This window comes from Bacillus sp. LM 4-2 (assembly GCF_000978495.1).
GTDB classification, from domain to species: domain Bacteria; phylum Bacillota; class Bacilli; order Bacillales; family Bacillaceae; genus Bacillus; species Bacillus subtilis.
In genome coordinates this window covers 2,878,122-2,993,464 of sequence record NZ_CP011101.1, presented here as the reverse complement: position 1 = coordinate 2,993,464, position 115,343 = coordinate 2,878,122, and the positions used below count along the sequence as shown (strand labels likewise).

Below are 115,343 nucleotides of genomic sequence, written 5' to 3'. Positions count from 1 at the left end.
GTCTTTTTTGTGACGTCTCATATTTTGTGTACCATTTGCTGTAAGCGTTTGCTACTATTTAAGTAAACGATGAAAGGGTGATGGCATGAAAAAGATGTTGGTTGTTCTGCTTTTTTCTGCTTTTTTGCTTAATGGATGCGGATCTGGTGAAAGCAAAGCAAATACAGCTGAGACGCCCGAGGTTTTGGATGTCAAGCTGACCGGGCCTGAAAAAGTAAATCCCGGAGAAAGCGCTGCTTATGAAGCAGCCGTATCATATGGTGATGAAGCTGTGACGGATGCCGATGAAGTAGAGTTTGAAGTATGGAAAGAAGGGGAAAAAGACGCAAGCCAAATGTTTAAGGCGAAACAAGAAAAAGGCGTATACCGATTGGAAACGACGTTTAAGGAAGATGGTGTATACACTGTCCAATCTCATGTCACAGCAAAAAAACAGCATAGCATGCCGACCTTAAAAGTCCAAGTCGGAGACGCCGATGCTGCCAGCAATCAGTCAGAAGAGGAGCATTCACATCATCATTGATTGTGTGAATCAGAGTGATTTTCTTGTGGTGGATCAATGGTATGCTTTACATTATAGGCTTTTACAGTCGTCCAAATGGTTACAAGCAAAACAGCCAGCACAATCAAAATACTTATCGTAATGAGAAGCGTCATGACATTCCACCTCCCGTTTTTTAACAATTGTAGCATAATAGAAGAAATCGTGACAGATAAGGGTAAAAAAGAGGTTTTAGCGTACGATATTAAGGGTATACATAGTCATATAACAAGGAGGAGATACCATGTCAGAACAATTGATTCAAGCAGTGAACAAACAAGTAGCCAACTGGACAGTCATGTATGTGAAACTACATAATTATCACTGGTATGTGAAAGGGAAAGATTTCTTCACTCTTCATGAAAAGTTTGAGGAGCTGTACAACGAAACAGCAACTTATATTGATGACTTAGCAGAACGTCTTTTGGCGCTGAACGGAAAACCGATTGCAACAATGAAGGAATCCTTAGAAACGGCTTCTGTCAAAGAAGCTGCTGGAAATGAAACAGCTGAACAAATGGTTCAAAGCGTATATGATGATTTCACAGTCATCGCGGAAGAGCTGAAAAACGGCATGGATTTAGCTGATGAAGTCGGTGACGAAACAACAGGGGACATGCTTCTTGCGATCCATCAAAATATTGAAAAACATAACTGGATGCTAAAAGCTTACCTAGGTTAAGTTCAAAAATAGAACGGCCGGATGTCTTAAAAAAGACGTCCGGCTTTTCTTTTTGTATCTTAAAAATAGGCGACAACCAGTCCATTTTTCTGAAAAATCCAATCCGTTCGGCTTGTTTACCATAGAATATTGTAAGGCCGTTTCTGTGAAAGGATGTTGGGATAAATGGATAGAGACTTTGGCATCTTTTCGTTTTTAGCAGTCAGCGTTTCAGCAGCGGGTTTTTTCTTTGGAGGTTTTCAGTATTCATTTCTGATTTTGCTCTCTCTTATGGCAATTGAATTTATCAGTACGACTTTGAAGGAAACCATTATTCACAAACTGTCATTTAAAAAGGTATTTGCCCGGCTTGTCAAAAAATTAGTCACGCTGGCTCTGATCTCTGTATGCCACTTTTTTGATCAGCTGCTGAATACACAGGGATCAATTCGTGACTTGGCTATTATGTTTTATATTCTTTATGAATCTGTGCAAATTGTTGTGACAGCCAGTTCTCTTGGCATACCGGTTCCTCAGATGCTTGTCGATCTTTTAGAAACGTTAAAAAATAAATTTAAGCGCAAACCGTAACTTTTCCCTGTTCGCGGGTCATAATAAAGCCCAGAGCGTCGGTCGCACTTTCCGGCAAAAGTATCGCAAAAAAACTGTACGAGCTAGTCTGCATGCAGAACCTGACGGCGTGCTGGGTTTCCCTTATTTTTTGATAAAAGGCTTCCGAAGAAACGTAACTGTGGTATGATGTATGGAAGATAGCTAGGAACGGATTTGAGGGATAAACATGTACGAGTTTAAAGATTATTATCAGAATACTGTTCAGCTTTCCTTTGACGATCAGCCTTTCTCGGACAGCCCGAAGCATGTCTGGGTGATTTGCCGTTTTGGCGGCAAATGGCTTTTAACAGAACATGAGGACAGAGGCTATGAGTTTCCAGGCGGGAAAGTAGAGCCGATGGAGTGCGCAGAAGAGGCTGCGCTCCGGGAAGTAAAGGAAGAGACGGGCGCGAGAGTCAAAAGCCTCAAGTATCTCGGACAGTATAAAGTTCTCGGAAAAGAAAAAGTGATTGTAAAAAATATATATTTTGCAGATATAGAAAAGCTTGAAAAGCAGGCTGATTACTTTGAAACGAAAGGCCCGGTTTTGTTTCACGAGCTGCCGGAGAACCTTTCCCGCAATAAAAAATTCAGCTTTATTATGAAGGATTCCGTTCTTCCGATCAGCTTGAAAAAACTGAAAGAATCTGGATGGATTGAATAAAAAACCCGGCACATGTGCCGGGTTTTTTATGTCCTCCCCTTCGTCCATTTCTTTTCCAGCAGCTCGACGCCCTGATACATCAGAGTGGCGAAGATGGCGATGATCAGCAGGCTTAAGAAGACGAGTGTAAAATTGAAGACTTGGAATCCGTAAATAATCATATATCCTAATCCGACCTTCGAAACGAGGAATTCCCCTACAATAACGCCAACCCATGATAAACCGACGTTCACTTTTAGTGTTGAAATAATCGCGGGGGAGGATGCAGGCAGTATGACTTCTTTAAAAATAACCCACTTTTTTGCGCCGAATGTTTTCATGACTTTCGTATAGTTTTCGTCGACCTCTTGGAAGGCGGTGTAGACAACGATGGTTGTGATAATGACGCTGATGATGGCTCCCATCGCAATGATGCTGATAAAACTGGGACCGAGCGCGACAATCAGGATCGGGCCCAGGGCCACTTTCGGCATTGCGTTCAAAATCACAAGATACGGATCTAAAATTCTGGCAAGTCGGTTAGACCACCATAACAAAGCGGCTAGGCACGTGCCCATAAACGTCCCGAGCAAAAAGCCAAGCACCGTTTCAAATAAAGTGACGCCGATGTGTGACAGTAAAGAACCGTCACCAAGTTTCTCCAGCAATAATCGCCACACAGCTGATGGAGAGCTGAAGATCAGCGGATCGATCCAGCCCTGCCTGCTGGAGATTTCCCAGCCCGAGAAAAAGAGAATAAATATGGCAAGCTGAAAGGAATGGACCTTCCACTTTTCCTTTTTCTGTTTGAATTGATACTGCTCGTGAAGCAGATCAATGGTTTCTTTGCTGTTTCTCAAGAGAATTCAGCTCCTTCCATATCGTTTGAAACAGTGTCTGGAAGGAAGGTTCCTGACGGGCGTCAAAAGGCAACATCGCGGCCAATTCCTTAGGAATGGTAAAAATCTGATGGATGGTGCCCGGCTGATTTGAAAATAAAAAGATCGTATCGCTCATCGCTATCGCTTCCCCTATATCATGAGTGACAAGCACTGCTGTTTTTTGATATTCCTTTAATGTGCGGAATACCAGGTTTTCCAAAGACAGCTTTGTCTGAAAATCAAGCGCGGAAAATGGCTCATCCAGCAAAAGCAGACTAGGGTTAGGCGCAAGTGTTCTTGCAAGCGCAGCCCGCTGGCGCATCCCGCCTGACAGTTCTTTCGGATATTTTTTCTCCACATCTATGAGGCCGAACTCCGGCAATAGACCGAGTGCAGCGGCTTTGCTTTCTTCTGTCAGCGTGTCGGCGATTTTTAAACCGAGAAGCACATTTTCCTCGATAGATTTCCAGGGAAATAAGTAATCCTGCTGAAGCATATAGCCAATATTATGTTCTTTTTGATTCGGCTCACGGCCTTCAATCAGAACTCTGCCTTCTGATGGCTCAATCAAACCGGCAATAATGGAAAGCAATGTTGTTTTTCCGCAGCCGCTTGGGCCGAGAAATGAGATGAAATCGCCTTTTTCGGCATCGAAATGAATATCCCGCACAGCCGTTGTTTTTTCTTTAATAGAAAAATAAGTATGGGTTACATGGTCGACATGTAAGAAAGACATAGATGGCGCCTCCTATTTCTCCGAGGTGACTTTTTCAGCAATTTCTTTATTTACAAGCTGATTGTATGGAATGTGCTTCGGCAGTTCTCCCGATTTATCCATAATGGTTTGGAGAAGCTCCCATTCTTTTTCGTTAAGCAGAGGGTCTGGTGAATATGAATGCTGTTTTTTATAGCGTTCAATGGATGTTTCGATGACGTCTGGGTCGGTATCATCAAATTCATCTTTAATGGCATCTGTGATGTCCTTCGCAGAATGATTTTCAACCCACTGCTGCGCCTTATAAATGGCTTTTGTAAACTTGACGGCTGTGTCTTCATTTTTCTTCAAATAGCTTTGTTTCGCCATAAAAGTCGTATAAGGAACCTCTCCTGATTCTTCTCCGAATGAAGCCACGATATGGCCGATGCCTTTTTTCTCAAAGAGAGAAGCCTGCGGTTCAAAGAGCTGTACATACTCACCGGTTCCAGAAGCAAACGCATTGGCAATATTGGCGAAGTCTATGTTCTGGATGAGGTCTATATCCTTATGCGGGTCAATCTTATGTTTGTTCAGTACATACTCGCCGACCATTTGCGGCATGCCGCCTTTTCGCTGACCGAGAAACGTTTTTCCTTTCAGCTGATCCCAGTCGAAGTGTTCAACATCTTCTCTCGCGACAAGAAACGTTCCGTCTGTCTGAGTCAGCTGGGCGAAATTAATGACGGGATCTTTAGCCCCTTGCGCTTCGACATAAATAGATGTTTCTGACCCGACAAGCGCGATGTCGGAGCCGTTGGAAAGAAGCGATGTCATCGTTTTATCTCCGCCCCAGGTCGTATTCACATCGACATCAAGCCCTTCTTCCTTAAAAAAACCTTTAGACTCAGCAACATATAAAGGTGCGTAAAAAATTGAATGGGTCACTTCAGCTACTTTGACTTTGGTGAGCGTTTCTTCCTGCTTGCAAGCCGCCAGGGCGAACATCAGAAAGATACTGCCGACACAGGCGAAGCCCAGCCTTAACCATCTGTTCACATAGACAACCTCCTTATTTCGCATCAAGTTAATATCCTTTTTTGCTTTACATATCGTATGATGGGTATAAAAATGTGTGAATGCCTAACCAGGTTCTCCGGATGTAATTTTGGAGTAAGGAAAGCATATAGAAAAAAGGAGGCGGCTGTTTTGATTGTAGAGAAAAGAAGATTTCCGTCGCCAAGCCAGCATGTGCGTTTGTATACGATCTGCTATCTGTCAAATGGATTACGGGTTAAGGGGCTTCTGGCTGAGCCGGCGGAACCGGGACAATATGACGGATTTTTATATTTGCGCGGCGGGATTAAAAGCGTGGGCATGGTTCGGCCGGGCCGGATTATCCAGTTTGCATCCCAAGGGTTTGTGGTGTTTGCTCCTTTTTACAGAGGCAATCAAGGAGGAGAAGGCAATGAGGATTTTGCCGGAGAAGACAGGGAGGATGCATTTTCTGCTTTTCGCCTGCTTCAGCAGCACCCAAATGTCAAGAAGGATAGAATCCATATCTTCGGTTTTTCCCGCGGCGGAATTATGGGAATGCTCACTGCGATCGAAATGGGCGGGCAGGCAGCTTCATTTGTTTCCTGGGGAGGCGTCAGTGATATGATTCTTACATACGAGGAGCGGCAGGATTTGCGGCGAATGATGAAAAGAGTCATCGGCGGAACACCGAAAAAGGTGCCTGAGGAATATCAATGGAGGACACCGTTTGACCAAGTAAACAAAATTCAGGCTCCCGTGCTGTTAATCCATGGAGAAAAAGACCAAAATGTTTCGATTCAGCATTCCTATTTATTAGAAGAGAAGCTAAAACAACTGCATAAGCCGGTGGAAACATGGTACTACAGTACATTCACACATTATTTCCCGCCAAAAGAAAACCGGCGTATCGTGCGGCAGCTCACACAATGGATGAAAAACCGCTGACAGTGAAATATGTTATGATAAAGAAAAAAGAGAACGAAAGGGGATTTCACTTTGGGAATGCCTGTTGAATTTAATACACTGATTGTGACAAAAGGAAAAGAAGTTCGCATAGATGAAAATATATTCACGTTAGAGAAGGACGGATACCGAGTATATCCGATGGAGATTCCAATGGATGTACGCAAAACAAAGTTTGGCGAAAAGTCAGGCACAGCTGAAGTGCAGAAGCTTCAATGGGAAGAAGGCCGGACCATCATTACATACAAGCTGACTTCTTTGCATTCCGTCAATTAAAACAAGCCAAGAGCATAATTGCTCTTGGCTTTTGTTTTTTATACGAGAGGGCCGCCTGCCTGGGCGATGGCATCGGTATGTGCGAACTTTTTAAAGTTCTCTTTGAATTCATTTGCAAGGTAGACTGCTTTTTCTTTGTATTCTTCCTTGTTGGTCCACGTGTTTTCAGGCTGAAGGATATGATCAGGAACGCCAGGAACATGGGCCGGAATGTGCAGGCCGAAAATATCGTCAGTTATCATTTCAGCATCCTCTAATTTGCCTTCAATCGCTGCTTTGACCATTGCTCTAGTGTAAGAAAGCTTCATTCGTTCGCCTGTGCCGTAGCCGCCCCCGGTCCATCCGGTATTGACTAAGAAAACGTCTGCGCCGTGTTCATCGATCTTTTTGCCGAGCATTTCAGCATAGACGTGAGCAGGAAGCGGCAGGAACGGTGAGCCGAAGCATGTAGAAAACGTCGTTTCAGGAGACGTGACACCACGTTCGGTTCCGGCAAGCTTACTCGTGTAACCGCTCAAAAAATGGTACATCGCCTGCTCCTTCGTTAGTTTGCTGATCGGCGGCAGGACTCCGAAGGCATCAGCCGTCAAAAATACAATGGCTGACGGATGGCCGGCCATGCTTGGAGTCACGATGTTATTAATCATATGAATCGGGTAAGCTGCCCGCGTGTTTTCAGTATAGAAGGAATCATCATAATTGGCTTCGCGTGTATCTTCATCCACAACGACATTTTCGAGAACAGACCCGAAGCGGATCGCGTTAAAGATTTGCGGCTCCTTTTCCTCGCTTAAATGAATACACTTAGCGTAGCATCCGCCTTCAATATTAAAGACGCCTGTATCAGACCAGCCATGTTCATCGTCACCGATCAGCTTGCGGTCAGCATCTGCCGACAGGGTGGTCTTTCCTGTTCCTGACAGTCCGAAGAAAAGGGCGACATCGCCTTTTTCACCGACATTGGCGGAGCAGTGCATAGATAAAATATCTCTTTCAGGCAGCAGGAAATTCATAATGGAGAAAATGGACTTCTTCATTTCACCGGCATACTCAGTTCCGCCGATTAAAATTGTCCGCTTTTCGAAAGAGACAATAATAAACGTTTCGGAATGAGTGCCGTCTGTTTTTGGATCCGCTTTGAAATGCGGAGCAGAAAGAATGGTGAACGGCTGCTCAACTGTTTTCTTATCATTTCCTTCCGGACGGATAAACAGCTGCCGCGCAAATAAATTGTGCCATGCGAACTCATTTACGACAGTGATCGGCAGCCTGTATTTCTCGTCTGCTCCGGCAAATCCTTCGAAAACAAACAGTTCATCTCGCTCCTTTAAATAGCTGACAACTTTCGTGTACAGCCGCTCAAACGCTTCTTCTGAAATCGGCTGATTCACCGGGCCCCAATCGATCTTATTTTTCGTGCTTTCTTCTTCCACGATGAATTTATCTTTAGGTGAGCGTCCTGTGTAAGCGCCTGTTGTCGCGCGAACAGCACCTGTGGATGTTAAAATGCCTTCGTTTCGGGAGAGGACTTTTTCTGTTAGCTGTGCTGCTGATAAATTATGACGCACATTTGGACATGTTAATAAGGCTTGTAAATCTGCGGTCAAATCAACTGAGTTCATATGAAACCTTCCTTTATCGTTTTTTGTGTTTTGCTAATTGTGAATTAGTATAACATATATTTTCAAATAGTCTATACTATTTATTATTTTTTGTGTGTGCATTTCCATTGTTTTCCCTCAATATAGGTGCCTATTTCTTCTGAATCATATTGACATTGCAAACCCTTTTACGATAAGATATTTCATTGAGCGGATACTCTTATCCCGAGCTGGCGGAGGGACAGGCCCTATGAAGCCCAGCAACCGGTTTCTCTGTTATTCATTATGTTCAACTGAGTGAGACAACCAAGGTGCTAACCTGTTGCAAGGTTGTATGATTCCTTGAGCGATAAGAGTGAAAGGCACAAAGACCAAACCCTTTCCTCGATGGAAAAGGTTTTTTTATTTCATAAATATGCCAATTAACATTCTCTAATATAACTGTACATTGTATAAGAGGGAGCGAGTTCCGTATCATATATACAAGGTCTTTCGGGAGGCCTTGTGCAGGAGGAAGCAAATCATGAGTAAAAATCGTCGTTTATTTACATCAGAATCTGTTACGGAGGGGCATCCGGATAAAATCTGTGACCAGATTTCTGACAGCATTTTAGATGAAATTTTAAAGAAAGACCCTAACGCGCGTGTTGCTTGTGAAACATCTGTGACAACAGGTTTGGTTCTTGTAAGCGGAGAGATCACAACTTCTACGTATGTTGACATTCCGAAAACGGTTCGCCAAACCATTAAAGAAATCGGATACACACGTGCAAAATACGGATTTGATGCGGAAACTTGTGCGGTTTTAACATCAATTGATGAGCAGTCTGCTGATATCGCGATGGGCGTAGACCAAGCGCTTGAAGCCCGTGAAGGCACAATGAGCGACGAAGAAATTGAAGCGATTGGTGCGGGTGACCAAGGATTAATGTTCGGTTATGCGTGCAACGAAACGAAAGAGCTTATGCCTCTTCCAATTTCACTTGCCCATAAATTAGCCCGCCGCCTAAGTGAAGTCCGTAAAGAAGATATTCTTCCGTACCTTCGCCCTGACGGCAAAACACAGGTAACGGTTGAGTACGATGAAAATAACAAACCAGTCCGCATTGACGCGATTGTTATTTCAACTCAGCATCATCCTGAAATTACACTTGAGCAAATTCAGCGCAACATTAAAGAACATGTAATCAATCCGGTTGTTCCTGAAGAGCTGATTGATGAAGAAACAAAATATTTCATCAACCCTACAGGACGTTTCGTAATCGGAGGCCCTCAAGGGGATGCGGGACTTACAGGACGCAAAATCATCGTTGATACGTACGGCGGCTATGCACGCCACGGCGGAGGCGCGTTCTCAGGTAAGGACGCGACGAAGGTAGACCGTTCTGCAGCTTATGCGGCAAGATACGTTGCGAAAAACATCGTTGCGGCTGAGCTTGCTGATTCTTGCGAAGTACAGCTTGCTTACGCGATCGGTGTTGCACAGCCTGTGTCAATCTCAATCAACACATTCGGTTCCGGAAAAGCTTCTGAGGAAAAACTGATTGAAGTTGTTCGCAATAACTTTGATTTACGACCTGCCGGCATTATCAAAATGCTTGATTTGCGCCGTCCGATCTACAAACAAACTGCTGCGTACGGCCACTTTGGACGTCACGATGTTGACCTTCCATGGGAGCGCACAGACAAAGCGGAGCAGCTGCGTAAAGAAGCGTTAGGAGAATAATTTTATAGCCGCTTACTGGTTAAGCGGCTTTCCCTTTTTTATCGTTGTATTCATGTTTATTTTTTTACATAACTGTGAAACCAAATACTATTCACAGCGTCTATAAATAGGGGTTCAATGATGACAATTTTAATTATGGAGGCAATACTATGTGTGGATTTGTCGGGGTTTTTAACAAGCATCCGTTAGCTCAAACCGCTGATCAAGAAGAACTAATCAAACAAATGAACCAAATGATCGTTCACCGCGGTCCTGACAGTGATGGATATTTCCATGATGAGCACGTCGGCTTCGGATTCAGACGGCTCAGCATTATTGATGTAGAAAATGGCGGACAGCCTTTATCATATGAAGATGAAACATATTGGATTATCTTTAACGGAGAAATCTATAACTATATCGAACTGAGAGAAGAACTTGAAGCAAAGGGGTACACATTCAACACGGATTCGGACACAGAGGTTCTTCTTGCGACTTACCGTCACTATAAAGAAGAAGCGGCGTCCAAACTGCGCGGTATGTTTGCCTTTCTGATTTGGAATAAAAACGATCATGTGCTTTATGGGGCAAGAGATCCATTCGGCATTAAACCGTTGTACTACACAACGATCAATGATCAGGTTTATTTTGCCTCAGAGAGAAAAAGTTTAATGGTTGCTCAGAATGATATTGAAATAGATAAAGAGGCATTGCAGCAGTACATGTCTTTCCAATTTGTTCCTGAACCAAGCACGCTTGATGCCCATGTGAAAAAAGTAGAGCCGGGTTCACAATTCACAATCCGCCCGGACGGCGATATCACATTCAAAACGTATTTCAAAGCGAACTTCAAGCCGGTTCAGACTGAAGAAGACAAGCTTGTGAAAGAAGTCCGAGACGCGATCTATGACTCTGTAAACGTTCATATGAGAAGTGACGTTCCTGTCGGTTCGTTCCTGTCTGGCGGGATTGATTCTTCCTTTATTGTGTCTGTTGCGAAGGAATTTCATCCAAGCTTAAAAACATTCTCTGTCGGCTTTGAACAGCAGGGCTTCAGTGAGGTTGATGTAGCGAAAGAAACGGCAGCGGCGCTGGGCATTGAAAATATCAGCAAAGTCATTTCGCCTGAGGAATACATGAATGAGCTTCCGAAGATCGTATGGCATTTTGATGACCCGCTTGCTGATCCGGCAGCGATTCCGTTGTACTTTGTTGCAAAAGAAGCGAAAAAACATGTAACGGTTGCTTTATCAGGTGAAGGAGCGGATGAGCTCTTCGGCGGATATAACATTTACCGTGAACCGCTTTCGCTTAAACCGTTTGAACGGATTCCGTCCGGCTTGAAAAAGATGCTTCTGCACGTTGCTGCCGTTATGCCTGAAGGTATGAGAGGAAAGAGCCTGCTTGAGCGCGGCTGTACTCCGCTTCAGGATCGTTATATCGGTAACGCGAAAATCTTTGAAGAGTCTGTCAAAAAGCAGCTGTTGAAGCATTATAATCCGAACCTTTCATATCGCGATGTGACGAAGACTTACTTTACAGAAAGCAGCTCGTACAGCGATATCAATAAAATGCAGTATGTCGATATCCACACTTGGATGCGCGGCGACATTTTGTTAAAGGCGGATAAAATGACGATGGCGAATTCTTTGGAACTGCGTGTGCCGTTCTTGGATAAAGTCGTATTCGACGTCGCTTCAAAAATTCCTGATGAGCTGAAAACGAAGAACGGCACGACGAAGTATCTTCTTCGCAAAGCCGCTGAAGGAATTGTGCCTGAGCACGTATTAAACCGCAAAAAGCTTGGTTTCCCTGTACCGATCCGTCATTGGCTGAAAAATGAAATGAACGAATGGGTGCGGAATATTATTCAGGAAAGCCAAACGGATGCTTATATCCATAAGGATTATGTCCTTCAGCTTCTTGAAGACCATTGTGCGGACAAGGCTGATAACAGCCGTAAAATCTGGACTGTACTGATCTTTATGATCTGGCACAGCATCAATATTGAAAAACGGTATATGCCTGAAGAGCTGAGCCATCAGCCTAAAGAAGTCATCTTTGTGTAACAGACAACAAGGCTTTCGAGTAGTCGAAAGCCTTGTTGTTATCCTTTTATTTCTCCATCATCATTGGTTTACCCAATTCATACGGAATATTCAGAAAAATGATTTAATGATATTTTTTTCTAGGGGAGAAGAAGCATGCAAAAACAAAAACAAGAGCTGCACCGCGGACTCGAAGAAAGGCATATTTCTTTAATGTCTTTAGGAGCTGCTATAGGAGTAGGGTTGTTCCTCGGCTCCGCATCAGCTATTCAATTAGCAGGGCCTGGTATTCTGGTAGCGTATGCCGCAAGCGGCCTGATCATGTTTTTTATTATGAGAGCGCTTGGGGAAATGGCCATTCAAAAACCGGTCGCAGGCTCATTCAGCAGGTATGCGCGTGACTATTTGGGACCGCTTGCAGGCTATTTAACAGGGTGGAACTACTGGTTTTTATGGGTTGTCACCTGTATGGCCGAAATTACTGCTGTCGGCATCTATATGGGGTTCTGGTTTCCGGACGTGCCTAACTGGATTTGGGCATTATCGGCGCTGGTCATTATGACGGGTGTTAATTTCCTGGCTGTCAAAGCTTACGGCGAGCTGGAATTTTGGTTCGCATTGATTAAAATTGTTGCGATCTTATCCATGATTGCTGTCGGTTTATTGATGATTATTGCAGGAGTCGGCAATGGAGGCATTGCCACCGGAATCAGCAATTTATGGAACAACGGTGGATTTTTCCCTCATGGTTTAAAAGGGGTTCTATTGTCTCTCCAAATGGTCATGTTCGCCTATTTAGGGATTGAAATGATCGGGGTGACGGCTGGCGAAGTAAAAAACCCGCAAAAATCGTTAGCCAAAGCAATTGATACAGTATTTTGGCGGATATTGATTTTTTATGTAGGCGCTTTATTTGTCATTATGTCTATTTATCCGTGGCAGGAAATTGGCTCTCAAGGAAGTCCATTTGTTCTCACATTTCAAAAAGTGGGCATTCCATCGGCCGCAGGTATCATTAACTTTGTCGTGTTGACAGCCGCGCTGTCTTCATGCAACAGCGGTATTTTCAGCACAGGGCGGATGCTGTTTAACTTGGCAGAACAGAAAGAGGCGCCACAAGCATATGGTCAGCTGACGAAAGGCGGCATCCCGGGTAAAGCTGTTCTGGCTTCAGCGGGGGCTTTATTAGTCGGAGTGCTGTTAAACTATGTTGTCCCTGCGAAGGTATTTACTTGGGTTACAAGTATTGCGACGTTCGGAGCGATTTGGACGTGGGCAATCATTTTGCTTTCTCAAATAAAATACAGGAAAAGTTTAAAACCTGAAGAAAAGAAACAATTAAAGTACAAAATGCCTTTATTTCCGTTTACGTCTTATGTGTCATTGGCATTTCTAGCATTCGTTGTCATTCTTATGGCTTACAGCCCTGATACAAGAGTAGCCGTGATTATCGGGCCGATATGGTTTCTCATCTTGCTGGCTGTGTACTATGGAAAAGGGTTTCACAAAAAAAATGCAGCAGCTGCCAGCGAACGAAATATCAGCTGACAAAAAGAGCTCCCAGTGGGCTCTTTTTGTGTGTGCTCATAGAAAATAGAGAACAGGAAAGAATAGGTATGTGTTTTTGCAGAGGCTGTTTATAGTTTTGTGATAAGATAAAAGTCATACGTTTCATGCTATATGTGAACGTTTTATGGAAAAATCGAAACCCGAACTGTTATGACGTCCGGGTTAACGATGGTTATTGCTTTCAAATATAATTTGAAAAATGGTAAAGTAAGACGAAGCAGGTCTTATGTTTGTTGAAGAAATTTATAATATTGGCCCTTTTCTACATATTCTGACCGTATTCTTTGCATATCTTTTCGGTCTTCTTCCGTCAAAGGGCGGATGACTTTTGCAGGGCGGCCAAAGGCGAGATGGCCAGGCGGAATGATTTTTCCGGGCGGGACAAGACTGCCGGCACCAATAAAAGCGCCTTCTCCAATTTCGGCCCCGTCTAAAATGATTGAGCCCATGCCGATTAAGGCGTTCTTGCGGATAACAGAGCTATGAAGTGTAACCTGATGGCCTATCGTGGCGTCATCTTCAATGAGTAGCGTCTTGTTCGGGCTTTGATGGAGGCAGCTTAAATCCTGGATATTGACTCTGTTTCCGATTCTGGTCGGCGCAACATCTCCCCTTATGACAACAGAAAACCAAATGCTGGACTGTTCTCCGATAACGACATCACCGGTAATTGTTGCATTATCAGCTATAAAGGCTGTTGGGTGGATATCTGGCTTGTGTTCCTTATAAGGGTAGATCATAAGATTCATCCTTCTTTCTCTATTTAAATTTCGTATGAGGTGAAGAGCATGTGGACCTGGAAAGCAGACAGACCTCTTGCAGTGATTGTAATCATTCACGGAGCAAGTGAATATCACGGACGATATAAATGGCTGATTGAAATGTGGCGGTCTTCGGGTTATCACGTTGTCATGGGCGATTTGCCTGGACAGGGAACAACGACAAGAGCGAGAGGGCATATTCGCTCGTTTCAAGAATACATTGATGAAGTAGATGCTTGGATAGATAAAGCGCGAACCTTTGATCTTCCGGTTTTTCTTCTAGGTCACAGCATGGGCGGTCTGGTCGCGATTGAATGGGTTAAACAGCAAAGAAATCCCCGGATTACGGGAATTATTTTATCATCACCGTGTCTCGGACTGCAAATTAAAGTCAATAAAGCGCTTGATCTTGCATCAAAAGGCCTGAATGTCATCGCTCCGTCACTTAAGGTTGATTCGGGATTATCAATTGATATGGCGACGCGCAATGAGGACGTCATCGAAGCTGACCAAAATGATTCGTTATACGTCAGGAAAGTTTCTGTCAGATGGTACAGAGAGCTTTTAAAGACAATTGAATCGGCAATGGTGCCGACAGAGGCATTTTTGAAAGTTCCGCTTCTTGTGATGCAAGCCGGTGATGACAAGCTTGTTGACAAAACGATGGTCATCAAGTGGTTTAATGGTGTTGCTTCTCATAATAAAGCATACAGAGAGTGGGAAGGGCTTTACCATGAGATCTTCAATGAACCCGAGAGAGAAGATGTCTTTAAAGCAGCAAGAGCGTTTACTGATCAATATATTTGAACTAGTAGGGGGTGCATGTGTTGACAGTACCGGAACATCCTTTTGGATTGATGGCAAAGGTATATCGAGATATTTTTCCGCTCGTTCATCAAGAGCTGGACATATGGAAGCAAAAATCAGAATCGATTCATAACAGTGAATTGAAAGCACAGGCAACCGCAAGTATTCGGGACAAAACGTTTCACTGTGAAGGCGGCGGCATACTGGCCTTATTGTCAGGCAGCCAAAAGCAGAAATGTGTCGAGTTTATCATCGCGTATCAAACGATTAGTGATTATTTGGACAATCTATGTGACCGCAGCACCTCGCTGGACCCACAGGATTTTCGGATGCTCCATGCCTCAATGCAGGACGCACTGACAGTGGGAGCGGAACTGCAAAACTATTATCAATTCAGGGAAGAACAGGATGACAGCGGATATCTGCACGAACTGGTCAAAACGTGCCAGCGTGTCCTTGGTTCCATTGAGCACTATGACATGATTAAACCTTATCTGCTTGAACTGTGCGGCTATTATTGCGATTTGCAGGTGCATAAGCACGTTATTGAGCATGAGCGTGTTCCGCGGCTTGAAAAGTGGTTTACTCAATATGAATCAGAGCTGCCTGAGATGGAATGGTATGAATTTTCAGCCTGTGCAGGCTCAACGTTAGGCATTTTCTGTCTGGTTGCGTATTCGTTCCAGCCTGATTTCACAGAAAGCACCGCTAAAAAAATCCGCGACAGTTATTTTCCTTACATACAGGGTCTTCATATTCTTCTTGATTATTTGATTGATCAAGAGGAGGACTTGCTGGAAGGAGACTTGAATTTCTGCTCGTATTATCAGTCTCATGAAGAGATGATGAATCGGCTTGAACACTTTATCCATAAAGCCGACGAGCATTTACAAGGCATTCCGCATGAAAACTTCCATCGTTTAATCAATCGCGGCTTGCTTGGTGTTTATTTGTCGGATGATAAAGTGGCAGGCCAAAAGGAAATGGGCCGGCTCGCAAAGAAGCTGATCAAAGCCAGCGGAAAAACCTCCCTTTTCTTTTATATCAACGGCAGAGCCTACCGGAAATTTCAAAAAATGTCCTGGATGAAAAACTCAAAGAAAAAAGCTCAAATCATTTGCTGATCTGAGCTTTTTTTTCGATGGCGACAATAAATGGCGGGTCATTTTGCTGATTGATAAACCCGTATGTTAATACACGGGCTGTTTGCTGGTCCAAGTCCCGGCAAAACTCGAGCACGTCGTTTTTTTCAGCTTTGCCTTCCGGGTGGCCATGATAGACGACGAGAACAATCAGACCTTCGTCTTTCATGATGCTGAGAAGCTGTTCAATGGCTTTGATCGTAGAACTGCCGTTTGTCGTAATTGATTTGTCCCCGCCCGGCAAATAGCCGAGGTTAAATACCGCGGCCGCCACTTTGCCATGTGTTTCAGGCGGGAGGGATTCAGCGATTTTATCATGGCTTTTGTGAAATAACGTTGTTCGCGCTTGATACATGTCACCGAGCCGTTCCTTTGTATTGGCCACGGCTGATTCTTGGATGTCGAATGCGTATACATGGCCGTTTTCACCGACAAGCTCCGCTAAAAACTGTGTATCATGTCCGTTGCCCATTGTCGCATCTACGACAATATCTCCCTCTCCCGCGGCCATTTTCAGCAGTTCTTTGCTGTAAGGAAGAATTTTCTTCAAAATCATAGCGCTGATTCCTCCTCAAGCCGTTGAAAGAACTTTCCTTGATAGCTGCCTCGATTTTCTAGCTCTTTATTAATGGCGCCAAGCACTTCCCATTTGTTGACGCTCCACATTGGCCCGATCATCAACTCAATCGGTCCGTCACCTGTAATGCGGTGGACGATCATTTCAGGCGGAATGATCTCAAGCTGATCGCAGACGAGCTGCACATAATCATCTTGAGAAAGAAATTCCAGCTTGCCCTTTTCATATTGTTTGACCATCGGCGTGCCTTTCAGTAGGTGAAGCAGATGGATTTTAATGCCCTGGACATCCAAATCTGCGACGGCCTTTGCCGTTTCCATCATCATGTCCCGGTCTTCCAAAGGCAGCCCGTTGATAATATGCGAGCAGACACGTATGCCGTGTTTTCTTAATTTATTGACGCCTTCCACATAGCAGTTAAAATCATGTGCGCGGTTGATCAAAAGTGCAGTCCGTTCATGAACTGTTTGAAGCCCAAGCTCCACCCACAAATACGTACGTTCATTCAGCTCTGCCAAGTAATCAACGACATCATCAGGCAGACAGTCCGGGCGTGTGGCGATCGAAATGCCGACCACATCATCTAAGGCGAGGACGGATTCGAATTTCTCACGAAGCACCTCAACCGGGGCGTGAGTGTTTGTGAAAGCCTGAAAATAAGCGATGTACTTGCCGTCCTTCCATTTTTCGTGCATGCGGTTTTTGATGTCATGGAATTGCGTAATTAAATCATCGGTCCGGTTTCCAGCAAAATCTCCGGAGCCTGCTGCGCTGCAAAACGTACAGCCTCCGTGGGCTACGGTGCCATCCCGATTTGGACAGTCAAAACCGCCGTCAAGCGCTACTTTAAACACCTTATGGCCGAAATGTTCTCTGAGATGATAATTCAATGTATGATAGCGTTTTTCCGTATTTGAATAAGGAAAAGGATTGTTCTGCATCACAATTCATGTGCCTCCTTGCGTACGATTGCATCCTAAAATTGTAGCACGCATTTCACAAGAGAACAAATGAATATCGACCATAAATTACTTTATTGAATAAAGTCAGATGAGGCTACAATATGAATGATGGATGATTTCCATTACCAAGAGGAGGGGTTACTGTGGCAACAAGACAATCAGTAGATGAACATCTCCAGCAATGTATGCAGGCCTATGATTATGCTGAAGAACAGCTGAAAATCGCTTCTAAACAAGAGCATTATAACGATCAAGAATATAGTGATGCACAAATGCAGCTAGAAGATGCGGTAAATGCCTTGAATAAACTATGGCTGTCGTCAAATGATCAGCAGAGAGAACAGCTGTACAGAATGAGACTTCAGCTTCAATCTTTGCAAAATAATATGATCCTGCAGCACCCTCTTGATGTGTAGGAAAACGGACCCTTTTAAAAGGGTCCGTTTTTTTGTAAAAAAAGGATTGACTTTGTGAGTCAAAGTATTTATTGTATTAAGTGTACTAATTGAAGTAATACACTATAGACACTAATATAAAATCATTTATATATTGACATTAAGGGAGGCAGTTATGAAACATAAAAAACGAAACAAACGTAACGTGCCAATGCTGATTGCGGCATCTGTGATCGCTTGTTCTTTTTTTCTTGTTCTTGTGATGATCGGTTTTGAATGGCAAAAAAGTATAATTGATCATTTTTATCTATAAAAGGTTCAGATCGTATAGAAAGTAGGGAAGTAAATGATTCAAATCGATCCAAGAAGCTCAACACCCATTTACGAACAAATTATTCAGCAAATGAAAGAGCTTTGTTTGAAAGGGATCATGAAGCCTGGTGATAAGCTTCCTTCTGTCAGAGAATTGGCAACGATCATTATTGCGAATCCGAACACTGTCAGCAAAGCGTATAAAGAACTTGAGCGAGAGGGGATTATTGAAACGCTGCGGGGCAGAGGGACCTATATATCGGAGAATGCAAAAACGACACTGGTTGAAGGGAAGATGACGATGATTAAAGAGCAACTCAAACAGCTCATCATCGATGCACACTATGCAGGGGTTGAGCTGGAAAAACTGCACGAATGGATAAAGGAAATCAGCGCTGATGTGAAGGGAGGCAAAAAAAATGATTGAACTACGGCAGCTGTCAAAAGCGATTGACGGCAATCAAGTATTAAAAGATGTTTCATTAACAATCGAAAAAGGAGAAATCTTTGGATTGCTTGGACGCAACGGATCAGGGAAAACGACGATGCTTCGCTTAATCCAGCAAATCATTTTCGCTGACAGCGGAACGATTTTATTTGACGGCGTAGAAATCAAAAAGCACCCGAAGGTCAAACAAAATATCATCTACATGCCTGTTCAAAATCCTTTTTACGACAAGTATACATACAAGCAGCTTGTTGATATCCTGAGAAGAATATATCCGAAATTTGATGTCACGTACGCGAATGAACTGATGAACAGATACGAAATTCCAGAAACGAAAAAATACCGTGAGCTGTCGACAGGCTTGAAAAAACAGCTGTCGCTCGTTCTGTCGTTTGCGGCGAGACCGGCGCTGATCCTCCTTGATGAGCCGACGGATGGTATTGATGCGGTAACTAGACATGATGTGCTGCAGCTGATGGTTGATGAAGTGGCAGAGCGTGATACGAGTATCCTGATTACGTCCCACCGGCTTGAAGACATAGAGCGGATGTGCAACCGAATTGGTTTTCTCGAAGATAACAGACTGACCAACGTCATGGATCTTGATGAGTTAAAAGAAGAATACATTAAAATTCAAATGGCTTTCGATACAGATGTCAATTTGGCCATCAGAGAGCAAAACATTCCGATGCTCGATCAGGCCGGCGTGTTTTACACAGTGCTGATTCCGAAAAGCGATGAGGAGAAAAAGAGCTTTTTGAGAGAGCTGAAGCCAAAAGTATGGAATGAGCTTCCTGTCAACCTGGAAGAAGTGTTCATTGCGAAGTTTGGAGGGAAGCGGAGATGGTAGACCGAGGTCTCCTCTATCGAGAGTGGAAGCAGAATCAAGTGGTGATTTTGTTAAGTATCGCGTTTTTAGTATTGGCAAATCCGCTTTCTATCGTTAATACGTATTTGTCTTATCAAGGGTGTCTGGCTCATCAAGACCCGCAATATTGTGAATTTATTGTGAATTATCATAGGAGCAATCTAATAGATATCAACTGGGTGCCGGGGGTCATTTTGGCGGTCTGCTTCCTCGGAATGGAACGTTCGAAAGGCACGATGGATTTTATATTAAGCCTCCCATATAACAGAAGCCAAATTTTTCAGACAAAATTTTGGTTAGGCGGTTTTGTGATTGTGCTGTCACAATTGATTGGCTTTTTACTTGCATGGCTGCTGATTCTTGTCTATAACCCTGAACACGTCTACTTTTTTGAGCACAGCAGCATTGGAGTAATCGTGATAAGTTTTATGGCTTTTTCACTGGTGATGGCCGCCGGAGCGTTAACTGGAAATGCTTTTGCCCAACTGTTAACGGCGTTTTCAGCAGCTATATTGCCGTATTTAATTATTGCATTGCCGGTTGGAAACCTAGAAGTTGTTTTTGGTGCGAATATATGGGAAATATTCCCTTCCCCTGAGAGTTATTTCTCTCTGGCAAGCAATTTATCGAACCTAGTACCGATTAGTTACGTTGTAAATGAATGGCTGATTAACAGTAAATATCTTTTATTGATTCCAGCCGTAATGAGCATGCTATTTTACTTGATTGGCTTTATAAGCTTCAAGAAGCTTCCAAGTGAACGGAACGGACACTTTTTCTTATGGAACAGATTAGATCGCCCGGTGCAAATTCTGGTTATGGCTTTCGGCATCCTTGGATTTGGTTTATTTGGATACTATACCGGACATTCCATTATTGGTTATATTTTGGGTATGATCATTGGAGCAGTGGCTGGATTCTTTGTGAGCTACTTCTCTATTTATAAGAAAACAAAAGTGTAAGAAATGCCTTAGGTTTGGAGGGAAGTGAGTTGCCGGATTCCGGACTGCTTTACAAAGAGTGGCGGCAGAATAAAGTCGCCTTAGTTATCACCATTTTGGTTTTTATATTAGGTAATCCATTATCAATTTTAAATATGTATCTCATCTATCAAGGCTGTGTCACTGGAAAAGAAAATTGGGTCGGCCCCTGCGTATTCAGCGTTGATTATTTAAATAGCTCATTTATCTCATTGTTTTGGATTTGGGGAGTCGTTTTGGCGGTCAGCCAGCTTGGGATTGAACGTAGCAAGAGCTTCTTTGATTTTACATTAAGCCTTCCATATACACGAGGGCAGATATTTCATGCGAAGTTCCTTACCGGCGGAATGGTGATTGTGGTGCCGCAGCTCATAGGTTATGTTTTGTCTGTTTTGCTGATCATGCTTTTGAAGCCAGATCAGGCCGTTTATTTTCACAATTACAGCTTGGGAATGATTATTGTTAGCATGCTGGCTTATTCTTTGGTTATGGCCGGAGGAGCTTTGACAGGCAATAGTTTCGCACAGCTTCTAGTCTCATTTACCGTGGCCATTTCGCCGTTTTTACTCATCAGCCTGCCTGTGATCAACCTCGAGATCCTTTTTGGCGGATCAATAGATTTTATCCATGGTCCAGTACCTAAATGGGTGCAGTATTTCATTCCGATAATTTATGTAGACTCGAAATGGGCTGAGAATTCACCATATTATTTAGTCATTCCGGCTATCATGACTATCATTTTTTACATCATCGGCTATATTAGCTTTGTTAAAATGTCTAATGAAAGAAACGGATATTTCTTCTTATGGAAGCCGCTTAACCGCCCGGTGCAGATCATCGTTATTATCATAGGAATCATGGGCTTCGGCTATTTTGGATTTACTGCAAGCGAGAGCTTTGCCGGTTATCTCATTGGCATGGGTACAGGTGCGGTAATCGGTTTCTTGATTAGTTATTTTGCGATTTATAAAAAAATGAAACTTTTGTAAGGGAGAGAGAACATATGATTGATGTTCAGCATATCGACCATTCTTTCACGATCGGAAAAAAGGGCCGTGAGAATGAAGTTCCAGTATTGAAGGATGTTTCATTGAGCGTGGCGAAAGGGGAAATCGCCTGCATTGTCGGACGAAGCGGCTCAGGGAAATCAACGCTTTTGAATTTAATTTCCGGCTACATATCGCCGACAAAAGGGCGGATTGTCATTAATGGCACTGATGTTACGGGGTTTAATGAAAAGGAATGGGCGCAATTTCGGCTTGACCATTTCGGGTTTATTTTTCAGAGCTTTCAGCTCATCCCGGGTTTAACGACGTATGAGAATGTGGAAATGCCGCTGGCGTTAAAAGGAATCAAGCCATCTGAGCGGAAGCAAAAGGTGCAGGACATGCTGAAACGCGTCGGTCTGGAAAACCACGCCGCTCATTATCCGAATGAACTGTCAGGCGGCCAGCAGCAGCGTGTCAGTATTGCTCGAGCATTGATTTTAAATCCTTCGATTATCTTAGCGGATGAGCCGACGGGAAGCCTTGATTCAGAAACGGAACATGAAGTGCTGGAATTGATCCAGCAGCTGAATCGTGAGCGTGGCATTACATTTGTGATCATTACTCACGATGATGAAGTCGCTTCTATCGGACATTCAAAATTTCAGCTTCATGATGGTGTGCTAAAAGGAGGAATTACCGTTGAGGTTTAAGGATCAGGTTCATTTTATCAGAAGAAATATGAAGAAAAACAGACTTCGCGTCTTTATGACGATTCTTGCGACAACAATGGCGTGTGCGTTTTTGGTTGTGCTGTCGTCCGTTGGATTTGGGATTCAAAAGACAATTACAGATATGACAATGAGCCAGCAGATTGTAACGAAAGTCAGTGTAATGGGCAAGGAAGGAGACAAGCCTATTAAAAAAGCTGATTTAGAGAAGTATGATCACGTAAGGTCAGTTGTAGAAAGAACGCAAGTGTATGAACCAAACAAAGCTACTTTAGGCAATCGTACAAATGAAAGCTCAAATCTCATTTTTACTAATATGAATGATGAATTAAAGGCCAATATGGAATTGGAAAAGGGAAGAGTCGCAAAGTCGGAAAATGAAATCGTAGTAGGATACGACTTCGCAAAGAGATTATTGACGAAAAAAGAATCGGAAGAATATAACAAAAAAATCGAAGAAGCAAAAGGAAATCCAGAAGATATAAAAGAACCAAAGGGCTATACGAAAGATATTCTGAACAAAACAATAGAACTAAGTGTATCGAAGACAGATCCTAAAACAGGGGATGTTACAAAAACAAAAACATATGACTTTAAAATTGTCGGTATTACAAAAAAACCATCTCAAGACTGGATGGAGGACTCAAACATTTTTATCAGTGATCAATTCAAAAAAGATTTTTCGGAATTCTTAGATTTCAAAGGCGGAAATGTTGAAACGAACATTGGTGTTTTTGCTGATAAGTTTGAGAATGTGGAACAGCTGACAAATGATCTAACAGATGACGGGTACTATGTCACATCAGTGACTACTGAACTTGAGGGAGCCAATACCTTCTTCATGGTCTTCAAAATCGGACTGATCTTTGTCGGATGTATCGCAGTTATCATTTCAGCGATCGGCATTTTTAACACGATGACGATGGCGGTGACAGAGAGAACGCAAGAGATCGGCATTATGAAAGCGATTGGGGCGAGCCCGTCAATCATTCGCCGAATGTTCTTGATGGAAAGCGCGTATATCGGAATTTTAGGCTGTGTGATTGGGATTATCATTTCTTACGGCGTGAGCTACCTTGTCAACCTGGCCGTTCCGATGATTCTTGCGGCCACAAGCGGAAGCGATGCGGGCGACTTGAATTACACATTCTCCTACATCCCGGCGAGTCTTGTGATCATTGCCGTTGTGATTTGCGGAGGGGTCGCAGTCATTTCCGGAATGAACCCGGCGAGAAAAGCAACAAAAACCAACGTGCTGACAGCGTTGAGAAGAGAACTATAATGCGAACGAGCCGGCTGAGACAGCCGGCTTTTTCTATAGCGCATGATAGCGTTTTGCTATACACTTGATAAAAAAGGAAAAAGTGCGGTGAGTTGATTGTTTAAACTTTTGCTGATTGAAGATGATGAATCGCTGTTTCATGAAATCAAGGATCGTTTAACGGGATGGTCCTATGATGTATACGGCATTCAGGATTTCAGTCAGGTGCTGCAGGAATTTGCGGCGGTTAATCCTGATTGTGTCATTATTGATGTACAGCTGCCTAAATTTGACGGCTTTCATTGGTGCCGGCTGATCCGCTCCCGGTCAAATGTTCCGATTCTCTTTTTATCCTCCCGGGATCATCCTGCTGATATGGTGATGTCCATGCAGCTCGGGGCAGATGACTTTATCCAAAAGCCATTTCATTTTGATGTGCTGATTGCGAAAATCCAAGCGATGTTCCGGCGTGTGCACCATTATAATACGGAGCCGAATACGATTAAAACGTGGTGCGGCGCTGCTGTAGACGCGGAGCAGAACCTCGTCAGCAATGACAAAGGATCTGTTGAACTGACCAAAAATGAAATGTTCATTCTAAAACAATTAATAGAGCAAAAAAACAAGATCGTCAGCCGGGAAGAGCTGATCAGAAGCTTGTGGAACGATGAGCGTTTTGTTAGTGATAATACGCTGACCGTCAATGTCAATCGCCTTCGAAAAAAACTGGACGCCCTGCAGCTTGGTGCATATATCGAGACAAAGGTGGGCCAGGGCTACATCGCGAAGGAAGAGGACAAGTTCTATGATTAAAGCATTCCTTATCGAAAGGCGGAGCTGGATTGCCGCGTTTTTGTTTCAGCAGGCTTTGATGCTGTTCATTGCTTTTGTCGATCCTTCCATATCATTTGGGAATGTACTTTATATGGTGTATTTGTGCATCTTGTTTTTTATCATATTCCTTTGGTTCCGCTATCGGAAAGAAACAGCGTTTTATAAAAGCTTGAAAACATGGGAGAACAATCTCGATGTGACAGCCATAAATGAACCGGAAACGCCGTTTGAAGCAATGGTTGAAAGAAGCATTGCCGGGCAAACAGAACACTTGAAGCAGACCGCAGCACGGCATCGCTTAGCATTGGAAAATGAAAAAGATGAGCTGATGGCATGGATCCATGAGGTCAAAACCCCATTAACAGCGATGCATTTAATCATTGATAGAATGGAAGAAAAAGCACTGAAATCCCAGCTGTCATATGAATGGCTGCGTATTCACCTGCTTCTTGATCAGCAGCTTCATCAAAAACGCATTTCATTTATTGAAAACGACCTGTCAGTAGAATTCATTCAGCTTCAGCCTTTGATCTTTAAAGAAATCAAAGATTTACAATCGTGGTGTATCCAAAAAGGGATCGGTTTTGACATACAGCTCGAGGCCAAAGAAGTGCTGAGCGATGCAAAATGGCTGGCGTTTATCATCAGGCAGCTGCTGACAAACGCGGTGAAATACAGCGAAGCCTCTGAAATCGAGATCAAAAGCTTTCAAAAAGGGGAACAGACGCAGCTCCAAGTGAAAGATTGTGGCAGGGGCATTGATCCAAAAGATGTACCGCGTATTTTTGATAAAGGATTTACATCCACAACGGATCACCATGATCAAGCGTCAACTGGCATGGGCCTGTACCTGGCAAAAAAAGCAGCGGCGCCGTTATTGATCCTTATTGATGTTGAGTCGGAGTTTGGTGCGGGGACAGTTTTTACATTAACCTTTCCAATACGGAATCAATTTGAACATGTCATAAGCGTGTGACGAAAATGTCACATGCTTTTCTTTTTTGTTCGCCGTATCGAAGGAAAAGCCCGGCATTCCTTTTTATAATGAGATTATCCAATATAAAGGAGACTGCGTAAATGGTGATTTTAGAAGCGAATAAAATTCGAAAAAGTTATGGAAACAAGCTGAATAAACAGGAAGTGCTGAAGGGCATCGATATTCACATTGAAAAGGGCGAATTCGTCAGTATTATGGGTGCTTCCGGGTCGGGAAAAACCACTTTGCTCAACGTTCTGTCCTCAATCGATCAGGTCAGTCACGGAACCATTCATATTAATGGAAATGACATGACGGCTATGAAGGAAAAGCAGCTGGCTGAATTTAGAAAACAGCATTTAGGCTTTATCTTTCAGGATTACAATTTGTTAGACACATTGACAGTGAAAGAGAATATCCTTCTGCCTTTATCGATCACGAAACTATCAAAAAAGGAAGCCAATCGCAAGTTTGAGGAAGTTGCCAAGGAACTGGGAATATATGAATTGCGGGATAAGTACCCGAATGAAATTTCCGGCGGCCAGAAGCAGAGAACATCCGCTGGAAGAGCGTTTATTCATGACCCGAGCATTATTTTCGCTGATGAACCGACCGGCGCGCTCGATTCGAAATCGGCCTCCGATCTATTAAATAAGCTGAGCCAGCTCAATCAAAAACGCAACGCGACGATTATTATGGTTACCCATGATCCCGTCGCTGCCAGCTACTGCGGCAGAGTCATTTTTATTAAGGACGGGCAAATGTATACACAGCTGAATAAAGGGGGCCAGGACAGGCAAACGTTTTTCCAGGATATTATGAAAACGCAAGGCGTGTTAGGCGGGGTGCAGCATGAACATTAATCAGCTCATCCTGCGAAATTTGAAAAAGAATCTCCGGAATTACTATTTGTATGTGTTTGCGCTCATCTTTAGCGTGGCGCTTTATTTCGCCTTTGTCACGCTGCAGTATGATCCAGCAATTAACGAAGTGAAGGCTTCAATCAAGGGAGCCGCGGCTATTAAAACCGCTTCGATTTTGCTTGTGGCTGTTGTGGCGATCTTCATTTTATATGCCAATACGATTTTTATTAAGAGACGGAGTAAAGAAATCGGGCTGTTTCAATTGATTGGAATGACGAAGCATAAAATTTTTCGCATCTTAAGTGCAGAAAATGTCATGCTGTATTTCGGTTCATTAGCGATCGGGGTAGCGGCCGGGTTTTCGATATCGAAGCTGGTCTTGATGATTCTGTTCAAAATTGTCGATGTCAAAGCGGATGCGAAACTGCATTTTTCTGAGCAGGCTTTGGTCCAAACGGTCATTGTGTTCTGCGGCATTTACCTTTTGATCATGATCATGAATTATACGTTTATCAAAAAACAGAGTATTTTATCTTTGTTTAAAGTAACGTCCTCCACTGAAGACAAAGTAAAGAAAATATCATTTTTCCAAATGCTGATCGGCGCTTTAGGCATCGTGTTGATTTTGACAGGATACTATGTGTCTTCTGAGCTGTTTGGCGGAAAATTTAAGACCATTAATGAACTGTTTGTTGCGATGAGCTTCATTCTGGGGAGCGTCATTATCGGGACGTTTTTGTTTTATAAAGGATCAGTTACGTTTATCTCGAATATCATTCGAAAAAGCAAGGGCGGCTACTTAAATATTTCTGAGGTTCTGTCACTGTCATCGATCATGTTCAGAATGAAATCGAATGCGCTGCTGCTGACGATTATTACAACCGTTTCAGCGCTCGCCATCGGGCTGTTATCTCTTGCTTACATCTCGTATTACTCGTCGGAAAAGACCGCTGAACAAAATGTAGCGGCTGATTTTTCATTCATGAATGAGAAAGATGCCAAGTTATTTGAAAACAGATTGAGGGAAAGCAACATCTCGTTTGTAAAAAAGGCAACACTTGTCCTGCAAGCAAATGTTGACATTGCAAATATTATGGATGGAACTCCGAAAGAGATGCAGGGCGATCCCGGCAATATGCAGCTTGCTGTTGTTAGCGACAAAGATGTAAAAGGAGTCGATGTGGCGGCTGGAGAAGCCGTTTTCTCAGGATACACCGACTTGCTGCAAAAAATAATGGTTTTCAAGGACTCTGGTGTTATTAAAGTAAAAAGCAAGCACGAGGCGCAGCCATTAAAATATAAAGGATTAAGAGAAGAGTTTCTTGTATCCTACACGTTTACAAGCGGGGGCATGCCCGCTGTCATTGTGGATGACAGCCTGTTTAAACAGCTGAACAAGGATAAGGACCCCCGCATTCAGCTGGCGCAATCTACATTTATCGGCGTCAATGTGAAACATGACGATCAAATGGAAAAAGCAAATGAGCTTTTTCAACAGGTGAACAAGAAAAACGAGCATTTATCAAGACTGGATACAAGCGCTGCGCAAAAATCACTGTTTGGTATGGTGATGTTCATCGTCGGCTTCTTAGGGTTAACGTTCCTTATTACATCAGGTTGTATCCTTTATTTTAAACAAATGGGTGAAAGTGAAGATGAAAAACCGAGCTATACGATTTTAAGAAAACTCGGCTTTACGCAGGGCGACCTAATAAAGGGAATACGCATCAAACAAATGTATAACTTCGGCATTCCGCTCGTTGTCGGGCTCTTCCACAGTTACTTTGCCGTCCAATCCGGCTGGTTCTTATTCGGATCAGAGGTATGGGCGCCCATGATTATGGTGATGGTGTTATATACTGCGCTCTACTCCATTTTTGGTTTTCTGTCAGTTCTTTCTTATAAGAAGGTCATTAAATCGTCGTTGTGAAACAGAAAAAGCTCCAGACATACTGGAGCTTTTTGTTTATCGTTTTGGCGCCCGATAACCGGCGGCTTCAGCTTCTTCAACTGAGCAAAACATTTCAGCCGGATCGGTTGTCCGGTCATAGTATGTACTGCCTGGCGTGTGGTAGATGCCGTTTTTGCTTCCTTTGATATTACAGCCTTCTGCTTTGTCAGCTGTTTTGGTTTCATCACTTTTACTCGTATTGTTTGAAGAACTTCCAGTGTCTTCATGAGAACTGGTAGTTTGGCTTTCCGTCTCTTTTAATTGATTTTCAAGCTTTGTTTTATCTTGTCGGAGTGTTTCATTTTCAGCCTTTGCCGTTTTTGCATCTTCTTTGAGCTGCTTTTGATTTTCTTGAAGCTCTTTAATCTCAGCTTTTAATGATTTCTGAGTCTTTTTTAGATCGCTATTTTCGTTTTTAAGCTTCTCAAGCTTGTCTTGATCTTCTTTGTTGTCTTTTAATTTTTTTGCTTCAGAGCTGACAGATTTATATTCTTTCTCAAGTTCTTCATGCTCTTTTGTGAGGTTTTTGTATTCGGCGTTTAGCGCTGAATATTTTTTCTCGGCATTTGCTGCGGAAGTGTCAGGTTCTGCCAATGCTGCTCCGGTAAAGAGCAGCACAAGGCCTCCAATGAAAAGCGGCCAAAAAAGTCTCTTGGAGAAACGTTTTTCCTTTTTCAGTACATATCTGACAAAGTGATATAATCCATAGCCCAGTGCAATGAGACATGCCAGAAAACCTAAGAATGCTAATGCCATTTCCATAATATGCCCCCTTTTTCTATTTATTTTACATTTTCCAAACAATATTTGTTAGATTTTTTCACGCTCATCAGTTGAAAAATGTGAGAGAGACAGATAGAATGAATGTGCTATGATAACTGGATTCGTACGGAGCCGTTTTAGGTTTCGTTTTTTTCATGAGCTTTTTTAGGTAAGAAAGGGGGATGAGTATGCCGCGTGCTCTTAAAATTTTAGTCATTGGAATGTTTATCAATGTGACGGGTGCTTCTTTTTTATGGCCGCTGAATACGATTTATATCCATAATCATTTAGGAAAGTCGTTAACGGTAGCCGGACTTGTCCTGATGCTGAACTCCGGCGCCAGTGTGGCTGGCAATTTATGCGGAGGTTTTTTGTTTGATAAAATCGGCGGTTTTAAATCGATTATGCTTGGGATAGCCATTACGTTAGCAAGCCTGATGGGCCTTGTCTTTTTTCATGATTGGCCGACCTATATTGTGCTGCTGACGATTGTGGGCTTTGGCTCCGGTGTAGTTTTTCCGGCCAGCTACGCAATGGCGGGATCGGTATGGCCTGAAGGGGGAAGGAAGGCATTTAATGCGATATATGTCGCGCAAAACGCGGGTGTGGCCGTCGGTTCAGCACTTGGCGGTGTCGTGGCATCTTTCTCGTTTTCATATGTATTTTTGGCAAATGCCGTATTGTATCTGATCTTTTTCTTTGTTGTATATTTCGGATTTCGAAATATTCAGACGGGCGATGCATCCCAACCATCCGTGCTTGATTACGATGCTGTGAACAGCAAAGCAAAATTTGCCGCATTGTTCATTTTAAGCGGAGGCTATGTACTCGGATGGCTGGCTTATTCTCAATGGTCAACCACAATTGCTTCGTACACACAAAGCATTGGAATATCTCTTTCCTTATATAGCGTGCTATGGACAGTTAACGGAATTCTCATTGTGCTCGGCCAGCCGCTCGTCAGTTTTGTGGTGAAAAAATGGGCCGAGTCGCTAAAAGCGCAAATGGTCATCGGCTTTATCATTTTTATTGTGTCTTTCAGCATGCTGCTGACTGCAAAGCAATTTCCGATGTTTCTCGCAGCGATGGTGATCCTGACGATCGGAGAAATGCTTGTTTGGCCTGCTGTGCCGACAATTGCCAATCAGCTTGCCCCTAAAGGGAAAGAAGGCTTTTATCAAGGCTTTGTCAACAGTGCGGCGACAGGCGGAAGAATGATTGGTCCCCTGTTCGGAGGAGTGCTTGTCGATCATTACGGCATTAAGGCCCTTGTTTTATCTCTGTTGGTATTGCTGCTGATCAGTATTGCCACAACGCTTCTATATGACAAACGGCTAAAATCAGTTAAAGAAACAAATAAGCAGGCATCAATCTCTTCATAATAAAAGATCCCGCTGGGTGAGCGGGATCTTTCAGCGTGTCGACAAACCCTCGCATTCGTTGTCAGGCCTGCGCTTCGGTGCTCACGAATTAGAACATTCGCTCCGCTCCTATGCTCGTCCTTCCTAGACTTCAAGGGTTTTCAATCACGCTGAAAAGATGACAAAATCCTAAAATGAAAACCATTTTAGGATTTTGTCAACAATCTGAAAGATCCCGCCGGATGAGCGGGATCTTTTTACATAATCGGAAGCACTTTAACGGCATCCTTTACATTTGAATATGTTTTCAGCGACGAAAAATTGGCATCCAATTTATTCATTTTCATGGCCAATTCAGGCTTAATGCCGGTAATGATTAACTCAGTTCCGGTCAATTTCAGCAAATGGCTCAGCTTGAAAATTTGGTCGGCCGTTTGTTCGTTCACTTGGGCCAATCCGGATAAATCAATGATCAAATAATCATCTTTGGATGTTGATAAGATATTCGTCAATGTGCAAACAATGGAATTAAATCGCTCCTCTGTCAGGTTTCCGACTAGCGGAAGAGCCGAAATGCCATTGCGAATCGGGACAATAGGAGTTGAAAGTGCAGTAATTTCCGTGAGGGAATCCTCGAGAAGCTTTTCATACTCTTTTTGCTTGGTGATGTCTTTCTGAATTCCGACAAAATACGTTTTATCCTCTATTTCCATTGGATCAATATTTAATTCATTCCAGAACATCGTTCCGTCTTTTTTGTAGTTTTGAATCTGAACGGTGACCGGTTCTTTATTTTGTAAAGCGGTTCTGATGTTGTCCACTTCTGCAGGATCTGTGTGTTTCCCCTGTAAGAAGCGGCAGTTCTTTCCTAAAATTTCCTCGGTTTCGTAGCCGGTCATTTGAACAAAGCCTTGATTTACGTAGACAATAGGATTATCTTCAAGTGCGGGATCTGTAATTACCACACCGACTCGCACGTGATCAAGCGCTTTTTTGATGACTTCCAGCTGTCCTGGTATCCCAAATGATTGAAAACTAGCCATATAAATCCCCCTTAGGCCGTCAGCTTGCTATGCGAAAGCCTGATATTCCCCTTTTTTAAAATGAATTCTACAGTAACCGTAGCACAACACATGTTCTGATTCAAGCAAGTGCAGTTTGTTGTTTGTCATTAGGGCTTGTCCTCGTATACACTAAAAATAAGAACAGAATTTGAACATATGAACGGAAAGGTTTTCTACATGCTAAATAGGTGACTAGGTCAATGTCACTGGGTGAAAAATGAATCCAATGCATCAAGCTTACCGATCATGTGTTCACATATAATGGAAGAAACAAGCTTTTTACAGATTTGCCGGTATGTAGATATCGAAAATCATCGGAATCGTTTAAGGGGGCTGGATGGCCTGAAGTCGCTTTACGAAATAAGGGCTTTAGGAAGGTGATGATGAAGATGCTGCATCAGGTACTCATTGCTTGTGTAATTGGAGGAATCATGGGGATTCTCGGTCATGTGAAAAAGAGAGGCAGGCTGGAGAAGCCCAGAATGACGAAGCGGTTTATCTACCTTGGATTTTTGGAAGATTGGTTTATCGGCATGACGGCTTCCATTTTACTTGTATTATCCGCTGACCCCGATTCAGGAATTCAACTTGTCATCTTATCCATTATCTCAGGCTACGGCGGTGAAGCTGTTCTCAGAAGTTTTGACTTTGTGAGAGAACTGAACAGCGGCGGCGAACCGGCCGAGTCCAAACGTCAAACCAAAACTCCACCCGAATAATTGTCCTCAATCTCCGCCCGTTCAGGGTACATTCCCATTGTATACAAACCTGCTTGCACTTATGAACAGAATTCTATAAAATACAGTTAGATTACGGTTGCGATAAGAACAATGAAGAGGAGCAGTAAGAAACAGATATTGTTGCAGAGAGTTGACGGCTGGTGAAAGTCAATCAAGTTTGTTTCCGAACTCACCTCAGAGTTGCAGCGGTGAAAAGCCGCTGACGCATAACTGCGTTAAAAGTATCAAGTGAGTGCGGCGTATGCCGCGCTAACGAGGGTGGTACCGCGGGAAAACGAAAGTCTCTCGTCCCTTTTTGGGATGAGGGAGTTTTTTTTAGTTTGGGAATATTCTGAATATAATCCTCTCCTTCCCGTCAATACTTGAACCATACACGCCGTATTCAATCAGAAGGAGGTTTTTACTTTGAGTTTTCAGCACAAAGAGATAGAAAAGAAATGGCAGACATATTGGCTTGAAAACAAAACATTTGCCACTCTTGATAATAATGAAAAACAAAAATTTTACGCGCTGGACATGTTTCCTTATCCGTCTGGAGCTGGGTTGCACGTCGGCCATCCTGAAGGATATACAGCTACGGATATTCTGTCCCGCATGAAGCGCATGCAGGGCTATGATGTCCTTCATCCAATGGGCTGGGACGCATTCGGCCTGCCAGCTGAACAGTACGCGCTTGACACAGGGAACGACCCCGCTGTGTTTACGAAGCAGAATATTGATAACTTCCGCCGCCAAATTCAAGCGCTTGGCTTCTCATATGACTGGGATCGCGAAATCAATACGACTGACCCTGAATACTATAAATGGACGCAATGGATTTTCTTAAAGCTATACGAAAAAGGCCTTGCTTACGTTGACGAAGTGCCTGTAAACTGGTGCCCTGCGCTCGGTACGGTTCTTGCCAACGAAGAAGTCATTGACGGCAAGAGCGAACGCGGCGGCCATCCGGTAGAGAGACGCCCAATGAAGCAGTGGATGCTGAAAATCACCGCTTATGCGGACAGGCTCCTTGAGGACTTGGAAGAGCTTGATTGGCCGGAAAGCATTAAAGATATGCAGCGCAACTGGATCGGCCGTTCGGAAGGCGCTCACGTTCATTTTGCTATAGATGGACATGATGATTCCTTTACGGTGTTTACAACAAGACCAGATACGCTGTTTGGCGCTACATACACTGTCCTTGCCCCGGAACACGCATTGGTGGAAGACATCACAACGGCAGAGCAAAAAGAAGCTGTTGAAGCTTATATCAAAGAAATTCAATCAAAGAGTGACCTAGAACGCACAGATCTTGCGAAAACAAAGACAGGCGTATTTACAGGAGCGTATGCGATCAATCCTGTAAACGGAGAAAAACTGCCGATTTGGATTGCGGATTATGTTCTTGCATCATACGGAACAGGTGCTGTCATGGCAGTTCCTGGACACGATGAGCGTGATTTTGAATTCGCCAAAACATTCGGCCTTCCGGTGAAGGAAGTCGTAAAAGGCGGGAACGTTGAGGAAGCAGCCTATACTGGCGACGGCGAGCACGTGAACTCTGATTTCCTGAACGGCCTTCACAAACAGGAAGCGATTGAGAAAGTGATCGCTTGGCTGGAAGAAACGAAAAACGGTGAGAAGAAAGTGACGTACCGTCTTCGTGACTGGCTCTTCAGCCGCCAGCGTTATTGGGGCGAGCCGATTCCGGTCATTCATTGGGAAGACGGAACGTCAACAGCTGTCCCTGAAGAGGAGCTGCCGCTGATTTTGCCGAAAACGGATGAAATCAAACCGAGCGGAACGGGCGAATCACCGCTTGCGAACATTAAAGAGTGGGTGGAAGTCACAGACCCTGAGACAGGGAAAAAAGGAAGAAGAGAAACGAATACAATGCCGCAATGGGCGGGAAGCTGCTGGTATTTCTTGCGCTATATTGATCCGCACAATCCGGATCAGCTGGCATCACCAGAAAAATTGGAAAAATGGCTTCCGGTCGATATGTATATCGGCGGTGCAGAGCATGCCGTGCTTCACCTTCTGTATGCCCGCTTCTGGCATAAGTTCCTTTATGATATCGGCGTAGTGCCGACGAAAGAACCGTTCCAAAAGCTGTACAACCAAGGAATGATTCTCGGCGAAAACAACGAAAAAATGAGTAAATCTAAAGGGAACGTTGTCAATCCTGACGAAATCGTGGCCTCTCACGGTGCTGATACGCTGAGATTGTACGAAATGTTCATGGGACCTCTTGATGCTTCAATCGCCTGGTCTGAATCAGGATTAGACGGTGCGCGCCGTTTCCTTGACCGTGTATGGCGCCTATTTGTTGAAGAAAACGGTGAGCTTAATGGCAAAATCGTTGAAGGCGCGGGTGAAACATTGGAGCGCGTCTATCATGAAACGGTCATGAAAGTCACAGACCATTATGAAGGCCTTCGTTTCAACACGGGTATTTCCCAGCTGATGGTCTTTATTAATGAAGCTTATAAAGCAACAGAACTGCCGAAAGAATATATGGAAGGCTTCGTGAAGCTTCTTTCTCCTGTCGCGCCACACTTAGCGGAAGAGCTATGGGAGAAGCTTGGCCATTCCGGCACAATTGCCTACGAAGCTTGGCCTGTATATGATGAAACAAAACTTGTGGATGATGAAGTTGAAATCGTTGTTCAGCTGAACGGAAAAGTAAAAGCGAAATTACAGGTTCCTGCCGATGCAACGAAAGAACAGCTGGAACAGCTTGCTCAAGCAGATGAAAAGGTCAAAGAGCAGCTTGAAGGCAAAACGATTCGGAAAATCATCGCGGTGCCTGGGAAGCTTGTCAATATTGTGGCAAACTAAGCCTAGAAAAAATCCCCTTTGCCAAAAGGGGATTTTTTTTCATCAGTCTCAGAATAGCAATCGTTCGGCTGACTTTGATATACTGAACATGATCACTGTGAATAGGAGTGTTTTCTTTGGAAATAAAAGAAATCAGCACAGCCGCTTTGAAAGAAAAAATTGAGGCGGACGAAGAATTATATTTAATTGATGTCAGAGAAGATGAAGAGGTAGCGGAAGGCATGATCCCGCAAGCCGTTCATATTCGCATGGGGGATATTCCTGAAAAAATGGAAACCCTTGATAAAGACAAAGAGTACGTATTTATCTGCCGCTCAGGAATGCGCAGCATGAACGTCTGCAAGTACCTGGATGAGCAAGGCTTTAAAACAGTCAATGTTGAAGGCGGCATGATGGCCTGGGAAGGCGAAACAAAACCAAAAAACTAGGGGAGAGCGGTCCCCTAGTTTTTATTTGTATTCCGGAAGCCAATCGCCGTGTGCTGCAAATAAATCGTCGCACATGGAGATGATGTCCTTCATGGAAAGCTCCGCGCTTGTATGCGGATCAAGCATTGCAGCTTGGTAAACCGCTTCTTTTTTCCGTGTGACAGCCGCTTCGATTGTCATCAGCTGTGTATTAATATTCGTCCGGTTTAAGGCGGCAAGCTGCTCAGGCAGTTCTCCGGCGAAGCACGGTGTAATTTTTTTTCTGTCGGCGACGCATGTCACTTCCACAACCGCTTTTGAAGGAAGGTTGGTGATCAGCCCTGTATTCAAGACGTTTCCTCCGAAGGTGAATGGTTCGTTTGTTTCCATTGCTTCTATAATTCTTGAACCATATTCCTTTGAGCGTTCGTGCGTAAGGTTTTTATTATTGACGATATCATCCCGCATTTTCTCCCAATTTTCAATTTGCTTGACGCACCTTCTCGGATATTCGTCGAGCGGGATTTGCAGCTCGCTGATCAGTTCAGGGTAATTCCGTTTAATAAAGTATGGGTGATACTCTGCGTTATGTTCGGACGATTCCGTGACATAATAGCCGAACTTATCCATTAATTCAAACCGCACCATATCATGATGCTTTGTTTTTTGTTTTTCTTTCGCTCTCCTTTTGATTTCTGGATATAAATCTGTGCCGTCTTTTTTGACTTCCAAAAGCCAAGCCATATGATTAATGCCCGCAATGCGTTCCTCAATTCCGTCATGCTCCATTCCGAGAGCTTTAAATAAATCCTTCGTGCACACTTGAACACTGTGGCAGAGCCCGATTGTTTTGATATTGGTATAGCGGAGCATGGCGCCTGTAAGAGTGGCCATTGGATTTGTATAGTTTAAGAACCATGCGTCAGGGCACATTTCCTCCATATCTTTTGCGATATCAAATAAGACCGGGATTGTTCTGAGAGATCTGAATATCCCGCCGATGCCGACTGTATCGGCGATCGTCTGGCGCAGCCCATACCGTTTAGGAATCTCGAAATCGATGACTGTGCTGGGTTTGTATCCTCCAACCTGAATCGCATTGATGACATAGCCTGCGTTTTGCAAGGCGAGTTTTCTGTCATCATAGCTGTTGATGGCCACACTTGGGTTATAACGGTCTCTTAGATTTTCGAGCATGAGCTGAGATTCCTGCAGGCGTTTGGAATCAATGTCGTAAAGAGCGAACTCAAATCCATTCAGTGCCTCTGTTAACAGGCAGTCTCCCAAAACATTTTTGGCGAAAATCGTGCTCCCTGCACCGATAAATGTAATCTTTTTCATATTGCTTCCTCCTTTAATGTTAACCCTTTACCGCTCCGGAAGACAGGCCGGCAATAAAGTATTTTTGCAGCGCCAAAAACAGAACAACCATCGGCAGCATTGCCATAAGTGCCGCTGCGGCAACTAAATGAAGGTTGTTTGCGTTTTCTCCAAAAAAACTTGCCATGGCTACTGTTAATGTCTGAACCTTTTGATCTTGTAAAAAGAAAATGGCAAATTGATAGTCGTTCCAAATAAAGACACAAGAAATAATACAGATGGTCGCAGTGATCGGCTTCAGCAGAGGAAACACAATCGTAAAAAAGATTTTCAGCATGCCTGCGCCGTCAATTCTTGCGGCTTCTTCAAGCTCTTTTGGAATGGTCGATCGGATAAAGCCTGAATATAAGAATACGGTTAACGGCATGTAAGCCGCTGTATTGATGAAAATGGCGATTGCGTGTGTATTGACCATTCCGGCGTCCACGACCATTCGGTACAAAGGAACCATGGACGTTAACGGAGGGATGATCATAATGGAAATCAGCAAGGCAAAAACGACTTTATTCAGTTTCGTTTCCCGCCGGGCAAGCGGGTAGGCGGCAAGTGAGCCGAATATAATTAATAACAAGGCAGAAAAACCTGTGATGATCATGGTGTTTATAAAAGAGTTTCCTAGCGAAGCGCGCTCCCACGCCTCTGAAAAATTATGAAAGGAGATGTCGGCTGGAAATATCCATTTCGAACTGTAGTCTCCTTTTGCTTTCAATGAAGTGGTCAGCAGGATATAAAAAGGAATAAAATGCGCACAGGCCACAATGGCTGCAAGAAGCGTAATGATCCGCATGCTTTTTGTACGGGCGGCTCTCATGACATTTCCGTCTCCTTTCTTTTAAAGTACGCAAGTGCGCAAAAGCTGATGATCAAAATGACAAAAGCCATAAATATGCCTTGCGTTGCGGCATAGCCGGCATCCTGCCGTTTGAAATACAAATCATACATAAACGTGGACATGGATTGTGACGCATTTCCGGGGCCGCCGGCGGTGAGTGCAATGATGACGTCAAACAGCTTTAAGCCTCCGATAATGTTGATGACCATATTAATGGTAATGGAGGGCATTAACAGCGGCAGCGTGATGGTAAAAAACTGCTGGCCTTGTTTCGCGCCATCCATTTGCGCCGCTTCATAGTAATCTCTTGGAATGCTTTGCAGACCGGCTAAGTAGACAACCATAGCGATCCCGACATATTGATAGGTGTTAATCATGACAATGATCCATGGATTGAGCGATGGACTGGCGAGCGCATTAATAGGGCTGATGCCGAAGACCCCGAGCAAATCGTTGAGCGCGCCTCCGTCATAGGAGAAGAAAAAGTACCAAATGTAGCCCATAATGAGCGGGCTGATCATCACCGGCAAATACACAATTGTTCTTGTTACCGCTTTCGTTTTAATGCTTTGATTTAAGAGCAGAGCGTACAGAAGCCCGACCACATTTTGAAAAAAAGTGCTGCCAAGCCCGTAAAGCAGAGTGTTTTTTAAGATGTGCCAAGTGTCAGGATCAGAAAACAGCCTTTCATATTGCGCGAATCCAACCCATTGGTAGACTTGTGAAAAGCCGTTCCAGTTTGTAAAGGTAATCAATGTGCCTTTCACAAACGGATAAATCATAAAGACCAGAACGGAGAGCAAAGCAGGAATGTACATCCACCAAAGTGAGGACTGCTTTTTTGGCTTAACCTGTTTCACATGAACGTCCCTTGCGATCTCACTCATTGTTTTCAGCTCCCTGTGTTTCCGATTGCTCCCGGAGTCGTTTATATTCTCTTCCCAGCTTCTGCGAAATGTCTTGAGGCGCCAAAATGTCAGCCGCCAGCTCCTGCCCGACCGTGCCCAGGACATCCCACATTCCGTTTGGCAAGTATAAACGGTCGAAGTAAGGCTCGACTTTGACATCTTGATAATGCTCATAATCGTTTGCGTAGAAAATATCAGCTTTCACATTGGTCAGCCCTGAAGGAAGCGATGTGGCTTCAGCCATTTGTTTGGCATTGGCCGGGCGGGCCATAAATGCGATAAAATCTTTTGCCTCTTTTAATTGAGGCGAATCTTTCCATGCTGCAAGGGTGTAGCGTTCACCGCCGATCCATATCGGGTCATCACCGGGATGGATGGCAGGAGTCGGGATAATGCCGACCTTGACGTTCGGGTTGATCTGGGCAACGTCTTGGCCGAGTGTGCCGCCTTGCATTGTAAAGGCGATTTTGTTTTGGGCCATTAATTCAATGAGCTGTGATTTTTTTGCCGTGACGGCGTCGATATTGATTAATTTTTCTTTCTGCATTTGTTTGAGGATTTCTGATAAATAAGTGAATTTACTCCATTGAAAAGTGCCGTTGATGAGCTGTTTTTTTTCATTATGGGCAGGGTCTGTGATGAGAAGAGGTGTAGCGAATTGGTCGTAATATTGAGCGAATGAGCTTTTGTCATATCCGGCAAACCAGAAGGGAACAATGCTTCCCTTGCTCTTTTCTTTAATCGTTCTCAGTGCTTTGATAAAGTCATCCATGGTTTCCGGCGGAGCAATGCCGTAACGGTCTAAAATATTGCGGTTATACGCCAGGCCGTCTTTTGCCTGATTGACCGGATAGGCATACACCTTTCCGCTTTTATTTTTGAGGATGCTGTTTAAATTAGGATCAAGATCTTGAGTCCATTCCATATCCCGGAGATCCGCTGTATATTCTCCGTACCTGATTTTCCCCCAGCCATGTGTATCGAATAGATCTGGCAAATCATTGGCCGCCATTCTGACACGCATTATATTTTCATAGTCATTGCCTGGGAAATGAAGGCTGACACGAATGTCACTGTGTTCCTTTTCGAATGTTGCTGCCAGTTTTCTGAACGTATCTCTTTCACTGTCGGTTGACATTGTAGAATAAATGGTTAACGTCTTTTTTGCGGTATCTGCTGAGCTTTTCTCTGCTGAACACCCGGGCAGAACAAGCAGAATAAGAGAGAGAAATAAAACAAAAGTGTGTTTCATCTTTTCCTCCTTATCATCGTGATGAATCTTTGCTTATGTCACCTCCTTTACTGTACATCCGCAGCTTTGTCTTACGATTAATGTTGTAGGCAGGGTGACATGGTGAGGAAGCGTTCGGCCATTGAGACGGTCAAGCAGCAGTTTTACGCCTGTCCGGCCCATTTCCTCTGTGTATACCTTCACCGTCGTTAAAGGCGTGCTGGCAAATTCAGCTTCCTCAATGCCGTTAAAGCTGACGATTGCGGTATCCCGCGGCACTTGCAGTCCGGCTTCCTGCAGCGCTTTTAATGCGCCGATCGCCATAGAATCGCTGGCAATAAAGAATGCTTCCGGCAGATGGCCTTGATCGATTGCTTTCTTCATCAGGCGATAGCCCTCACGCATGCTGTATTCTCCGATCAGCACATGCTCAGGCTGGGGGGCGGCTGACTCCAAAAAAGCGGTCAGGCGTTTATCTTCAATCGTTCTGCGAATGCTTTGGCCGTCCTTCAGCGTATGCTCTTTTTCTTGTCCGCCAATGTAGCCTAACCGTTTGTAGCCTAAGTCGAAAAGGTGATCAATCGCCTGGCGTGAAGCCGATTCAAAATCGATTCCAATCGAATCGTATGCTTGCGGATCTGGTGAATGATTGATAAATACAGCATGCTCCAGCCTTCCGCTGATATGCTTAACCGCTTCATCATGAACACGGCCGATGACAATGACACCATCCAATTCCCGAAAGATATGTTCCTGAAAGGAGCCGAGATGAATTGAATTTGTAATGAAAATTTCCTGTTCAAAGCATTCCTTTTCAATCCCTTTCCGAATGGAAGAAAAATAAGGGTCCTGCCTTTCCTGATCAGGGGACAGACAGCTCAGCACACCGATCAGCGGCTGGGCCCGCTGTTTTTGCCCGCGGGCTTTTCGGCGTTTGGCAACGGTTTGATAACCAAGCTCTTCAGCGATGTTGATGACTCTTTGTCTCGTTTCGCCCGCAACAGAAAGCGACTCATCTTCATTTAAAATTCTGGACACAGTTGCGCTGGAAACTTTAGCTTTCAAGGCGATATCTTTAATACGAACCATGGGTATCCCTCTCATCTATTTAGTAAAATATTAACTCATCTGTTTTTGATAAATTGATACTATCATATAAAAGTAAGCGGTTACAATAATTGTTTTCGAAATATTCCATAATATTTACTAAATATTTAGTAAATGATGTGATTTATGTTGGAAAAATAAAGGGGAACCCAGAATCTGTCTCGTAAATGTGAAGTAAGCGAATAAGGAAGGGTGATGGGATGAGAGCCGAAAGAAGAAAGCAACTGTTTCGATTGCTTGGTGATTTGCCTGATCGGAGGCCAATCAGTGTTGAGACATTACATATTGAAGAAAGAGAAGAAAATATCGTTGAAACGCTCCTGCTCGATTTAAATGGACATGAAAAGGTGCCCGCTTATTTTGTGAAGCCGAAGAAAACAGAAGGACCGTGCCCAGCCGTATTGTTTCAGCATTCGCATGGGGGCCAGTATGATAGGGGAAAAAGTGAGCTGATTGAGGGAGCGGATTATTTGAAAACGCCTTCTTTTTCTGATGAGCTTACTTCACTCGGATACGGCGTTCTTGCGATTGATCATTGGGGATTTGGAGATCGGCGGGGAAAAGCGGAAAGCGAGATATTTAAAGAAATGCTCCTCACCGGAAAAGTGATGTGGGGGATGATGATTTATGACAGTTTAAGTGCGTTAGACTATATGCAGTCACGCTCTGATGTTCAGCCTGACAGGATCGGAACCATCGGCATGTCTATGGGAGGTTTGCTGGCGTGGTGGACAGCGGCGCTCGATGACCGGATTAAGGTGTGTGTGGATTTGTGCAGCCAGGTGGATCATCACGTGCTGATCAAAACACAGAATCTTGACAGGCACGGCTTTTATTATTACGTCCCATCGCTTGCAAAGCATTTTTCCGCATCGGAGATCCAAAGCCTGATCGCGCCGCGCCCGCACCTTAGTCTTGTTGGTGTACACGATCGGTTAACGCCGGCCGAGGGCGTGGACAAAATCGAAAAAGAATTGACAGCTGTCTATGCTGGACAGGGAGCTGCTGATTGCTACCGAGTGGTCCGTTCTGCTTCGGGACATTTCGAAACAGCAGTTATGAGGCATGAAGCTGTCCGGTTTTTGCAAAAGTGGCTGTGACTGTAAAAAGAAATCGAAAAAGACCGTTTTGTGTGAAAACGGTCTTTTTGTTTCCTTTTAACCAACTGCCATAAATCGATCCTTTCTTCTATTGACAGAAACAGGAGAGAATAATATATTCTAATTGTTAACCTTTGAATATAATCGGTTAACAATTGAGGTGAGAAGCACTACACGTTCTTCAGTTATCAGTGAAAGGGCGAGAAATGATGCAAGAAGAAACTTTTTATAGTGTCAGAATGAGGGCTTCTATGAATGGATCTCATGAAGACGGCGGAAAGCATATATCCGGCGGAGAACGGCTTATTCCTTTCCATGAGATGAAGCATACAGTCAATGCTTTATTAGAAAAAGGGTTATCCCATTCAAGAGGAAAACCTGATTTTATGCAAATTCAATTTGAAGAGGTACATGAATCGATAAAAACCATTCAGCCATTGCCTGTGCATACGAATGAAGTGAGCTGCCCGGAAGAAGGACAAAAGCTTGCCCGATTGTTATTGGAAAAAGAAGGCGTTTCACGAGACGTGATTGAAAAAGCATATGAACAAATCCCTGAATGGTCAGATGTCAGGGGTGCGGTGTTGTTTGATATTCATACAGGCAAGCGAATGGATCAAACAAAAGAAAAAGGGGTGCGGGTCTCCAGAATGGATTGGCCGGACGCTAATTTTGAAAAATGGGCGCTTCACAGTCACGTGCCGGCTCATTCAAGAATAAAAGAGGCCCTTGCGCTCGCTTCAAAGGTAAGCTGGCACCCGGCAGCCGTTGCAGAATTATGCTGGTCGGACGATCCGGATTACATAACAGGCTATGTTGCGGGTAAGAAAATGGGCTATCAGCGTATTACAGCAATGAAAGAATACGGGACTGAAGAGGGCTGCCGAGTCTTTTTTATTGATGGATCAATTGATATAAACACGTACATACATGATCTGGAGAAGCAGCCTATTTTAATAGAGTGGGAGGAAGATCATGACTCATGATTTGATAGAAAAAAGTAAAAAGTACCTCTGGCTGCCATTTACCCAAATGAAAGATTATGATGAAAACCCCTTAATCATCGAAAGCGGGACTGGAATCAAAGTCAAAGACATAAACGGCAAGGAATACTATGACGGTTTTTCATCGGTTTGGCTTAATGTCCACGGACACCGCAAAAAAGAACTAGATGACGCCATAAAAAAACAGCTCGGAAAAATTGCGCACTCCACGTTATTGGGCATGACCAATGTTCCAGCAACCCAGCTTGCCGAGACATTAATCGATATCAGCCCAAAAAAGCTCACGCGGGTCTTTTATTCAGACAGCGGCGCAGAAGCGATGGAAATAGCCCTAAAAATGGCGTTTCAGTATTGGAAGAACATCGGGAAGCCCGAGAAACAAAAATTCATCGCAATGAAAAACGGGTATCACGGTGATACGATTGGCGCCGTCAGTGTCGGTTCAATTGAGCTTTTTCACCACGTATACGGCCCGTTGATGTTCGAGAGTTACAAGGCTCCGATTCCTTATGTGTATCGCTCTGAAAGCGGTGATCCTGATGAGTGCCGTGATCAGTGCCTCCGAGAGCTTGAACAGCTGCTTAAGGAACATCACGAGGAAATTGCCGCGCTTTCCATTGAATCAATAGTACAAGGCGCGTCCGGTATGATCGTGATGCCGGAAGGATATTTGGCAGGGGTGCGCGAGCTATGTACAACATACGATGTCTTAATGATCGTTGATGAAGTCGCTACAGGCTTTGGCCGTACAGGAAAAATGTTTGCGTGCGAGCACGAGAATGTCCAGCCTGATCTGATGGCTGCCGGTAAAGGCATTACAGGAGGCTATTTGCCAATTGCCGTTACGTTTGCCACTGAAGACATCTATAAGGCATTCTATGATGATTATGAAAACCTAAAAACCTTTTTCCATGGCCATTCCTATACAGGCAATCAGCTTGGCTGTGCGGTTGCGCTTGAAAATCTGGCATTATTTGAATCTGAAAACATTGTGGAACAAGTAGCGGAAAAAAGTAAAAAGCTCCATTTTCTTCTTCAAGATCTGCACGCTCTTCCTCATGTTGGGGATATTCGGCAGCTTGGCTTTATGTGCGGTGCAGAGCTTGTACGATCAAAGGAAACTAAAGAACCTTACCCGGCTGATCGGCGGATTGGATACAAAGTTTCCTTAAAAATGAGAGAGTTAGGAATGCTGACAAGGCCGCTTGGGGACGTGATTGCATTTCTTCCTCCTCTTGCCAGCACAGCTGAAGAGCTCTCGGAAATGGTTGCCATTATGAAACAAGCGATCCACGAGGTTACGAGCCTTGAAGATTGATTCCTGGTTAAACGAGCGGTTAGACATAGTAAAGGAAGCCGGCGTACACCGTAATCTGCGGTCAATGAATGGGGCACCGGTTCCAGAGAGGAACATTGATGGCGAAAATCAAACGGTCTGGTCCTCAAACAATTATTTAGGGCTCGCAAGCGATAGACGTTTGATCGATGCAGCCCAAACAGCATTGCAGCAATTTGGGACAGGAAGCAGCGGTTCACGTTTAACGACAGGCAATTCGGTCTGGCATGAAAAGCTAGAAAAGAAGATTGCCAGCTTTAAGCGGACAGAAGCGGCCCTGCTGTTTTCGAGCGGTTACTTGGCCAATGTCGGTGTCCTTTCATCCTTGCCAGAAAAGGAAGATGTCATTTTAAGTGACCAGCTCAATCATGCAAGTATTATCGACGGCTGCCGACTTTCTAAGGCTGATACAGTTGTTTATCGGCATATTGATATGAATGATCTTGAAAACAAGCTGAATGAAACACAGCGTTATCAGCGCCGTTTTATCGTAACAGACGGGGTATTCAGCATGGATGGCACAATCGCCCCTCTTGATCAGATCATCTCACTTGCGCAACGCTATCATGCCTTCGTGGTCGTTGATGACGCCCATGCAACAGGAGTTTTGGGTAATTCGGGACGAGGAACGAGTGAGTACTTTGGTGTTTGTCCTGACATTGTGATCGGCACCTTAAGCAAGGCTGTTGGTGCGGAAGGAGGTTTTGCGGCAGGATCAGCGGTCTTCATCGACTTTTTGCTGAACCATGCCAGAACATTTATCTTTCAAACCGCTATTCCGCCAGCCAGCTGTGCGGCTGCTCATAAGGCTTTCAACATCATTGAAGCCAGCAGGGAAAAACGACAGCTTTTATTTTCTTATATCAGCATGATCAGAACCAGTTTGAAGAATATGGGTTATGTCGTGAAAGGAGATCACACGCCGATTATTCCTGTCGTCATTGGCGATGCCCATAAAACGGTCATATTTGCTGAAAAACTGCAGGGCAAGGGAATTTATGCTCCTGCCATTCGGCCGCCGACCGTTGCGCCGGGTGAAAGCCGTATTCGAATTACAATCACGTCTGACCACAGTATGGGTGATATTGATCATTTGCTGCAAACATTTCATTCAATCGGAAAGGAGCTGCATATCATTTGAGGGGTTTTTTTGTGACGGGAACTGATACAGAAGTAGGGAAAACGGTTATATCCAGCGGTCTTGCTGGCTTATTGAAAGAACATAATAGAGATGTCGGTGTGTATAAACCATTTTTAAGCGGGATATCGCGTCATCATCCAGATAGTGATACTAGTCTGCTGAAAGACATGTCGCAGACCAGTCTCTCCCATGAAGACATTACGCCTTTTGCCTTCAAGGCGCCGCTTGCACCATACGTTGCAGGGAAACTTGAGGGAAAGACTGTCACCATGGAAGAGGTTTTAAGCCGTTGGGGGCGGATTAGAGAAAAACATGAATGCTTCATCGTAGAAGGTGCAGGCGGTATTTCTGTGCCATTGGGAGAGGACTATTTGGTCAGTCATGTCATAAAAGCGTTGCAGCTTCCCATGATTATTGTGGCGCGTCCTCGCCTTGGAACCATTAATCATACCTTTTTAACTGTCAAATATGCTGAAAACATGGGGCTTCCAATCGCCGGAATTATCATCAATGGAATCAGTGACTCTCCTGATGAAGATGAAAAAACCAATCCTGAGATGATTGAGCGCTTATGCGGTGTGCCGATTTTAGGGGTTACGCCAAAGCTTGCCAACGTGACGAAAGAAACGGTTCTACATATGGTAAAAGACCATATCAATCTATCATTACTGATGAATCAAGTGGGGGTATGAGAATGAATCAATGGATGGAACTCGCAGACCGGGTGCTGGCTGGAGCAGAAGTGACTGACGAAGAGGCGCTTTCAATATTACATTGTCCTGATGAAGATATTTTGCTATTAATGCATGGAGCTTTTCATATCAGAAAACACTTTTATGGAAAAAAAGTAAAGCTCAATATGATTATGAATGCGAAATCCGGGCTCTGCCCGGAAAACTGCGGCTATTGTTCACAGTCTGCGATTTCGAAAGCGCCGATTGAGTCTTACCGGATGGTGAATAAGGAAACACTGCTTGAAGGCGCGAAGCGGGCGCACGATTTGAATATCGGCACATATTGTATCGTGGCAAGCGGCAGAGGGCCGTCTAACAGAGAAGTGGATCAGGTCGTAGATGCGGTTCAGGAAATTAAAGAGACGTATGGACTGAAAGTTTGTGCGTGTCTCGGACTGTTGAAACCAGAGCAGGCGAAGCGGCTCAAAAATGCCGGAGTAGACCGCTATAATCATAATTTGAATACGTCACAGAGAAACCATTCAAACATCACGACCTCACATACATACGATGACAGAGTCAATACGGTTGAAATCGCAAAAGAATCGGGGCTGTCTCCGTGTTCAGGCGCCATTATCGGGATGAAGGAGACGAAACAGGATGTCATTGACATCGCCAAAAGCTTGAAGGCTCTTGACGCGGATTCCATTCCGGTGAATTTTTTGCATGCAATTGATGGCACGCCGTTAGAAGGCGTCAACGAATTAAACCCGCTGTATTGTTTAAAAGTGCTGGCGCTGTTCCGTTTTATCAATCCATCAAAAGAAATTCGCATTTCCGGAGGAAGAGAGGTCAATCTCCGCTCATTGCAGCCATTAGGGCTTTACGCCGCAAACTCCATTTTTGTCGGAGACTACTTAACAACTGCCGGGCAAGAGGAGACGGAGGATCATAAAATGCTGAGTGATTTAGGCTTTGAAGTTGAATCAGTCGAAGAAATGAAGGCCAGTTTAAGTGCGAAAAGCTGAAAGAATCAATAAAAGCAATCGGTATGATGTCGATTGCTTTTATTTTTGAACAGAAAGGAGAAAATCACGTGACAATTGCATCGTCAACTGCATCTTCTGAGTTTTTGAAAAACCCATATTCTTTTTACGACACATTGCGAGCTGTTCATCCTATCTATAAAGGGAGTTTCTTAAAATACCCGGGCTGGTATGTCACAGGATATGAAGAAACGGCTGCTATTTTGAAAGATGCGAGATTCAAAGTCCGCACCCCGCTGCCTGAGAGCTCAACCAAATATCAGGACCTTTCACATGTGCAAAATCAAATGATGCTGTTTCAGAACCAGCCTGATCATAGACGATTGCGGACGCTTGCCAGCGGAGCGTTTACGCCGAGAACGACAGAGAGTTATCAGCCGTATATCATTGAAACTGTCCATCAATTGCTTGATCAAGTGCAAGGTGAAAAAAAGATGGAGGTCATTTCGGACTTTGCTTTTCCTTTAGCAAGCTTTGTCATAGCTAACATTATAGGTGTACCGGAGGAAGATAGGGAGCAATTAAAGGAGTGGGCTGCGAGTCTCATTCAAACGATTGATTTTACCCGGTCAAGAAAGGCATTAACAGAGGGCAATCATATGGCTGTGCAGGCTATGGCATATTTCAAAGAGCTGATTCAAAAGCGAAAACGCCACCCTCAACAGGATATGATCAGCATGCTCTTGAAGGGGAGAGAAAAGGATAAGCTGACGGAAGAGGAGGCGGCATCTACGTGCATATTGCTGGCGATCGCCGGACATGAGACAACGGTCAATCTCATCAGCAATTCAGTCCTTTGTCTGCTGCAGCATCCAGAACAGATTTTGAAACTGAGAGAAAATCCAGATCTTATTGGTACCGCAGTCGAGGAATGTTTACGCTATGAAAGCCCCACGCAAATGACAGCCAGAGTTGCGTCAGAGGATATTGACATCTGCGGGGTGACGATCCGTCAAGGAGAGCAAGTCTATCTTTTGTTAGGAGCGGCTAATCGAGACCCTAGCATATTCACGAACCCCGATGTCTTCGATATTACGAGAAGTCCTAATCCGCACCTTTCATTCGGGCATGGCTATCATGTTTGTTTAGGGTCCTCGCTGGCGCGATTAGAAGCGCAAATTGCGATTAACACTCTTCTGCAGCGAATGCCCAGCCTTAAGCTCGCGGATTTTGAATGGCGGTATCGGCCGCTTTTTGGATTTCGGGCGCTTGAGGAGCTGCCGGTGACCTTTGAATAAGCCTAAGAATGTGATTGCCAAAAAAGTGTCAGCCCCGCCGAAAATGGGCAATCTATAAAAAAGGGGAGTGAACATCGTGAAAAAAGTGCTGATCGCCGGCGGAAATGGTGTGATTGGGAGACTGCTTGCTGAAGGGCTTATTTCAGACTATGAAGTGACAGTGCTTGATAAAGATCATTTCGATGGCAAAGCCTCTTTTATTCAGGCTGACGCGGCAAATTATGAGGAGCTGTTGAAGAAGATTCCAAAAGATACCGATGCCATCTTGAATTTACTCGCTGTTAAAATCAAATACGATATTATGGACATCGCTGAGTTTGAAAAAATGACGGATGTTTTCTATAGGGCAAGCTATTATCTGTGCCGTGCGGCAGCGGAGCTCGGCATTCAAAAGCTCGTGTTCGCCAGCAGCAATCATGTCACAGATGTATATGAAAAAGACGGGCGCTCGCTCTTAGGACGGGAAATCACAACAAGCGATTATCCGCTGTCAAAAAACTTGTACGGTGTATTAAAGCTGACCTCTGAACAGATCGGCCATTTGTTTTGTTTGGAAAATAAGCTATCAGTAATCAACCTTCGAATCGGAACAGTCGTGACAGATGAAATGGATACGCTGCATGAAAAAGAACGGACGAAAAAGACACTGCTTTCTCACCCCGATCTGCTGTCGATTTTCAAAGCCGCCATTGAGACCAACATCCGGTACGGCACTTATTACGCCGTCTCTGATAATCCGGGCCGGCCATGGTCCATTGAATCTGCCGTGAATGAACTTGGGTTTTCGCCACAAATCAATACGGCCGAACTTCTGAACGGGGAGGAGAATGGAGCATAATCATTTTCTAAGATTATGCTCTTTTTCTTTTGTTATCGGTCTCAATTCGCGGCAGCCCCCGCCCGGCCGGGGACTCTGTTCAAATGATTATAGACATGGCAATCACAGATTTGCTACATTTTAGACACGATATCGTCACATGCTGAGCTCGGTTTTCAAAATATGATAACGCTTACAAAGAGAGGTGGGAGCTATCGCACATTCACTGAAAAACCGTCTGTTTGATATGTTGATTTATAGTTTCTTGCTGATGTTCGCTTTAATATGCGTACTTCCGTTCATTCATGTCATCGCAGCATCCTTTGCCACAGTAGAAGAAGTCGTGTCGAAAAAATTTATTTTAATACCGACCACTTTTTCGCTAGATGCTTATCGCTACATTTTTTCAACAGATATTATTTATAAGAGTTTGCTTGTTTCTGTGTTTGTGACAGTGATAGGCACTGCGGTCAGCATGTTTCTTTCTTCACTGATGGCTTACGGGTTATCCCGCCGTGATTTAATCGGCCGGCAGCCGCTCATGTTTCTCGTCGTATTTACGATGCTGTTTAGCGGCGGCATGATTCCGACTTTCCTTGTGGTCAAATCGCTTGGATTGCTCGATTCTTACTGGGCGCTTATTTTGCCGACAGCCATTAATGCCTTTAACCTGATTATTCTGAAAAACTTCTTTCAAAATATCCCGTCTAGCCTGGAAGAGTCCGCGAAAATTGACGGGTGCAATGATCTGGGCATATTCTTTAAAATTGTGCTGCCGCTGTCTCTTCCTGCGATCGCAACGATTTCACTATTTTATGCGGTCACGTATTGGAACACGTATATGACAGCGATCTTGTACTTAAATGATTCAGCAAAATGGCCGATTCAGGTGCTTCTGCGCCAAATCGTCATTGTATCAAGCGGTATGCAGGGGGATATGTCTGAAATGGGGTCGGGCAGCCCGCCGCCTGAGCAAACCATTAAAATGGCGGTCATAGTGGTGGCGACCATCCCGGTTCTGCTTGTCTATCCGTTTATACAAAAGCATTTTGCAAAAGGAGCTTTGCTGGGATCTGTCAAAGGATAAAGAAATATGAAACGGAGGGGTACGATGGGAAACAAATGGAGGGTGCTTTTGATTGTGCTTGTACTGGCACTCGGCGGAGTGCTGGCGGGCTGTAAAGGAACTGATCAGTCTTCGGCTGAAGGCAAAGCTGGCCCAGATTCAAAGGTAAAGCTGTCTTGGATGGCGATTTTGTATCATCAGCAGCCGCCGAAAGACAGGGCGATTAAAGAAATTGAAAAGCTGACAAATACAGAACTCGACATCACCTGGGTTCCAGACGCGGTGAAAGAAGACAGGCTGAATGCAGCGCTTGCAGCCGGGAATCTTCCGCAAATCGTGACCATCCAGGATATTAAAAATTCGTCAGTCATGAATGCCTTTCGGTCAGGAATGTTTTGGGAAATCGGCGATTATATCAAGGATTATCCCAACTTAAACAAAATGAACAAACTCATTAATAAAAATGTGACAATTGACGGCAAGCTCTACGGGATATACAGAGAGCGCCCGCTTTCCAGACAGGGGATCGTCATTCGGAAGGACTGGCTGGACAATTTAAATTTGAAAACCCCGAAAACGTTGGATGAGCTTTATGAAGTGGCCAAAGCATTTACGGAGGACGACCCGGACAAGGATGGGGAAGATAATACGATCGGGCTGGCAGACCGTAATGACTTGATTTACGGCGCGTTTAAAACGATTGGCTCGTATGAAGGCATGCCGACAGATTGGAAGGAATCGGGCGGCAAATTCACGCCTGATTTCATGACACAGGAATACAAAGACACGATGAACTATATGAAAAAGCTGCGTGATAACGGGTATATGAATAAGGATTTTCCCGTCACAAGCAAAACCCAGCAGCAGGAGCTGTTTTCTCAAGGAAAAGCCGGAATTTATATTGGCAATATGGTAGATGCGGTCAATCTGCGCGACCATGCCTCTGATAAATCGATGAAGCTCGAGATCATCAACCGCATAAAAGGCCCAGATGGGAAAGAGCGGGTATGGGCATCAGGAGGCCATAACGGCGTGTTTGCTTTCCCGAAAACGAGTGTGAAAACGGAAGCTGAGCTTAAACGGATCTTGGCGTTTTTTGACCGAATTGCCGAAGAAGATGTCTATAGCCTGATGACTTATGGCATTGACGGCGTTCATTACAACAAAGGTGAGGACAAAACGTTTACACGCAAAGAAAGCCAGGTAAAAGACTGGCAGACTGATATTCAGCCGCTGTCCGCTTTAATTGCCATTGATAAAGCCTACTTAAAAAACACTGGAGATCCGCTTCGGACGGCGTACGAGGAGCTGACCGAGGACAATGAAAAGATTATCGTCTCAAACCCGGCTGAAAGCCTGTATTCCGCATCGGAGTCGGAACGGGGTGATGAACTGAAGAAAATCATTGATGACGCGACCTACAAATATATGATTGGAGACATCACAGAAAGCCAGTTCGATAAAGAAGTGGAAAAATGGGAGTCAAGCGGAGGAAAACAAATTATTCAGGAATACGAAGAAGCGTTTAAACAAGCAAAATAATGTTGGAAAAACCCAAAACGCGCAAGCGGTTTTGGGTTTTTTACATGCTTCTTTTTTGCTGGCGGTAGTTTCCCGGTGTAATCCCCTCCAGCTTCTTAAATGATCTGATAAAATTTTGCGAGTTTTTATATTTCAGCTTTTCGGCAATGTCCTTGACCGCCATGTCTGTTTCGGCAAGCCAGCTTTTTGCCATATGGTGTCGGTAGCTTGAGACATACTCGCTGAATGAAATTCCCATTTCTTTTTTGAAAATGCTGCTTAAATAATTTGGGTTGTAATGCAGCCTGCGCGCGATTTCGTCCAGTGTCAATTCGGATTCAAACTCATGATGGATGATATGAATGATGTTGTCGGAAATATTTTTGTACTGGGCATCCGCGCGGGCGTTCACTTTGTCTGTCATCGGATCAATAAACTCATTCTTTAGCCAGTTTTCGGTATCCTCGAACGTTTTCAGCTCAAAAATTTGGTCATACAGCATTTTGTTTTCTTCAAGCTCAAACAATTCGATCCCGAGCACATGCATCAGCTCAATCACATGGTTCAAAAAACGGGCGATGGCGATTTGAAATTGATACGGGTTGGTGTTCTGGGTGAAAATGGCTTGCAAAATCGCGTGCAGGCATTTATCCGCTTTCTCCTTGTCTCCTGCTTTGACAGCATCGAACAGCTCATGCTGAAGCTGCTTTGGAAAATGGGTTTTGAAGGTTTTTTTCTGGTCAAGGTCTTCGTAAAAGATGATCGACTTGTTTTCCGCTTTCAGCCGATATTTCAACGCTTCTGAGCCTTCCGCATAGGCTGTTTTCGCTTTTGTCAGCACATCAAACGGCTGGCTGATGCCGATGCTGACAGACAGCTGCAGCTCAGCTTCCGCTTTTTCCTGAATCATCCTTGCAGTCTCATTCAGCTCAGCCATGAATTCTTCCTTTGTCCCGCTTTGATTGATCAAAATCGTCGCCTGCTGTTTGTCAACTACGGCGGGGGCAAGATGTTTGTCCGTCGGGATGTTGCGCTCAATCAGGCTGTTGACGGCAAACAAAAGCAGATCCATATCTTTTTTCTCATAAGGCGTATGATTCAGTGTGTCAATTTGGAGCACAAGCAGGGCAAGGTGCCGCCAATTTTGCTTTAAGCCGAGGCTTTCAAAACGGTTATCAACCTCCTCATCCGTCAGTTTTCCAAGCATAAGCCTGACCATAAAATATTGCTGCAGATGAGTGGCCTGCTGCTTCATCGTTTCTTCAAGGTCGTCATTTCTGTCCTTCAGCTGCTTAAAGCTCTGTTCAATTAACTCAAATTCATTTTGAGGAGGCTGTTGTTTCTCTTGTATGGCTCCATGTCTTGCGAATGATTCGTAAAGCACCCTGATCGGCTTGTAAAAATGGCGGGAGCCAAGCCAAGAGAACAGCAATGAAAGCGTTAACAAAATGAGGCATACTGCAAAAGTGATCCAGCCGATTGATTTGGCTTCTTTTTTTAACTCAGGCAGGGAAACGAGAGAAAAATAAGTCCATGCATTATAGTCAGATTTTTGATAGGTGACTTTATAATGAATCCGGTCAATCACTGTTTCAAACTGTCCGCTATTGGCCGTTTGCGCCAGCACTTTTTGGACAAAGCCGTCGTTATGAAGAGATTCACCAACGTCAGACATATTGTTATGAAGGATGATGAGGCCTTTTTCATCGATGATAAACAGGTTGTTGGCGTTTGAATAGCCGGGCATATTTTTGACAAGCGAACAGCTCGGGATGCTTGCGGCGGCCAATCCCTTTGTATTTGTGCTGTTCAAAGGAAGCTGCTTAATTAAATTGATATTGTAGCGGCAGTTTTCTGCTGTGCCTTCTTTGGTTGAAATCAAATGATTGTTTTCCTCAAGCGTCCAATAGGAGCGGCTCGCTTTTTGTTTCGTGTACGCTGAGGCTGCTTCATGAAGAGTGTCTGTATTCAAACGGTACAAACCGGAATTGTTCATGTACCATTTTTTCGTATAACTGACTAACGTCATGTTGGACAGATCGGTATCAAAGCTTTGCAGATAATTGAGCTCTTGGTTCACTTGGTTATAGATTTGAAATTGGTCTGAGTGCAAAGGCTCGGACAATGTGCGAAGGAGAGGCGGCGAACTCACATAGTGGGTTAAAGAGTGATCGACGGTTTTCAATATATGCTCGATGCTTTGCTGGGTCTGCTGGAGTGTGTCGAATTTTTCCTCCGAAACGTTGGAAATAGCCGTTTTCTGAGAGTGCTCGTACGAAAATAATCCGACCAAAATAACCGGAATGGTGCTGAGCAGGCAGAAAAACGTGATCAGTTTGTAGTAAAACTTGTATTGGCTTCTTTTCATAAAACCCCCCATTTCATAACATCCACTTCACCTTAATACAATTAATCCAAAGATTGATAGATATTGTCAATAATCATTTTCTAATATCGGTGTCTTTTTTTCAGGTGGACCGGCTGAACCCTTGATTATAAAGGGATAAAACAGGATGTGATCATATGATTGTAGACGGACTTTTGCCTGCTGCGCTACAGTGAATGCAAGAATCCGTGAAAGGAGGCTAGGAAAAAATGAAAACAGCAGAAGCGCAAGCGCCGGCTGTTGATGCAGTCATTTTTAAAAAAGAAAAAAGAAAGCGCTTACTAATCAAGCTGATTCAACAAAAATATTTGTACTTGATGATTTTGCCGGGGTGTATTTATTTTTTGCTTTTTAAGTATGTCCCGATGTGGGGAATTGTGATTGCGTTTCAGGATTATCAGCCGTTCCTCGGCATTTTGGGCAGTGAGTGGGTGGGGCTGAAGCATTTTATCAGGCTGTTTACTGAGCCTACATTTTTTCTCTTGTTAAAAAACACGCTCGTGTTATTTGCTTTGAACCTGGCCATATTTTTCCCGGTGCCGATACTGCTGGCGCTTCTATTGAACGAAGTGCGGATTGCTCTCTTTAAAAAATTTGTTCAGACGCTGATTTATATCCCGCATTTTATGTCTTGGGTCATTGTTGTATCGCTTTCGTTTGTGCTTTTAACGGTAGACGGAGGCTTGATTAATGAACTGATTGTGTTTTTTGGCGGTGAAAAAATCAATTTTCTGCTGAACGAAGAATGGTTCCGGCCCCTGTATATTCTGCAGGTTATCTGGAGGGAAGCGGGCTGGTCGACGATCATTTATCTGGCGGCCATTACAGCGGTTGACCCCCAGCTGTATGAAGCGGCGAAAATGGACGGAGCGGGACGGCTGCGGCAAATGTGGCATATTACGCTGCCCGCCATTAAAAGCGTTATCGTCGTTTTGCTGATTTTGAAAATCGGAGACACGCTGGAGCTTGGCTTCGAGCATGTGTATTTGCTGTTAAATGCGACTAACAGGGAAGTGGCGGAAATTTTTGATACGTATGTTTATACTGCAGGGCTGAAACAGGGCCAATTCAGCTACAGTACAGCAGTCGGCGTATTTAAAGCGGCGGTCGGGCTGATTTTGGTCATGCTAGCGAATCGTTTGGCGAAGAAATTTGGCGAGGAAGGAATTTATTAGGAAAGGGATGGGATCAATGGATCAATCAATCGCTGTAAAATCGCCTCTTACGTACGCGGAGGCATTGGCAAACACCATTATGAACACGTACACAGTCGAGGAGCTGCCACCTGCAAACCGCTGGCACTACCATCAGGGTGTTTTCTTATGCGGTGTATTGCGGCTGTGGGAAGCAACCGGGGAAAAGCGGTATTTTGAGTATGCGAAGGCTTATGCAGATCTCTTAATCGATGATAATGGCAATCTATTATTTAGAAGAGATGAACTGGACGCCATTCAAGCAGGTCTCATTCTTTTTCCATTATACGAGCAGACGAAGGATGAACGGTATGTCAAAGCGGCAAAAAGGCTGCGCAGCTTATATGGAACACTGAACCGGACGTCTGAGGGCGGTTTTTGGCACAAAGACGGTTATCCTTACCAAATGTGGCTTGACGGCTTATACATGGGGGGGCCGTTTGCACTGAAATATGCCAATCTGAAGCAGGAGACGGAGCTGTTTGATCAGGTTGTGCTTCAGGAGTCATTGATGAGAAAGCATACGAAGGATGCAAAAACCGGACTTTTTTATCACGCCTGGGATGAAGCGAAAAAAATGCCTTGGGCCAATGAAGAGACAGGCTGTTCACCGGAATTTTGGGCACGTTCCATCGGCTGGTACGTCATGTCTCTTGCTGACATGATTGAAGAGCTGCCGAAGAAGCATCCGAACCGTCATGTGTGGAAAAACACGCTGCAGGACATGATTAAAAGCATCTGTCGCTATCAAGACAAAGAGACGGGGTTATGGTACCAGATCGTTGATAAGGGAGACAGGTCTGATAACTGGCTGGAAAGCTCAGGATCCTGTCTGTACATGTACGCAATCGCAAAAGGAATCAATAAAGGCTATCTAGACAGAGCTTACGAAACAACACTGCTAAAAGCGTATCAAGGCTTGATTCAGCATAAAACCGAAACATCAGAAGACGGAGCGTTTCTCGTCAAAGACATATGTGTCGGAACGTCAGCCGGTTTCTATGACTATTATGTCAGCCGCGAAAGAAGCACAAACGATCTGCACGGAGCCGGCGCGTTTATTTTAGCTATGACAGAGCTGGAGCCTCTTTTTAGGTCAGCGGGGAAATGACAAAAAGGATACGTACGGCTTTGTGTGTGATCGTCTCAGTGCTCTTTTTGGCATCATGCTCAAGCAGGCCGGACGGAATGCATGTCATTCTCTTTTCTGATATGCAGGCTGGCGTACAGGAAAAAATAAAAAAGGCCGCCGAGCAGAATGCCGGGAAGGTCGATATCTTTCCAGCTTTTCAGGAAAAACTGCTGACTGAAATTACCGCCCATGAGGGAGATGTTTTCATCGTGCCTGAAGACATGTTTCAAGCTTACGATGATCCGGAAAATTTTCAGCCGTTAAACGGATTGCCTCCTGAAAAAACATCTCCTTATACAACTGTTAATAAAAAAACAGGAGAAAAAACGATCTATGCCGTTCAGATCGAAAAAGGGAAAAAACAGCTGAACGGCTATTCTTTTCAATTGAATCGCGATATGGCGGCGTTTATCCCTGTGTATGCTGAAAAAACAGAGGAAGCGCTGCAGCTGATTTCTCAACTAACTGAAGCCCGATAGAGGTGAGGATATTGAAGAACATCGTCTTTTGCGGATTGAGCAGCAGAGCATTCAGTATGTTTATCAAACCACTGATGGAGCGGTTTTCAACTCATTATGAGATTACGGGATTGCTGGATGCCGATCCGAAACGTTTTGCCGTTTGCAAGAAGAAATTTCCCGAGCTGGCCCACGTGCCTGAGTTTAGCGAAGATGCTTTTGACGAGATGATGCGCGTCTCAAAGCCTGATATCGTCATTGTGGCAGGCAGGGACGATACGCATGTCGCATATATTGTAAAAAGCCTTCAGTGGAATACAGATGTGATTACTGAAAAACCAATGGTGACAACAGTGCAGGATGCGAATCGGGTGCTTGAAGCGGAGGCCAAAAGCGAAGGAAAAGTCACCGTCGCGTTTAACTATCGCTACAGCCCGTTTCATCGGAAAATAAAAGAAATGATTCTGGACGGAAAAATAGGCAGGGTCACTTCTGTTGATTTAAATTGGTATATTGATACGTATCATGGCGCCAGCTATTTTAAACGCTGGAACAGGTCGAGACAGTTTTCCGGCGGTCTTTCTGTCCATAAATCAACACATCACTTCGATCTCGTCAATTGGTGGCTCGGGCAAAATCCGGAAGAGGTATTTGCTTATGGCGCCTTGAATTACTATGGGCCGGACAGTGAGTGGAACCCCTTGCCGGAAGAAGACGGGCGTTTTTGCGGGACGTGCCGTGTTAAAGAAAAATGCCACTACTATTCAAGGTGGCATCCCCGTTCCTCTAAAGCTTCTATAAAGGATGATCATCTTGAAGCAGGAGACCAGTCCAGCTTATATACTGCATACAGGCCTGACGCGTGTATTTTTGACGAGGAAATTGACATCGAGGATACGTACGTGGCGGCAGTCAAATATGATGGCGGCGCACTGTTAAGCTACTCGATTATTTTTTCGGCCCCGTATGAAGGCTACCGGCTGACGATCAACGGCACAAAAGGACGTATTGAATCAAATGAATTTCACGAACCTTCCAGAATTCCGTTTGCTTTTCCTGAGCAGACAATCGAATACTATCCGCTTTTTGAATCAAAGCAGACGATACAAGTGGTCAAAAATGAAGGGGGGCATGGCGGAGGTGATCCGCTTTTGCTTGAGGATCTTTTTTTAGGGAAAGACCCGCTGCGCCGCTATGATATTTTAGCCGGGGCTGAAGCTGGAGCCTACTCCATCGCGGTTGGTGAGGGAATGTGGCGCTCGGTTGCCGAAAAGAAGCCGATCGGCATGAAAGAGCTTTTTCAGATGCAGAATGTATAATGCAAAAAAGGAGGGGGCGCCATGGAACATGATGGCTCACTGGGACGGATGCTGCGTTTTTGCGAATGGATTATGAGATTTGCGTATACAAACTTGCTGTGGCTGTTTTTTACGTTGCTCGGTCTCGGCGTGTTTGGCATCATGCCCGCGACCGCGGCTTTATTCGCTGTCATGCGGAAGTGGATCCAGGGGCAGGACAACGTTCCGGTGCTCAAAACGTTTTGGCAGGAATACAAGGGTGAATTTTTTCGTTCAAATCTGCTCGGCGCTGTACTGGCGCTCATCGGAGTGATCATTTATATTGATTTGGCCTTAATTTATCCAAGTCATTTCCTTCTGCACATCCTGCGCTTCGCCATTATGATATTTGGCTTTTTGTTCGTATCCATGCTTTTTTATGTGTTTCCGCTGCTTGTCCATTTTGACTGGAAAAAACGTCTGTATGTGAAATTTTCGCTCTTGCTCAGTGTGGCGTATTTGCAATATACGCTTACTATGCTTGCGCTGACTGTTGCTCTCTTTTTCTTGCTTGCGTACCTGCCGGGCATTGTCCCTTTTTTCAGCGTCAGCCTTATCAGCTACTGCCATATGCGCATTGTTTATGCCGTGCTGCTGAAAGTGGAGCAGCACGGCGGCGAGCCACAGAGGAAATCCCATATACGGAAAGCTTTTTATCCGGAAACGAGATAATCATCATTTCTCTATCATAACGCTGTTCCAAACGGAATAGATTGATAGAGAAAGGAGAGCGGATAAAATGCTGAAGGTAGCGGTATTTGATGAAGAGCATGAAAAAGACTTACAAACGGAAATCAATTCATTTTTAAAAGGGATATCGGAGGAGCAGCTGATAGATATCAAATATACGGTTTCGGCGGCGTGCGACCCAGACGGCGAGCAGCTTTACTGTTTTTCCGCCCTTATTTTATATCGCAAATAAAAAGATCTTTCCGCAGGCGCGGAAAGATCTTTTTTGTTAATATGCTTTTTTCACTCTTGGACTTCTTGGTTTATCGAGTTTCTCCGCTTTTTTGATCTCTCTTCTTTCTTTTGAGAGCGATTGATAGAGAGAGGCAATCATCAGCAGGATAACGATAGAAAACGGCAGCGCTGCCAGAATCGCTGTGTTCTGCAAAGCGGCAAGCCCTCCGGAATATAGGAGCACAGCCGCCATGGCGGACTGAATGATACCCCAGCTGAGTTTCACAGAATTCGCCGGATTTAAAGAACCGTACGACGTCTGCATGCCCAGCACGAATGTAGCTGAATCAGCTGACGTGATAAAGAATACTGCGATCAGAATCAATGCAAGGATCGATGTCACCATTGTCAGCGGATAGTGATCAAGTGTTCCGAACAGCATCGTTTCAGTGGACAGCTTTGCTACATTGAACGCGCCTTTTTGCTGGAGATCCATGGCTGATACGCCGAAAATGGAGAACCATAGAAATGTCAAAATACAAGGTGTCACCAAGACGCCGATTAAAAATTCGCGGATCGTCCGGCCTCTGGATACACGGGCGATGAAAATGCCGACAAATGGAGACCAGGAAATCCACCATGCCCAATAGAAAATCGTCCAGCTGTTAATCCATTCGCGTTTTTCAGGATCGTTCGGTGTCAGTCTGAAGCTCATTTGAACGATATTTTGAATGTATTGTCCGATAGAATCTGTAAATGAGTTCATTATCAGCACTGTAGGCCCGACAACGAGCATAAACAACATTAACAATCCGGCCAATACCATGTTTGTGTTGCTTAAATACTTAATTCCTTTTCCGAGTCCGCTCCACGCAGAAAGTAAAAAGAGCACTGTCACAATAATGATTAAAACCAATTGGACGATAAACGCATTCGGAATGCCGAACAGGTAATTCAAACCGCCGTTAATTTGGGTTGCGCCAAGACCAAGACTTGTTGACACCCCGACAACAGTGGCGAAAACTGCAATACAGTCAATGGCCTTTCCGATCGGTCCGTTTACTTTATCCCCGAGAATCGGTGACAGTGTGCTGCTGATTAACCCGGGTGCGCCTTTGCGGAATTGGAAATAGGCAATGCATAATGCCACAATGGCATAAATGGCCCAAGCGTGCAAACCCCAGTGGAAAAACGTATAGCGGAGTGCATCTCTGAAGGCTTGGGGGGTTTCTGTTTCACCTGATGGAGAGCTAATTGCGTAATGGCTGATCGGTTCAGCCGCACCGTAGAATACTAAGCCGATTCCCATGCCTGCGCTGAACAGCATGGCAAACCATGATAATAACCCGAATTCCGGTTTTTCATCAGGCTTTCCGAGTTTGATTTTTCCGATCGGGCTGAAAATCAAAAAGAGACAAAACCCGACAAACAAAGAGACAACTAAAAGATAATACCAACCAAATGAATCGGTAATAAATGCTTGTGCCGATTGAGACACATTTTGCAGGCTGTCAGGAGAAATAACACCCCATAATACAGCTGCAGCTGTGATTGCAATCACAATCCAAAATACACTAGATATATGTTTCAACATTTCTCACCCTCTAATTTTTTGTGTACGCCTATATCTTGCTCGCAGGCTTAGTATGGTCGTACGATGGCAGCTCATTCCTCTCTTAAAATTACCCCGCAATCAGGTGAAACAAAACAAGTCTCACCCTAACATGAATGCGGGGAATGTTCAAATGTGAGTTTGGCGGCAAGAGATTTAAAGAGTAATGATTAAGAACGGGCGTATTGCCCGGCATTTAGCCCTGCAAGCCTGCCTGTGACAAGGGCGGAGGTAATATTGTATCCGCCTGTGTAGCCGTGGATATCCAGAATTTCACCGCAAAAATAAAGCCCCTCCATTTTTTTAGAAGCCATCTTTTTCGGGTCAATTTCTTTTACAGATACCCCGCCTCCCGTGACAAATGCCTTATCAAGCGACAGTGTGCCATTTGCGAGGACAGTAAACTGCTTGCAGTCCCTTACAAATTGTCTGAAAGGATCCTTCGGCAGCTCAGAAAACGATACGTTCGGAGAGATGCCGTTTTTTTCGAGCAGGAATAGGAGATAGCGCTCCTGCATCCAAGGCTTCAGCACGTTTTTAATGGTTTTTTTCGGTGCTTCCTTCAGTTCTTTATACATCTTTTGGAAAAGCGTTTCTTCATTGATATCCGGATACAAGTCGATTCTGATCGGCACTTGAGGCTGTTTTTTCAGCTCTTTTACGACAAATTGGCTGCATCTGAGAATGGCAGGTCCTGAGAGGCCGAAATGGGTAAACAGCATGTCCATTTTATGTGTGATAATCGGTTTGCCTTTTTTATTTAACACACTGACGGCTACATCTCTTAGTGATAAGCCCTGAAGTGTTTTTTGCTTAATGAACGGTTCAGCAGAAGTGACGGGAACCTCTGTCGGAAACAGCTCTGTTATGGTATGGCCCGCGGCTTCAGCCCATTCATAGCCGTCTCCCGTGCTTCCGGTATGAGGCACGCTTTTACCGCCTACAGCGATAATGACTGCCTGGCTATGGATCATTTCGCCATTATTCGTCACAATCCCTGCTGCCTGTCCATCTTCATATAAAACAGATTTAATTTTCTCGTTCGTTCTGATTGTTACGCGGAGCTGCTTCAGCCTGTTTAACAGCGCGTCAACGACACTTTGGGCTTTGTCGGTCACAGGAAACATCCGGCCGTGATCCTCTTCCTTCAATTGAATGCCGAGGTTTTCAAAAAACTTGATAATGTCCTCATTATTAAATTCAGAAAACGCGCTGTATAAAAAACGCCCGTTGCCGGGGATGTGCTTGATAATTTCTTCCACAGGAAGGCGGTTCGTCACATTACAGCGGCCGCCCCCGGAAATCGCGAGTTTCCGTCCTAATCTATTTCCTTTATCTATCAGCAACACGCCAGCGCCCTGTTCTCCTGCTGCAATCGCAGCCATCAAGCCTGAAGGGCCTCCGCCGATTACGATTACGTCATATTGTTTCATCTTTATCATCAACTTTCTTTTCATTTCGTGTGCGGACACCCCGTCCGCAGTACTATTATAGCGAAAGAAAGCCGCTCCTTAAACGTCTTTTGCCGCGGACATGAATGTTCACAGGATTGCTTTTGTATTTATTACCGTCTAAATGCCCAGTTGTGGTAAAATAGAAAAGTTGAATCTTCGTAGAAAATGGTGATGAAGAAACATGTCAAGCAAACTGTTAAGAGGCACGTTTGTATTAACGCTCGGTACATATATATCGCGGATTCTGGGGATGGTCTATTTAATTCCCTTCAGCATTATGGTCGGGGCGACAGGCGGTGCATTATTTCAATACGGATACAACCAATACACTTTATTTTTGAATATTGCTACGATGGGCTTTCCGGCCGCTGTTTCTAAATTTGTTTCCAAATATAATTCAAAAGGGGATTATGAGACAAGCAGGAAAATGCTCAAGGCGGGCATGTCGGTTATGCTCGTCACAGGAATGATAGCCTTTTTCATTCTGTATCTATCGGCTCCGATGTTTGCGGAAATATCGCTAGGAGGCAAGGATAATAACGGCCTGACAATTGATCATGTCGTTTATGTCATCCGCATGGTCAGCTTAGCGCTTTTGGTCGTACCGATAATGAGCCTTGTCCGCGGATTCTTTCAAGGGCACCAAATGATGGGTCCGACAGCTGTTTCCCAAGTCGTTGAACAGATTGTCCGCATCATCTTTCTATTGAGTGCGACATTCTTGATTTTGAAGGTTTTCAACGGCGGCCTTGTCATCGCTGTGGGCTATGCAACCTTCGCAGCGCTGATCGGTGCCTTCGGAGGGCTGGTCGTGCTTTATATTTATTGGAACAAACGGAAGGGCAGCCTGCTGGCGATGATGCCGAATACGGGTCCGACAGCAAACCTAAGCTACAAGAAAATGTTTTTCGAGCTGTTCAGCTATGCTGCTCCGTACGTTTTTGTCGGACTAGCCATCCCTTTGTATAACTATATTGATACAAATACGTTTAACAAAGCGATGATTGAAGCCGGTCATCAAGCCATCAGCCAGGACATGCTTGCGATTCTAACCCTGTATGTTCAGAAGCTCGTGATGATCCCGGTTTCCCTAGCAACTGCTTTTGGACTGACATTAATTCCAACGATTACTGAATCGTTTACAAGCGGAAACTATAAGCTGTTAAATCAGCAGATTAATCAAACGATGCAGACGATCCTGTTTTTAATTATTCCGGCTATTGTCGGGATCTCTCTATTGTCAGGACCGACGTATACGTTCTTTTACGGGTCAGAGAGCCTTCATCCTGAACTGGGGGCAAACATTTTGCTTTGGTATTCGCCTGTCGCAATTCTGTTCTCTTTGTTTACAGTCAACGCAGCTATTCTGCAGGGCATCAATAAGCAAAAATTTGCGGTTGTCAGCCTTGTGATCGGTGTCGTGATCAAGCTTGTGCTGAATGTTCCGCTGATCAAGCTGATGCAGGCTGACGGAGCGATTTTAGCGACGGCGCTTGGATATATCGCTTCCCTTTTATATGGGTTTATCATGATTAAGCGCCATGCAGGCTATTCGTATAAGATACTTGTTAAACGAACTGTTTTGATGCTGGTCTTATCAGCCATTATGGGTATTGCCGTGAAAATCGTGCAGTGGGTATTAGGCTTCTTTATTTCCTATCAGGATGGCCAGATGCAAGCTGCGATTGTTGTGGTGATCGCGGCCGCTGTTGGCGGAGCTGTCTACCTGTATTGCGGCTACCGATTAGGATTTTTGCAGAAAATTTTAGGCCGCCGTTTGCCAGGTTTCTTAAGGAAAGGCAGACATGCAGGCTGATGAACTAGATATGATGAAACTGAGGGCTCGCATGCTGCGGGCTTTCTTTTATAAAGGAGAGATTGGGAATGAGACTTGATAAGCTGCTTGCCAACAGCGGGTATGGTTCCAGAAAAGAAGTCAAAGCCGTTGTGAAGGCTGGAGCCGTGATGATCGACGGCAAACCTGCCAAAGATGTAAAGGAGCACGTTGATCCTGATACGCAGGAGGTGACCGTATACGGGGAACCGGTTGATTATCGAGAGTTCATTTATCTTATGATGAATAAACCGCAGGGCGTGCTGTCGGCGACTGAGGACAGCCGGCAGCAAACAGTGGTCGATCTGCTGACGCCGGAGGAGATGAGATTTGAGCCATTTCCAGCCGGCAGGCTTGATAAAGATACAGAGGGCTTTTTGCTGCTCACAAATGACGGCCAGCTCGCACATCGGCTCCTTTCTCCTAAAAAGCATGTTCCAAAAACGTATGAAGTCCATTTAAAATCACAGATTTCTCGGGAAGACATTTCCGATTTGGAAACGGGTGTCTACATAGAGGGCGGCTATAAAACAAAGCCGGCAAAAGCGGAAATCAAAACAAACGACAGTGGCAATACCGTTATATATCTGACAATTACAGAAGGAAAATACCATCAGGTCAAGCAAATGGCAAAGGCAGTCGGCAATGAAGTGGTTTATCTGAAGCGGCTTTCGATGGGACGCGTTTCCCTAGATCCCGCTCTGGCACCCGGAGAATACCGTGAGCTGACAGAGGAAGAGCTTCATTTGCTAAATGAGCCGCAAGCATGACAAAAACCCCGCATACCGAATGCGGGGTTTTATTTATAAGCACACAAAAACAAGGCTCAGTAGTTTCTTCGCCCTGTTATCTATCGGACCGCTCTCAGGCGGCCCTATGTAATTTTCAATTTATGAGGTAATCTTTACTTTCTTTCTCGTTGTCTCCCACTTGCCACGGCTTGGACTATGAACAAGATCATTATATGCCAACACATTTAAGTCTCTTTGAATCGTTCTAGGTGTAATGCCGAATTCGTCAACCAGTTCCTGTGTTGTCACAAGACCTTTTTCTTGAATAAACATGTAAACTGATTTGATTCGAGTTAGCATACGGTTTGTTGAAGGTTTCAAAAAACCACTCCCTATCATAAGATCGGATGGACTTGACTAACCACAACTCACGACTATCAACTGCGTACGAAATAGCAACAAAGGCAGACATCTGTAATTGTTAAAATAATTCGCCCTCATTATACACGATATTGCAGTGATGAATCTAGGGATAACTCCTATTAATTTTTTCCAATTTCGCGTTGGGCAGCCATCCTTGTTGGATTACTATGTATTTCGGCTCAATATTATTATGGTTAAAGAAACTTTTTTTATTCTATTTCGTAGTAAATTTTGGAGGTGAGTGAGTTTTGACAAATTTGCTTGAAGCTTCAATAGAACAGGCCGGGTATACAAGCCGAAAAAAAGTGCTCACCGATGTTTTTCTGGAAGTCAGAAAAGGGGAACTGGTTGGACTGATCGGAGCTAACGGCGCAGGAAAAAGCACCGCAATCAAGGCGATACTCGGCCTTTCAGAAGATTTTAAAGGGCATATTGCCTGGAACGACTGTTCATTTGCATATATTCCGGAGCATCCGTCCTTCTACGAAGAACTGACGCTGTGGGAGCATTTGGATCTGATCAGCACACTTCACGGCATTGAAGAGAGTGAATTTGCGCATCGGGCCCAAAGCCTGCTGCAGACGTTTTCGCTAGATCATGTCAAACATGAGCTGCCTGTCACCTTTTCGAAGGGCATGCAGCAAAAACTAATGCTTATCCAGGCCTTTCTCTCTAAGCCGGATATGTATGTGATTGATGAACCGTTTATCGGCCTTGATCCGATATCGACGAAACGCTTTGTGGACATGCTTAAGGCTGAAAAAGAACGTGGAGCCGGAATTCTTATGTGCACGCATGTACTCGATACCGCGGAAAAAATCTGTGACCGGTTTTATATGATTGAGAAAGGTTCATTATTTCTCCAAGGCACGTTAAAAGATATTCAGGACAAGACCGGATTAGAGGGGCAGTCATTGCTTGACTGTTTTTATAAGGCAGTTCAAGGTGATGGGCTATGAACGGGCGTACGCTCTTTTTTCGAAGGCTGTTTGACTATTATAAGTATCAGTTTAAAGTGTTGCATGCGGTCATTGACTGGACAGTCGCTCTCTATATCGTTTTGCCGGCGATTGCTTTTGTCATCTATCAGTATATTGATTTGATGAACGGAAGAGGCCTTCTTTATGAGTGGTCTGAAGTGGCGGAATGGAGATGGCTGTATGCTGTGTGTGTGCTGATCATGTTTACAGGTTCGATTCGCACATTTTTAATGGAAGCGGACAAAGTGTTTTTGTTGCAAAAGAAAGAAATCATCTATCAGCTCAAACGGTACGCGCTTTTGTATTCTTTTCTCGTCACGCTGGCTAAATGGCTGCTTCTCTTTTTTATTGTCCTTCCCCTTATCAGTCATTCTGTTCACATCACATTCGCAGAAAGCACTGCTCTATTGTGTTATTTGTTTGGCCTTCATATATTCTTTTTATCCTTAAAGCAAGACAGGATCAGAAAGCCGCGCTCTATTTCGAGATGGATTGGCGATATCCTTGTCAGAGCTATTCTTTTTGCTGGTTCTGCTATCCTGATTGTTTTTACTGAGCGGCATTTGCTTGCGCTTTTTGGCATTTTATTTTTGCTTTTCTCAGTTATCGGCAGTTTGAAAAAGACGGCTTCGTTCACGGCTTTTGAAGCTGAGGTGACTGAAGAGAAAAAAAGCAGGCTTGCCCTTGCAGGACTTGTGATGATGATGAGTCAGGAGGCGGGAATGCCAAAAGTAAAAGACAGGATGAGAAGAAAACCATTATTATACCGAAATTCAAAAAGGATATTTAAAAGACGAACGATCTGCACAGGCTATAAGGAGTTGTTTTTTAAAGTTATGCTGAGGAATGGCGAGTATGCAAGGCAGATGTACATGCTACTGTCAGCTTTCACTGTTCTCATATTTGTTTCCCCAATTTGGCTGAAGGTGATTGCGCTGCTGGTATACACAGGGGTTTGCCGTTATATCCTGACGCTTATTTTTGACAAGGTCATGGATGCCCCTTTTTTAATTGGCACCGATAAGGAAAGTGATGAATATTATCGGGCCAGAAAAAGCTGTATCAACATCCTGCACTATGCGTTTGCCGCCTGTTGTTTTTTAGCGGCCGCTGTCTCTTTATTGTTTACATAAAAAACCCAAACGGCGACGTTTGGGTTTTTTGGTCTATCCTTATAAAATAAACAGCTGGATGAAAAACAGAATGGCGAAAACGATGACGAGCGGATGAATCTCTCTCCATTTTCCCCGCGCCGCTTTTACAATTGGGTACGAAATAAAGCCAAGCGCGATTCCTGTAGAAATGCTCGAGGTCAAAGGCATGGCTAGAATGACGAGAAACGCAGGAAATGCCTCGTCCATCTCTTTCCAGTTCATATTGGAAACTGAGCCCATCATCAGGCTGCCGACGATAATCAAAGCAGGCGAGGTGATGGCGGCTATACCTGACAAGGCGCTGACAAGCGGACTGAAAAACATTGAAGCCGCAAACATCACCGCGACAGTCAAAGCCGTAAGCCCCGTTCTTCCCCCGGCTGCGACACCGGCGGAAGACTCGATAAATGCAGTCGTCGGACTTGTGCCGAAAACAGCTCCTACTGTCGTCGCGGTTGAATCAGCAAGCAGCGCTTTTCGCACGTTCGGCAGCTTGTTGTTTTTCATCAGCCCGGCTTGCTCGGCAACTCCGATCATCGTGCCTGTCGTATCAAAAATGGTGACTAATAGAAAAGAAAAGACGACAGCGTACAGGCCGTGATGAATGACATCGCCAAAAGCGGTAAATGGATTTGAGATCATCAATCCTTCCGGCAAATGAGGAAGCGACATAAATCCCTTTGAAAAATGGAGCTGACCGGTGAAAAAGGCGATCAAAGCGGTAGCTGCCATTCCGATAAATAAAGCGCCGCTTACATTCAGCACCATCAGGACCACGCTGATCAAAAGGCCGACCAGCGTTAAGATAACACCAGGTGAATGCAGATTGCCGAGAGTGACCAGGTTTGACTCATCAGCTGCCACAATTCCCGCTTGACGCAAACCGATAAAAGCAATAAACAGCCCGATCCCTGTTGTGATCCCGTATTTTAAATTGTTTGGAATCGCTTCTATAAGTTGTTTTCTTAAAGGCGTTAACGATAGAATAATGAAGAGAACCCCTGCTGTAAATACTGCGCTGAAAGCTGTTGCGTACGTGATGCCGCCATCGCTTGCGCTTACGACATGAAAGGCTAAATAAGCGTTCAAGCCCATGCCGGGCGCAATAGCAATCGGATAATTTGCTGCCAGGGCCATCCACAGCGTTCCGACAATGGAGGCAATAATCGTTGCGGTGAAAACCTGGTCGAAAGGAACCCCGGCGTTAGCCAGAATGACCGGATTGACCACGACGATATAGACCATTGTGAAAAAGGTCGTCAGCCCTGCTATGATTTCTTGCTTTATGGATGTTTGCTGCTCTTTTAGATGAAACATAGTATCCTCCAATTACGAACGTTTTAACAAAACACCATTAATATTATTCGTTTTATTTGGTTTTTGCAAGTCATTTCTTGCGGAAAGGGGATCATTATGAACTGGGAAGTTGAAGTGATCAGAAAAAAAGAGGATTTAATTCGTGATACACAGGAATTTTTGAGAATCAACAGTGTCATGGACGAAACAACCGCCGGACCCGGTAAACCGTTTGGAGAAGGGGTAAATGCCAGCCTGACTTCATTGCTGGAGCTTGGAGAAAAAGAAGGCTTTACAACAAAAAATCTTGACGGCTTCGCAGGTCATATTGAATGGGGGGAGGGCGATGACATTATCGGCGTACTTTGCCATGTTGACGTCGTGCCGCCGGGAGATGGGTGGACGAGTGATCCATTTTCAGCTGAAATCCGCAACGGACGGATTTATGCAAGGGGCGCCATTGATGACAAAGGCCCGACAATGGCGGCATTCTACGCGCTGAAAATCGTGAAAGACATGAATTTGCCCCTGTCCAAGCGAGTCAGAATGATTATCGGAACAGATGAAGAAAGTGATTGGAGATGCGTAGAGCATTATTTCAAGCATGAAGAAATGCCAACAATGGGCTTTGCGCCTGACGCCGATTTTCCGATCATTAATGCGGAAAAAGGGATCATCGATGCTTCTTTACTTATTCCGCACCGCCCAAATCAAGCTGAACCAAAGGCAGTGCTTGTCTCGTTTCAATCAGGCCTTCGCTTAAACATGGTGCCCGACGCTGCGGAAGCTGTCATTGAAGGGCCGAAAAATGAAGAGATTCTGTCTTCATTTAAAGACATGCTCCGCACGACGGACCAAAAAGGGGAAGCTGCAATAGAGAACGGACAGCTCATTTTGCGTATGTACGGTCTTTCCTGCCATGCGATGGAACCGAACAATGGGATCAATGCCGGCATTTTATTGTGCGAATTTCTCCAGCAGACTGAGCTTGACGATGCAGGAAAGCGGTTTGTGCAAGTTGTGACAGATAAGTTCTCAGGTGATACAAGAGGAAAAAAACTGGACATCGACTGTGAGGATGAAATCAGCGGAGAGCTGACATTAAATGTCGGAACACTGCGCTATAAAGAAGGGCAAGGAGGCGAGCTCGGGATCAATATCCGCTATCCTGTGACAGCAGAAAGCAAAGTGATCCGCGATACATTCGAAAGCGCATCTGAATTTGAGCTGGGAGAATTCAAAGACAGCAAGCCGCATCACGTGTCCGCAGATCATCCGTTAGTCAAAACCCTGCAAAAGGTTTATGAAGGCCAGCTGGGTAAAAAAGCTGATTTAATCTCAATCGGCGGGGGGACTTATGCGAGATCCTTAAAAGCCGGTGTCGCGTTCGGCCCGCTGTTCCCCGGACGCCCTGACAGCGCACACCAAAAGGATGAATATATCGAAATTGATGACCTGCTGAGATCGACAGCGTTATATGCTCAGGCCATTTACGAGCTTGCAAAATAAAAGGACCGGCTTCTGCTGAAGCCAGTCCTTTTTTTAAATAAATGACCATAAATCAGTTGATAAGTACCGTTCTCCTGTATCAGCTGTCATGCAGACCACAACTTTGTCAGGAGAGAGGCGTTTCGCTGTTTCGATTGCCGCGAAGCAGGCAGCGCCTGATGAAGGACCGACAAGAATTCCTTCTTCAGCAGCAAGCCGTCTTGTCGTCGTATACGCGTCTTCATCAGAGATTTTGATAATTTCATCATAAACGTCTTCATTTAAAATCGGCGGTATAAAGCCTGGGCTCGTTCCTACAAGTTTATGCGCGCCAGGTTTTCCGCCGGATAATACAGGCGAACCCGCTGGCTCAACAACATGAACCGTGATATCCGGAAAAAGCTCTTTGAGCGCCTCACCTGTTCCGGTAATGGTTCCGCCCGTTCCAGAGGAGGCTACAAAAGCGCCGAGCGGTTTTCCGATTTCCTCTATTGCCCGGGCGATTTCAGGCGCTGTTGTTTTTCGGTGCGCATCAGGATTAGCAGTGTTATCGAACTGCATTGGAATATAGCTGTTCGGAATTTGTTCGGCAAGCTCCTTCGCTTTTTTGATGCTGCCCGGCATTCTTTCCTCTCCGGGAGTTAATACAACCTCTGCACCGTAAGCTTTAAGTAGGTTGATCCGTTCCTTCGTCATCGTATCAGGCATAACTAAGATTGCTTTATATCCGCGTGCTGCCGCATTCATGGCGAGCCCGATGCCGGTATTTCCGCTTGTCGGCTCTATAATAACTGATCCCGGCTTGAGTAAACCGTTTTGTTCAGCTTCTATGATCATTTGATAAGCGGCTCTGTCTTTCACACTGCCGCTCGGATTGAAAAATTCAAGCTTTAAATAGACTTGTGCCGCATTTTCCGGCTGAAGCCGATTCAATCTCACTAGCGGTGTATCTCCTATCAGATCAGCTGTGTTTGCAACGATTTTCAACATTGTCATTCCTTTCTGAATAAAACAAGTGTCATATAATATCCTAACATAATAAACGTTTGTGCGAGAGTGTTTTCATACACTGTTCCTCTATCCGCACAGCCTCTTTATTGATAAAATAATAGCTGTCAAAGAAGGGAGTGTCAGACGGATGCCAGATATACGGCCTCATTATTTCATCGGCGTTCCCATACCTGAGGGAATTGCAAATCCGATCTACCAGGCTGCGAAAAACGAACCGATATTGACGTTTCAAAAATGGGTGCACCCGCTTGACTATCATATCACGTTAATTTTTCTCGGAGCGGCGGATGAGACACAAATAAAGAAGCTTGAAGGTTCGCTAGCAGAGATTGCTTCAGAAATTGATCCATTTTCAATTAAGTTTGGCAAGATAGATGTATTCGGCGACCGCAGAAAGCCGCGCGTTTTACATCTGGAGCCAAAGAAAAACAAAACGCTTGATAGACTGCGGGAACATACGAAGCAGGCTGTACTTCAGGCCGGCTTTCAAGTGGAAAAAAGACCGTATCATCCTCATATGACGCTGGCAAGAAAATGGACAGGCGAAGATGGATTTCCAGCTCATGTTCCGTTTGAAAGCGGCGAGGTTTCGATGATGGCTGAACGATTTTCGCTCTTTCAAATACACTTGAACCAATCACCAAAATACGAGGAAATATTCAAATTTCAATTATCTTAATTCATTGCGGAGTGGAGAAACAAACATGGCACAAATCATCAAAATTCATGATTATATATCGAGATATGAGCTTGATCCGTACCATTATATCAACCAGTTTGTACGTTTGAAAAAAGAGCGCTGGCTTTCACTAGTAGAAGCAGCGGAGCGCCAGCATGAAGAAAGGCAAGCCAGTGCTGAAGAACCGGAACCGGTGCAGAAACGAAAAAAATTTTCATTGAAAAGAAGAAAAGAAGAGATAAAAGCCGATATACAAGAAGAGAGACACCAATGGTTTGAGGACGAAGAAGATATTCATGTAAGGCTCCCGAAGAGCAGGGTGGCGCTTGCTTCTTTTTATAAAAGGCATTTATATGATTTTCAGCTCAAATGGGCAAGCTCTACTCTTTCAGAAATATCTCAACTCTCAAACCAAGTGAAGCAGGACCGCATTTTGCGTTATCTGACCCAGCAGCTGCCTGATTCTTATTTTATTATGTATAAGCCTGTGCTGAAAATTCAGCAGGCGGCGGTTGAATTAAGCATTGTGATTATTTCTCCTCTGGAAATTTATTGCGTTTCTTTTTTAGAGGCTGAGGAAGACAGTGTCTACATAGGGTCTAAAAATCGTTTTTGGGACAAGAAAACAGCCTCTCAGACTGCATCAGTGTTAAATCCAGGGCTTAGCCTGTTTCGTACGGACTCGGTTGTGTCAAAGATCGTAAAGGAAAAACAGGCTGAGATTCCGGTTCGAAAATTGCTTCTGAGCAGAACGTCGTACATCGATTACCCGGAGCCGCCATACGGCTTAGAAATAGCGGATAAGCGGAGCGCGGAAGAATGGATTGAGCGGCAGAAGAAAAACACTGCTCCGATCAAACATCATCAGGTAAAGGCTGCAAAGGCTCTATTGTCTTACTGCATGTCTGACTCCTATCGCAGACAGGAGTGGCTGGAGTAAAAGAGAACGATTTGAGCGGTTTTCTCATAACATAAGCAGGTGAGAAAGATGAGCCATTGGTTTTTTATTATTAATCCGACAGCAGGACATCGAAACGGCCTGCGTGTTTGGAAGTCCATTCAAAAAGAATTGATCAAACGAAAGGTTGAGCACCGTTCATTTTTAACTGAACATCCGGGACACGCCGAGGTGCTCGCCAGACAGATTTCAACGATACAGGAATATAAGCTGAAGCGCCTGATCGTCATTGGCGGAGACGGAACCATGCATGAAGTTGTCAACGGGCTGAAAGATGTTGACGATATTGAGCTGAGCTTTGTGCCGGCGGGCGCGTATAATGATTTTTCGCGAGGGTTCTCTATTAAAAAAATCGATCTGATACAGGAAATCAAGAAGGTAAAGCGCCCGTTAACAAGAACCTTTCATTTAGGGAGCGTCAATTTCCTTCAGGATAAATCACAGATTCTTTATTTTATGAATCATATCGGGATCGGGTTTGACGCATATGTCAATAAAAAGGCGATGGAATTTCCGTTGAGACGGGTTTTTCTTTTTCTCCGCCTTCGATTTCTTGTGTATCCGCTTTCTCATTTGCACGCTTCGGCAACCTTTAAGCCGTTTACGTTAGCTTGTACGACGGAAGACGAGACGCGCGAATTTCATGATGTCTGGTTTGCCGTTGTATCCAACCATCCGTTTTACGGGGGAGGCATGAAGGCGGCGCCCCTAGCAAATCCGCGCGAGAAGACATTTGATATCGTAATCGTTGAAAACCAGCCGTTTTTGAAAAAATATTGGCTTTTATGTCTCATGGCATTTGGAAAACATACAAAGATGGATGGCGTTACGATGTTTAAAGCGAAGGACATTACATTTTACACGAAGGACAAAATCCCGTTCCATGCTGACGGAGAAATCATGGGCACTACCCCGTTTCGTCTGGCATCTAGTCCTTCACCCCTAAGAATCAAAACATAAACGTGTTTGGAGGAGAGAGCTTCCGATGGTCAGCATCCGCCGCAGCTTCGAAGCGTATGTCGATGACATGAATATCATTACTGTTCTGATTCCTGCTGAACAAAAGGAAATCATGACACCGCCGTTTCGGCTTGAGACAGAAATAACAGATTTTCCTCTGGCTGTCAGGGAGGAATACTCCCTTGAAGCAAAATACAAGTACGTCTGCGTATCCGACCATCCTGTGACATTTGGAAAAATCCATTGCGTCAGAGCATCCAGCGGCCACAAAACGGATCTCCAAATTGGCGCGGTCATCCGGACGGCAGCGTTTGATGACGAATTTTATTATGACGGAGAGCTGGGCGCCGTTTATACCGCGGATCATACCGTATTTAAAGTATGGGCGCCTGCTGCAACCTCAGCTGCTGTCAAGCTTTCACACCCCAATAAAAGCGGGCGCACATTCCAAATGACTCGCTTGGAAAAAGGCGTCTATGCCGTTACGGTCACAGGTGACCTTCACGGATATGAGTATTTGTTTTGCATCTGCAACAATTCAGAATGGATGGAAACAGTTGACCAGTATGCCAAGGCTGTGACTGTAAATGGAGAGAAGGGCGTCGTCTTGCGCCCGGATCAAATGAAATGGACTGCTCCTCTTAAACCATTCTCACACCCTGTGGATGCCGTCATCTATGAGACGCATCTTCGCGACTTCTCCATCCATGAAAACAGCGGCATGATAAACAAGGGAAAATACTTAGCGCTGACGGAAACTGATACACAAACCGCAAATGGCAGTTCTTCGGGATTAGCGTATGTAAAAGAGCTTGGTGTGACACATGTGGAGCTTCTGCCGGTGAATGATTTTGCCGGAGTTGATGAAGAGAAGCCGCTTGATGCATACAATTGGGGATATAACCCGCTTCATTTCTTTGCCCCGGAGGGAAGCTATGCCTCAAATCCTCATGATCCTCAAACGAGAAAAACAGAGCTGAAACAAATGATCAATACCCTGCATCAGCACGGTCTGCGAGTCATTCTGGATGTTGTTTTTAACCATGTGTATAAGAGGGAGAATTCCCCCTTTGAAAAGACAGTGCCCGGTTATTTTTTCCGGCACGACGAATGTGGGATGCCATCAAACGGCACCGGCGTTGGCAATGATATTGCATCAGAAAGAAGGATGGCAAGAAAATTCATTGCGGATTGCGTGGTCTATTGGCTTGAAGAATACAATGTTGACGGCTTCCGCTTTGATCTCCTCGGGATTTTAGATATTGACACCGTGCTTTATATGAAAGAGAAAGCAACTAAGGCAAAGCCCGGAATCCTGCTTTTTGGAGAAGGGTGGGACCTGGCTACACCGCTGCCGCATGAACAGAAAGCTGCTTTGGCGAACGCGCCAAGAATGCCGGGCATCGGCTTTTTTAATGATATGTTTCGTGACGCTGTAAAAGGGAACACCTTTCACCTTAAGGCAACAGGGTTTGCGCTCGGCAACGGTGAATCAGCACAAGCTGTGATGCATGGAATTGCCGGGTCTTCCGGATGGAAGGCATTAGCACCGATTGTTCCGGAACCAAGCCAGTCCATCAATTATGTCGAATCACACGACAATCACACCTTTTGGGATAAAATGAGCTTTGCGCTTCCTCAAGAAAATGACAGCCGAAAGCGAAGCAGGCAAAGGCTTGCAGCCGCGATTATTTTGCTTGCCCAAGGGGTGCCGTTTATTCACAGCGGCCAGGAATTTTTCCGGACGAAGCAGGGAGTGGAAAACAGCTATCAATCCAGTGACAGCATCAACCAGCTCGACTGGGATCGCCGTGAAACATTCAAAGAAGATGTTCACTATATCCGCAGGCTGATCTCGCTGAGAAAAGCGCATCCTGCATTCCGTCTTAGGTCCGCTGCAGACATCCAGCGCCATCTTGAATGCTTGACGCTAAAAGAACACCTTATCGCATACAGGCTTTATGATCTTGACGAGGTTGACGAATGGAAAGATATCATTGTTATCCATCACGCGAGTCCAGACTCCGTCGAGTGGAGGCTGCCAAACGACATACCTTATCGGCTTTTATGTGATCCATCAGGATTTCAGGAAGACCCAACAGAAATCAAGAAAACGGTTGCAGTAAACGGCATCGGAACGGTTATCTTATATTTAGCATCAGATCTTAAGAGTTTTGCTTGACGAAGTTTGTGCTATAGCGCTAAAATTTAAAGGACGGCTATTGATTAGCATATGAGACTCTCAATAGCTGTCTTTTTTATTTTTATACGATTCGTACGAAAAAGGCATTCGCTGGATAGACTAGAGACGATTAGCCTTAATTCTAAAATATTTTAAGAAATGATGGGTTGAACATTGATATGAACTGGTTGGGACAATTACTAGGTAGCGATTGGGAGATCTTCCCCGCCGGAGGAGCTACAGGAGATGCATATTATGCGAAACATAACGGGCAGCAGCTTTTTTTAAAACGTAATAGCTCACCTTTTTTAGCTGTTTTATCCGCCGAAGGCATTGTTCCGAAGCTGGTTTGGACAAAACGGATGGAAAATGGGGACGTCATTACGGCCCAGCACTGGATGACCGGCAGAGAGCTGAAGCCTAAAGACATGAGCGGACGGCCCGTTGCTGAATTGCTTCGTAAAATACACACATCAAAAGCCTTGCTGGACATGCTGAAGAGACTTGGAAAAGAACCGCTGAACCCGGGGGCTCTTTTGTCTCAGCTGAAGCAGGCTGTATTTGCTGTGCAGCAATCTTCGCCGCTGATTCAAGAAGGGATCAAGTATTTGGAAGAACACCTGCATGAAGTGCATTTCGGTGAGAAAGTCGTTTGCCATTGTGATGTCAATCATAATAACTGGCTATTGTCTGAAGACAACCAGCTGTATTTAATTGACTGGGACGGCGCCATGATCGCTGATCCGGCGATGGACCTCGGGCCTTTGCTGTACCACTACGTCGAAAAGCCAGCTTGGGAGAGCTGGCTGAGCATGTACGGCATAGAGCTGACAGAAAGCCTTCGGTTGCGAATGGCTTGGTATGTGTTATCTGAAACAATTACTTTCATTGCCTGGCATAAAGCAAAAGGTAATGATAAGGAATTTCATGATGCAATGGAAGAGCTGCATATCCTCCTGAAACGAATTGTTGATTAATCAGGAATACGAATCCATTTGCTCTACCCATTGAGACAGGCTGTTCTGATGCTCTTGTATGTGTGAGTCGATGGATTTGGACGATATTCCTGATTGGCTGTAGCGGTAAACATCTTCAAGCACGTTTTTGAAATTTGAATCAAGCTCGGTGTTTGCCATCAGTGATTTAATCACACGCTCAAGCTGCTCGTACTCTGCGACTGTTCCGCAGCAGTCCAATTGATGGTCAGTCAATATATCCTTCAATAAATGAACTTGATGCTCATAATGTAAACCCATAACGGTACACATCCCTTCAGTATCATACGGGTTAAATTGTTCAAAACAGAGCGTTTTTATACATGGGAAAGGAGTGTTCCAGCAGACGGGACCCTCTTTTTTTATGCGCTCGGCCTTAAGAGAGATACACTGGAAAAACGAGCTTGCGGGTCTTTTTAATTCATGGTATGTTGTTAGTCGAAATAATAGATAGAGGTGTCAATCATATGAGAATGCGCCACAAGCCTTGGGCTGATGACTTTTTGGCTGAAAACGCAGATATTGCCATCAGCAATCCTGCTGATTATAAAGGGAAATGGAACACAGTGTTTGGCAACGACAATCCGATCCATATCGAGGTTGGTACAGGAAAAGGCCAATTTATTTCTGGTATGGCCAAACAAAATCCCGACATCAATTATATTGGTATTGAGTTATTTAAAAGCGTCATCGTGACAGCCGTCCAAAAAGTAAAAGACAGCGAAGCGCAGAATGTAAAGCTTCTGAATATAGATGCGGACACGCTGACGGATGTGTTTGAGCCGGGGGAAGTGAAACGGGTCTACTTGAACTTTTCTGATCCTTGGCCGAAGAAACGGCATGAAAAACGCCGCCTGACATATTCCCACTTCCTCAAAAAATATGAAGAAGTAATGGGCAAAGGCGGATCGATTCATTTTAAAACGGACAACCGAGGTTTATTTGAGTACTCTTTGAAAAGCTTCTCTGAGTATGGCCTCCTGCTGACATACGTCAGTCTTGATTTGCATAACAGCAATCTGGAAGGCAATATTATGACAGAATATGAAGAAAAATTCTCTGCACTCGGCCAGCCGATCTATCGGGCTGAGGTTGAATGGAGAACGTAAAGACAGACTCTGACAGGAGTCTGTTTTTTTTATGGGCCGTTTGCTACCATGATGACAGGGGGGATGAAAATGGAAACAATGAAAATTGGAAACATCACGTTGACCTGGCTTGACGGAGGCGTGACGCATATGGACGGAGGCGCCATGTTCGGCGTTGTGCCAAAGCCGCTTTGGTCTAAAAAATATCCAGTCAATGAAAAAAACCAGATTGAACTAAGAACAGACCCTATTTTGATTCAAAAGGATGGGCTCAATATCATCGTTGACGCCGGAATTGGGTCCGGCAAGCTGACTGATAAACAAAAACGAAACTATGGCGTGACACAAGAGTCGAATGTGAAACCATCGTTAGCAGCACTCGGATTAACGGTTGCCGATATAGATGTGATCGCAATGACACACCTTCATTTTGATCATGCATGCGGTTTAACGGAGTATGAAGGTGAACGGCTCGTCTCTGTCTTTCCGAATGCAGTAATTTATACATCAGCTGTTGAATGGGACGAAATGCGCCATCCGAATATCAGGTCGAAAAATACGTATTGGAAAGAAAATTGGGAGGCTGTAGCTGGCCAAGTCAAAACCTTTGAAGACACCTTAACGATCACAGAGGGTATTACAATGCATCACACCGGAGGCCATAGCGACGGACACAGTGTCCTGATATGCGAGGATGCGGGTGAAACTGCCGTACATATGGCAGATCTGATGCCGACACATGCCCACCGCAATCCGCTATGGGTGCTGGCTTACGATGATTATCCGATGACCTCTATCGCGCAAAAGCAGAAATGGCAGGCGTTCGCAGCAGAAAAAGACGCTTGGTTTATTTTTTATCATGATGCCGAGTATCGCGCCCTTCAATGGGAGGAGGACGGAAGCATCAAAGATTCAGTCAAGCGAATGAAGCAATAGCATATTTTTATGTTTACCCTGCATGTTTTCCGGCTAATAATGCAAACCTAGTACTAATTATGCTCAGAAAGGAAGAGGCAGGGTGAAACAATTCAGAGTAACAAACGAAGGAGACATTCAAACAACATTAAGAGGCCTTGAAGTGCTCTCTGTTCCTTTTTTGAACAAAGGTGTTGCTTTTACTGAGGAAGAAAGAAAAGAACTTGGTTTAAAAGGCTTTCTGCCGCCCAAGGTATTAACAATTGATGAGCAGGCGAAAAGAGCGTATGAGCAATATTCCGCACAGCCTGACGATTTGAGCAAAAATGTCTATTTAACGGCGCTGCACGATCGGAATGAAACGCTGTTTTACCGCCTGTTAAATGACCATTTAGGGGAAATGCTCCCGATTGTCTACACACCGACAGTCGGAACGGCAATCCAGAGATACAGCCATGAATACAGAAAACCACGAGGGCTCTATCTGTCAATCGATGACCCGGACGGTATGAAAGAAGCATTTAAACAGTATAAAGATCAAAGCGATACGATCGATTTAATTGTTGCAACTGATGCAGAAGGAATTTTAGGAATCGGTGACTGGGGCGTCGGAGGAATCGCGATTTCTATTGGCAAGCTGGCGGTTTATACAGCGGCTGCGGGCATTGATCCGAGCAGAGTGCTGGCTGTTGTTTTAGATGCGGGGACAAATCAGGAGAGCCTTTTGAACGACCCGCTTTATGTCGGCAACCAGCATTCCAGAGTGCGCGGGGAACGTTATGACCAATTTATTGACGACTACGTTGCGCTGGCGAGAGAAACATTTCCGAATGCATTGCTGCATTGGGAGGATTTCGGGGCGAAAAACGCGCGAAGCATTTTGAAACGCTATAAAGATAAAGTGTGTACCTTCAATGATGATATCCAAGGAACTGGCGCTGTTTCTTTGGCCGCAGTCTTATCCTGTGCAAAAGCGTCTAAAGTTCCGCTGAGAGATCACAGAGTTGTTATATTCGGAGCGGGAACGGCAGGAATCGGAATTGCCGAACAGCTGCGGGAAGCATTGGTGCGCGAGGGACTGAGTGAAGAAGAATCATACAAGCGCTTCTGGTGCATAGACAGGAACGGGCTGTTAACAGATGATATGGATCAGCTTCTTGATTTCCAAAAGCCGTATGCCCGTTCGGCTGATGAAGTGAAGGATTATCAGCGGAACGGAGACGGCGGAGGCATTGATCTTCTTGAAGTGGTCCGGCAGGCGAAACCGACGATCCTGATCGGCACATCTACGGTTTCCGGCGCTTTCACTGAAGAAATTGTAAAAGAAATGGCGTCACATGTGAAACGGCCGGCGATTTTGCCAATGTCAAATCCGACAACTCTTTCTGAAGCAAAACCGGAGGATTTAATCGAATGGACAGAAGGCCGTGCGCTGATCACGACAGGAAGCCCGTTCCCGCCAGTTGAATATAACGGAGTTACGTATCATATCGGGCAGGCAAACAACGCGCTTGTCTTCCCTGGTCTCGGTCTTGGAACGATTGTTACCAAATCAAAATTAATTACCGACGGCATGTTTGAAGCATGTGCCCGGGCAATCGCAGGTATGGTCAATGTCGGGGTGCCTGGCGCGCCGATGCTTCCAAAAGTTGAAGATTTGCGCACTGTTTCGGCAACCGTTGCTGTTGAAGTTGCAAAAACCGCAATGAAGGAAGGCGTCGCTACGGAAGAGCCTGAAGACATTATACAGGCAGTGCAGGATGCGATGTGGTATCCGGTATACAAACCGATTCGCGCGATATAATAAAAAAGAGCCGCTGCGTAGGCAGCGGCTTCTATTTTTTGCTTGTCCGGTGTTAAGAGGCGATTGTATCAATGACATCAACAATTTCTCCCGTTTTCGCATCCACCATGACTTCATACTGTTCTAATTCTCCGAAAGCTGATCGTGTAATGCCGGTTTTGTATACCTGTACCGTTTCTCCGTTAATATTGTAGGGCTCCGGCTGGGTGTAAATCCATGATCCGTCAATCGGGCCCCGCTGCTTAAAAGCAGACTTTACAATTCGAAGCGCTTTTTCTGAAGAAATATAAGGCTTCATCACATATTGTTTCACAACGACAGCCGCACAAATTCCAAGTCCTGCTCCTAAAAGAAGATGACGCAATTTCAAAATAAAGCACCTCCTGGTTGATCGTACTTTTCATTATACAGAAACAGCCAAATCCTGTTAAGCAATACGCGGCTGATCGAGCAGATTGGGTCAGGGTGCTTGGAAAACTTCACTGTTTCTAATAAAATAAAAGGACTACATAGAAATGAGGGGAAAACATGAATCAAGAAACGAAAGCGCTTTTCCAAACACTGACGCAGCTTCCCGGCGCGCCGGGCAATGAGCATCAGGTTCGTGCTTTTATGAAGCAGGAGCTAGCCAAATATGCCGATGACATCGTTCAGGACAGACTGGGAAGTGTTTTCGGAGTCAGACGAGGCGCAGAGGACGCACCGAGAATTATGGTAGCCGGGCACATGGACGAAGTCGGCTTCATGGTGACATCCATTACAGACAACGGGCTGCTCAGATTCCAGACGCTCGGAGGCTGGTGGAGCCAGGTTTTGCTTGCGCAGCGGGTTGAAATTCAAACAGATAACGGGCCGGTTCCGGGTGTGATTTCAAGCATACCGCCGCATTTATTGACAGATGCGCAGCGAAACCGACCGATGGATATCAAAAACATGATGATCGACATTGGAGCGGATGATAAGGAAGACGCCATCAAAATCGGCATTAGACCGGGACAGCAGATCGTGCCTGTTTGTCCGTTTACGACGATGGCGAATGAAAAGAAAATTTTATCAAAAGCATGGGATAACAGATATGGATGCGGCTTAAGCATTGAACTTCTGAAGGAATTACACGGTAAAGAGCTTCCGAATACACTCTATGCGGGTGCAACGGTTCAGGAAGAAGTAGGGCTAAGGGGCGCGCAGACGGCTTCTCATATGATTAAACCGGACTTGTTTTTCGCCCTTGACGCCAGCCCGGCAAACGATATGAGCGGAGACAAAAATGAATTCGGCCAGCTTGGAAAAGGCTTTTTGCTGCGCATTCTTGACAGAACGACAGTCATGCATCGCGGAATGAGGGAATTCGTTCTTGATATGGCTGAAACGCATGATATTCCATATCAATATTTTGTATCCGGCGGGGGAACAGATGCAGGCAAGGTTCATATTTCGAACAGCGGTGTGCCGTCAGCGGTTATCGGAATATGTTCCCGCTATATTCATACAAACGCTTCTATCATTCATATTGATGATTATGCTGCTGCTAAAGAAATGCTCATCAAACTTGTAACAGCCTGCGATAAGCAGACAGTGGATGCGATTAAAGAAAATATGTAGGTTTCATAAAAGCTTGTTGAACGAGCAGTAAGCCCGGATCGACAAGCTTTTTTCTTATTCTGTTTCAAATAGATAGGAAAGGGCCTTAATGGCTTGGTTAACGGTTTCAACCGTAATATTCGCTTTATTGGAAAGCTCTTTTAAAGGATGGTGGAGCGATTCCGGCCGGATAATAATCAGGGGTTTTCCTTTTGCGATCGCATATGATGCATCCATTGCCGTGTTCCACTGTTTGTACTTTTCGCCAAACAGGGCGATCACAAAGTCTGCTTTATTCATCAGGACGGCGGTTCTGAAGTTGTTGATGTCAGAGGCTTTGTCATCCTTTAAAACGGCATTTGGCTGTACGCCCATAATTTCTTCACCAATATTGTCTGAGCGGTCATGATTCTCCATCGGGCCAATAAACGTAATCGGGAGCTTCAGTGATTTTGTTTTCTCTTTAATTTCCTCGCGCCAATTGCTGTGGATTTCTCCTGCTAAATAGACGATAAACTCCATATAAAAATCCCTCCTTATGTATGTCCATCTGTGAATTTTACCCTCATGTACACGATGTTAAACGAAACGAGCTTGATAATGCAAATAAAATATGATAATGATAATGGGAAAGCCAATCTTACATATTCATTCGTTGCATATAAGTGGTTTTGCCTCAAGCAGTTTGGTATGATCCAAATGGACGAGTATCGATAAAAAACATGTAAGAACATAAACAACTGGAGGGATATGAAATGAAAAAAATTGAATCAACTCAAGAGCTGGAAAAAGCGGTAAAGGATGATTGGTCTGTATTTATGTTTTCAGCCGATTGGTGCCCGGATTGCCGTTTTGTAGAGCCTTTCCTGCCTGAATTGGAAGCGAATTTCCCTGAATTCACCTACTACTACGTAGACCGTGACAAATTCATTGATACATGTGCAGAGTGGGAAATTTACGGAATCCCAAGCTTTGTGGTGTTTAATGAAGGAAAAGAAGTAAATCGTTTTGTGAGCAAAGACCGCAAAACAAAAGAAGAAATTGAACAGTTTTTAACAGACTCTCTCGCTAAAGCGTAAAGGAGGACATCGGTTTGAAAATGACCTCAAGGAAGCTGTCAGATATACTGAAGCAGCGCCTTCAGCACGAGAATCGCTCCTTTCTGTTTGACAGAGAAAAAGACACCCTCCGTGTTGAGGATCAAACGACTAAAAAAGGGATTACACTCGATTTGCCGCCGATTATTGCAAAATGGGAACTGAAAAAAGACGAAGCCATTGATGAGATCGTGTACTATGTCTCCGAAGCGATGACGGCAATGGAAGGGAAGGCTCAGGAAATGACCGGGAAAGAAACTCGCATTTATCCGGTCATCCGCTCGACTTCCTTCCCGGACAAGTCCAGTGAAGATATCCCGCTCATTTATGACGATCATACCGCAGAGACAAGAATTTATTACGCGCTTGATCTCGGGAAAACCTACCGTTTAATTGACCAGCGCATGCTTGAGAAAGAAAACTGGACAAAAGAGCGGATCAGAGAGACGGCCGCATTTAATCTCCGTTCCCTGCCGACGGTTGTCAAAGAGGATACGGTTGCCGGCAATTACTTTTATTTCTTCAGGGCAAACGACGGATACGACGCAAGCCGGATTTTGAACGAAGCGATCTTAAATGAGTATAAGCAGCATGCAGAAGGGGAGCTGGCGATCTCTGTTCCTCATCAGGACGTTTTGATTCTTGCTGACATCCGGAATGAATCGGGGTATGATATTCTAGGACAAATGTCGATGAGCTTCTTTGCAGGCGGCACCGTCCCGATTACCGCCCTTTCATTTTTGTACAATGAAGGAAAGCTGGAACCGGTGTTTATCCTGGCGAAAAGCCGTCCGAAAAAGGATTAGAAAGGATTTTTACTTATGAACGCTTTTTATAATAAAGAAGGTGTGGGAGACACGCTCCTGATCTCTCTTCAAGATGTGACACGCGAACAATTAGGCTATGAAAAACACGGCGACGTCGTCAAAATTTTCAATAACGAAACAAAAGAAACAACGGGCTTCAACATTTTCAACGCGTCTTCTTACTTGACCATTGATGAAAACGGCCCTGTTGCGCTCTCAGAAACATTCGTGCAAGATGTGAATGAGATTTTAAACAGAAACGGCGTTGAAGAAACATTAGTCGTTGATTTATCTCCGAAGTTTGTTGTGGGTTATGTAGAATCAAAAGAAAAACATCCGAATGCGGATAAATTAAGCGTATGTAAAGTCAACGTAGGAGAAGAAACGCTTCAGATCGTCTGTGGCGCGCCTAACGTTGATCAAGGCCAAAAAGTTGTCGTTGCCAAAGTCGGTGCTGTGATGCCTAGCGGACTTGTCATTAAGGATGCAGAGCTTCGCGGCGTTCCGTCAAGCGGGATGATCTGCTCAGCGAAAGAGCTTGATTTGCCGGATGCCCCTGCTGAAAAAGGAATCCTTGTGTTAGAAGGAGACTATGAGGCGGGAGACGCATTTCAGTTTTAGACTCCCATAAATCCGCCAAAAAAAACGAATCATGTGAAAAGCCGCTAAGCCCTTGTTTAGCGGCTTTGTTTCTGCTGATAGCTTAATCTTTTCTGGGCCGACCAGCAGTGGTATACTAAAAACCGTCCCAGAAAACTATAAGGGAGTTAGAGATAAATTATGAGTTGGCTTCATAAATTTTTTGATTTGTTTTTAGGCGAAAGCGAAGAGGATGCTGAACGGGAGACAAAACCCGCTCAAATTCCGCAGCAACAAGAAGTACATCATCCTGAAGGACAATTAAAAAGATTGGAAGATCCTAAAATATATTATGAATATCCAAAAGGCAAATTCCGTTTTCCAGTCGTGCCTGACGGATACAAAAATCATGACCTGAGAAGGCGCCGCACACCATCGGACGAACCGAAATCCGCGCCTCGTCCAAGTGCTGCACCTTACAGAGAGCGTCCCAGAAATGAAAAAGAGCAGCATACATATCAAGCAGCAGAGCCGGCGAAGAAACCGTTTAAACCGACAAATATCCCTTCGCCTATCTATGGATTTAATCAAAAACCATCCGTTAAAAAGGATGTGCCGAAAAAGCCTTCTGAAACATTGAACGAATCGGATAAATCGGTAAAAGAGAAGGTAACACTGCTGTCAGAAGAGATCGAACGTGAACGCGGCTATCCTGCTTCAGACACACAGGCGCATTCCAAAAAAGAAAGTCCTTTCTTCCCGGATACCCAATTTGAAAAACAGCCTTCTGGCGTTTTAAACAGAAAGGATACGGAGAATGATGAGGCGCTGGCGAAACGGCCAGCCGAGCCGTCAGGTAACAAAGTGCCATTTGAGTCAGGCGTTCAACAGCCGGAAAAAGAGGAGCCTTCCTTCCCAGCTGAACATGCCGAAGAACAAACACCGCCTGAGATGCTCACAGATACGGCGGCTGAAGGGCTTTCAGACAGTGAAGTAGGCCGCGAAGAGCCTGCAACGGCTAAGGAAGAACAAAGGGAGCAGCAGCCAGAGAAATTTGAAGAGCCTGTTTTCTCCGCTGAACTTGATGAAGAGCAAACAGCTCCTGAATTTCAGACAGAGGCAGTATCTGAGGATGAAAAAGCAAAAGAGCCGTCAGACAGCCCAGTATACAATCATCATGAAAACGCGGCAGAAGGTGCTGAGTCCCCGTTCGTTCAAGAAGAACAAATAGACATTCGTCAGGAAGAGCCTTTATTTACTGATCATGAGTATTCATCAGAGGCTCTGGCTCAAGCAGAAACTGTGGCAAAAGAATCAGAAGAGCCATCAGACAGCATAATAAATAATCATTATGACATCCTGGGAGAGGCTCAGGAAACGAAGATAGATGTTCAGCCAGACAGCCATACAGAGCTTGAGAAAACTGAACACATGGAGCAGGGTTCCAAATCGTCTACTGCACCTCTTGAAAATCGGCAGGGAATTCACGCAGACAAACCTCGCGAAGCTTCAGCAGAGCCGAAAAAAAGGCCTGGTGTACAGGAGAAAAGGACCGAACAAATCGCATCTTCTCAAAAAGGGCCATCCGTTCCTTTTAATGTGATGATGCTGAAAAGAGATACGCATAAACAGCAAAAAGCAGAGGAGCGCCGCGGCAGCTATGTATTTCCGAATGTTGCACTCCTTGATGTCCCGCCAGCGCAGGTTCAAGATGATACTGCGTGGATCGAAGAACAGCGTCAGCTTCTTGATTTAACCTTGAAAAACTTCAATGTCCGCGCCAATGTGGTCCATGTAACCCAGGGTCCGTCTGTCACGAGATTTGAAGTGCATCCTGAACCGGGTGTAAAGGTGAATAAAATCACCAACTTGTCCGATGATATTAAACTCAGTCTCTCAGCGAGAGATATTCGGATTGAAGCGCCGATTCCGGGGAAAAACACGATCGGAATTGAAGTGCCGAACCGCACGAGCAAGGTGGTTGATTTGCGCCAAATGATTCGCAGCTCAGCTTTCAGGACAAGCAAGTCACCGCTCACAGCTGCGCTGGGATTAGATATTTCGGGAAATCCTGTTGTTATCGACTTGAAGAAAATGCCGCATGGCTTGATTGCCGGCGCTACAGGCTCCGGAAAAAGCGTATGCATCAATACAATATTAGTCAGCCTGCTTTATAAAGCTGACCCGAGTGAGGTAAAGGTGCTGCTGATTGATCCGAAAATGGTAGAGCTGGCCCCTTACAATAAAATTCCTCACCTCGTCAGCCCGGTCATTACTGACGCTAAAGCGGCTACAGCTGCTTTGAAATGGGTCGTTGAGGAAATGGAGCGACGCTATGAGCTTTTTGCCCATTCAGGTGTCCGCGACATTGACCGCTTTAATCAATTAACCGCTGAACACCAAATGGGTGAAAAGCTGCCATATTTAGTTGTCATTATTGATGAGCTTGCAGATTTGATGATGGTGGCTCCAAACGATGTGGAAGAAAGCATTGCGCGGATCGCCCAAAAAGCCAGAGCGTGCGGTATCCATCTTCTCGTCGCCACTCAGCGTCCGTCAGTCGATGTCATAACAGGTCTGATTAAGGCGAATATCCCGACAAGAATCGCCTTTTCTGTCTCAAGCCAGGTTGATTCCCGAACAATTATTGACATAGCCGGTGCAGAAAAGCTTCTCGGAAAAGGGGATATGCTCTTTTTGGAAAACGGCTCGGGAAAACCGGTACGTCTGCAAGGTAACTTTGTGTCAGACCGGGAAATCGACCGCGTCGTTTCCCACGTCAGAAGCCAAATGCCGCCGACTTATTTATTTGAACAAGAAGAGCTCGTAAGACAAGGATCAGCCCTGAAAGAAGAGGACGAACTGTTTTACGAAGCGTGTGAGTTTGTTGTAGAGCAAAACAGTGCGAGCACTTCAAGCCTGCAAAGAAGATTCAGAATCGGTTACAATCGTGCGGCAAGGCTGATCGACATGATGGAAGCGGAAGGCATGATCTCTGAGGCAAAAGGAAGCAAGCCTCGGGAGGTGCTGATCACAGCAAGTGATTTAATAAACGAATAATATGGGTTCATTTTCACACCAAACATGGTATGATAGTGTTTAGAGCATTTAACAGCTATGCCGCTTTACAGCAGCTGTGCATAGACAAATCTTGATATCTGGGTTTAATCGGAAAGAAATAACCTGATACTAAACATAACAAAACATATAAAATACGCCGCTAAGGGAGGCTTTTCAGCCGCCGCGGTCGCAAATTGAAATGAGCGTCATATACTGGGGAACAGATAGACGTTTGTTGGAGGTACAATTATGACTGTTTATCATTTTGTTGGAATAAAAGGGACCGGTATGAGTCCGCTTGCCCAAATACTTCATGATAATGGATATACTGTCCAAGGATCGGATATCGAAAAATTTATTTTTACGCAAACAGCGCTTGAAAAAAGAAATATTACGATTCTTCCTTTTAGCGCGGAAAATATTAAACCCGGCATGACAGTCATCGCCGGAAACGCATTCCCAGACACGCATCCTGAAATAGAAAAAGCGATGTCTGAGGGAATTCCGGTGATACGTTATCATAAGTTTTTAGGCGACTACATGAAAAAATTCACGAGTGTTGCCGTTACGGGCGCACACGGCAAAACGTCGACTACGGGTCTGCTGGCTCACGTGATCCAAAACGCAAAACCGACGTCTTTCTTAATCGGAGACGGAACAGGCCAGGGAAATGAAAACAGCGAATACTTTGTGTTTGAAGCGTGCGAATACCGCCGCCATTTCTTAAGCTATCAGCCAGATTATGCGATTATGACGAATATTGATTTTGATCACCCTGATTACTTCTCAAGCATTGACGATGTATTTGACGCTTTCCAAGAGATGGCTCTTCAAGTCAACAAAGGCATTATTGCCTGCGGAGACGATGAGCATCTGCCGAAAATCCATGCGAACGTCCCGGTTGTGTATTACGGCACGGGGGAAGAAAATGATTTTCAAGCCAGAAACATCGTAAAAAGCACGGAAGGGACAACTTTTGATGTCTTTGTCCGCAATACGTTCTATGATACGTTTTATATTCCTGCGTACGGCCACCACAATGTATTAAACTCATTGGCGGTCATTGCGTTATGCCATTATGAAGAAATTGATTCCAGCATCATTAAGCATGCTCTCAAATCCTTTGGGGGCGTCAAACGCAGATTCAATGAGAAGCAGCTTGGGGATCAAGTGCTGATTGATGACTATGCCCATCATCCGACAGAAATAAAAGTGACAATCGAGGCGGCAAGACAGAAGTATCCTGATCGGGAAATTGTCGCGGTATTCCAGCCTCATACATTTACACGGACGCAGCAGTTCCTTGACGAATTTGCAGAAAGCCTGAGCGGCGCCGACTGTGTGTATTTATGCGATATTTTCGGCTCAGCCCGTGAGAATGCCGGAAAGCTGACGATCGGTGATCTCCAGGGAAAAATTCATAATGCCAAGCTGATTGAAGAAGATGACACATCTGTTTTAAAAGCTCATGATAAAGCCGTTCTCATCTTCATGGGAGCAGGAGATATCCAAAAATATATGAGAGCCTACGAAAACGTCATGGCATAATAAAAAGCAGTGATCTCACTGCTTTTTATTTATCTGATGGGAAAGCTTATTAAAGGATTTTCTTACATAACGGAGAATAGTATGTATACAGCCCAGTACACATGTTTATGATTGAAGAAAACGGGTAAACAGCAGTATATCCTGCAGCAAGGAGGTTTGAGATGATTATTATTCTTTATTTGAGCGTTGCACTCATCGCAGTTGCATTTCTCGTATTAGTGATCTACTTGTCTAAAACATTGAAGTCATTGCAGCTGACACTAAAAAACGTCGCATCCACTCTTGAAGGGCTGGAGGGACAAATGAAGGGCATCACAACTGAAACAGCCGAGCTTTTACATAAGACCAACCGCCTGGCTGAAGATATTCAGGAAAAATCAGAAAAGCTGAACACGGTCGTTCATGCTGTTCAAGGAGTGGGAGCTTCTGTACAGCAGTTCAATACATCCATGAAACAAGCGGCAGGGTCTGTATCGGCATCAGTTAGAGAAAATCAAGATAAGATCAATCAAGTTGTCACATGGAGTCAAGCAGCAATGGAAATTTGGGAGAAATGGAAGCAAAAGAAAAAATCAGCCCTGTAAGAGAAAAAAATACTAAGAGGAGGAATAATGATGAGCAAAGATGGAATTAATAGTAAAGATTTTTTAATCGGAACTTTAATCGGGGGAATCATCGGTGCCACTACAGCTCTTTTTCTAGCGCCTAAATCAGGCAAAGAACTTCGCGACGATCTTGGCAGCCAAGCTGTTGCTTTACGGGACAAAACTGATAAAATGACGGCAGATGCGAAGGAAAAAGGCACGCAATATGTCAGCATCGCAAAAGACAAAACTTCCAACATCACACAGCTTGTAGCGGATCAGTCTGGGCAGATCATGAACAAGGTAAAGGATTTAAGAGACCGTTCCAAATCTGACAAAACGGATTCATCGACTGCAATGCAAGATATGAGGGAAGAAGCGATGCAGGCAGCTGATGAAACAAAAGATCAAGTCCTCCAGACGAAAGAAGATGTAAAAGACGAACTGAAAGATGCACAAAAACAGGCTGAGCAGTTGAATCGCTGAGCAGGGAAGGAAGAGCTTGAGTCATGGCTAAACAGCTTATTCAATCTGAGGAAGAATTTAAACGGATTGCAGAACAGGAAGGCGTTTTCGTCTTCTTTAAACACAGCACCACATGCCCGATCAGCCAGGCAGCATTTCATGAGTTTGATGCCTTTGCAAATCAGCATGAGGATGTGCCGGCTTACTATCTTCAAGTACAAGAAGCCCGGCCGCTGTCAAATTTCATTGCAGAAACATATGAGGTCAAGCATGAAAGCCCTCAGATATTCATCATCCAGAACGGTGAAGTGAAATGGCATACCTCACATTCACAAATTACAGAAGCCGCTATTGAGCAGCATTTGTCATAGAAAAAAGCGTCCAGATATCATCTGGCGTTTTTTTTTGTAAAAAACCCTTGAACATTGCCCTCACATCATGTAGGATAGCTTCATAGATTACTTTATCACTTAAAAGCGTTTGGGTGATAAAGTAGAGTTTTTATAAAATTTTTTGTATTTCAGTATTTCCATTTGGAATTACTTATAGTAAGATGCATGATAACTACAAAATAAAAAATGAATGTGCAGGGAAAGGATGAAAAAAATGAGCAACACAGAGTTAGAGCTTTTAAGGCAGAAAGCAGACGAATTAAACCTACAAATTTTAAAACTAATCAACGAACGCGGAAATGTTGTAAAAGAGATCGGTAAAGCGAAGGAAGCACAGGGTGTCAACCGATTTGACCCTGTCAGAGAACGCACAATGTTGAACAATATCATTGAAAACAATGACGGGCCGTTCGAAAATTCAACCATCCAGCACATTTTTAAAGAGATATTCAAAGCCGGTTTAGAGCTTCAGGAAGAAGATCACAGCAAAGCGCTGCTTGTCTCCCGCAAGAAAAAACCTGAAGATACAATTGTTGATATCAAAGGCGAAAAAATCGGAGACGGCCAGCAAAGATTCATTGTCGGCCCATGTGCGGTAGAGAGCTATGAGCAGGTAGCTGAAGTCGCTGCAGCTGCGAAAAAACAAGGGATTAAAATTTTGCGCGGTGGAGCCTTTAAGCCTCGTACGAGCCCATACGATTTCCAAGGGCTTGGTGTTGAAGGCCTTCAAATTTTAAAACGTGTAGCGGATGAATTTGATCTGGCGGTTATCAGTGAAATCGTAACTCCGGCTCATATCGAAGAAGCGCTGGACTACATTGATGTCATTCAAATCGGAGCGCGCAATATGCAAAACTTCGAATTGCTGAAAGCGGCCGGCGCCGTGAAAAAGCCAGTGCTTCTGAAGCGCGGTCTTGCTGCAACGATCTCTGAATTCATCAATGCTGCTGAATACATCATGTCACAAGGAAATGACCAAATTATCCTTTGTGAGCGCGGAATCAGAACATATGAAACAGCAACGAGAAACACGCTGGATATTTCAGCTGTGCCGATTTTGAAACAAGAAACGCATTTGCCAGTCTTTGTTGATGTTACGCATTCAACAGGCCGCCGTGACCTCTTGCTTCCGACAGCTAAAGCCGCTTTAGCGATCGGTGCTGATGGCGTAATGGCTGAGGTTCACCCTGATCCGTCAGTCGCACTTTCTGACTCTGCTCAGCAAATGGCGATTCCTGAATTCGAAAAATGGCTGAATGAACTGAAGCCAATGGTGAAAGTCAACGCTTAATTGAACAATCCAAAAGGCCGCGCCTGCGGCCTTTTTTTATGCTTTCTCGTTTATTTAGTTATAAAAACCAAGTATACGTTTTCATCATCTATAAAAACGTGTATAATTTCATGAGAAGTAATTAAATTTGATGAATAATGAAAAATAATGTACACTACTGACTTACGCTTACAAATCATAAACGACATAAATTCGGACATTATGACATTTCTCTACATAAAGTGTTTATGCTATAGATAAGGATAAGTGTATCCAGTAAAAGGAGTGGTTTTAGGATGAGCAATATTACGATCTACGATGTAGCGAGAGAAGCTAATGTAAGCATGGCAACCGTTTCCCGTGTCGTGAACGGCAACCCGAATGTAAAACCGACAACGAGAAAAAAAGTCTTGGAAGCCATTGAACGTCTCGGTTACCGTCCAAACGCGGTGGCAAGAGGGCTGGCAAGTAAAAAAACAACAACTGTAGGTGTCATCATTCCCGATATCTCAAGCATTTTCTATTCAGAGCTTGCGCGCGGAATTGAAGATATCGCGACAATGTATAAATACAATATTATTTTGAGCAACTCTGACCAAAACATGGAGAAAGAGCTGCACTTGTTAAACACAATGCTCGGCAAACAAGTGGACGGCATCGTGTTTATGGGCGGAAACATTACGGACGAGCATGTGGCGGAATTTAAGCGTTCTCCAGTGCCGATTGTACTTGCCGCTTCTGTAGAAGAGCAGGAGGAAACACCGTCAGTCGCTATCGATTACGAACAGGCGATTTATGATGCCGTGAAGCTTTTGGTTGATAAAGGACATACAGACATCGCGTTCGTTTCCGGACCAATGGCAGAACCGATCAACCGTTCGAAAAAACTCCAAGGCTACAAACGTGCGCTTGAAGAAGCGAACCTTCCGTTTAATGAACAATTTGTAGCTGAAGGGGATTACACATATGATTCCGGACTCGAAGCACTGCAGCATCTGATGAGCCTGGATAAAAAGCCGACAGCCATTCTTTCTGCAACTGATGAAATGGCACTCGGCATTATCCATGCCGCTCAGGATCAGGGCTTATCCATTCCGGAGGATCTCGACATTATCGGTTTTGATAATACAAGATTAAGCCTCATGGTTCGTCCTCAGCTTTCAACAGTTGTTCAGCCGACATATGATATCGGCGCCGTTGCGATGAGACTGCTGACGAAGCTCATGAATAAAGAGCCGGTTGAAGAGCATATCGTCGAACTGCCGCACCGTATAGAGCTTAGAAAGTCAACCAAGTCATAAGAAAAACAAAGAGCAAGCTTCACCTTTATGGTGAATTCTTGCTTTTTTCATGGGGAGAAATGATGAAACGTTTTGATTATCTTACACCTGTTGGATTTGTGTTAGGAACGATTATTATTGTTATCGGGATTATTTCAGGATCGGGAGTAAGCGGTTTCCGCTCTTTTCTTGATCTGACCTCTTTCTTCATCGTAACAGGGGGACTTTGCGCCGCTGTTTTTATCAGTTTTCCGCCAAGAGAGCTGAAAAAAGCGCCCTCTGTGTTAAAGCAGGCATTCATCCGCCAGGAAGACAATGTGAAAGATCTTGTGAAAACCTTTGTTTCCCTTTCCGATCACGCGCGAAAACACGGGCTTTTATCATTGGATGATCAGGCTCGGGAAATCAAAGATCCATTCTTGAAAAAAGGGCTGCTTTTAGCCATTGATGGCTGGGATGAAGAAACGATTCGGCTCGTCATGGATTCAGAAATCGCAGCAATGGAGGAACGGCACCGAAAAGGGCGGCGAGTTTTTGAAAAAGCGGGAGAATTCGCTCCGGCGTGGGGAATGATCGGAACACTCGTCGGGCTTGTGCTGATGCTCAAAAACTTAAACGACCCGCATATGCTCGGACCAAACATGGCCATTGCGCTTCTGACGACTTTATATGGTTCATTACTGGCAAATATGGTCTTCAACCCGATCGCGGCTAAGCTTGAAGAGAAAACAGAAAGTGAAATTTTCATCAAGCAGGTAATGGTGGAAGGGATTATCGGTGTTCAATCCGGAAAAAACCCGCGCAACCTTGAAAGCCAGCTGGTCGTTTTCAGCTCACGGGAAGAATGGCAGAAGCAGCCAAAACAAGTAAAAACAAAAAAGGGATCTGTACATGAAGCTTAGAAGAGAACGTTTTGAAAGAAGGAATGGAAGCGGAAAAAACAGTCAATCTTCATCCAGCTGGATGGTAACCTTTACAGATTTGATCACCTTGATCCTTGTGTTCTTTATTTTACTCTTTTCGATGTCCCAAATTGATCTGCAAAAATTTAAAGCGGCAGTGGACTCGATCCAGAAGGAAGGCAACGGGCTTCAGCCGGACCAAACATCCATAGAAAAAAAGAATACATCCCCATCTGATACGAAGAAGCAAGAGGATCAGCAGGATCAGCTTCTCAAGAAAGTAAATACATATATAAAAGACAATCATTTGAAGGCCCAAATGACAGCCAAACGGGATGAACGCGGTGTCGTGCTCGTTCTTCAGGAGGCTGTGCTGTTTGATACAGGTGAGGCAAAGGTGCTGAAAAATGCCGAAACACTTCTTCACCAAATTGCCGTTCTTCTTCAAACAATTCCAAATGACATTCAGGTTGAGGGACATACAGACAGCCGAAACATTTCGACATACCGATACCCGTCGAACTGGGAGCTATCAGCAGCACGGGCAAGTGGAGTGATTCAATACTTCACGTCTAAAGAGAAGCTTCCCTCCAAGCGCTTTATTGCTGTCGGTTATGCGGATACAAAGCCAGTAAAGGATAACAAGACAAATGAACACATGAAGGAAAATCGGCGTGTGGAAATAGTGATTAAAAAATCAAAAACGACCTCTTCGTAAAGGTCGTTTTTTACTTTGTTCTTTGCTGTTCAGAACGTATCGCATATAATGCTTTGCTGACAGTTTGGGCATTTTTTTCTGTAATTTCAGGCTTGCGGGGAATCGGAGGATATAAATCAGCCGGATCGCTCCAGCTCGACGGAAGGGCCACGGGGCATTGTTTTTGCCATTTAACAATCCATTCCGGCGGGATCTCGTGACCCGGGTCAATTCCCTTCATTTCAAGCCATATTCTGGCCCAGGCGCGGGGCACGACACGCCAAATATCATATCCGCCGCCTCCGACTGCAATCCATTTCCCTCCGCAATATTGATGAGCCAAAGTGTGTGCAAGACGGGGGATTTCTTCGTATATATTGATTGTTGCTGATAAATGCGTCAGCGGGTCGTAGTAATGGGCATCGGCGCCGTTTTGGCTGATAATGACATCGGGCTCGAAATACGCGGCGACTTCTGAAGCTGCTGTCCGGTAAGCCTCAAGAAAAGAATCATCCTCTGTAAAAGCGTCAAGCGGAATATTAAAGGAATAGCCATATCCTTTTCCGCTTCCTTTTTCTTGGATCTGACCGGTTCCAGGGAATAAATACCTTCCTGTTTCATGAATGGACAGCGTGCATACGTCAGGATTATCGTAAAATGTAAATTGCACACCGTCCCCGTGGTGGGCGTCCGTATCAATATAAAGCACTCTGGCGCTATATTTTTTCTGGATATATTGAATAGCCACAGCGCTGTCGTTGTATATGCAGAATCCTGATGCTCTCCCGCGAAAGCCGTGATGAAGCCCTCCGCCAAGGTTTGCCGCATGCAGGGCTTGTCCTGACATGACCCAGTCTGCGGCCGTTAAAGTGCCGCCGACCAAGAGTGATGCCGCTTCGTGCATGCCGGCAAAGACGGGTGTGTCTTCAGTGCCGAGCCCGTAGCTTTCTCCTTCTTCAGCGGGGAGCTTTCCGGCGCCCGCAAGCTTTACGGCCTGAATGTAATCGTCCGTGTGGACAAGGGAAAGCTCCTCTTCTGAAGCGAGTCTGGGGGTGACAATGTCTCCATCATCAAAGGCATTGATCGTCTTAAGCAAATCATATGTTAACAGAACCCGCTGCTGATTAAAGGGATGCTCCTGATGAAACATATAGGTTTGGTAGGATGGAGAATAGATAAATACACTGTCTCTCATAGCAGATCCCTTTGCTCTGACGGCCATACGACGTGGTGTCCATTTCTTTGTAATGCCTGCAAAAACGGCAGCGGATTCATCGTTTTTACACGGAAGACAAGCACTTTTACACCGGGATCGTCATGCGGATAAACAAGCACGCTTAATATTTTCACTTGAAGGTCTTGGCAAAGACTGCTGATCTCAGCGAGGCTTTTGGTGATGTCGTTTACTTTTATCTCAATTTGCGAGCCCGGCTGGTCAGCGCCTGTCAATTTGACAAACGTCCGCAGCAAATCGGTTTTTGTTAAAATGCCTATTAATTTTTGATGGTGTACCACTGGTAGGCAGCCGATGCCATGCTCGTAGAACACGGCTGATATTTCTTCGACAAAATCTAACGGGTGGGCGCAGACAACATCCTTTTTCATAATTGAATCTACGCTTCGTGTGAGAAATAGGCTTCGTTTGTTTTCTTCAAAAATACTCGGGCTGGCCTGTTTCATGTCCCTGTCTGTAATCATGCCGATCACGTGTCGTTCTTCATCTACAACAGGCAGATGCCTGATATGGAATTCCTTCAGTTTGCATATTGCTGTTTCAAGCGTATCCGTCTTCGTTAATGTAATGACATCTCTTTTCATGATTTGCTCAACAATCATTATTTTTTCCCCTTTGTCAGTGTCAGTTAATACATATAACGATGATAAAAACGGAGCCTGTCAAATTGCTCAATTGATTCTTGGCTGACGTTTTTTCCAATGCGGGCCATCAGACAGTTTGCAGGGTGGGAGCTGATCTCCGGCTCATCCGTTGCAAACCAGACCAATCCGCCTGCATTCATCATCTTTTCCATGATCTTTCTGTATTCCCACACATCTTTTTTCATCCCTTTTAAATCCCAATGCCAGTAATATTCTGTCGTCATCACAATGTAGTTTTCCATTTGTTCATCCATCATGCTGACGGTCAGGAGCGTCTTTCCGACAGCGCATCCCCGATAGTCCGGCGCTACTTCGATGGCTCCGAGCTCAATCAAATCCTCCATATTTCCTTCAGACCATCTTTCGAGCGGGTCAGGATATAAATACGTGACATAGCCGACAATGGTTCGGCCGTCTCTGGCAATAATAATGCGCCCTTCGGGAAGGCCTGCAATGTCGACTAGCGCTTCATGCTGCTCGCGAGGCGGGCGAAATGCGGTTAAATCTTTATGAAACTCATAACCTGCCAAATCCTCTGGAGAGACAGGCCCTTCTATCAGTAAAGAGCCGGTTGCTGTTTTGATGTTTGCTGAATGGTATGTTTTATGATGTTCCACTAATTCACCGTCCCATCAATTCTTATCAAAAATACATGCCTTCTTTAAGAATACCAAATTATAAAGCGTTTTCAACATGGTTTATATTTTAAAAATTGAGAAGAATATGAATATATACTATAATAATTGTGACAACTTCAGCAAAGGGGGATGTTTGGGCATGAACTTGAAAGCGTTACCAGCAATAGAGGGGGATCATAACTTAAAAAACTATGAAGAAACGTACCGGCATTTTGATTGGGCCGAGGCAGAGAAACATTTCTCTTGGCATGAGACAGGGAAACTGAATGCGGCGTATGAAGCGATTGACCGCCATGCCGAATCGTTTCGAAAAAACAAAGTAGCGCTTTATTATAAAGACGCAAAAAGGGATGAAAAATACACATTTAAAGAAATGAAGGAAGAATCAAACAGAGCCGGGAATGTGCTGAGACGGTATGGAAATGTGGAAAAAGGGGACCGCGTTTTTATTTTTATGCCGAGATCACCCGAGCTTTATTTTATTATGCTTGGCGCAATCAAAATTGGCGCCATCGCCGGGCCGCTGTTCGAAGCATTTATGGAGGGAGCGGTGAAAGACCGGCTTGAAAACAGTGAGGCAAAGGTTGTTGTCACAACGCCTGAGCTGCTGGAGAGAATACCGGTAGACAAACTGCCTCACTTGCAGCATGTCTTCGTAGTCGGGGGAGAGGCTGAGAGCGGCACGAATATCATCAATTATGATGAAGCAGCGAAACAGGAAAGCACAAGATTGGATATCGAATGGATGGATAAAAAAGACGGCTTTCTGCTTCACTATACATCAGGTTCCACTGGTACGCCAAAGGGCGTGTTGCATGTCCATGAAGCGATGATTCAGCAATATCAAACAGGAAAGTGGGTCCTTGATTTAAAGGAAGAAGACATTTATTGGTGCACGGCTGATCCAGGCTGGGTGACAGGTACGGTATACGGCATTTTTGCACCGTGGCTGAACGGAGCGACAAATGTCATCGTCGGCGGACGTTTCAGCCCGGAAAGCTGGTATGGAACGATTGAACAGCTTGGCGTCAATGTCTGGTACAGCGCGCCGACAGCTTTTCGGATGCTGATGGGAGCGGGAGATGAAATGGCTGCGAAATATGATCTAACTTCACTCCGGCATGTGCTCAGTGTCGGTGAGCCGCTAAATCCGGAAGTCATCAGATGGGGACATAAAGTTTTTAACAAACGAATCCATGATACCTGGTGGATGACCGAAACGGGCAGTCAGCTCATCTGCAACTATCCTTGCATGGATATTAAACCGGGTTCAATGGGTAAGCCGATTCCAGGAGTGGAGGCAGCGATCGTTGACAATCAAGGCAACGAGCTACCGCCGTACCGAATGGGCAATCTCGCCATCAAAAAGGGCTGGCCTTCCATGATGCATACCATTTGGAATAACCCTGAAAAGTATGAATCGTATTTCATGCCGGGCGGCTGGTATGTGTCTGGGGATTCTGCTTACATGGATGAAGAGGGATACTTTTGGTTCCAAGGCAGAGTTGATGACGTCATCATGACCTCCGGTGAGCGCGTCGGCCCATTTGAAGTGGAAAGCAAGCTTGTCGAACATCCGGCTATTGCAGAAGCAGGCGTTATCGGAAAGCCTGACCCGGTGCGTGGAGAAATCATTAAAGCCTTTATTGCACTCAGGGAAGGATTTGAGCCGTCTGATAAACTGAAAGAAGAGATCCGCCTATTTGTAAAGCAGGGTCTTGCAGCCCATGCGGCTCCGCGTGAGATCGAATTTAAAGATAAGCTTCCGAAAACCAGAAGCGGAAAGATCATGAGGCGCGTGCTGAAGGCATGGGAGCTTAATCTGCCGGCTGGAGATCTGTCAACAATGGAGGATTAAAAGGCGGCGTTGACACAGGATTTTATTTATGTTAAAAATGATATAGCTTCATATGAAAAGGTAAAGATTGAGACAAGTAGAATATCCTTACGTTCCAGAGAGCTGATGGCCGGTGAAAATCAGCACAGACGGATATATCGAATACACTCATGAACCGCTTTTGCAAACAAAGCCGGCCAGGCTTTCAGTAGTGAAAGAACGGACCTGATCCGTTATCAGGCAAAGTGATAAGACGAATGTTTGCATTCTCTTATTAGTAGGGTGGTACCGCGATAATCAATCGTCCCTTCGTGTAAACGAAGGGGCGTTTTTTATTTTAATTAAAAAAGGAGCTTTATCTTATGACTAACTTACTTGAAGACTTATCCTTCCGCGGATTGATTCAGCAAATGACAGATGAAGAAGGGTTAAATAAACAGCTGAATGAAGAAAAAATCCGCTTGTACTCAGGCTTTGACCCTACAGCAGACAGCTTGCATATCGGACACCTGCTGCCTATTTTAACACTTCGCCGTTTTCAGCTTGCAGGGCATCATCCGATTGCGCTTGTGGGCGGCGCGACGGGCCTCATCGGTGATCCAAGCGGAAAAAAAGCAGAGCGTACATTAAACACTGCTGACATCGTATCCGAATGGTCCCAAAAAATCAAAAACCAGCTGTCCAGATTTCTAGATTTTGAAGCAGCAGAAAACCCAGCTGTCATCGCGAACAACTTTGACTGGATCGGCAAAATGAATGTGATCGATTTCCTTCGTGACGTTGGTAAAAATTTCGGCATCAATTACATGCTGGCAAAAGATACGGTCAGCTCAAGAATTGAATCCGGCATCTCGTACACGGAATTCAGCTACATGATTCTTCAATCTTATGATTTCTTAAATCTTTACAGAGACAAAAACTGTAAACTGCAAATCGGCGGAAGCGATCAGTGGGGCAACATCACAGCGGGTCTTGAACTGATCAGAAAATCAGAAGAAGAAGGAGCAAAAGCGTTTGGCCTAACGATTCCGCTTGTCACAAAAGCAGACGGCACGAAGTTCGGAAAAACGGAAGGCGGCGCGATCTGGCTTGATAAAGAAAAAACATCGCCATATGAATTCTATCAATTCTGGATCAACACAGACGACCGTGACGTTGTCAAATACTTGAAATACTTCACGTTCCTTTCAAAAGAGGAAATTGAAGCATACGCTGAAAAAACAGAAACGGCGCCAGAAAAACGTGAAGCGCAAAAACGCCTGGCAGAAGAAGTGACATCACTTGTTCACGGACGCGAGGCGCTGGAGCAAGCCATCAACATCTCCCAAGCGCTGTTCAGCGGCAATATTAAAGAGCTTTCTGCTCAAGACGTAAAAGTAGGCTTTAAAGATGTTCCTTCTATGGAAGTTGACAGCACCCAAGAGCTTTCACTTGTAGATGTGTTGGTGCAATCTAAATTATCTCCTTCTAAACGCCAAGCGCGTGAAGACATCCAAAACGGAGCTGTTTACATTAACGGTGAACGCCAGACGGAAATAAATTATACCCTATCAGGTGAAGACCGCATCGAAAACCAATTTACTGTTCTGCGCCGCGGGAAGAAAAAATACTTCCTTGTGACGTATAAATAAGAAAAAGATCCTTTGCCACTGAAGGCAAAGGATCTTTTTGTTTACCGCATAGGAATGAAAGGAAAAGAGTATATTAGATAGGGCAAACACGACCAATCACCACCTTTTAAATGAAAGGAGCGCTAAAGCGTGAATCTCATGTGTACGATTGCAAAAGAACGGCTGCAGCGGGATCATTGGGAGCAGCAGGCGCAAGATAGTGTTGGCCAGCAAGAGGCGAAAGCCGATAAAAAAACCCCGACCGCATAGCGGCAGGGGTTTTTAAAACGATTAACGAGAGTAGAACTCAACGATAAGCGCTTCGTTAATTTCCGGAGCAAGTTCAGAACGCTCAGGAAGACGAGTGAAAGTACCTTCAAGCTTTTCAGCGTCGAAAGTAAGGTATTCAGGAACGAAGTTGTTCACTTCAACAGATTCTTTGATGATAGAAAGGTTTCTTGATTTTTCGCGAACACCGATTGTTTGACCAGGTTTCACTAGGTAAGACGGGATGTCAACGCGGCTTCCGTCTACAAGAATGTGACCGTGGTTAACCAATTGGCGAGCTTGACGGCGAGTACGTGCTAAACCTAGCTTGTACACAACGTTATCAAGACGAGAATCTAAAAGAATCATGAAGTTTTCACCGTGTTTACCAGCTAGTTTGCCAGCTTTGTCAAACAAAGTGCGGAATTGACGTTCGTTTACACCGTACATGTGACGAAGCTTTTGCTTTTCTTGCAATTGCAAACCGTATTCTGATAATTTTTTACGTTGTCCTGGGCCGTGTGGACCTGGAGCGTAAGGGCGTTTTTCTAATTCTTTTCCTGTACCGCTAAGAGAGATTCCTAGACGGCGGGACAGTTTCCAAGATGGACCTGTATAGCGAGCCATAATGTGACTCCTCCTTTGGTTTTATTTTTGTGGAAAATAAAAACCGTCTGCTCTATTCGACCATGCACATTTTGTTTTCATGTATCCTCGCTCCAGCAGCAGAGAGTTACACGATACACCTTATTGATAAGGAACAAAATGAAAACATAGAAGCTGAACAAAAAGGCTGCAATATTTCACACAAAGGTCATTATATAATTTATTTGTTTTGAAGTCAACCATTCCTCCATTATTGCTTCACCGTTTATGATATAATAAACAAAAATTAGTGGTAAACTTTTAGGTGATAAAAACATGGTAGAACAAACTAAAGATCAATTATCCGCCTTTCATTATCATATGCTCGATTTTTTATTAACCAAATCTGAAAAAGTCACATTCACCGACTCTTTCATATGGCTGACTTCGGCTATTCAAACCTATTTTTCAACCCTTTGTGTTTCGCTTACACCGTCACCATCAGACTTTGTGACAAAACTGGCAGATGGTGAAGCGCGTTTTTCCGCTTCAAAAATAAACGCTTCATGTTATCTGATTGAGGACGGCTCCGGCAGGCGTTTCCATCTTGCGTGCAGGCAGGATGAAGAGATTCCTGAAGGGCTTCCGGACGTGGTTGCTTCATTTTTAAACCAGTCGATGAAACAGGAAAGACTCTATAACAAAACGATCTACCAAAAAAAGATATACAAAATGACAGAGCTGTTCCATTCACTGCTTGATCAGACAGATGTGCTGAAGCAGCTTTTAGAAAGCTTGACAAGCACATTTTCTCTTTTTGAGTTTTCTTTATTTATATCGCACGATCAAGACCAATGTTTAGGGATTCCTGCAAAAGAGCTGTATATGGAAGGGGAAAAATCCGATTCCTTTGCGCTCAAAGTGTATTTGTCCGGAGACATTTTGCGGAAAAATGAATCTGTCGCCTATATTCCGATCAAAGGACAGCAGGGCACATACGGGGTGTTGAAGGCTGAAGGAACGGGTGACAGCTTTCTTACTGATGCCTGCCTTGATGAAATGTCGCTGTTAGCAAACGCCGCGGGAAAAGCGTTTGAAAATGCCCAGCTCTACGAACAATCCAAAGCAAGCATCGCAAATTTGGAATTGATTAATGAAACATCACGACGCCTGAATCAGCGGCTGACATTGACTGATACAATGAATGATCTGGCTGTGAGAATGGCAGAATCGTTTCAGGCAGAAGAAGTGGGATTTTTTCATATAGACCATTTTGAAAACCTAACATTGCTCCCAGGCAGCACAGCATTTTTTAAAGAAGCGAAGCCGTCAGATTTTTATAATGAGCTGAAAGAAAAGCTGTATGAAGGTGAAAAAGGGGTTTTCATCGGGAATGGCCAGTCTGTTTTTGGGAAGGCGGGGTACGGCTCGCTGATGGCTGCTCCGATGATTCAAAACGACCGGCTTTTAGGCTTTGCGGTTTTATTGAAACAGGAGCTGTACGCTTTTACATTTGAAATGTACAAGCTGTTTCAGGCGCTGATTCATCACGCGACACTGGCTGTAACCAATTCAATGCTTCGCGACCGCCTTGAGCATCTCGTGAAAACAGATCAGCTGACTGAACTGTATTCACGAGCGTATTTAGATGAAAAAATTCAATACAGCATGAAAATCCATCAAAAGGGTGTTTTTATTCTTGTTGATATTGATAATTTTAAAAATGTAAATGATACGTACGGCCATCAGACTGGGGACGAGATTTTAATTCAAGTCGCTTCAGTGATTAAAAGCAACATCCGAAAGCATGATGTCGGTGCCCGCTGGGGAGGAGAGGAGCTGGCGATTTATTTGCCAAATGTGCCGGTTGCAGTGGGGAAACGGATTACCGAGCGACTGGTTTACGCGGTCAGAAAAAATACGAAACCCGAGGTAACCATTTCCTGCGGTATCTCCTGCTGGACGACAGAAACAAAAAAGTCGCTGAAAGAGCTTGTGCATGAGGCAGATGAAGCGCTCTACAGCGCGAAACGGAGCGGGAAAAACCGCTTGATGATTCATGACTCAATAAAATAAAAAAAGCCCAAAACGATATCAGTTTTGGGCTTTTATATTACTGCGCTAACGCTTTTTCTAGCGTTTCGGCAAATTGAGTTAAGTATTTTTCATCAATTTCGTCGAAACGGTTTTTCACTGGGCTGTCGATGTCCAAGACGCCGACAATTTTTCCGTCTACACGAATCGGAAGCACAATTTCTGATTGAGACGCTGCATCGCAGGCGATATGTCCCGGAAACGCGTTTACATCCTCAATACGTTCCACTTTTCCGTTTGCGTACGCTGTGCCGCAAACCCCTCTGCCGAAAGGAATCCGAACACATGCCGGCAGGCCTTGGAACGGACCTAACACAAGCTGTCCATCCTCTTCTTTGGCAAAATAGAAACCCGCCCAGTTGACTTCAGGCAGCGAATGATACAGCAGTGCTGAGGCATTTGCATAGTTAGCTATTTGGTCTGTTTCGTCTTCGGTCATGGCTTCGAGCTGTTTTAGCAGAAGCTGATAGTCTTTTTCTTTATCTCCAGATTGTTTTTCGACATGGAACATGGAAAACCCTCACTTTTTCTATAATATAAAACAAAGTTCCGGCTTTTCTGCCGGCATTTGTCGATAAGTTCTTACAGGAACAGCGGCTTTCTGCTTGAATAGTATCAAGAGGAAGGAGTGAGCCGTATGAAAGTAAGCACCAAAGACAAAATTATTGAATCTGCTGTCATGCTTTTTAACCAAAAAGGATTTTCTGGCACGTCTGTCCGTGAAATCGCAAAGTCAGCTGATGTAAATGTTGCGCACATCTCCTACTATTTTAAAGGCAAAGGAGGCTTGATGGAACACTTAGTTTCAGAGTTTTACGAAGGCTACAGCAAAACGCTTGAAACAGCGGCAAGCAATATCTCTACTCAAAGCACGCAGGAACAGCTTCTTCAATTGGTTTTCGATATTTTATCCTATCAGCATAATCATCGTCAATTAACTCGTTTTGTCTACCGGGAAGTCACAATTGACTCCACATTAATCAGGGAAATTATGTCGACATATCTAATGAAGGAAAAGTATATCTTCCAGCTGATCATTGAGGAAGGAGAAAAACAGCGTGAATATTTAACGCTGCCGCTGCCTCATTTTATTCTCCAATTAAAATCTCTCTTGATGATGCCCTATCTCCAGCCTCAATATATTTCAGAAGTACTCTACATGCAGCCGCACGAGCCGTATTTTTATAAAATGTATTTTGAAGAAATCAAGATTTGGATCAGAAGCGTCTTCCGGACAGGAGACGTGGCGCTCACCAACTAGCACCGTTCCAAAAACGCCTCATACGCATATCCGACATCTCCCGCTTGATGGGCATCAGACCCAAACACAAGCGGGATCTTCTTTTGCTTCGCTTCATTCAGCATCCAATCCTCGATATAAATACCGCCAGCGTAAGTTTTTCTTAAGCCGGAAGTATTGAAGTCGAGCTCCATTCCGTTTTCTTCAATGGCATTCAGGCACAGAGAAACGAGGCCGCGAATATGCTCTGACATGCTGTATGGAAACAGCTTGATGAATTTTTGGACGAGTGTGATGTGACCGACTCTTTTTGGCTTATAAACGCCGAGAGATGCTACAATGGAAGAATAGATACTCCGGTAATATTGTTCATATACCGCTTCAATGCTTCCGCAGGCTGAAATCAGCTCTTTGAAGGTATGCTCGTCATAATCAAGGCATAGATAGGAAGAGTCTGTGCGCAAAAAATGAACGGATAAGATGCTGTCATCTAAATATGGCCCGTATGTGTCTAGGAATAATGTAATTTCGTCTTCAAATTCAGCGATATAATCGACTTCAAGCCCTGTCCGTATGCTAAGCTGTCCGCGATATTCTTTTTTTAATCCGGAAATTTCATGAATATAGCGTTCCAAAGAAGCTTGCGCCATCGCGCTGTCTTTCAGCGGCGTGGGATCGGTAAAAGATGGCGGCAATGGGGCGTGTTCGGTAAAAGTAATCGATTCGAACCCTTTTTTTAAGGCTTCTTCTGCATATTGTCTGAGTGTGTCATTGGAGCCGTGAGGGCAAAATGGTGTGTGAATATGTCCGTCTCGCTTTTGCATTGATGTCACCCCATGAAAAAATAGTCAAATCCTGCCGATTTTGCACAAAAAGTTTTTGATTTCTGGTCAAAAAATGTTTGTTACATGGTATCATAATAACAATGAAAACGACAGTTTTTCTCAATACATATCCTGAAATCTTTCTGAATAAATAAAACACCCTGACAGATTAAGGTAAACAGCAAGGGGGCTCATTATGGAGTTTGTCATTGGATTATTAATTGTACTGCTTGCGCTGTTTGCGGCAGGCTACTTTTTCAGGAAAAAAATCTACGCCGAAATCGACCGGCTGGAATCGTGGAAGATTGAAATTCTGAATCGGTCGATCGTGGAAGAAATGTCTAAAATAAAACATTTAAAAATGACGGGTCAGACAGAAGAGTTCTTTGAGAAGTGGCGTGAAGAATGGGATGAGATTGTCACAGCCCACATGCCGAAAGTTGAAGAGCTCCTTTATGATGCCGAGGAAAATGCAGACAAATACCGGTTTAAAAAGGCCAATCAAGTGCTCGTTCATATCGACGACCTGCTGACAGCGGCTGAATCAAGCATTGAAAAGATTCTTCGGGAAATCAGCGATCTTGTCACAAGTGAGGAAAAGAGCCGTGAAGAGATTGAACAGGTGAGGGAGCGCTATTCGAAATCTCGAAAAAACCTGCTGGCTTACAGCCACCTTTACGGGGAGCTTTATGACAGCCTTGAAAAGGATCTGGACGAAATTTGGAGCGGCATCAAACAATTTGAAGAAGAAACAGAAGGCGGAAACTATATTACTGCACGAAAAGTACTGCTTGAGCAGGACCGCAATCTTGAACGGCTTCAGTCATACATAGATGATGTGCCGAAGCTGTTAGCTGACTGTAAACAGACGGTGCCCGGACAGATTGCAAAGCTCAAGGATGGCTATGGCGAAATGAAAGAAAAAGGGTACAAGCTTGAGCATATCCAGCTTGATAAGGAATTAGAAAATCTGTCAAACCAGCTGAAACGAGCGGAACATGTCCTGATGACTGAACTGGATATTGATGAAGCGTCCGCAATCCTGCAGCTCATTGACGAAAATATTCAATCTGTTTATCAGCAGCTGGAGGGCGAAGTTGAAGCCGGTCAATCCGTACTAAGCAAAATGCCTGAATTGATTATTGCTTACGACAAGCTTAAAGAAGAGAAAGAGCATACGAAAGCGGAAACTGAGCTGGTGAAGGAAAGCTACAGGCTGACAGCCGGTGAGCTCGGCAAACAGCAGGCTTTTGAAAAGCGCCTTGATGAAATTGGAAAGCTGCTATCATCCGTTAAAGATAAGCTTGATGCAGAGCATGTCGCCTACTCACTTTTAGTAGAAGAAGTTGCTTCAATAGAGAAGCAAATTGAAGAAGTGAAAAAAGAGCATGCCGAGTATCGTGAAAATCTGCAAGCGCTGAGAAAAGAAGAGCTTCAGGCGAGGGAGACGCTCAGCAATTTGAAAAAAACAATTTCTGAGACAGCAAGACTGCTGAAGACTAGCAACATTCCAGGCATTCCGAGCCATATTCAAGAGATGCTGGAGAACGCGCATCATCATATTCAAGAAACGGTCAATCAACTAAACGAACTTCCATTAAATATGGAAGAAGCCGGAGCCCATTTGAAACAAGCAGAAGATATCGTCAACAGGGCAAGCCGGGAATCAGAGGAACTTGTCGAGCAGGTCATCCTCATTGAAAAAATCATTCAGTTCGGAAACCGGTTCAGAAGCCAGAATCATATTTTATCTGAACAGCTGAAAGAAGCGGAAAGACGTTTTTATGCTTTTGATTATGACGACTCTTATGAAATTGCCGCTGCCGCTGTAGAAAAGGCTGCGCCAGGTGCAGTTGAAAAAATCAAAGCTGACATATCCGCTTAGATAATCACGACCATGAAAAAGAGCCCGCAGTGTAATGAGCAGGCTCTTTTTTTATTACAAAACGCCTGCGCAATAACGCAGGCGTTCTGTGACATTAACTTATTTCATTAAGCTGTTTGGATGGTCCGATGAATAAGGTCAGCACATAGCCGATAACCGCTCCGACGATTCCTGGAAGCACCCAGCCGATGCCGAGGCTGTAAAGAGGAAGATTCGCATTTAGAAACACATCTAAAGATCCAAGTGAAAAACCGGCTGCTTTGATACCGTCTAAAATACTGAAAAGTCCTGTACCGATCAAGCATGCGATGTACACTTCGCGTCTTTCTTTAAAGATCTTATCGATGAAGGAAAGAACGATAATGACAATGGCAAGCGGATAGATAGCTGATAAAATAGGAACAGAAAACGCGATAATTTGCGCGAGTCCGAAATTCGCAATGATCAAGCTGAATAACGTGACAATCGTAACGACAATTTTATATGATAATGCCGGAATAAGTTTTGAAAAATATTGGCCGCAAGATGTGACAAGGCCGATGCTTGTTGTTAAACATGCGACTGTAATCGCTGCTCCGAGTACGATGTTGCCCAATGAACCGAATAAATAATGGGAAGACGCAGATAAAATTTTAGCTCCTTCACCAACAGGACCAATGGCATTTGTGCTTGTTGCACCTAAATAAGCAAGGGATACATAAATGAAAGTCAGGCCTAAAGCGGCAATCACACCTGCTTTAATGCAGGCTGCAGCAAGAGCTTTAGACTGTGTAACGCCTTTGCTTTTTACAGCATTTACAACGACAACGCCAAATACAATTGAAGCAAGTGCGTCCATTGTTTTATAGCCTTCTAAAAATCCTTTAAAAACCGGTGTTCCTTTATATGCTTCTGTCACGGCGCCCAATCCGCCCATCGGCGTGAAGATGGCTTTGAGAACAATGATTAAAATAATTGTGAATTTGATGGGAGTCAGAATTTTTCCGACTCGATCCACAACCTTAGATGGGTTTAACGCTAAATAGTACGTAACGCCGAAAAAGATAAGTGTAAATATTAATAAAGAAAGTCTTTCTGGTACACCAGTCAAAAACGGAACAGCGCCAATTTCATATGAAACAGTTCCTGTTCTCGGGATGGCGAATAATGGTCCGATTGATAAATAAAGCACGACAGTAAAGATTGTGCCGAAAACAGGGTGCGCTTTGTCAGCAAGGCCTTTAGCGTCCTTACCGGTTAATGCGATGGCGATAATGCCGAGAAGCGGCAGGCCTACCCCTGTCAGTAAAAATCCGCCGATGGCCTTCCAGACGTTGTGTCCGGCTGCTTGTCCAAGTTCCGGCGGATAAATCATATTTCCTGCTCCAAAGAATAACGCAAATAGCATGAAACCAATAATAATGGTATCTTTGACAGGCAGTGAGTGTTTCATGAAAAAAATCCTCCTAATAATTATGTTAAAATATTCTGTCAATTAATTGTCAGATAATATGACGAAACGAACAAATCTTATTATATGGTAAAAAAATTAGAAGTCAATACTAGTTTTTCGTAATTTTCTATTAAATTTTGTTATGGTAACATAAATATCATACCTTGTACCGCTTTCATAAAGGAGTAAAAAAGATGATATATTTAGATAATAGTTCAACGACGAAGCCTTACGATGAAGTCTTGAACGTATATGAACAGACGAGCAGCCGATACTTTGGCAATCCTTCATCTTTGCACCGATATGGAGCCGAAACGGAACAGCTGCTTCAAGCAGCCAAAAATCAAATCAAAAGGTCCTTAGGCCTAAAAAAATATGATATTGTATTTACGTCAGGCGCCACAGAAGCCAATAATGCGGCTTTAAAAGGAGCGGCTTTGTCAAAGATAAAAACAGGCAAACATATCATTGCCACTTCTATTGAACATCCATCCGTTACGGAATCGTTAGAACAGCTGAAAGAGTTGTTCGGGTTTGATATCACTTATCTTTCTGTGAATGAAGACGGATTTGTTTCTATTGAAGATCTAAAAGCAGCCATCCGTCCCGATACCGTGCTTGTCAGCATGATGCATGTGAACAATGAAGTCGGTTCCGTGCAGCCGATTGAAGCGGCAGGAGAAGTGCTGAAAGAGCATTCGAACATTTTGTTTCACGTCGATTATGTGCAGGGCATCTATAAAGTGCCCTTGGCAATTGAAAAGGCCGGCATTGATCTATGTTCAATTTCGGGGCATAAATTTCACGGCCTAAAGGGGACAGGCGCACTTATTGTAAAAGAAGGAACACGCCTTATTCCGCTCATAACGGGAGGCTCTCAGCAAAAAGGCATACGGGCCGGAACAGAACATACTGCTGGTGCGGTTTCGCTTGCCAAGGCCATTAATCTGGCCTCTGCTGATTTTGACACACGGCTTGACACGATGACTGCCGTAAAGGAATTGTTTATGAATAGGCTGAGTGAAATTGAGGGCGTCGTTATCAACACGCCTCAAATGAATAGCGCGCCGCACATTATTAATTTCTCTGTACCGGGGATTAAAGCGGAAGTGCTTTTACACATGCTTGAGGAACAGGATATATTCGTCTCCACAACATCGGCTTGCTCGGCAAAAGAACATAAGCCCAGCAAGGTTCTCTTAGAGATGGGCAAAGGAGAGCAGATTGCCGGAAGCAGCATCAGAATCAGTTTAAATTACAGCCAGACAAGCGATGTGGCAGAACCGTTTATGAACGCGCTTCGTCCTGGCATCAAAAAATTAAGGGAAATGATGAGGTAGAACATGAATTACGATCATATATTAATTCGTTTTGGGGAAATTTCGACCAAAGGCAAAAACAGAAAAAGCTTTATTGAGCGCTTAAAACAAAACATCAGACTCGTTTTGAAAGACTATCCGAATTTAAAATACTTTTCCAACAGGGATCGTATGACGATTACATTAAATGGAGAGGATCCTAAGGCTCTTTTTCCTCATTTAAAGCAAGTGTTTGGGATTCAAAGCTTCAGCCTGGCAATTAAGTGTGACAGCCGCCTTGATGATATTAAGGCAACCGCACTAAAGGCTATCAAAGATCAGTATAAACCAGGTGATACGTTTAAAGTCGCGACAAAGAGAGCGTATAAGCAATTTGAATTAGATACAAACCAGATGAACGCTGAAATCGGCGGCCATATTTTGCGAAATACAGAAGGATTGACGGTCGATGTTCGCAACCCAGACATCCCGCTCAGAATCGAAATCAGGGAAGAAGCAACATTTTTGACAATTCGTGATGAAAAAGGTGCAGGCGGGCTGCCAGTTGGTTCAGCAGGAAAAGCGATGCTGATGCTTTCTGGCGGTTTTGACAGCCCTGTGGCCGGTTTTTATGCGATGAAACGGGGATTGTCGGTAGAAGCTGTTCATTTCTTCAGCCCGCCATACACAAGCGAGCGCGCAAAGCAAAAGGTAATGGATCTGGCGAAATGTCTGTCCCGTTTTGGGGGAAGCATGACACTTCATATTGTTCCATTTACAAAAACGCAAGAGCTCATCCAAAAACAAATTCCTGAAAATTACACAATGACGGCAACCCGCCGCCTCATGCTTCAGATAGCCGACAGAATCAGAGAAAAGAGAAACGGGCTTGCCATTATTACGGGAGAAAGCCTCGGTCAGGTAGCGAGCCAAACGCTTGAAAGCATGTATGCAATTAATGCGGTGACGTCAACACCGATTTTGCGTCCGCTAATCGCCATGGACAAAACAGAAATCATCGAAAAATCACGGGAAATTGGCACATATGAGACAAGTATTCAGCCGTTTGAAGACTGCTGCACGATCTTTACACCGCCAAGCCCGAAAACACGCCCTAAAAAAGAGAAAATTGAACACTTTGAAAGCTTTGTTGATTTCGAGCCGTATATTCAAGAAGCGGTAGATAACATTGAGACAATGACCCTTTATAGCGAACAAGAAGCTAACGATAAATTCGCTGAACTCTTTTAAATCAATTTTCAGCTCCTGTATACAATTACCAAAGTTTTTCTGAATGAAGCCATGTGTTTTGACACATTCTATACTCACAAGGAGGTGAGACACATGGCTAACAATAACTCAGGTAACAGCAACAACCTTTTAGTACCAGGAGCTGCTCAAGCGATCGACCAAATGAAATTAGAAATCGCTTCTGAATTCGGTGTAAACCTTGGAGCAGACACAACTTCTCGCGCTAACGGTTCTGTTGGAGGAGAGATCACAAAACGTCTTGTATCTTTTGCTCAACAAAACATGGGCGGAGGACAATTCTAATTTACAATTTCACATAATGGCTTAGGAGTGGGGGTATCCCCACTCTTTTTCATTTTTTACATATAAAAAAGGACCAGCGGCCTATAAAATCTATGTTTACAGAGGTTGCTTTTAGGCATATCCTTACGGAAAGAGCCTGTATTTATGTATAATGGGTGGAGAAAGTGAGGAGTTGTTCGTGTTAAAACGTGAAGATTTAATTGCCCCTGTGCAATATAATTTAGTGAATGAAATGGAAAAGTTCAGTGCTGCTGGACAAAAAACCGCTCTTCTTTGGGAGGACGAGTCGGGCAAGCAAGAATCTTGGTCGTATGAAAAGCTGATGGAAGAAACAAATAAAATCGGAGCGGCCTTAGCTGATCTTGGATTTAAAAAGGGAGACAAGCTGATTGTAATGGTTCCGCGGGTGCTTGAAGCCTATGCTGTTTATTTGGCTATCCTGAAATCAGGAATGGTTGTCATTCCGTGCTCCGAAATGCTTCGCGCGAAAGATCTTGAATACCGGATTGAACATGCAGAGGTAAAAGGCGCTATCGTCTACTCCGAATTTATTGGCGCTTTCCGGGATGTCAGTACGGCTGACAAACTGATTACACTGTCTATTGGTGAAAATGATGCCGGCTGGAAAAACCTCTTATCAATTGAAGCGGACGGAAGCCAATTTAAAACAGCTGACACAACAAGAGATGATATGGCTTTCTTATCTTATACATCCGGGACAACAGGTCAGCCGAAAGGTGTTGTACATACACATGGATGGGCATTTGCTCATTTAAAAACTTCTGCCGGCGCTTGGCTTGACATTTCTGAAAAGGATATCGTCTGGGCAACTGCTGCCCCTGGCTGGCAAAAGTGGGTATGGAGTCCGTTTTTAGCGGTGCTTGGCAGCGGAGCAACCGGTTTTGTGTACCACGGCAGATTCAAAGCAGAAAAATATCTAGAGCTTTTAAATCGCTACAAAATCAATGTTTTCTGCTGCACTCCGACAGAATACCGCTTAATGGCGAAGGTTGAAGGCTTGAAACGCTTTGATCTTTCTGCCCTGCACAGCGCTGTTTCCGCAGGTGAGCCGCTCAACCGTGAAGTCATTGATGTTTTCCAAAAGCACTTTGGCATTAAGGTACGGGACGGATATGGCCAAACAGAAAGCACGCTTTTGGTTGGTGTTTTGAAAGATACGCCTATTAAACCGGGAAGCATGGGAAAACCGACACCGGGAAATCAGGTGGAGATCATAAATGAAGACGGTGAAATCTGCAAACCTGGTGAGGTTGGCGATATCGCTGTTCACCTCAGTACGCCTGCGCTCTTTAAAGAGTATTTTAAAGATCCGGAAAGAATGAAAACACAAATTCGCGGCGATTATTTCCTAACGGGAGACAGAGCAAGAAAAGATGAGGAAGGTTACTTCTGGTTTGAAAGCCGAAATGACGATATTATTATCAGCTCCGGCTATACGATCGGGCCTTTCGAGGTGGAAGACGCGCTTGTTAAGCACCCAGAAGTAAAAGAATGTGCTGTTGTCGCAAGCCCTGATGAAATCAGAGGCTCCATCGTAAAGGCATATGTTGTCCTGCAAAATCATGAAAAACGCAGTGATGAGCTTGTCAAAATGCTGCAAAACCATGTGAAGACGATTACCGCTCCATACAAATATCCTAGAGAAATTGAATTTGTGGAAAGCCTGCCGAAAACGGCTTCTGCAAAAATCAGACGAGTGGAATTAAGAAAACGTGAAGAACAGCTCAAAGCCAATAAAAAGGCGTAAAGAAAGAGAGTGAACGTGAATGAAGGCGATATGGCACGGCGGTTTCATTTATACGATGCTCGAAGAAGGCGATCGGACTGAGGCAGTTTATGTTGAGGATGGTGTTATAAAAGGCACCGGCAGCTATGAACGTTTGAAGGAAAAGTACGGGTCGCCGGAAACAGAAGAAATCAGCCTGAACGGAGCAGTGATGTTCCCCGGTTTTGTTGACAGCCATCTACATTTGATCGGCCACGGTGAGAAACAGCTTCAGCTCGATCTGTCCGCACTGACGTCGAAAGATTCAATTTTACAGGCTGCGAAGGAAAGAGAGCGGCAGCTTCCTAAAAACGATTGGCTCATTGGAGAAGGCTGGAATGAAAATCAGTTTGAGACACCTGACTACTTGACTAAGCATGATCTTGATCGCCTGTTTCCTGACAGGCCCGTCTTGCTCAAGCGTATATGCCGGCATGCAATAGCTGTCAATTCTGCGGCTCTTCAAGCAGCGGGAATTTCAAGAAATACTCCTGATCCTGACGGCGGAGTCATCGTAAAAGATGCAAATGGCGAGCCGACCGGACTCCTGTTTGATAAGGCGCAGGATTTGATTCTGAAGGCTGTCCCGCCAGTCTCCCAGCACTATGTTGATGAGGCATTAACGGCTGCAATAAAGGATTGCTGGACAAAAGGCCTGACGGGCGGTCATTCGGAAGACTTGTCCTATTATGGTGATGTTTCGGTGCCGATGAAAGCTTATGAGAAAGCTGCCGCTGGCGGAAAGTATCCGTTTCGCTGCCATTTGCTCGTTCATCATGAAGCTGTCGATCGATGGGAGCAGCTGGAGAAGCTGTCCGGCCCGTATGTGGAGTTCGGTGCTATGAAAATCTTTGCGGACGGGGCGCTTGGCGGGAGAACGGCTTTATTGAAAGAACCATATCAGGATGATCCATCAACAAATGGTGTTCAGGTTCACGATGACGAAACCCTTGGCCGGCTCATTCGCAAAGCGAGAGAAAAAGGGATGGAGGTTGCTGTTCATGCAATCGGCGATCTTGCTTTTGAAAAAGTGCTGAACGCAATAGAAAAGCATCCGCCCAAAAACGGCCGGCATGATCGGCTTATTCATGCTCAAGTGCTTGATAACGAATTAATCGAGAGAGCAGCACGCATGCCGATCGCACTTGACCTTCAGCCGCACTTCGTTGCAAGCGACTTTCCGTGGGTCATTGACCGTCTCGGAAAAGACCGGATGAAGACTGCATTTGCCTGGAAAACCCTCATATCTAAAGGCATTTTATGCGCGGGCGGTTCAGACGCCCCGATTGAGCCTGTTGACCCGCTTCTAGGGATCCAGTCCGCGGTCCTCCGGAAAAGCAGTCATGAGCAAAACGGGCCAAGCTATAATGAAAGTGAATGTTTACCTGTATATGAAGCGATAAAGCTTTATACAGAAGGTAGCGCCGGTATCATTTATAAAGAGAAGTCACGCGGAAAAATTGCGGAAGGCTATGACGCGGATTTTACAGTTCTCAGTGGTGATCCGTTTGCCATTGACCCCGCACAGCTTCATCTTTTA

112 protein-coding genes, 1 riboswitch and 2 other annotated features (1 of these 115 only partly in view) are annotated in these 115,343 nt (G+C 44.5%); of the genes, 81 read left to right on the top strand and 31 right to left on the bottom strand.

The annotated features are described in order from the left end of the window. Positions 1-85 precede the first annotated feature (85 nt). Positions 86-523, top strand: coding sequence for a FixH family protein (locus bslm_RS14875; RefSeq protein WP_014480629.1), 438 nt, complete (start codon positions 86-88; stop codon positions 521-523). Here the strand turns inward: bslm_RS14875 and ytzI are convergent. Next, positions 517-657 (bottom strand): YtzI protein, encoded by a 141-nt coding sequence (gene ytzI / locus bslm_RS21005; RefSeq protein WP_003229081.1) that lies wholly within the window; start codon positions 655-657, stop codon positions 517-519. The genes bslm_RS14875 and ytzI overlap by 7 nt on opposite strands. Before the next feature lie 128 nt (positions 658-785). Between ytzI and bslm_RS14865 the strand changes: the two genes are divergently transcribed. The 3 genes from bslm_RS14865 (at position 786) to ytkD (ending at position 2,478) form a co-directional block, all read left to right on the top strand. After that, positions 786-1,223: a Dps family protein gene (locus bslm_RS14865; protein ID WP_003229083.1), complete on the top strand. Its 438-nt coding sequence runs from the start codon at positions 786-788 to the stop codon at positions 1,221-1,223. A gap of 165 nt (positions 1,224-1,388) precedes the next feature. Then, entirely contained in the window at positions 1,389-1,793 is a 405-nt protein-coding gene (locus bslm_RS14860; RefSeq protein WP_003229085.1) for a phage holin family protein, read from the top strand. Positions 1,794-2,001: 208 nt separating this feature from the next. Continuing rightward, positions 2,002-2,478, top strand: a complete 477-nt coding sequence (gene ytkD / locus bslm_RS14855; RefSeq protein ID WP_003229087.1) for an RNA deprotection pyrophosphohydrolase — start codon at positions 2,002-2,004, stop codon at positions 2,476-2,478. Between the two features lie 26 nt (positions 2,479-2,504). Here ytkD and bslm_RS14850 read toward each other — a convergent pair whose 3' ends face one another. The 3 genes from bslm_RS14850 to bslm_RS14840 are packed head-to-tail and all read right to left on the bottom strand — an operon-like array spanning position 2,505 to position 5,091. After that, positions 2,505-3,317: an ABC transporter permease gene (locus bslm_RS14850; protein WP_003229090.1), complete on the bottom strand. Its 813-nt coding sequence runs from the start codon at positions 3,315-3,317 to the stop codon at positions 2,505-2,507. Continuing rightward, positions 3,292-4,074, bottom strand: a complete 783-nt coding sequence (locus bslm_RS14845; RefSeq protein WP_003229092.1) for an ABC transporter ATP-binding protein — start codon at positions 4,072-4,074, stop codon at positions 3,292-3,294. The genes bslm_RS14850 and bslm_RS14845 overlap by 26 nt, the downstream gene beginning before the upstream one ends. A gap of 12 nt (positions 4,075-4,086) precedes the next feature. Next, positions 4,087-5,091 (bottom strand): ABC transporter substrate-binding protein, encoded by a 1,005-nt coding sequence (locus bslm_RS14840; protein ID WP_003245977.1) that lies wholly within the window; start codon positions 5,089-5,091, stop codon positions 4,087-4,089. 150 nt (positions 5,092-5,241) lie between these two features. Between bslm_RS14840 and bslm_RS14835 the strand changes: the two genes are divergently transcribed. Continuing rightward, positions 5,242-6,015 carry an alpha/beta hydrolase family protein gene (locus tag bslm_RS14835; protein ID WP_003246204.1) on the top strand — a complete coding sequence of 258 codons (774 nt, stop codon included), beginning with the start codon at positions 5,242-5,244 and terminating at the stop codon, positions 6,013-6,015. A gap of 51 nt (positions 6,016-6,066) precedes the next feature. Next, positions 6,067-6,309, top strand: coding sequence for a DUF2584 domain-containing protein (locus bslm_RS14830; protein ID WP_004398611.1), 243 nt, complete (start codon positions 6,067-6,069; stop codon positions 6,307-6,309). A gap of 38 nt (positions 6,310-6,347) precedes the next feature. Here bslm_RS14830 and pckA read toward each other — a convergent pair whose 3' ends face one another. Continuing rightward, positions 6,348-7,931 carry a phosphoenolpyruvate carboxykinase (ATP) gene (pckA, locus tag bslm_RS14825; RefSeq protein WP_003229100.1) on the bottom strand — a complete coding sequence of 528 codons (1,584 nt, stop codon included), beginning with the start codon at positions 7,929-7,931 and terminating at the stop codon, positions 6,348-6,350. A 196-nt stretch (positions 7,932-8,127) separates the two neighbouring features. Further along, positions 8,128-8,266: riboswitch (SAM riboswitch) on the top strand. A gap of 167 nt (positions 8,267-8,433) precedes the next feature. Here pckA and metK point away from each other — a divergent pair. The 3 genes from metK to alaP all read left to right on the top strand — a co-directional run bounded on the left by metK (position 8,434) and on the right by alaP (position 13,211). Continuing rightward, the gene (metK, locus tag bslm_RS14820) at positions 8,434-9,636 is read left to right on the top strand and encodes a methionine adenosyltransferase (RefSeq protein WP_003229102.1); all 1,203 of its coding nucleotides are present in this window, start codon (positions 8,434-8,436) and stop codon (positions 9,634-9,636) included. A gap of 149 nt (positions 9,637-9,785) precedes the next feature. Then, positions 9,786-11,684, top strand: coding sequence for an asparagine synthase (glutamine-hydrolyzing) (gene asnB / locus bslm_RS14815; protein WP_004398625.1), 1,899 nt, complete (start codon positions 9,786-9,788; stop codon positions 11,682-11,684). 135 nt (positions 11,685-11,819) lie between these two features. Beyond that, the gene (gene alaP / locus bslm_RS14810) at positions 11,820-13,211 is read left to right on the top strand and encodes an alanine permease AlaP (protein ID WP_046381290.1); all 1,392 of its coding nucleotides are present in this window, start codon (positions 11,820-11,822) and stop codon (positions 13,209-13,211) included. Between the two features lie 245 nt (positions 13,212-13,456). Here alaP and bslm_RS14805 read toward each other — a convergent pair whose 3' ends face one another. After that, positions 13,457-13,972 carry a gamma carbonic anhydrase gene (locus tag bslm_RS14805; RefSeq protein WP_046381289.1) on the bottom strand — a complete coding sequence of 172 codons (516 nt, stop codon included), beginning with the start codon at positions 13,970-13,972 and terminating at the stop codon, positions 13,457-13,459. A gap of 48 nt (positions 13,973-14,020) precedes the next feature. Between bslm_RS14805 and ytpA the strand changes: the two genes are divergently transcribed. Beyond that, positions 14,021-14,800 carry a phospholipase YtpA gene (gene ytpA, locus bslm_RS14800; protein ID WP_046381288.1) on the top strand — a complete coding sequence of 260 codons (780 nt, stop codon included), beginning with the start codon at positions 14,021-14,023 and terminating at the stop codon, positions 14,798-14,800. A gap of 20 nt (positions 14,801-14,820) precedes the next feature. Continuing rightward, entirely contained in the window at positions 14,821-15,924 is a 1,104-nt protein-coding gene (gene tbcS / locus bslm_RS14795) for a tetraprenyl-beta-curcumene synthase (protein WP_033882168.1), read from the top strand. On the opposite strand, the gene bslm_RS14790 is transcribed toward tbcS, so the two are convergent. Together bslm_RS14790 and bslm_RS14785 are read right to left on the bottom strand one after the other, a co-directional pair. Continuing rightward, entirely contained in the window at positions 15,914-16,498 is a 585-nt protein-coding gene (locus bslm_RS14790) for a tRNA 5-(aminomethyl)-2-thiouridylate-methyltransferase MnmM (protein WP_004398483.1), read from the bottom strand. The two genes, tbcS and bslm_RS14790, sit on opposite strands and share 11 nt — an antisense overlap. Then, positions 16,495-17,463 (bottom strand): tRNA modification radical SAM protein MnmL/YtqA, encoded by a 969-nt coding sequence (locus bslm_RS14785; RefSeq protein ID WP_009968016.1) that lies wholly within the window; start codon positions 17,461-17,463, stop codon positions 16,495-16,497. The genes bslm_RS14790 and bslm_RS14785 overlap by 4 nt, the downstream gene beginning before the upstream one ends. A gap of 161 nt (positions 17,464-17,624) precedes the next feature. Here bslm_RS14785 and bslm_RS14780 point away from each other — a divergent pair, with 161 nt between their 5' ends. The 12 genes from bslm_RS14780 (at position 17,625) to bceB (ending at position 28,065) form a co-directional block, all read left to right on the top strand. Further along, positions 17,625-17,897: a YtzC family protein gene (locus bslm_RS14780; protein ID WP_003229117.1), complete on the top strand. Its 273-nt coding sequence runs from the start codon at positions 17,625-17,627 to the stop codon at positions 17,895-17,897. 154 nt (positions 17,898-18,051) lie between these two features. Further along, entirely contained in the window at positions 18,052-18,189 is a 138-nt protein-coding gene (locus bslm_RS21435) for a hypothetical protein (RefSeq protein WP_003229119.1), read from the top strand. Positions 18,190-18,222: 33 nt separating this feature from the next. Continuing rightward, on the top strand, positions 18,223-18,615 hold the full coding sequence (ytrA, locus tag bslm_RS14775; protein WP_003229121.1) for a GntR family transcriptional regulator YtrA: 393 nt from the start codon (positions 18,223-18,225) through the stop codon (positions 18,613-18,615). Beyond that, positions 18,608-19,486 (top strand): ABC transporter ATP-binding protein YtrB, encoded by an 879-nt coding sequence (gene ytrB, locus bslm_RS14770; RefSeq protein ID WP_003229123.1) that lies wholly within the window; start codon positions 18,608-18,610, stop codon positions 19,484-19,486. The genes ytrA and ytrB overlap by 8 nt, the downstream gene beginning before the upstream one ends. After that, on the top strand, positions 19,480-20,466 hold the full coding sequence (gene ytrC / locus bslm_RS14765; protein ID WP_046381287.1) for an ABC transporter permease YtrC: 987 nt from the start codon (positions 19,480-19,482) through the stop codon (positions 20,464-20,466). The genes ytrB and ytrC overlap by 7 nt, the downstream gene beginning before the upstream one ends. A gap of 29 nt (positions 20,467-20,495) precedes the next feature. Beyond that, the gene (gene ytrD, locus bslm_RS14760) at positions 20,496-21,473 is read left to right on the top strand and encodes an ABC transporter permease YtrD (RefSeq protein WP_004398887.1); all 978 of its coding nucleotides are present in this window, start codon (positions 20,496-20,498) and stop codon (positions 21,471-21,473) included. Positions 21,474-21,487: 14 nt separating this feature from the next. Next, positions 21,488-22,183 (top strand): ABC transporter ATP-binding protein YtrE, encoded by a 696-nt coding sequence (ytrE, locus tag bslm_RS14755; protein ID WP_003229129.1) that lies wholly within the window; start codon positions 21,488-21,490, stop codon positions 22,181-22,183. Continuing rightward, positions 22,173-23,483 (top strand): ABC transporter permease YtrF, encoded by a 1,311-nt coding sequence (gene ytrF, locus bslm_RS14750; protein ID WP_015251399.1) that lies wholly within the window; start codon positions 22,173-22,175, stop codon positions 23,481-23,483. The genes ytrE and ytrF overlap by 11 nt, the downstream gene beginning before the upstream one ends. A gap of 96 nt (positions 23,484-23,579) precedes the next feature. Then, complete coding sequence (gene bceR, locus bslm_RS14745) at positions 23,580-24,275, top strand: two-component response regulator BceR (protein ID WP_033884849.1); 696 nt, start codon at positions 23,580-23,582, stop codon at positions 24,273-24,275. Further along, the gene (bceS, locus tag bslm_RS14740) at positions 24,268-25,272 is read left to right on the top strand and encodes a two-component sensor histidine kinase BceS (RefSeq protein WP_046381286.1); all 1,005 of its coding nucleotides are present in this window, start codon (positions 24,268-24,270) and stop codon (positions 25,270-25,272) included. The genes bceR and bceS overlap by 8 nt, the downstream gene beginning before the upstream one ends. 101 nt (positions 25,273-25,373) lie before the next feature. After that, positions 25,374-26,135, top strand: coding sequence for a bacitracin ABC transporter ATP-binding protein BceA (bceA, locus tag bslm_RS14735; protein WP_003229137.1), 762 nt, complete (start codon positions 25,374-25,376; stop codon positions 26,133-26,135). Next, positions 26,125-28,065, top strand: coding sequence for a bacitracin ABC transporter permease BceB (gene bceB, locus bslm_RS14730; RefSeq protein WP_046381285.1), 1,941 nt, complete (start codon positions 26,125-26,127; stop codon positions 28,063-28,065). The genes bceA and bceB overlap by 11 nt, the downstream gene beginning before the upstream one ends. A gap of 36 nt (positions 28,066-28,101) precedes the next feature. Here bceB and bslm_RS14725 read toward each other — a convergent pair whose 3' ends face one another. Continuing rightward, positions 28,102-28,848, bottom strand: a complete 747-nt coding sequence (locus tag bslm_RS14725) for an LMBR1 domain-containing protein (RefSeq protein WP_046381284.1) — start codon at positions 28,846-28,848, stop codon at positions 28,102-28,104. A 188-nt stretch (positions 28,849-29,036) separates the two neighbouring features. Between bslm_RS14725 and bslm_RS14720 the strand changes: the two genes are divergently transcribed. Then, positions 29,037-30,230, top strand: a complete 1,194-nt coding sequence (locus tag bslm_RS14720) for an MDR family MFS transporter (protein ID WP_046381283.1) — start codon at positions 29,037-29,039, stop codon at positions 30,228-30,230. Positions 30,231-30,466: 236 nt separating this feature from the next. On the opposite strand, the gene bslm_RS14715 is transcribed toward bslm_RS14720, so the two are convergent. Then, complete coding sequence (locus bslm_RS14715) at positions 30,467-31,252, bottom strand: YtvA family blue-light photoreceptor (RefSeq protein WP_033884846.1); 786 nt, start codon at positions 31,250-31,252, stop codon at positions 30,467-30,469. Positions 31,253-31,656: 404 nt separating this feature from the next. Between bslm_RS14715 and bslm_RS14710 the strand changes: the two genes are divergently transcribed. From bslm_RS14710 to bslm_RS14700, 3 genes are all read left to right on the top strand, one after another. Then, entirely contained in the window at positions 31,657-31,992 is a 336-nt protein-coding gene (locus tag bslm_RS14710) for a DUF4257 domain-containing protein (RefSeq protein ID WP_003246114.1), read from the top strand. Between the two features lie 102 nt (positions 31,993-32,094). Next, positions 32,095-32,309: a binding site (T-box leader), on the top strand. A gap of 109 nt (positions 32,310-32,418) precedes the next feature. Continuing rightward, positions 32,419-34,833, top strand: a complete 2,415-nt coding sequence (gene leuS / locus bslm_RS14705) for a leucine--tRNA ligase (protein ID WP_046381282.1) — start codon at positions 32,419-32,421, stop codon at positions 34,831-34,833. Between the two features lie 116 nt (positions 34,834-34,949). Next, positions 34,950-35,261, top strand: coding sequence for a rhodanese-like domain-containing protein (locus bslm_RS14700; protein ID WP_004398993.1), 312 nt, complete (start codon positions 34,950-34,952; stop codon positions 35,259-35,261). Positions 35,262-35,282: 21 nt separating this feature from the next. Here bslm_RS14700 and melA read toward each other — a convergent pair whose 3' ends face one another. From melA to bslm_RS14675, 5 genes are read right to left on the bottom strand one after another with little or no spacing between them, the layout of a single operon-like run. Further along, positions 35,283-36,581 carry an alpha-galactosidase MelA gene (gene melA / locus bslm_RS14695; protein WP_046381281.1) on the bottom strand — a complete coding sequence of 433 codons (1,299 nt, stop codon included), beginning with the start codon at positions 36,579-36,581 and terminating at the stop codon, positions 35,283-35,285. Positions 36,582-36,600: 19 nt separating this feature from the next. Continuing rightward, on the bottom strand, positions 36,601-37,431 hold the full coding sequence (locus tag bslm_RS14690; protein ID WP_046381280.1) for a carbohydrate ABC transporter permease: 831 nt from the start codon (positions 37,429-37,431) through the stop codon (positions 36,601-36,603). Next, complete coding sequence (locus bslm_RS14685; RefSeq protein ID WP_029318280.1) at positions 37,428-38,339, bottom strand: carbohydrate ABC transporter permease; 912 nt, start codon at positions 38,337-38,339, stop codon at positions 37,428-37,430. The genes bslm_RS14690 and bslm_RS14685 overlap by 4 nt, the downstream gene beginning before the upstream one ends. Beyond that, a complete protein-coding gene (locus bslm_RS14680) occupies positions 38,332-39,612 on the bottom strand; it encodes an ABC transporter substrate-binding protein (RefSeq protein WP_046381279.1) in 1,281 nt (426 codons plus the stop codon). Before bslm_RS14680 ends, bslm_RS14685 begins: the two co-directional genes overlap by 8 nt. A gap of 33 nt (positions 39,613-39,645) precedes the next feature. Further along, on the bottom strand, positions 39,646-40,680 hold the full coding sequence (locus bslm_RS14675) for a LacI family DNA-binding transcriptional regulator (protein ID WP_038427849.1): 1,035 nt from the start codon (positions 40,678-40,680) through the stop codon (positions 39,646-39,648). 218 nt (positions 40,681-40,898) lie between these two features. On the opposite strand from bslm_RS14675, the gene bslm_RS14670 reads away from it, so the two are divergent. The 10 genes from bslm_RS14670 (at position 40,899) to bslm_RS14625 (ending at position 51,662) form a co-directional block, all read left to right on the top strand. Next, positions 40,899-41,798, top strand: coding sequence for a dienelactone hydrolase family protein (locus tag bslm_RS14670; protein ID WP_038427848.1), 900 nt, complete (start codon positions 40,899-40,901; stop codon positions 41,796-41,798). 209 nt (positions 41,799-42,007) lie between these two features. Beyond that, positions 42,008-42,784 carry a 6-carboxyhexanoate--CoA ligase gene (gene bioW, locus bslm_RS14665; RefSeq protein ID WP_046381278.1) on the top strand — a complete coding sequence of 259 codons (777 nt, stop codon included), beginning with the start codon at positions 42,008-42,010 and terminating at the stop codon, positions 42,782-42,784. Next, the gene (gene bioA / locus bslm_RS14660) at positions 42,774-44,120 is read left to right on the top strand and encodes an adenosylmethionine--8-amino-7-oxononanoate transaminase (RefSeq protein ID WP_046381277.1); all 1,347 of its coding nucleotides are present in this window, start codon (positions 42,774-42,776) and stop codon (positions 44,118-44,120) included. The genes bioW and bioA overlap by 11 nt, the downstream gene beginning before the upstream one ends. Further along, positions 44,110-45,279: an 8-amino-7-oxononanoate synthase gene (bioF, locus tag bslm_RS14655; RefSeq protein ID WP_029318274.1), complete on the top strand. Its 1,170-nt coding sequence runs from the start codon at positions 44,110-44,112 to the stop codon at positions 45,277-45,279. Before bioA ends, bioF begins: the two co-directional genes overlap by 11 nt. Further along, entirely contained in the window at positions 45,276-45,971 is a 696-nt protein-coding gene (gene bioD / locus bslm_RS14650) for a dethiobiotin synthase (protein WP_046381276.1), read from the top strand. The genes bioF and bioD overlap by 4 nt, the downstream gene beginning before the upstream one ends. A 2-nt stretch (positions 45,972-45,973) precedes the next feature. Beyond that, entirely contained in the window at positions 45,974-46,981 is a 1,008-nt protein-coding gene (gene bioB, locus bslm_RS14645) for a biotin synthase BioB (protein ID WP_046381275.1), read from the top strand. 68 nt (positions 46,982-47,049) lie between these two features. Beyond that, the gene (gene bioI / locus bslm_RS14640; RefSeq protein WP_080481040.1) at positions 47,050-48,237 is read left to right on the top strand and encodes a biotin biosynthesis cytochrome P450; all 1,188 of its coding nucleotides are present in this window, start codon (positions 47,050-47,052) and stop codon (positions 48,235-48,237) included. A 76-nt stretch (positions 48,238-48,313) separates the two neighbouring features. Beyond that, positions 48,314-49,075: an NAD-dependent epimerase/dehydratase family protein gene (locus bslm_RS14635; RefSeq protein WP_046381273.1), complete on the top strand. Its 762-nt coding sequence runs from the start codon at positions 48,314-48,316 to the stop codon at positions 49,073-49,075. A 205-nt stretch (positions 49,076-49,280) separates the two neighbouring features. Next, complete coding sequence (locus bslm_RS14630) at positions 49,281-50,141, top strand: carbohydrate ABC transporter permease (RefSeq protein WP_080481041.1); 861 nt, start codon at positions 49,281-49,283, stop codon at positions 50,139-50,141. Between the two features lie 24 nt (positions 50,142-50,165). Further along, positions 50,166-51,662, top strand: a complete 1,497-nt coding sequence (locus tag bslm_RS14625; protein WP_046381271.1) for an extracellular solute-binding protein — start codon at positions 50,166-50,168, stop codon at positions 51,660-51,662. Between the two features lie 40 nt (positions 51,663-51,702). Here bslm_RS14625 and bslm_RS14620 read toward each other — a convergent pair whose 3' ends face one another. After that, the gene (locus bslm_RS14620) at positions 51,703-54,021 is read right to left on the bottom strand and encodes a helix-turn-helix domain-containing protein (protein ID WP_009968004.1); all 2,319 of its coding nucleotides are present in this window, start codon (positions 54,019-54,021) and stop codon (positions 51,703-51,705) included. A 215-nt stretch (positions 54,022-54,236) separates the two neighbouring features. Here bslm_RS14620 and rmgP point away from each other — a divergent pair, with 215 nt between their 5' ends. From rmgP to bslm_RS14590, 6 genes are all read left to right on the top strand, one after another. Next, positions 54,237-55,202, top strand: coding sequence for a polygalacturonan/rhamnogalacturonan ABC transporter permease (gene rmgP / locus bslm_RS14615; protein WP_003229209.1), 966 nt, complete (start codon positions 54,237-54,239; stop codon positions 55,200-55,202). 7 nt (positions 55,203-55,209) lie between these two features. Next, on the top strand, positions 55,210-56,331 hold the full coding sequence (rmgQ, locus tag bslm_RS14610; RefSeq protein WP_014906487.1) for an unsaturated rhamnogalacturonyl hydrolase: 1,122 nt from the start codon (positions 55,210-55,212) through the stop codon (positions 56,329-56,331). Beyond that, a complete protein-coding gene (gene rmgS / locus bslm_RS14605) occupies positions 56,328-56,831 on the top strand; it encodes a rhamnogalaturonan transport/degradation protein RmgS (RefSeq protein ID WP_010886596.1) in 504 nt (167 codons plus the stop codon). The genes rmgQ and rmgS overlap by 4 nt, the downstream gene beginning before the upstream one ends. A gap of 11 nt (positions 56,832-56,842) precedes the next feature. Next, a complete protein-coding gene (locus bslm_RS14600; protein WP_009968003.1) occupies positions 56,843-58,129 on the top strand; it encodes a Gfo/Idh/MocA family protein in 1,287 nt (428 codons plus the stop codon). A gap of 21 nt (positions 58,130-58,150) precedes the next feature. Beyond that, a complete protein-coding gene (locus tag bslm_RS14595; RefSeq protein WP_003229218.1) occupies positions 58,151-58,819 on the top strand; it encodes a YesL family protein in 669 nt (222 codons plus the stop codon). Between the two features lie 67 nt (positions 58,820-58,886). After that, positions 58,887-59,069 carry a sporulation protein Cse60 gene (locus bslm_RS14590; protein ID WP_003223398.1) on the top strand — a complete coding sequence of 61 codons (183 nt, stop codon included), beginning with the start codon at positions 58,887-58,889 and terminating at the stop codon, positions 59,067-59,069. A gap of 36 nt (positions 59,070-59,105) precedes the next feature. On the opposite strand, the gene opuD is transcribed toward bslm_RS14590, so the two are convergent. Next, entirely contained in the window at positions 59,106-60,644 is a 1,539-nt protein-coding gene (gene opuD, locus bslm_RS14585) for a glycine betaine transporter OpuD (RefSeq protein WP_003229220.1), read from the bottom strand. A 188-nt stretch (positions 60,645-60,832) separates the two neighbouring features. After that, positions 60,833-62,095 carry a BaiN/RdsA family NAD(P)/FAD-dependent oxidoreductase gene (locus bslm_RS14580; protein WP_082098094.1) on the bottom strand — a complete coding sequence of 421 codons (1,263 nt, stop codon included), beginning with the start codon at positions 62,093-62,095 and terminating at the stop codon, positions 60,833-60,835. 202 nt (positions 62,096-62,297) lie between these two features. Between bslm_RS14580 and murJ the strand changes: the two genes are divergently transcribed. Together murJ and bslm_RS14570 are read left to right on the top strand one after the other, a co-directional pair. Further along, positions 62,298-63,932 carry a lipid II flippase MurJ gene (murJ, locus tag bslm_RS14575; protein ID WP_046381269.1) on the top strand — a complete coding sequence of 545 codons (1,635 nt, stop codon included), beginning with the start codon at positions 62,298-62,300 and terminating at the stop codon, positions 63,930-63,932. Positions 63,933-64,000: 68 nt separating this feature from the next. Then, positions 64,001-64,720: a pseudouridine synthase gene (locus bslm_RS14570; protein WP_003229226.1), complete on the top strand. Its 720-nt coding sequence runs from the start codon at positions 64,001-64,003 to the stop codon at positions 64,718-64,720. 120 nt (positions 64,721-64,840) lie between these two features. On the opposite strand, the gene bslm_RS14565 is transcribed toward bslm_RS14570, so the two are convergent. Continuing rightward, positions 64,841-65,062 carry a DeoR family transcriptional regulator gene (locus bslm_RS14565; protein WP_003152337.1) on the bottom strand — a complete coding sequence of 74 codons (222 nt, stop codon included), beginning with the start codon at positions 65,060-65,062 and terminating at the stop codon, positions 64,841-64,843. A gap of 290 nt (positions 65,063-65,352) precedes the next feature. On the opposite strand from bslm_RS14565, the gene bslm_RS14560 reads away from it, so the two are divergent. Both bslm_RS14560 and bslm_RS14555 read left to right on the top strand, forming a co-directional pair. Next, entirely contained in the window at positions 65,353-66,063 is a 711-nt protein-coding gene (locus tag bslm_RS14560; RefSeq protein WP_046381268.1) for an ABC transporter ATP-binding protein, read from the top strand. Next, complete coding sequence (locus bslm_RS14555) at positions 66,060-67,217, top strand: ABC transporter permease (RefSeq protein ID WP_046381267.1); 1,158 nt, start codon at positions 66,060-66,062, stop codon at positions 67,215-67,217. The genes bslm_RS14560 and bslm_RS14555 overlap by 4 nt, the downstream gene beginning before the upstream one ends. A 39-nt stretch (positions 67,218-67,256) precedes the next feature. On the opposite strand, the gene pbuO is transcribed toward bslm_RS14555, so the two are convergent. Further along, positions 67,257-68,555, bottom strand: coding sequence for a hypoxanthine/guanine permease PbuO (gene pbuO, locus bslm_RS14550; RefSeq protein WP_003229234.1), 1,299 nt, complete (start codon positions 68,553-68,555; stop codon positions 67,257-67,259). 96 nt (positions 68,556-68,651) lie between these two features. On the opposite strand from pbuO, the gene pepV reads away from it, so the two are divergent. Continuing rightward, on the top strand, positions 68,652-70,043 hold the full coding sequence (gene pepV / locus bslm_RS14545; protein WP_004399126.1) for a dipeptidase PepV: 1,392 nt from the start codon (positions 68,652-68,654) through the stop codon (positions 70,041-70,043). 33 nt (positions 70,044-70,076) lie between these two features. On the opposite strand, the gene cysK is transcribed toward pepV, so the two are convergent. Beyond that, a complete protein-coding gene (cysK, locus tag bslm_RS14540) occupies positions 70,077-71,012 on the bottom strand; it encodes a cysteine synthase A (RefSeq protein ID WP_003229237.1) in 936 nt (311 codons plus the stop codon). Positions 71,013-71,160: 148 nt separating this feature from the next. Between cysK and thpR the strand changes: the two genes are divergently transcribed. The 5 genes from thpR (at position 71,161) to bslm_RS14515 (ending at position 76,789) form a co-directional block, all read left to right on the top strand. Beyond that, positions 71,161-71,712 (top strand): RNA 2',3'-cyclic phosphodiesterase, encoded by a 552-nt coding sequence (gene thpR, locus bslm_RS14535; protein WP_003229239.1) that lies wholly within the window; start codon positions 71,161-71,163, stop codon positions 71,710-71,712. A 25-nt stretch (positions 71,713-71,737) separates the two neighbouring features. Further along, on the top strand, positions 71,738-72,652 hold the full coding sequence (locus bslm_RS14530) for a hypothetical protein (RefSeq protein WP_003229241.1): 915 nt from the start codon (positions 71,738-71,740) through the stop codon (positions 72,650-72,652). 48 nt (positions 72,653-72,700) lie between these two features. Further along, positions 72,701-73,630 carry a diacylglycerol kinase family lipid kinase gene (locus tag bslm_RS14525; protein ID WP_003229243.1) on the top strand — a complete coding sequence of 310 codons (930 nt, stop codon included), beginning with the start codon at positions 72,701-72,703 and terminating at the stop codon, positions 73,628-73,630. A 25-nt stretch (positions 73,631-73,655) separates the two neighbouring features. Further along, positions 73,656-75,812: a type I pullulanase gene (gene pulA / locus bslm_RS14520; RefSeq protein WP_003229246.1), complete on the top strand. Its 2,157-nt coding sequence runs from the start codon at positions 73,656-73,658 to the stop codon at positions 75,810-75,812. Between the two features lie 179 nt (positions 75,813-75,991). Then, entirely contained in the window at positions 75,992-76,789 is a 798-nt protein-coding gene (locus bslm_RS14515) for a phosphotransferase family protein (protein ID WP_046381506.1), read from the top strand. Here bslm_RS14515 and bslm_RS14510 read toward each other — a convergent pair whose 3' ends face one another. Further along, positions 76,790-77,068, bottom strand: a complete 279-nt coding sequence (locus bslm_RS14510; protein ID WP_003237926.1) for a YtzH-like family protein — start codon at positions 77,066-77,068, stop codon at positions 76,790-76,792. Between the two features lie 206 nt (positions 77,069-77,274). Between bslm_RS14510 and trmB the strand changes: the two genes are divergently transcribed. The 3 genes from trmB to bslm_RS14495 all read left to right on the top strand — a co-directional run bounded on the left by trmB (position 77,275) and on the right by bslm_RS14495 (position 80,614). Beyond that, positions 77,275-77,916 carry a tRNA (guanosine(46)-N7)-methyltransferase TrmB gene (gene trmB / locus bslm_RS14505; RefSeq protein ID WP_004398646.1) on the top strand — a complete coding sequence of 214 codons (642 nt, stop codon included), beginning with the start codon at positions 77,275-77,277 and terminating at the stop codon, positions 77,914-77,916. 69 nt (positions 77,917-77,985) lie between these two features. Then, on the top strand, positions 77,986-78,831 hold the full coding sequence (locus tag bslm_RS14500) for a YtnP family quorum-quenching lactonase (RefSeq protein ID WP_046381266.1): 846 nt from the start codon (positions 77,986-77,988) through the stop codon (positions 78,829-78,831). Positions 78,832-78,913: 82 nt separating this feature from the next. Continuing rightward, complete coding sequence (locus tag bslm_RS14495; RefSeq protein WP_038429476.1) at positions 78,914-80,614, top strand: NAD-dependent malic enzyme; 1,701 nt, start codon at positions 78,914-78,916, stop codon at positions 80,612-80,614. 52 nt (positions 80,615-80,666) lie between these two features. Here bslm_RS14495 and bslm_RS14490 read toward each other — a convergent pair whose 3' ends face one another. Continuing rightward, complete coding sequence (locus bslm_RS14490) at positions 80,667-80,984, bottom strand: PepSY domain-containing protein (protein WP_014480575.1); 318 nt, start codon at positions 80,982-80,984, stop codon at positions 80,667-80,669. Positions 80,985-81,142: 158 nt separating this feature from the next. Between bslm_RS14490 and bslm_RS14485 the strand changes: the two genes are divergently transcribed. Further along, the gene (locus bslm_RS14485) at positions 81,143-82,216 is read left to right on the top strand and encodes a M42 family metallopeptidase (RefSeq protein WP_015251442.1); all 1,074 of its coding nucleotides are present in this window, start codon (positions 81,143-81,145) and stop codon (positions 82,214-82,216) included. Between the two features lie 54 nt (positions 82,217-82,270). Here bslm_RS14485 and bslm_RS14480 read toward each other — a convergent pair whose 3' ends face one another. Next, complete coding sequence (locus bslm_RS14480; protein ID WP_046160741.1) at positions 82,271-82,717, bottom strand: YtoQ family protein; 447 nt, start codon at positions 82,715-82,717, stop codon at positions 82,271-82,273. A 78-nt stretch (positions 82,718-82,795) separates the two neighbouring features. Here bslm_RS14480 and bslm_RS21430 point away from each other — a divergent pair, with 78 nt between their 5' ends. The 13 genes from bslm_RS21430 to motS all read left to right on the top strand — a co-directional run bounded on the left by bslm_RS21430 (position 82,796) and on the right by motS (position 94,896). Then, on the top strand, positions 82,796-82,912 hold the full coding sequence (locus bslm_RS21430) for a hypothetical protein (protein WP_004399150.1): 117 nt from the start codon (positions 82,796-82,798) through the stop codon (positions 82,910-82,912). 38 nt (positions 82,913-82,950) lie between these two features. Next, positions 82,951-83,274 carry a thioredoxin family protein gene (locus bslm_RS14475; RefSeq protein ID WP_003229265.1) on the top strand — a complete coding sequence of 108 codons (324 nt, stop codon included), beginning with the start codon at positions 82,951-82,953 and terminating at the stop codon, positions 83,272-83,274. A 14-nt stretch (positions 83,275-83,288) separates the two neighbouring features. Continuing rightward, entirely contained in the window at positions 83,289-84,098 is an 810-nt protein-coding gene (locus tag bslm_RS14470) for a DUF1444 domain-containing protein (RefSeq protein ID WP_009967991.1), read from the top strand. Between the two features lie 15 nt (positions 84,099-84,113). Continuing rightward, positions 84,114-84,719 carry a YtpR family tRNA-binding protein gene (gene ytpR / locus bslm_RS14465; protein WP_003229269.1) on the top strand — a complete coding sequence of 202 codons (606 nt, stop codon included), beginning with the start codon at positions 84,114-84,116 and terminating at the stop codon, positions 84,717-84,719. A 159-nt stretch (positions 84,720-84,878) separates the two neighbouring features. Continuing rightward, on the top strand, positions 84,879-87,737 hold the full coding sequence (gene sftA, locus bslm_RS14460) for a DNA translocase SftA (protein WP_046381265.1): 2,859 nt from the start codon (positions 84,879-84,881) through the stop codon (positions 87,735-87,737). A 249-nt stretch (positions 87,738-87,986) separates the two neighbouring features. Next, positions 87,987-89,285, top strand: a complete 1,299-nt coding sequence (gene murC, locus bslm_RS14455; RefSeq protein WP_003229274.1) for a UDP-N-acetylmuramate--L-alanine ligase — start codon at positions 87,987-87,989, stop codon at positions 89,283-89,285. A gap of 161 nt (positions 89,286-89,446) precedes the next feature. Next, the gene (locus tag bslm_RS14450; protein ID WP_003229276.1) at positions 89,447-89,869 is read left to right on the top strand and encodes a DUF948 domain-containing protein; all 423 of its coding nucleotides are present in this window, start codon (positions 89,447-89,449) and stop codon (positions 89,867-89,869) included. Between the two features lie 30 nt (positions 89,870-89,899). Continuing rightward, a complete protein-coding gene (locus bslm_RS14445) occupies positions 89,900-90,355 on the top strand; it encodes a YtxH domain-containing protein (protein WP_004398549.1) in 456 nt (151 codons plus the stop codon). 23 nt (positions 90,356-90,378) lie between these two features. Beyond that, positions 90,379-90,705 carry a bacillithiol system redox-active protein YtxJ gene (gene ytxJ / locus bslm_RS14440; protein WP_038429472.1) on the top strand — a complete coding sequence of 109 codons (327 nt, stop codon included), beginning with the start codon at positions 90,379-90,381 and terminating at the stop codon, positions 90,703-90,705. A gap of 235 nt (positions 90,706-90,940) precedes the next feature. Beyond that, complete coding sequence (locus bslm_RS14435; RefSeq protein WP_003223454.1) at positions 90,941-92,017, top strand: bifunctional 3-deoxy-7-phosphoheptulonate synthase/chorismate mutase; 1,077 nt, start codon at positions 90,941-90,943, stop codon at positions 92,015-92,017. A gap of 275 nt (positions 92,018-92,292) precedes the next feature. Further along, positions 92,293-93,297 (top strand): catabolite control protein A, encoded by a 1,005-nt coding sequence (gene ccpA, locus bslm_RS14430; RefSeq protein WP_003229285.1) that lies wholly within the window; start codon positions 92,293-92,295, stop codon positions 93,295-93,297. A 62-nt stretch (positions 93,298-93,359) separates the two neighbouring features. Beyond that, complete coding sequence (gene motP / locus bslm_RS14425) at positions 93,360-94,178, top strand: flagellar motor protein MotP (RefSeq protein ID WP_014477672.1); 819 nt, start codon at positions 93,360-93,362, stop codon at positions 94,176-94,178. After that, positions 94,168-94,896 carry a flagellar motor protein MotS gene (gene motS, locus bslm_RS14420; RefSeq protein WP_003229290.1) on the top strand — a complete coding sequence of 243 codons (729 nt, stop codon included), beginning with the start codon at positions 94,168-94,170 and terminating at the stop codon, positions 94,894-94,896. The genes motP and motS overlap by 11 nt, the downstream gene beginning before the upstream one ends. A gap of 10 nt (positions 94,897-94,906) precedes the next feature. Here motS and bslm_RS14415 read toward each other — a convergent pair whose 3' ends face one another. Genes bslm_RS14415 through acuA form a run of 3 tightly spaced genes read right to left on the bottom strand, consistent with a single transcriptional unit; the run spans position 94,907 to position 97,370 of the window. Beyond that, positions 94,907-96,070, bottom strand: a complete 1,164-nt coding sequence (locus bslm_RS14415; protein ID WP_004398517.1) for an acetoin utilization protein AcuC — start codon at positions 96,068-96,070, stop codon at positions 94,907-94,909. Next, entirely contained in the window at positions 96,067-96,711 is a 645-nt protein-coding gene (locus tag bslm_RS14410; RefSeq protein ID WP_003229294.1) for an acetoin utilization AcuB family protein, read from the bottom strand. The genes bslm_RS14415 and bslm_RS14410 overlap by 4 nt, the downstream gene beginning before the upstream one ends. A gap of 26 nt (positions 96,712-96,737) precedes the next feature. Further along, entirely contained in the window at positions 96,738-97,370 is a 633-nt protein-coding gene (gene acuA, locus bslm_RS14405; RefSeq protein ID WP_003229296.1) for an acetoin utilization protein acetyltransferase AcuA, read from the bottom strand. A gap of 160 nt (positions 97,371-97,530) precedes the next feature. On the opposite strand from acuA, the gene acsA reads away from it, so the two are divergent. The 3 genes from acsA (at position 97,531) to sr7p (ending at position 101,108) form a co-directional block, all read left to right on the top strand. Then, on the top strand, positions 97,531-99,249 hold the full coding sequence (acsA, locus tag bslm_RS14400) for an acetate--CoA ligase (RefSeq protein WP_004399030.1): 1,719 nt from the start codon (positions 97,531-97,533) through the stop codon (positions 99,247-99,249). Between the two features lie 54 nt (positions 99,250-99,303). Continuing rightward, positions 99,304-99,540, top strand: a binding site (T-box leader). A gap of 50 nt (positions 99,541-99,590) precedes the next feature. Continuing rightward, positions 99,591-100,859 carry a tyrosine--tRNA ligase gene (gene tyrS, locus bslm_RS14395; RefSeq protein ID WP_003229300.1) on the top strand — a complete coding sequence of 423 codons (1,269 nt, stop codon included), beginning with the start codon at positions 99,591-99,593 and terminating at the stop codon, positions 100,857-100,859. Positions 100,860-100,988: 129 nt separating this feature from the next. After that, on the top strand, positions 100,989-101,108 hold the full coding sequence (sr7p, locus tag bslm_RS21875; RefSeq protein ID WP_003229302.1) for a small protein SR7P: 120 nt from the start codon (positions 100,989-100,991) through the stop codon (positions 101,106-101,108). Positions 101,109-101,129: 21 nt separating this feature from the next. On the opposite strand, the gene rpsD is transcribed toward sr7p, so the two are convergent. Continuing rightward, positions 101,130-101,732, bottom strand: a complete 603-nt coding sequence (gene rpsD, locus bslm_RS14390; protein ID WP_003229304.1) for a 30S ribosomal protein S4 — start codon at positions 101,730-101,732, stop codon at positions 101,130-101,132. A 294-nt stretch (positions 101,733-102,026) separates the two neighbouring features. Between rpsD and bslm_RS14385 the strand changes: the two genes are divergently transcribed. Beyond that, positions 102,027-103,766 carry a diguanylate cyclase domain-containing protein gene (locus bslm_RS14385; protein ID WP_003229309.1) on the top strand — a complete coding sequence of 580 codons (1,740 nt, stop codon included), beginning with the start codon at positions 102,027-102,029 and terminating at the stop codon, positions 103,764-103,766. A 37-nt stretch (positions 103,767-103,803) separates the two neighbouring features. Here bslm_RS14385 and bslm_RS14380 read toward each other — a convergent pair whose 3' ends face one another. After that, positions 103,804-104,295 carry a GAF domain-containing protein gene (locus tag bslm_RS14380; protein WP_003229311.1) on the bottom strand — a complete coding sequence of 164 codons (492 nt, stop codon included), beginning with the start codon at positions 104,293-104,295 and terminating at the stop codon, positions 103,804-103,806. Between the two features lie 126 nt (positions 104,296-104,421). Between bslm_RS14380 and refZ the strand changes: the two genes are divergently transcribed. Continuing rightward, complete coding sequence (gene refZ / locus bslm_RS14375) at positions 104,422-105,045, top strand: transcriptional regulator RefZ (protein ID WP_003229313.1); 624 nt, start codon at positions 104,422-104,424, stop codon at positions 105,043-105,045. Here refZ and hisJ read toward each other — a convergent pair. Next, positions 105,042-105,848 carry a histidinol-phosphatase HisJ gene (gene hisJ, locus bslm_RS14370; RefSeq protein WP_003229318.1) on the bottom strand — a complete coding sequence of 269 codons (807 nt, stop codon included), beginning with the start codon at positions 105,846-105,848 and terminating at the stop codon, positions 105,042-105,044. The two genes, refZ and hisJ, sit on opposite strands and share 4 nt — an antisense overlap. Before the next feature lie 196 nt (positions 105,849-106,044). Here hisJ and ezrA point away from each other — a divergent pair, with 196 nt between their 5' ends. Then, positions 106,045-107,733 (top strand): septation ring formation regulator EzrA, encoded by a 1,689-nt coding sequence (gene ezrA, locus bslm_RS14365; RefSeq protein ID WP_003229320.1) that lies wholly within the window; start codon positions 106,045-106,047, stop codon positions 107,731-107,733. A gap of 94 nt (positions 107,734-107,827) precedes the next feature. On the opposite strand, the gene brnQ is transcribed toward ezrA, so the two are convergent. After that, positions 107,828-109,165 carry a branched-chain amino acid transport system II carrier protein gene (gene brnQ / locus bslm_RS14360; RefSeq protein ID WP_003229322.1) on the bottom strand — a complete coding sequence of 446 codons (1,338 nt, stop codon included), beginning with the start codon at positions 109,163-109,165 and terminating at the stop codon, positions 107,828-107,830. Between the two features lie 194 nt (positions 109,166-109,359). Here brnQ and bslm_RS14355 point away from each other — a divergent pair, with 194 nt between their 5' ends. The 5 genes from bslm_RS14355 to bslm_RS14335 form a co-directional block, all read left to right on the top strand. After that, positions 109,360-110,505, top strand: coding sequence for a cysteine desulfurase family protein (locus tag bslm_RS14355; RefSeq protein WP_004398687.1), 1,146 nt, complete (start codon positions 109,360-109,362; stop codon positions 110,503-110,505). A 3-nt stretch (positions 110,506-110,508) separates the two neighbouring features. Next, on the top strand, positions 110,509-111,714 hold the full coding sequence (thiI, locus tag bslm_RS14350) for a tRNA uracil 4-sulfurtransferase ThiI (RefSeq protein ID WP_046381264.1): 1,206 nt from the start codon (positions 110,509-110,511) through the stop codon (positions 111,712-111,714). 93 nt (positions 111,715-111,807) lie between these two features. Further along, complete coding sequence (sspA, locus tag bslm_RS14345; RefSeq protein ID WP_003223491.1) at positions 111,808-112,017, top strand: alpha type acid-soluble spore protein SspA; 210 nt, start codon at positions 111,808-111,810, stop codon at positions 112,015-112,017. A gap of 178 nt (positions 112,018-112,195) precedes the next feature. After that, entirely contained in the window at positions 112,196-113,785 is a 1,590-nt protein-coding gene (gene mbcS, locus bslm_RS14340; protein WP_003229331.1) for an acyl-CoA synthetase MbcS, read from the top strand. Between the two features lie 19 nt (positions 113,786-113,804). Then, positions 113,805-115,343, top strand: the 5' portion of a protein-coding gene (locus bslm_RS14335) for an amidohydrolase (RefSeq protein ID WP_003229333.1). The gene runs 51 nt beyond the window's last position; 1,539 of the gene's 1,590 nt are visible here — the first part of the coding sequence; it begins with the start codon at positions 113,805-113,807; its stop codon lies beyond the right edge, outside the window.

Coding starts and splice junctions, on each gene's coding strand:
- bslm_RS14875 (WP_014480629.1), top strand. CDS start 86: ATGAAAAAGATGTTGGTTGTTCTGCTTTTTTCTGCTTTTTTGCTTAAT.
- ytzI (WP_003229081.1), bottom strand. CDS start 657: ATGACGCTTCTCATTACGATAAGTATTTTGATTGTGCTGGCTGTTTTG.
- bslm_RS14865 (WP_003229083.1), top strand. CDS start 786: ATGTCAGAACAATTGATTCAAGCAGTGAACAAACAAGTAGCCAACTGG.
- bslm_RS14860 (WP_003229085.1), top strand. CDS start 1,389: ATGGATAGAGACTTTGGCATCTTTTCGTTTTTAGCAGTCAGCGTTTCA.
- ytkD (WP_003229087.1), top strand. CDS start 2,002: ATGTACGAGTTTAAAGATTATTATCAGAATACTGTTCAGCTTTCCTTT.
- bslm_RS14845 (WP_003229092.1), bottom strand. CDS start 4,074: ATGTCTTTCTTACATGTCGACCATGTAACCCATACTTATTTTTCTATT.
- pckA (WP_003229100.1), bottom strand. CDS start 7,931: ATGAACTCAGTTGATTTGACCGCAGATTTACAAGCCTTATTAACATGT.
- metK (WP_003229102.1), top strand. CDS start 8,434: ATGAGTAAAAATCGTCGTTTATTTACATCAGAATCTGTTACGGAGGGG.
- asnB (WP_004398625.1), top strand. CDS start 9,786: ATGTGTGGATTTGTCGGGGTTTTTAACAAGCATCCGTTAGCTCAAACC.
- alaP (WP_046381290.1), top strand. CDS start 11,820: ATGCAAAAACAAAAACAAGAGCTGCACCGCGGACTCGAAGAAAGGCAT.
- bslm_RS14805 (WP_046381289.1), bottom strand. CDS start 13,972: ATGATCTACCCTTATAAGGAACACAAGCCAGATATCCACCCAACAGCC.
- ytpA (WP_046381288.1), top strand. CDS start 14,021: ATGTGGACCTGGAAAGCAGACAGACCTCTTGCAGTGATTGTAATCATT.
- bslm_RS14790 (WP_004398483.1), bottom strand. CDS start 16,498: ATGATTTTGAAGAAAATTCTTCCTTACAGCAAAGAACTGCTGAAAATG.
- bslm_RS21435 (WP_003229119.1), top strand. CDS start 18,052: ATGAAACATAAAAAACGAAACAAACGTAACGTGCCAATGCTGATTGCG.
- ytrA (WP_003229121.1), top strand. CDS start 18,223: ATGATTCAAATCGATCCAAGAAGCTCAACACCCATTTACGAACAAATT.
- ytrB (WP_003229123.1), top strand. CDS start 18,608: ATGATTGAACTACGGCAGCTGTCAAAAGCGATTGACGGCAATCAAGTA.
- ytrC (WP_046381287.1), top strand. CDS start 19,480: ATGGTAGACCGAGGTCTCCTCTATCGAGAGTGGAAGCAGAATCAAGTG.
- ytrE (WP_003229129.1), top strand. CDS start 21,488: ATGATTGATGTTCAGCATATCGACCATTCTTTCACGATCGGAAAAAAG.
- bceS (WP_046381286.1), top strand. CDS start 24,268: ATGATTAAAGCATTCCTTATCGAAAGGCGGAGCTGGATTGCCGCGTTT.
- bceA (WP_003229137.1), top strand. CDS start 25,374: ATGGTGATTTTAGAAGCGAATAAAATTCGAAAAAGTTATGGAAACAAG.
- bceB (WP_046381285.1), top strand. CDS start 26,125: ATGAACATTAATCAGCTCATCCTGCGAAATTTGAAAAAGAATCTCCGG.
- bslm_RS14725 (WP_046381284.1), bottom strand. CDS start 28,848: ATGGAAATGGCATTAGCATTCTTAGGTTTTCTGGCATGTCTCATTGCA.
- bslm_RS14720 (WP_046381283.1), top strand. CDS start 29,037: ATGCCGCGTGCTCTTAAAATTTTAGTCATTGGAATGTTTATCAATGTG.
- bslm_RS14715 (WP_033884846.1), bottom strand. CDS start 31,252: ATGGCTAGTTTTCAATCATTTGGGATACCAGGACAGCTGGAAGTCATC.
- bslm_RS14710 (WP_003246114.1), top strand. CDS start 31,657: ATGAAGATGCTGCATCAGGTACTCATTGCTTGTGTAATTGGAGGAATC.
- melA (WP_046381281.1), bottom strand. CDS start 36,581: ATGAAAAAGATTACATTTATCGGTGCAGGGAGCACGATTTTCGCCAAA.
- bslm_RS14690 (WP_046381280.1), bottom strand. CDS start 37,431: ATGAGAGCCGCCCGTACAAAAAGCATGCGGATCATTACGCTTCTTGCA.
- bslm_RS14685 (WP_029318280.1), bottom strand. CDS start 38,339: ATGAGTGAGATCGCAAGGGACGTTCATGTGAAACAGGTTAAGCCAAAA.
- bslm_RS14680 (WP_046381279.1), bottom strand. CDS start 39,612: ATGAAACACACTTTTGTTTTATTTCTCTCTCTTATTCTGCTTGTTCTG.
- bslm_RS14675 (WP_038427849.1), bottom strand. CDS start 40,680: ATGGTTCGTATTAAAGATATCGCCTTGAAAGCTAAAGTTTCCAGCGCA.
- bslm_RS14670 (WP_038427848.1), top strand. CDS start 40,899: ATGAGAGCCGAAAGAAGAAAGCAACTGTTTCGATTGCTTGGTGATTTG.
- bioW (WP_046381278.1), top strand. CDS start 42,008: ATGCAAGAAGAAACTTTTTATAGTGTCAGAATGAGGGCTTCTATGAAT.
- bioA (WP_046381277.1), top strand. CDS start 42,774: ATGACTCATGATTTGATAGAAAAAAGTAAAAAGTACCTCTGGCTGCCA.
- bioB (WP_046381275.1), top strand. CDS start 45,974: ATGAATCAATGGATGGAACTCGCAGACCGGGTGCTGGCTGGAGCAGAA.
- bslm_RS14625 (WP_046381271.1), top strand. CDS start 50,166: ATGGGAAACAAATGGAGGGTGCTTTTGATTGTGCTTGTACTGGCACTC.
- bslm_RS14620 (WP_009968004.1), bottom strand. CDS start 54,021: ATGGGGGGTTTTATGAAAAGAAGCCAATACAAGTTTTACTACAAACTG.
- rmgP (WP_003229209.1), top strand. CDS start 54,237: ATGAAAACAGCAGAAGCGCAAGCGCCGGCTGTTGATGCAGTCATTTTT.
- rmgQ (WP_014906487.1), top strand. CDS start 55,210: ATGGGATCAATGGATCAATCAATCGCTGTAAAATCGCCTCTTACGTAC.
- rmgS (WP_010886596.1), top strand. CDS start 56,328: ATGACAAAAAGGATACGTACGGCTTTGTGTGTGATCGTCTCAGTGCTC.
- bslm_RS14595 (WP_003229218.1), top strand. CDS start 58,151: ATGGAACATGATGGCTCACTGGGACGGATGCTGCGTTTTTGCGAATGG.
- bslm_RS14590 (WP_003223398.1), top strand. CDS start 58,887: ATGCTGAAGGTAGCGGTATTTGATGAAGAGCATGAAAAAGACTTACAA.
- opuD (WP_003229220.1), bottom strand. CDS start 60,644: ATGTTGAAACATATATCTAGTGTATTTTGGATTGTGATTGCAATCACA.
- bslm_RS14580 (WP_082098094.1), bottom strand. CDS start 62,095: ATGAAACAATATGACGTAATCGTAATCGGCGGAGGCCCTTCAGGCTTG.
- murJ (WP_046381269.1), top strand. CDS start 62,298: ATGTCAAGCAAACTGTTAAGAGGCACGTTTGTATTAACGCTCGGTACA.
- bslm_RS14570 (WP_003229226.1), top strand. CDS start 64,001: ATGAGACTTGATAAGCTGCTTGCCAACAGCGGGTATGGTTCCAGAAAA.
- bslm_RS14555 (WP_046381267.1), top strand. CDS start 66,060: ATGAACGGGCGTACGCTCTTTTTTCGAAGGCTGTTTGACTATTATAAG.
- pbuO (WP_003229234.1), bottom strand. CDS start 68,555: ATGTTTCATCTAAAAGAGCAGCAAACATCCATAAAGCAAGAAATCATA.
- pepV (WP_004399126.1), top strand. CDS start 68,652: ATGAACTGGGAAGTTGAAGTGATCAGAAAAAAAGAGGATTTAATTCGT.
- cysK (WP_003229237.1), bottom strand. CDS start 71,012: ATGTTGAAAATCGTTGCAAACACAGCTGATCTGATAGGAGATACACCG.
- thpR (WP_003229239.1), top strand. CDS start 71,161: ATGCCAGATATACGGCCTCATTATTTCATCGGCGTTCCCATACCTGAG.
- bslm_RS14530 (WP_003229241.1), top strand. CDS start 71,738: ATGGCACAAATCATCAAAATTCATGATTATATATCGAGATATGAGCTT.
- bslm_RS14525 (WP_003229243.1), top strand. CDS start 72,701: ATGAGCCATTGGTTTTTTATTATTAATCCGACAGCAGGACATCGAAAC.
- pulA (WP_003229246.1), top strand. CDS start 73,656: ATGGTCAGCATCCGCCGCAGCTTCGAAGCGTATGTCGATGACATGAAT.
- bslm_RS14515 (WP_046381506.1), top strand. CDS start 75,992: ATGAACTGGTTGGGACAATTACTAGGTAGCGATTGGGAGATCTTCCCC.
- bslm_RS14510 (WP_003237926.1), bottom strand. CDS start 77,068: ATGGGTTTACATTATGAGCATCAAGTTCATTTATTGAAGGATATATTG.
- trmB (WP_004398646.1), top strand. CDS start 77,275: ATGAGAATGCGCCACAAGCCTTGGGCTGATGACTTTTTGGCTGAAAAC.
- bslm_RS14500 (WP_046381266.1), top strand. CDS start 77,986: ATGGAAACAATGAAAATTGGAAACATCACGTTGACCTGGCTTGACGGA.
- bslm_RS14485 (WP_015251442.1), top strand. CDS start 81,143: ATGAATCAAGAAACGAAAGCGCTTTTCCAAACACTGACGCAGCTTCCC.
- bslm_RS14480 (WP_046160741.1), bottom strand. CDS start 82,717: ATGGAGTTTATCGTCTATTTAGCAGGAGAAATCCACAGCAATTGGCGC.
- bslm_RS21430 (WP_004399150.1), top strand. CDS start 82,796: ATGCAAATAAAATATGATAATGATAATGGGAAAGCCAATCTTACATAT.
- bslm_RS14475 (WP_003229265.1), top strand. CDS start 82,951: ATGAAAAAAATTGAATCAACTCAAGAGCTGGAAAAAGCGGTAAAGGAT.
- ytpR (WP_003229269.1), top strand. CDS start 84,114: ATGAACGCTTTTTATAATAAAGAAGGTGTGGGAGACACGCTCCTGATC.
- sftA (WP_046381265.1), top strand. CDS start 84,879: ATGAGTTGGCTTCATAAATTTTTTGATTTGTTTTTAGGCGAAAGCGAA.
- murC (WP_003229274.1), top strand. CDS start 87,987: ATGACTGTTTATCATTTTGTTGGAATAAAAGGGACCGGTATGAGTCCG.
- bslm_RS14450 (WP_003229276.1), top strand. CDS start 89,447: ATGATTATTATTCTTTATTTGAGCGTTGCACTCATCGCAGTTGCATTT.
- bslm_RS14445 (WP_004398549.1), top strand. CDS start 89,900: ATGAGCAAAGATGGAATTAATAGTAAAGATTTTTTAATCGGAACTTTA.
- ytxJ (WP_038429472.1), top strand. CDS start 90,379: ATGGCTAAACAGCTTATTCAATCTGAGGAAGAATTTAAACGGATTGCA.
- bslm_RS14435 (WP_003223454.1), top strand. CDS start 90,941: ATGAGCAACACAGAGTTAGAGCTTTTAAGGCAGAAAGCAGACGAATTA.
- ccpA (WP_003229285.1), top strand. CDS start 92,293: ATGAGCAATATTACGATCTACGATGTAGCGAGAGAAGCTAATGTAAGC.
- motP (WP_014477672.1), top strand. CDS start 93,360: ATGAAACGTTTTGATTATCTTACACCTGTTGGATTTGTGTTAGGAACG.
- motS (WP_003229290.1), top strand. CDS start 94,168: ATGAAGCTTAGAAGAGAACGTTTTGAAAGAAGGAATGGAAGCGGAAAA.
- bslm_RS14415 (WP_004398517.1), bottom strand. CDS start 96,070: ATGAGAGACAGTGTATTTATCTATTCTCCATCCTACCAAACCTATATG.
- bslm_RS14410 (WP_003229294.1), bottom strand. CDS start 96,711: ATGATTGTTGAGCAAATCATGAAAAGAGATGTCATTACATTAACGAAG.
- acsA (WP_004399030.1), top strand. CDS start 97,531: ATGAACTTGAAAGCGTTACCAGCAATAGAGGGGGATCATAACTTAAAA.
- tyrS (WP_003229300.1), top strand. CDS start 99,591: ATGACTAACTTACTTGAAGACTTATCCTTCCGCGGATTGATTCAGCAA.
- rpsD (WP_003229304.1), bottom strand. CDS start 101,732: ATGGCTCGCTATACAGGTCCATCTTGGAAACTGTCCCGCCGTCTAGGA.
- bslm_RS14385 (WP_003229309.1), top strand. CDS start 102,027: ATGGTAGAACAAACTAAAGATCAATTATCCGCCTTTCATTATCATATG.
- bslm_RS14380 (WP_003229311.1), bottom strand. CDS start 104,295: ATGTTCCATGTCGAAAAACAATCTGGAGATAAAGAAAAAGACTATCAG.
- refZ (WP_003229313.1), top strand. CDS start 104,422: ATGAAAGTAAGCACCAAAGACAAAATTATTGAATCTGCTGTCATGCTT.
- hisJ (WP_003229318.1), bottom strand. CDS start 105,848: ATGCAAAAGCGAGACGGACATATTCACACACCATTTTGCCCTCACGGC.
- ezrA (WP_003229320.1), top strand. CDS start 106,045: ATGGAGTTTGTCATTGGATTATTAATTGTACTGCTTGCGCTGTTTGCG.
- brnQ (WP_003229322.1), bottom strand. CDS start 109,165: ATGAAACACTCACTGCCTGTCAAAGATACCATTATTATTGGTTTCATG.
- bslm_RS14355 (WP_004398687.1), top strand. CDS start 109,360: ATGATATATTTAGATAATAGTTCAACGACGAAGCCTTACGATGAAGTC.
- thiI (WP_046381264.1), top strand. CDS start 110,509: ATGAATTACGATCATATATTAATTCGTTTTGGGGAAATTTCGACCAAA.
- sspA (WP_003223491.1), top strand. CDS start 111,808: ATGGCTAACAATAACTCAGGTAACAGCAACAACCTTTTAGTACCAGGA.